This is a genomic window from Neobacillus vireti, from assembly GCF_001026695.1.
GTDB classification, from domain to species: domain Bacteria; phylum Bacillota; class Bacilli; order Bacillales; family Cytobacillaceae; genus Neobacillus; species Neobacillus vireti.
Genome location: NZ_LDNB01000010.1, coordinates 57,672 through 171,217, shown reverse-complemented (window position 1 = coordinate 171,217; position 113,546 = coordinate 57,672). Strand labels below are relative to the sequence as shown.

The 113,546-nt window shown below is 38.7% G+C and carries 131 protein-coding genes and 1 riboswitch (2 of these 132 cut by a window edge); of the genes, 94 read left to right on the top strand and 37 right to left on the bottom strand.

Annotated features, from left to right (window positions below; all coding sequences use genetic code 11):
- The 3 genes from AA980_RS11530 to AA980_RS11520 form a co-directional block, all read left to right on the top strand.
- Window positions 1-193, top strand: the 3' end of a protein-coding gene (locus AA980_RS11530) for an aminoglycoside 6-adenylyltransferase (protein ID WP_024028853.1). 689 nt of this gene lie to the left of the window's left edge; the window shows 193 of its 882 coding nt (coding positions 690-882); its start codon lies beyond the left edge, outside the window; it ends in the stop codon at window positions 191-193.
- Window positions 194-345: 152 nt separating this feature from the next.
- A complete protein-coding gene (locus AA980_RS11525) occupies window positions 346-1,092 on the top strand; it encodes a creatininase family protein (RefSeq protein ID WP_024028854.1) in 747 nt (248 codons plus the stop codon).
- Between the two features lie 244 nt (window positions 1,093-1,336).
- Window positions 1,337-2,191, top strand: coding sequence for a hypothetical protein (locus AA980_RS11520; RefSeq protein ID WP_024028855.1), 855 nt, complete (start codon window positions 1,337-1,339; stop codon window positions 2,189-2,191).
- Between the two features lie 114 nt (window positions 2,192-2,305).
- Here the strand turns inward: AA980_RS11520 and AA980_RS11515 are convergent, their stop codons facing one another.
- The gene (locus AA980_RS11515) at window positions 2,306-2,608 is read right to left on the bottom strand and encodes a hypothetical protein (protein WP_024028856.1); all 303 of its coding nucleotides are present in this window, start codon (window positions 2,606-2,608) and stop codon (window positions 2,306-2,308) included.
- 114 nt (window positions 2,609-2,722) lie between these two features.
- Window positions 2,723-3,283, bottom strand: a complete 561-nt coding sequence (locus AA980_RS11510) for a tyrosine-type recombinase/integrase (protein WP_024028857.1) — start codon at window positions 3,281-3,283, stop codon at window positions 2,723-2,725.
- Between the two features lie 466 nt (window positions 3,284-3,749).
- Here AA980_RS11510 and AA980_RS11505 point away from each other — a divergent pair, with 466 nt between their 5' ends.
- Together AA980_RS11505 and AA980_RS11500 are read left to right on the top strand one after the other, a co-directional pair.
- Window positions 3,750-5,174, top strand: a complete 1,425-nt coding sequence (locus AA980_RS11505; RefSeq protein WP_024028858.1) for a hypothetical protein — start codon at window positions 3,750-3,752, stop codon at window positions 5,172-5,174.
- Between the two features lie 447 nt (window positions 5,175-5,621).
- Window positions 5,622-6,371, top strand: coding sequence for an aminoglycoside phosphotransferase family protein (locus AA980_RS11500; protein WP_024028859.1), 750 nt, complete (start codon window positions 5,622-5,624; stop codon window positions 6,369-6,371).
- Window positions 6,372-6,439: 68 nt separating this feature from the next.
- On the opposite strand, the gene AA980_RS11495 is transcribed toward AA980_RS11500, so the two are convergent.
- Window positions 6,440-6,913 carry a DinB family protein gene (locus AA980_RS11495; RefSeq protein ID WP_024028860.1) on the bottom strand — a complete coding sequence of 158 codons (474 nt, stop codon included), beginning with the start codon at window positions 6,911-6,913 and terminating at the stop codon, window positions 6,440-6,442.
- 210 nt (window positions 6,914-7,123) lie between these two features.
- Between AA980_RS11495 and AA980_RS11490 the strand changes: the two genes are divergently transcribed.
- Complete coding sequence (locus AA980_RS11490; protein ID WP_024028861.1) at window positions 7,124-7,549, top strand: DUF1801 domain-containing protein; 426 nt, start codon at window positions 7,124-7,126, stop codon at window positions 7,547-7,549.
- A 25-nt stretch (window positions 7,550-7,574) separates the two neighbouring features.
- Window positions 7,575-8,189, top strand: a complete 615-nt coding sequence (locus AA980_RS11485) for a VanZ family protein (protein ID WP_024028862.1) — start codon at window positions 7,575-7,577, stop codon at window positions 8,187-8,189.
- 471 nt (window positions 8,190-8,660) lie between these two features.
- Here AA980_RS11485 and AA980_RS11480 read toward each other — a convergent pair whose 3' ends face one another.
- Window positions 8,661-9,530: an AraC family transcriptional regulator gene (locus AA980_RS11480; RefSeq protein ID WP_024028863.1), complete on the bottom strand. Its 870-nt coding sequence runs from the start codon at window positions 9,528-9,530 to the stop codon at window positions 8,661-8,663.
- A gap of 255 nt (window positions 9,531-9,785) precedes the next feature.
- Between AA980_RS11480 and AA980_RS11475 the strand changes: the two genes are divergently transcribed.
- From AA980_RS11475 to AA980_RS11465, 3 genes are all read left to right on the top strand, one after another.
- Complete coding sequence (locus AA980_RS11475; RefSeq protein ID WP_024028864.1) at window positions 9,786-10,988, top strand: MFS transporter; 1,203 nt, start codon at window positions 9,786-9,788, stop codon at window positions 10,986-10,988.
- Between the two features lie 210 nt (window positions 10,989-11,198).
- Entirely contained in the window at window positions 11,199-11,759 is a 561-nt protein-coding gene (locus AA980_RS11470) for a hypothetical protein (RefSeq protein WP_024028865.1), read from the top strand.
- 207 nt (window positions 11,760-11,966) lie between these two features.
- Window positions 11,967-12,254 (top strand): hypothetical protein, encoded by a 288-nt coding sequence (locus AA980_RS11465; protein ID WP_024028866.1) that lies wholly within the window; start codon window positions 11,967-11,969, stop codon window positions 12,252-12,254.
- Window positions 12,255-12,466: 212 nt separating this feature from the next.
- On the opposite strand, the gene AA980_RS11460 is transcribed toward AA980_RS11465, so the two are convergent.
- Complete coding sequence (locus AA980_RS11460) at window positions 12,467-12,910, bottom strand: GNAT family N-acetyltransferase (RefSeq protein WP_024028867.1); 444 nt, start codon at window positions 12,908-12,910, stop codon at window positions 12,467-12,469.
- 114 nt (window positions 12,911-13,024) lie between these two features.
- Here AA980_RS11460 and pdxR point away from each other — a divergent pair, with 114 nt between their 5' ends.
- The 4 genes from pdxR (at window position 13,025) to AA980_RS11440 (ending at window position 15,866) form a co-directional block, all read left to right on the top strand.
- Complete coding sequence (gene pdxR, locus AA980_RS11455; RefSeq protein ID WP_407937458.1) at window positions 13,025-14,431, top strand: MocR-like pyridoxine biosynthesis transcription factor PdxR; 1,407 nt, start codon at window positions 13,025-13,027, stop codon at window positions 14,429-14,431.
- 173 nt (window positions 14,432-14,604) lie between these two features.
- A complete protein-coding gene (locus AA980_RS11450) occupies window positions 14,605-15,081 on the top strand; it encodes a DUF2975 domain-containing protein (protein ID WP_024028869.1) in 477 nt (158 codons plus the stop codon).
- 9 nt (window positions 15,082-15,090) lie between these two features.
- On the top strand, window positions 15,091-15,306 hold the full coding sequence (locus tag AA980_RS11445; protein WP_024028870.1) for a helix-turn-helix domain-containing protein: 216 nt from the start codon (window positions 15,091-15,093) through the stop codon (window positions 15,304-15,306).
- A 29-nt stretch (window positions 15,307-15,335) separates the two neighbouring features.
- Entirely contained in the window at window positions 15,336-15,866 is a 531-nt protein-coding gene (locus AA980_RS11440; protein ID WP_024028871.1) for a hypothetical protein, read from the top strand.
- 138 nt (window positions 15,867-16,004) lie between these two features.
- Here AA980_RS11440 and AA980_RS11435 read toward each other — a convergent pair whose 3' ends face one another.
- Together AA980_RS11435 and AA980_RS11430 are read right to left on the bottom strand one after the other, a co-directional pair.
- Complete coding sequence (locus AA980_RS11435; RefSeq protein ID WP_024028872.1) at window positions 16,005-16,916, bottom strand: EamA family transporter; 912 nt, start codon at window positions 16,914-16,916, stop codon at window positions 16,005-16,007.
- Window positions 16,917-17,139: 223 nt separating this feature from the next.
- The gene (locus AA980_RS11430) at window positions 17,140-18,354 is read right to left on the bottom strand and encodes an MFS transporter (protein ID WP_024028873.1); all 1,215 of its coding nucleotides are present in this window, start codon (window positions 18,352-18,354) and stop codon (window positions 17,140-17,142) included.
- 204 nt (window positions 18,355-18,558) lie between these two features.
- Here AA980_RS11430 and AA980_RS11425 point away from each other — a divergent pair, with 204 nt between their 5' ends.
- The 3 genes from AA980_RS11425 to AA980_RS11415 all read left to right on the top strand — a co-directional run bounded on the left by AA980_RS11425 (window position 18,559) and on the right by AA980_RS11415 (window position 20,285).
- On the top strand, window positions 18,559-18,933 hold the full coding sequence (locus tag AA980_RS11425; protein WP_024028874.1) for a winged helix-turn-helix transcriptional regulator: 375 nt from the start codon (window positions 18,559-18,561) through the stop codon (window positions 18,931-18,933).
- Between the two features lie 300 nt (window positions 18,934-19,233).
- Window positions 19,234-19,968 carry an AzlC family ABC transporter permease gene (locus AA980_RS11420; protein WP_024028875.1) on the top strand — a complete coding sequence of 245 codons (735 nt, stop codon included), beginning with the start codon at window positions 19,234-19,236 and terminating at the stop codon, window positions 19,966-19,968.
- The gene (locus AA980_RS11415) at window positions 19,959-20,285 is read left to right on the top strand and encodes an AzlD domain-containing protein (RefSeq protein WP_024028876.1); all 327 of its coding nucleotides are present in this window, start codon (window positions 19,959-19,961) and stop codon (window positions 20,283-20,285) included. Before AA980_RS11420 ends, AA980_RS11415 begins: the two co-directional genes overlap by 10 nt.
- A 107-nt stretch (window positions 20,286-20,392) precedes the next feature.
- Here AA980_RS11415 and AA980_RS11410 read toward each other — a convergent pair whose 3' ends face one another.
- Both AA980_RS11410 and AA980_RS11405 read right to left on the bottom strand, forming a co-directional pair.
- Window positions 20,393-20,866 (bottom strand): divergent PAP2 family protein, encoded by a 474-nt coding sequence (locus AA980_RS11410; protein WP_024028877.1) that lies wholly within the window; start codon window positions 20,864-20,866, stop codon window positions 20,393-20,395.
- A gap of 178 nt (window positions 20,867-21,044) precedes the next feature.
- A complete protein-coding gene (locus AA980_RS11405) occupies window positions 21,045-21,362 on the bottom strand; it encodes a YtxH domain-containing protein (RefSeq protein WP_024028878.1) in 318 nt (105 codons plus the stop codon).
- A gap of 182 nt (window positions 21,363-21,544) precedes the next feature.
- Here AA980_RS11405 and AA980_RS26300 point away from each other — a divergent pair, with 182 nt between their 5' ends.
- The 3 genes from AA980_RS26300 to AA980_RS11390 all read left to right on the top strand — a co-directional run bounded on the left by AA980_RS26300 (window position 21,545) and on the right by AA980_RS11390 (window position 23,044).
- Entirely contained in the window at window positions 21,545-21,709 is a 165-nt protein-coding gene (locus AA980_RS26300; protein ID WP_024028879.1) for a DUF1328 family protein, read from the top strand.
- A gap of 71 nt (window positions 21,710-21,780) precedes the next feature.
- Window positions 21,781-22,137 (top strand): sigma factor-like helix-turn-helix DNA-binding protein, encoded by a 357-nt coding sequence (locus tag AA980_RS11395; RefSeq protein WP_024028880.1) that lies wholly within the window; start codon window positions 21,781-21,783, stop codon window positions 22,135-22,137.
- A 139-nt stretch (window positions 22,138-22,276) separates the two neighbouring features.
- Window positions 22,277-23,044, top strand: a complete 768-nt coding sequence (locus AA980_RS11390; protein ID WP_024028881.1) for a hypothetical protein — start codon at window positions 22,277-22,279, stop codon at window positions 23,042-23,044.
- Window positions 23,045-23,066: 22 nt separating this feature from the next.
- On the opposite strand, the gene AA980_RS11385 is transcribed toward AA980_RS11390, so the two are convergent.
- Window positions 23,067-23,591 (bottom strand): cupin domain-containing protein, encoded by a 525-nt coding sequence (locus tag AA980_RS11385; protein WP_024028882.1) that lies wholly within the window; start codon window positions 23,589-23,591, stop codon window positions 23,067-23,069.
- A gap of 204 nt (window positions 23,592-23,795) precedes the next feature.
- Between AA980_RS11385 and AA980_RS27590 the strand changes: the two genes are divergently transcribed.
- Window positions 23,796-24,326 (top strand): hypothetical protein, encoded by a 531-nt coding sequence (locus tag AA980_RS27590; RefSeq protein WP_024028883.1) that lies wholly within the window; start codon window positions 23,796-23,798, stop codon window positions 24,324-24,326.
- A 517-nt stretch (window positions 24,327-24,843) separates the two neighbouring features.
- Window positions 24,844-26,091: a cation:dicarboxylate symporter family transporter gene (locus tag AA980_RS11375; protein ID WP_024026240.1), complete on the top strand. Its 1,248-nt coding sequence runs from the start codon at window positions 24,844-24,846 to the stop codon at window positions 26,089-26,091.
- A 168-nt stretch (window positions 26,092-26,259) separates the two neighbouring features.
- Here AA980_RS11375 and AA980_RS11370 read toward each other — a convergent pair whose 3' ends face one another.
- From AA980_RS11370 to AA980_RS11355, 4 genes are all read right to left on the bottom strand, one after another.
- A complete protein-coding gene (locus AA980_RS11370) occupies window positions 26,260-27,624 on the bottom strand; it encodes a TrkH family potassium uptake protein (RefSeq protein WP_024026241.1) in 1,365 nt (454 codons plus the stop codon).
- A 362-nt stretch (window positions 27,625-27,986) separates the two neighbouring features.
- Window positions 27,987-29,333 (bottom strand): GntP family permease, encoded by a 1,347-nt coding sequence (locus tag AA980_RS11365; RefSeq protein ID WP_024026242.1) that lies wholly within the window; start codon window positions 29,331-29,333, stop codon window positions 27,987-27,989.
- A 19-nt stretch (window positions 29,334-29,352) separates the two neighbouring features.
- Entirely contained in the window at window positions 29,353-30,897 is a 1,545-nt protein-coding gene (gntK, locus tag AA980_RS11360) for a gluconokinase (protein ID WP_047771584.1), read from the bottom strand.
- Window positions 30,894-31,622 (bottom strand): GntR family transcriptional regulator, encoded by a 729-nt coding sequence (locus AA980_RS11355; RefSeq protein ID WP_024026244.1) that lies wholly within the window; start codon window positions 31,620-31,622, stop codon window positions 30,894-30,896. Before AA980_RS11355 ends, gntK begins: the two co-directional genes overlap by 4 nt.
- 199 nt (window positions 31,623-31,821) lie before the next feature.
- Between AA980_RS11355 and AA980_RS11350 the strand changes: the two genes are divergently transcribed.
- The 4 genes from AA980_RS11350 to AA980_RS25795 all read left to right on the top strand — a co-directional run bounded on the left by AA980_RS11350 (window position 31,822) and on the right by AA980_RS25795 (window position 35,364).
- Entirely contained in the window at window positions 31,822-32,535 is a 714-nt protein-coding gene (locus AA980_RS11350) for an MOSC domain-containing protein (RefSeq protein WP_024026245.1), read from the top strand.
- A 406-nt stretch (window positions 32,536-32,941) separates the two neighbouring features.
- Window positions 32,942-33,769, top strand: a complete 828-nt coding sequence (locus AA980_RS11345) for a GNAT family N-acetyltransferase (protein WP_024026246.1) — start codon at window positions 32,942-32,944, stop codon at window positions 33,767-33,769.
- A 5-nt stretch (window positions 33,770-33,774) separates the two neighbouring features.
- Window positions 33,775-34,449 carry a hypothetical protein gene (locus AA980_RS11340; RefSeq protein ID WP_024026247.1) on the top strand — a complete coding sequence of 225 codons (675 nt, stop codon included), beginning with the start codon at window positions 33,775-33,777 and terminating at the stop codon, window positions 34,447-34,449.
- Between the two features lie 60 nt (window positions 34,450-34,509).
- Window positions 34,510-35,364 (top strand): DUF4362 domain-containing protein, encoded by an 855-nt coding sequence (locus tag AA980_RS25795; protein ID WP_024026248.1) that lies wholly within the window; start codon window positions 34,510-34,512, stop codon window positions 35,362-35,364.
- Between the two features lie 208 nt (window positions 35,365-35,572).
- Here AA980_RS25795 and AA980_RS27805 read toward each other — a convergent pair whose 3' ends face one another.
- Entirely contained in the window at window positions 35,573-35,956 is a 384-nt protein-coding gene (locus AA980_RS27805) for a VOC family protein (protein ID WP_024026249.1), read from the bottom strand.
- 249 nt (window positions 35,957-36,205) lie between these two features.
- On the opposite strand from AA980_RS27805, the gene AA980_RS27220 reads away from it, so the two are divergent.
- The 14 genes from AA980_RS27220 to AA980_RS11265 all read left to right on the top strand — a co-directional run bounded on the left by AA980_RS27220 (window position 36,206) and on the right by AA980_RS11265 (window position 47,053).
- A complete protein-coding gene (locus AA980_RS27220) occupies window positions 36,206-36,382 on the top strand; it encodes a hypothetical protein (RefSeq protein ID WP_156351145.1) in 177 nt (58 codons plus the stop codon).
- 157 nt (window positions 36,383-36,539) lie between these two features.
- On the top strand, window positions 36,540-36,896 hold the full coding sequence (locus AA980_RS11325; RefSeq protein WP_024026250.1) for a PadR family transcriptional regulator: 357 nt from the start codon (window positions 36,540-36,542) through the stop codon (window positions 36,894-36,896).
- Complete coding sequence (locus AA980_RS11320) at window positions 36,889-37,566, top strand: permease prefix domain 1-containing protein (RefSeq protein WP_024026251.1); 678 nt, start codon at window positions 36,889-36,891, stop codon at window positions 37,564-37,566. Before AA980_RS11325 ends, AA980_RS11320 begins: the two co-directional genes overlap by 8 nt.
- On the top strand, window positions 37,559-38,113 hold the full coding sequence (locus AA980_RS11315) for a DUF4825 domain-containing protein (RefSeq protein ID WP_024026252.1): 555 nt from the start codon (window positions 37,559-37,561) through the stop codon (window positions 38,111-38,113). Before AA980_RS11320 ends, AA980_RS11315 begins: the two co-directional genes overlap by 8 nt.
- Before the next feature lie 80 nt (window positions 38,114-38,193).
- Window positions 38,194-38,700, top strand: a complete 507-nt coding sequence (locus tag AA980_RS11310) for a GNAT family N-acetyltransferase (protein WP_024026253.1) — start codon at window positions 38,194-38,196, stop codon at window positions 38,698-38,700.
- 159 nt (window positions 38,701-38,859) lie between these two features.
- Window positions 38,860-39,543 carry a response regulator transcription factor gene (locus tag AA980_RS11305; protein WP_024026254.1) on the top strand — a complete coding sequence of 228 codons (684 nt, stop codon included), beginning with the start codon at window positions 38,860-38,862 and terminating at the stop codon, window positions 39,541-39,543.
- A 1-nt stretch (window position 39,544) separates the two neighbouring features.
- A complete protein-coding gene (locus AA980_RS11300; protein WP_024026255.1) occupies window positions 39,545-40,546 on the top strand; it encodes a sensor histidine kinase in 1,002 nt (333 codons plus the stop codon).
- Between the two features lie 264 nt (window positions 40,547-40,810).
- The gene (locus AA980_RS11295) at window positions 40,811-41,494 is read left to right on the top strand and encodes an ABC transporter ATP-binding protein (protein WP_024026256.1); all 684 of its coding nucleotides are present in this window, start codon (window positions 40,811-40,813) and stop codon (window positions 41,492-41,494) included.
- Window positions 41,491-44,088: an ABC transporter permease gene (locus AA980_RS11290; protein WP_024026257.1), complete on the top strand. Its 2,598-nt coding sequence runs from the start codon at window positions 41,491-41,493 to the stop codon at window positions 44,086-44,088. The genes AA980_RS11295 and AA980_RS11290 overlap by 4 nt, the downstream gene beginning before the upstream one ends.
- A gap of 312 nt (window positions 44,089-44,400) precedes the next feature.
- Window positions 44,401-45,165 carry a hypothetical protein gene (locus AA980_RS11285; protein WP_024026258.1) on the top strand — a complete coding sequence of 255 codons (765 nt, stop codon included), beginning with the start codon at window positions 44,401-44,403 and terminating at the stop codon, window positions 45,163-45,165.
- A 15-nt stretch (window positions 45,166-45,180) separates the two neighbouring features.
- Window positions 45,181-45,690 (top strand): GNAT family N-acetyltransferase, encoded by a 510-nt coding sequence (locus AA980_RS11280; RefSeq protein WP_024026259.1) that lies wholly within the window; start codon window positions 45,181-45,183, stop codon window positions 45,688-45,690.
- A 21-nt stretch (window positions 45,691-45,711) separates the two neighbouring features.
- Window positions 45,712-46,008 carry an antibiotic biosynthesis monooxygenase family protein gene (locus AA980_RS11275; protein WP_024026260.1) on the top strand — a complete coding sequence of 99 codons (297 nt, stop codon included), beginning with the start codon at window positions 45,712-45,714 and terminating at the stop codon, window positions 46,006-46,008.
- A gap of 95 nt (window positions 46,009-46,103) precedes the next feature.
- Complete coding sequence (locus AA980_RS11270) at window positions 46,104-46,643, top strand: GNAT family N-acetyltransferase (protein WP_024026261.1); 540 nt, start codon at window positions 46,104-46,106, stop codon at window positions 46,641-46,643.
- On the top strand, window positions 46,640-47,053 hold the full coding sequence (locus AA980_RS11265) for a VOC family protein (protein WP_024026262.1): 414 nt from the start codon (window positions 46,640-46,642) through the stop codon (window positions 47,051-47,053). Before AA980_RS11270 ends, AA980_RS11265 begins: the two co-directional genes overlap by 4 nt.
- 217 nt (window positions 47,054-47,270) lie before the next feature.
- On the opposite strand, the gene AA980_RS11260 is transcribed toward AA980_RS11265, so the two are convergent.
- Window positions 47,271-47,888 carry an NUDIX hydrolase gene (locus AA980_RS11260; RefSeq protein WP_024026263.1) on the bottom strand — a complete coding sequence of 206 codons (618 nt, stop codon included), beginning with the start codon at window positions 47,886-47,888 and terminating at the stop codon, window positions 47,271-47,273.
- Window positions 47,889-47,985: 97 nt separating this feature from the next.
- Window positions 47,986-48,372 carry a YbaN family protein gene (locus tag AA980_RS11255; protein WP_024026264.1) on the bottom strand — a complete coding sequence of 129 codons (387 nt, stop codon included), beginning with the start codon at window positions 48,370-48,372 and terminating at the stop codon, window positions 47,986-47,988.
- Window positions 48,373-48,559: 187 nt separating this feature from the next.
- Between AA980_RS11255 and AA980_RS11250 the strand changes: the two genes are divergently transcribed.
- The 4 genes from AA980_RS11250 to AA980_RS11235 all read left to right on the top strand — a co-directional run bounded on the left by AA980_RS11250 (window position 48,560) and on the right by AA980_RS11235 (window position 51,027).
- Complete coding sequence (locus AA980_RS11250; RefSeq protein ID WP_024026265.1) at window positions 48,560-49,015, top strand: DUF2269 family protein; 456 nt, start codon at window positions 48,560-48,562, stop codon at window positions 49,013-49,015.
- Window positions 49,016-49,240: 225 nt separating this feature from the next.
- Window positions 49,241-50,230 carry an alpha/beta fold hydrolase gene (locus AA980_RS11245; protein WP_034723029.1) on the top strand — a complete coding sequence of 330 codons (990 nt, stop codon included), beginning with the start codon at window positions 49,241-49,243 and terminating at the stop codon, window positions 50,228-50,230.
- A 55-nt stretch (window positions 50,231-50,285) separates the two neighbouring features.
- Window positions 50,286-50,486 (top strand): hypothetical protein, encoded by a 201-nt coding sequence (locus tag AA980_RS11240; RefSeq protein WP_024026267.1) that lies wholly within the window; start codon window positions 50,286-50,288, stop codon window positions 50,484-50,486.
- Between the two features lie 121 nt (window positions 50,487-50,607).
- A complete protein-coding gene (locus AA980_RS11235) occupies window positions 50,608-51,027 on the top strand; it encodes an NUDIX domain-containing protein (RefSeq protein WP_024026268.1) in 420 nt (139 codons plus the stop codon).
- 203 nt (window positions 51,028-51,230) lie between these two features.
- On the opposite strand, the gene AA980_RS11230 is transcribed toward AA980_RS11235, so the two are convergent.
- Both AA980_RS11230 and AA980_RS11225 read right to left on the bottom strand, forming a co-directional pair.
- A complete protein-coding gene (locus AA980_RS11230; protein ID WP_024026269.1) occupies window positions 51,231-52,010 on the bottom strand; it encodes an alpha/beta hydrolase in 780 nt (259 codons plus the stop codon).
- A 33-nt stretch (window positions 52,011-52,043) separates the two neighbouring features.
- Window positions 52,044-52,565, bottom strand: coding sequence for a YbaK/EbsC family protein (locus AA980_RS11225; protein ID WP_024026270.1), 522 nt, complete (start codon window positions 52,563-52,565; stop codon window positions 52,044-52,046).
- Between the two features lie 459 nt (window positions 52,566-53,024).
- Between AA980_RS11225 and AA980_RS11220 the strand changes: the two genes are divergently transcribed.
- Together AA980_RS11220 and AA980_RS11215 are read left to right on the top strand one after the other, a co-directional pair.
- On the top strand, window positions 53,025-53,675 hold the full coding sequence (locus tag AA980_RS11220) for an MtnX-like HAD-IB family phosphatase (protein ID WP_024026271.1): 651 nt from the start codon (window positions 53,025-53,027) through the stop codon (window positions 53,673-53,675).
- Window positions 53,676-54,728, top strand: a complete 1,053-nt coding sequence (locus AA980_RS11215) for an iron-containing alcohol dehydrogenase family protein (RefSeq protein ID WP_024026272.1) — start codon at window positions 53,676-53,678, stop codon at window positions 54,726-54,728.
- Window positions 54,729-54,814: 86 nt separating this feature from the next.
- On the opposite strand, the gene AA980_RS11210 is transcribed toward AA980_RS11215, so the two are convergent.
- A complete protein-coding gene (locus AA980_RS11210) occupies window positions 54,815-56,350 on the bottom strand; it encodes an ATP-binding protein (RefSeq protein WP_024026273.1) in 1,536 nt (511 codons plus the stop codon).
- 305 nt (window positions 56,351-56,655) lie between these two features.
- Between AA980_RS11210 and AA980_RS26295 the strand changes: the two genes are divergently transcribed.
- Window positions 56,656-56,940 carry a phospholipase gene (locus AA980_RS26295; RefSeq protein ID WP_082195712.1) on the top strand — a complete coding sequence of 95 codons (285 nt, stop codon included), beginning with the start codon at window positions 56,656-56,658 and terminating at the stop codon, window positions 56,938-56,940.
- 79 nt (window positions 56,941-57,019) lie between these two features.
- Here the strand turns inward: AA980_RS26295 and AA980_RS11200 are convergent, their stop codons facing one another.
- A complete protein-coding gene (locus AA980_RS11200) occupies window positions 57,020-57,439 on the bottom strand; it encodes a hypothetical protein (RefSeq protein ID WP_024026275.1) in 420 nt (139 codons plus the stop codon).
- Window positions 57,427-57,576: a hypothetical protein gene (locus tag AA980_RS27215; RefSeq protein ID WP_156351146.1), complete on the bottom strand. Its 150-nt coding sequence runs from the start codon at window positions 57,574-57,576 to the stop codon at window positions 57,427-57,429. The genes AA980_RS11200 and AA980_RS27215 overlap by 13 nt, the downstream gene beginning before the upstream one ends.
- A 134-nt stretch (window positions 57,577-57,710) precedes the next feature.
- Between AA980_RS27215 and AA980_RS11195 the strand changes: the two genes are divergently transcribed.
- The 13 genes from AA980_RS11195 (at window position 57,711) to AA980_RS11135 (ending at window position 68,199) form a co-directional block, all read left to right on the top strand.
- Complete coding sequence (locus tag AA980_RS11195; RefSeq protein ID WP_024026276.1) at window positions 57,711-58,256, top strand: sigma-70 family RNA polymerase sigma factor; 546 nt, start codon at window positions 57,711-57,713, stop codon at window positions 58,254-58,256.
- Window positions 58,225-59,568: a DUF4179 domain-containing protein gene (locus tag AA980_RS11190; protein WP_047771578.1), complete on the top strand. Its 1,344-nt coding sequence runs from the start codon at window positions 58,225-58,227 to the stop codon at window positions 59,566-59,568. The genes AA980_RS11195 and AA980_RS11190 overlap by 32 nt, the downstream gene beginning before the upstream one ends.
- Before the next feature lie 173 nt (window positions 59,569-59,741).
- Window positions 59,742-60,125 (top strand): vWA domain-containing protein, encoded by a 384-nt coding sequence (locus AA980_RS11185; protein ID WP_407937460.1) that lies wholly within the window; start codon window positions 59,742-59,744, stop codon window positions 60,123-60,125.
- 207 nt (window positions 60,126-60,332) lie between these two features.
- Complete coding sequence (locus AA980_RS11180) at window positions 60,333-60,659, top strand: PadR family transcriptional regulator (RefSeq protein ID WP_024026278.1); 327 nt, start codon at window positions 60,333-60,335, stop codon at window positions 60,657-60,659.
- Window positions 60,656-61,270 carry a DUF2812 domain-containing protein gene (locus tag AA980_RS11175; protein WP_024026279.1) on the top strand — a complete coding sequence of 205 codons (615 nt, stop codon included), beginning with the start codon at window positions 60,656-60,658 and terminating at the stop codon, window positions 61,268-61,270. Before AA980_RS11180 ends, AA980_RS11175 begins: the two co-directional genes overlap by 4 nt.
- 137 nt (window positions 61,271-61,407) lie before the next feature.
- Window positions 61,408-61,950 carry a signal peptidase I gene (gene lepB, locus AA980_RS11170; RefSeq protein WP_024026280.1) on the top strand — a complete coding sequence of 181 codons (543 nt, stop codon included), beginning with the start codon at window positions 61,408-61,410 and terminating at the stop codon, window positions 61,948-61,950.
- 413 nt (window positions 61,951-62,363) lie between these two features.
- Entirely contained in the window at window positions 62,364-62,903 is a 540-nt protein-coding gene (locus AA980_RS11165; protein ID WP_024026281.1) for an RNA polymerase sigma factor, read from the top strand.
- Window positions 62,875-63,681, top strand: a complete 807-nt coding sequence (locus AA980_RS11160; protein WP_024026282.1) for a hypothetical protein — start codon at window positions 62,875-62,877, stop codon at window positions 63,679-63,681. The genes AA980_RS11165 and AA980_RS11160 overlap by 29 nt, the downstream gene beginning before the upstream one ends.
- 22 nt (window positions 63,682-63,703) lie before the next feature.
- Window positions 63,704-64,393, top strand: a complete 690-nt coding sequence (locus AA980_RS11155) for an ABC transporter ATP-binding protein (RefSeq protein WP_024026283.1) — start codon at window positions 63,704-63,706, stop codon at window positions 64,391-64,393.
- Entirely contained in the window at window positions 64,390-65,691 is a 1,302-nt protein-coding gene (locus AA980_RS11150; protein ID WP_034723011.1) for a hypothetical protein, read from the top strand. Before AA980_RS11155 ends, AA980_RS11150 begins: the two co-directional genes overlap by 4 nt.
- Before the next feature lie 3 nt (window positions 65,692-65,694).
- Window positions 65,695-66,987 (top strand): FtsX-like permease family protein, encoded by a 1,293-nt coding sequence (locus tag AA980_RS11145; protein WP_047771575.1) that lies wholly within the window; start codon window positions 65,695-65,697, stop codon window positions 66,985-66,987.
- Between the two features lie 402 nt (window positions 66,988-67,389).
- Window positions 67,390-67,698 carry a hypothetical protein gene (locus AA980_RS11140; protein WP_024026284.1) on the top strand — a complete coding sequence of 103 codons (309 nt, stop codon included), beginning with the start codon at window positions 67,390-67,392 and terminating at the stop codon, window positions 67,696-67,698.
- 45 nt (window positions 67,699-67,743) lie between these two features.
- Window positions 67,744-68,199, top strand: a complete 456-nt coding sequence (locus AA980_RS11135; RefSeq protein WP_024026285.1) for a hypothetical protein — start codon at window positions 67,744-67,746, stop codon at window positions 68,197-68,199.
- Window positions 68,200-68,247: 48 nt separating this feature from the next.
- Here the strand turns inward: AA980_RS11135 and AA980_RS11130 are convergent, their stop codons facing one another.
- Window positions 68,248-68,589, bottom strand: coding sequence for a YqzG/YhdC family protein (locus AA980_RS11130; RefSeq protein WP_024026286.1), 342 nt, complete (start codon window positions 68,587-68,589; stop codon window positions 68,248-68,250).
- A gap of 78 nt (window positions 68,590-68,667) precedes the next feature.
- Here AA980_RS11130 and AA980_RS11125 point away from each other — a divergent pair, with 78 nt between their 5' ends.
- From AA980_RS11125 to AA980_RS11075, 11 genes are all read left to right on the top strand, one after another.
- Window positions 68,668-69,408, top strand: a complete 741-nt coding sequence (locus AA980_RS11125) for a class I SAM-dependent DNA methyltransferase (protein ID WP_024026287.1) — start codon at window positions 68,668-68,670, stop codon at window positions 69,406-69,408.
- A 16-nt stretch (window positions 69,409-69,424) separates the two neighbouring features.
- A complete protein-coding gene (locus AA980_RS11120; RefSeq protein WP_235815097.1) occupies window positions 69,425-69,946 on the top strand; it encodes a shikimate kinase in 522 nt (173 codons plus the stop codon).
- A 65-nt stretch (window positions 69,947-70,011) separates the two neighbouring features.
- Complete coding sequence (locus AA980_RS11115; RefSeq protein WP_024026289.1) at window positions 70,012-70,770, top strand: 2-phosphosulfolactate phosphatase; 759 nt, start codon at window positions 70,012-70,014, stop codon at window positions 70,768-70,770.
- A gap of 60 nt (window positions 70,771-70,830) precedes the next feature.
- Window positions 70,831-71,280, top strand: a complete 450-nt coding sequence (locus AA980_RS11110; protein WP_024026290.1) for a GNAT family N-acetyltransferase — start codon at window positions 70,831-70,833, stop codon at window positions 71,278-71,280.
- A gap of 218 nt (window positions 71,281-71,498) precedes the next feature.
- The gene (locus AA980_RS11105) at window positions 71,499-72,287 is read left to right on the top strand and encodes a GNAT family N-acetyltransferase (protein ID WP_024026291.1); all 789 of its coding nucleotides are present in this window, start codon (window positions 71,499-71,501) and stop codon (window positions 72,285-72,287) included.
- A 478-nt stretch (window positions 72,288-72,765) separates the two neighbouring features.
- A complete protein-coding gene (locus AA980_RS11100; protein ID WP_024026292.1) occupies window positions 72,766-73,353 on the top strand; it encodes a hypothetical protein in 588 nt (195 codons plus the stop codon).
- Window positions 73,354-73,382: 29 nt separating this feature from the next.
- Window positions 73,383-73,793: a hypothetical protein gene (locus AA980_RS11095; protein ID WP_024026293.1), complete on the top strand. Its 411-nt coding sequence runs from the start codon at window positions 73,383-73,385 to the stop codon at window positions 73,791-73,793.
- 486 nt (window positions 73,794-74,279) lie between these two features.
- A complete protein-coding gene (locus AA980_RS11090; RefSeq protein WP_024026294.1) occupies window positions 74,280-74,963 on the top strand; it encodes a response regulator transcription factor in 684 nt (227 codons plus the stop codon).
- Window positions 74,956-76,065 (top strand): sensor histidine kinase, encoded by a 1,110-nt coding sequence (locus tag AA980_RS11085; protein WP_024026295.1) that lies wholly within the window; start codon window positions 74,956-74,958, stop codon window positions 76,063-76,065. Before AA980_RS11090 ends, AA980_RS11085 begins: the two co-directional genes overlap by 8 nt.
- A 123-nt stretch (window positions 76,066-76,188) precedes the next feature.
- Window positions 76,189-77,103 (top strand): D-alanyl-D-alanine carboxypeptidase family protein, encoded by a 915-nt coding sequence (locus AA980_RS11080; RefSeq protein ID WP_024026296.1) that lies wholly within the window; start codon window positions 76,189-76,191, stop codon window positions 77,101-77,103.
- 277 nt (window positions 77,104-77,380) lie between these two features.
- Complete coding sequence (locus tag AA980_RS11075) at window positions 77,381-79,015, top strand: M4 family metallopeptidase (RefSeq protein WP_024026297.1); 1,635 nt, start codon at window positions 77,381-77,383, stop codon at window positions 79,013-79,015.
- 405 nt (window positions 79,016-79,420) lie between these two features.
- Here AA980_RS11075 and AA980_RS11070 read toward each other — a convergent pair whose 3' ends face one another.
- Complete coding sequence (locus tag AA980_RS11070; RefSeq protein ID WP_024026298.1) at window positions 79,421-79,909, bottom strand: nucleoside deaminase; 489 nt, start codon at window positions 79,907-79,909, stop codon at window positions 79,421-79,423.
- A gap of 195 nt (window positions 79,910-80,104) precedes the next feature.
- Here AA980_RS11070 and AA980_RS11065 point away from each other — a divergent pair, with 195 nt between their 5' ends.
- The 12 genes from AA980_RS11065 (at window position 80,105) to AA980_RS11010 (ending at window position 90,750) form a co-directional block, all read left to right on the top strand.
- Window positions 80,105-80,419 (top strand): hypothetical protein, encoded by a 315-nt coding sequence (locus AA980_RS11065; protein ID WP_024026299.1) that lies wholly within the window; start codon window positions 80,105-80,107, stop codon window positions 80,417-80,419.
- Window positions 80,420-80,635: 216 nt separating this feature from the next.
- Entirely contained in the window at window positions 80,636-81,556 is a 921-nt protein-coding gene (locus tag AA980_RS11060) for an alpha/beta fold hydrolase (protein ID WP_024026300.1), read from the top strand.
- A 12-nt stretch (window positions 81,557-81,568) separates the two neighbouring features.
- Window positions 81,569-82,156 carry a TetR/AcrR family transcriptional regulator gene (locus tag AA980_RS25790; RefSeq protein WP_024026301.1) on the top strand — a complete coding sequence of 196 codons (588 nt, stop codon included), beginning with the start codon at window positions 81,569-81,571 and terminating at the stop codon, window positions 82,154-82,156.
- 815 nt (window positions 82,157-82,971) lie between these two features.
- Window positions 82,972-83,496, top strand: a complete 525-nt coding sequence (locus tag AA980_RS11050; protein WP_024026302.1) for a sigma-70 family RNA polymerase sigma factor — start codon at window positions 82,972-82,974, stop codon at window positions 83,494-83,496.
- Window positions 83,489-84,805, top strand: coding sequence for a DUF4179 domain-containing protein (locus tag AA980_RS11045; protein ID WP_024026303.1), 1,317 nt, complete (start codon window positions 83,489-83,491; stop codon window positions 84,803-84,805). The genes AA980_RS11050 and AA980_RS11045 overlap by 8 nt, the downstream gene beginning before the upstream one ends.
- A gap of 277 nt (window positions 84,806-85,082) precedes the next feature.
- On the top strand, window positions 85,083-85,829 hold the full coding sequence (locus AA980_RS11040; RefSeq protein ID WP_024026304.1) for a nucleoside phosphorylase: 747 nt from the start codon (window positions 85,083-85,085) through the stop codon (window positions 85,827-85,829).
- Window positions 85,830-85,852: 23 nt separating this feature from the next.
- Window positions 85,853-86,455 (top strand): ECF transporter S component, encoded by a 603-nt coding sequence (locus AA980_RS11035; RefSeq protein WP_024026305.1) that lies wholly within the window; start codon window positions 85,853-85,855, stop codon window positions 86,453-86,455.
- Window positions 86,456-86,535: 80 nt separating this feature from the next.
- The gene (locus AA980_RS11030) at window positions 86,536-87,303 is read left to right on the top strand and encodes an energy-coupling factor transporter transmembrane component T family protein (RefSeq protein WP_024026306.1); all 768 of its coding nucleotides are present in this window, start codon (window positions 86,536-86,538) and stop codon (window positions 87,301-87,303) included.
- On the top strand, window positions 87,300-88,145 hold the full coding sequence (locus tag AA980_RS11025; RefSeq protein WP_024026307.1) for an energy-coupling factor ABC transporter ATP-binding protein: 846 nt from the start codon (window positions 87,300-87,302) through the stop codon (window positions 88,143-88,145). The genes AA980_RS11030 and AA980_RS11025 overlap by 4 nt, the downstream gene beginning before the upstream one ends.
- Window positions 88,142-88,948, top strand: a complete 807-nt coding sequence (locus AA980_RS11020) for an energy-coupling factor ABC transporter ATP-binding protein (protein WP_024026308.1) — start codon at window positions 88,142-88,144, stop codon at window positions 88,946-88,948. Before AA980_RS11025 ends, AA980_RS11020 begins: the two co-directional genes overlap by 4 nt.
- Before the next feature lie 179 nt (window positions 88,949-89,127).
- On the top strand, window positions 89,128-90,324 hold the full coding sequence (locus AA980_RS11015) for a class I SAM-dependent rRNA methyltransferase (protein WP_024026309.1): 1,197 nt from the start codon (window positions 89,128-89,130) through the stop codon (window positions 90,322-90,324).
- 204 nt (window positions 90,325-90,528) lie between these two features.
- The gene (locus AA980_RS11010; RefSeq protein ID WP_024026310.1) at window positions 90,529-90,750 is read left to right on the top strand and encodes a hypothetical protein; all 222 of its coding nucleotides are present in this window, start codon (window positions 90,529-90,531) and stop codon (window positions 90,748-90,750) included.
- A gap of 169 nt (window positions 90,751-90,919) precedes the next feature.
- On the opposite strand, the gene AA980_RS11005 is transcribed toward AA980_RS11010, so the two are convergent.
- The 6 genes from AA980_RS11005 to AA980_RS10980 all read right to left on the bottom strand — a co-directional run bounded on the left by AA980_RS11005 (window position 90,920) and on the right by AA980_RS10980 (window position 96,916).
- Complete coding sequence (locus AA980_RS11005; RefSeq protein WP_024026311.1) at window positions 90,920-91,837, bottom strand: pseudouridine-5'-phosphate glycosidase; 918 nt, start codon at window positions 91,835-91,837, stop codon at window positions 90,920-90,922.
- Window positions 91,834-92,955, bottom strand: a complete 1,122-nt coding sequence (locus AA980_RS11000) for a PfkB family carbohydrate kinase (RefSeq protein ID WP_024026312.1) — start codon at window positions 92,953-92,955, stop codon at window positions 91,834-91,836. The genes AA980_RS11005 and AA980_RS11000 overlap by 4 nt, the downstream gene beginning before the upstream one ends.
- Window positions 92,956-93,135: 180 nt before the next feature.
- A complete protein-coding gene (locus AA980_RS10995; protein ID WP_024026313.1) occupies window positions 93,136-94,209 on the bottom strand; it encodes an ABC transporter substrate-binding protein in 1,074 nt (357 codons plus the stop codon).
- Window positions 94,206-95,012 (bottom strand): ABC transporter permease, encoded by an 807-nt coding sequence (locus AA980_RS10990; RefSeq protein ID WP_024026314.1) that lies wholly within the window; start codon window positions 95,010-95,012, stop codon window positions 94,206-94,208. Before AA980_RS10990 ends, AA980_RS10995 begins: the two co-directional genes overlap by 4 nt.
- 1 nt (window position 95,013) lies before the next feature.
- Window positions 95,014-95,817 carry an ABC transporter permease gene (locus AA980_RS10985; protein ID WP_024026315.1) on the bottom strand — a complete coding sequence of 268 codons (804 nt, stop codon included), beginning with the start codon at window positions 95,815-95,817 and terminating at the stop codon, window positions 95,014-95,016.
- Complete coding sequence (locus tag AA980_RS10980; RefSeq protein ID WP_024026316.1) at window positions 95,807-96,916, bottom strand: ABC transporter ATP-binding protein; 1,110 nt, start codon at window positions 96,914-96,916, stop codon at window positions 95,807-95,809. The genes AA980_RS10985 and AA980_RS10980 overlap by 11 nt, the downstream gene beginning before the upstream one ends.
- A gap of 218 nt (window positions 96,917-97,134) precedes the next feature.
- On the opposite strand from AA980_RS10980, the gene AA980_RS10975 reads away from it, so the two are divergent.
- Entirely contained in the window at window positions 97,135-97,842 is a 708-nt protein-coding gene (locus AA980_RS10975) for an MBL fold metallo-hydrolase (protein ID WP_034723038.1), read from the top strand.
- 14 nt (window positions 97,843-97,856) lie between these two features.
- On the top strand, window positions 97,857-98,444 hold the full coding sequence (locus tag AA980_RS10970; protein ID WP_024026318.1) for a TetR/AcrR family transcriptional regulator: 588 nt from the start codon (window positions 97,857-97,859) through the stop codon (window positions 98,442-98,444).
- 96 nt (window positions 98,445-98,540) lie between these two features.
- On the opposite strand, the gene AA980_RS10965 is transcribed toward AA980_RS10970, so the two are convergent.
- The gene (locus AA980_RS10965; RefSeq protein ID WP_024026319.1) at window positions 98,541-99,050 is read right to left on the bottom strand and encodes a DoxX family protein; all 510 of its coding nucleotides are present in this window, start codon (window positions 99,048-99,050) and stop codon (window positions 98,541-98,543) included.
- A 242-nt stretch (window positions 99,051-99,292) separates the two neighbouring features.
- On the opposite strand from AA980_RS10965, the gene AA980_RS10960 reads away from it, so the two are divergent.
- Complete coding sequence (locus tag AA980_RS10960) at window positions 99,293-99,904, top strand: exonuclease domain-containing protein (protein ID WP_235815098.1); 612 nt, start codon at window positions 99,293-99,295, stop codon at window positions 99,902-99,904.
- 62 nt (window positions 99,905-99,966) lie between these two features.
- On the opposite strand, the gene AA980_RS10955 is transcribed toward AA980_RS10960, so the two are convergent.
- Complete coding sequence (locus AA980_RS10955; protein ID WP_024026321.1) at window positions 99,967-101,061, bottom strand: citrate synthase/methylcitrate synthase; 1,095 nt, start codon at window positions 101,059-101,061, stop codon at window positions 99,967-99,969.
- Window positions 101,062-101,168: 107 nt separating this feature from the next.
- On the opposite strand from AA980_RS10955, the gene AA980_RS10950 reads away from it, so the two are divergent.
- Window positions 101,169-102,047 (top strand): LysR family transcriptional regulator, encoded by an 879-nt coding sequence (locus AA980_RS10950; protein WP_024026322.1) that lies wholly within the window; start codon window positions 101,169-101,171, stop codon window positions 102,045-102,047.
- Window positions 102,048-102,141: 94 nt separating this feature from the next.
- On the opposite strand, the gene AA980_RS10945 is transcribed toward AA980_RS10950, so the two are convergent.
- Both AA980_RS10945 and AA980_RS10940 read right to left on the bottom strand, forming a co-directional pair.
- Window positions 102,142-102,567: a VOC family protein gene (locus AA980_RS10945; protein WP_024026323.1), complete on the bottom strand. Its 426-nt coding sequence runs from the start codon at window positions 102,565-102,567 to the stop codon at window positions 102,142-102,144.
- Window positions 102,568-102,855: 288 nt separating this feature from the next.
- On the bottom strand, window positions 102,856-103,380 hold the full coding sequence (locus tag AA980_RS10940) for a DinB family protein (RefSeq protein WP_024026324.1): 525 nt from the start codon (window positions 103,378-103,380) through the stop codon (window positions 102,856-102,858).
- A gap of 173 nt (window positions 103,381-103,553) precedes the next feature.
- Between AA980_RS10940 and AA980_RS10935 the strand changes: the two genes are divergently transcribed.
- Together AA980_RS10935 and AA980_RS10930 are read left to right on the top strand one after the other, a co-directional pair.
- Window positions 103,554-104,324 carry a GNAT family N-acetyltransferase gene (locus AA980_RS10935; RefSeq protein WP_024026325.1) on the top strand — a complete coding sequence of 257 codons (771 nt, stop codon included), beginning with the start codon at window positions 103,554-103,556 and terminating at the stop codon, window positions 104,322-104,324.
- A gap of 3 nt (window positions 104,325-104,327) precedes the next feature.
- A complete protein-coding gene (locus AA980_RS10930; RefSeq protein ID WP_024026326.1) occupies window positions 104,328-105,020 on the top strand; it encodes a copper homeostasis protein CutC in 693 nt (230 codons plus the stop codon).
- A gap of 56 nt (window positions 105,021-105,076) precedes the next feature.
- Here the strand turns inward: AA980_RS10930 and AA980_RS10925 are convergent, their stop codons facing one another.
- Complete coding sequence (locus tag AA980_RS10925) at window positions 105,077-105,652, bottom strand: QueT transporter family protein (RefSeq protein WP_024026327.1); 576 nt, start codon at window positions 105,650-105,652, stop codon at window positions 105,077-105,079.
- 6 nt (window positions 105,653-105,658) lie between these two features.
- A riboswitch (PreQ1 riboswitch) is annotated at window positions 105,659-105,703 on the bottom strand.
- 106 nt (window positions 105,704-105,809) lie between these two features.
- A complete protein-coding gene (locus tag AA980_RS10920; RefSeq protein ID WP_024026328.1) occupies window positions 105,810-106,181 on the bottom strand; it encodes a VOC family protein in 372 nt (123 codons plus the stop codon).
- Between the two features lie 269 nt (window positions 106,182-106,450).
- On the opposite strand from AA980_RS10920, the gene AA980_RS10915 reads away from it, so the two are divergent.
- From AA980_RS10915 to AA980_RS10905, 3 genes are all read left to right on the top strand, one after another.
- Entirely contained in the window at window positions 106,451-106,834 is a 384-nt protein-coding gene (locus AA980_RS10915) for a VOC family protein (protein ID WP_024026329.1), read from the top strand.
- 170 nt (window positions 106,835-107,004) lie between these two features.
- Window positions 107,005-107,409 carry a globin domain-containing protein gene (locus AA980_RS10910; protein WP_024026330.1) on the top strand — a complete coding sequence of 135 codons (405 nt, stop codon included), beginning with the start codon at window positions 107,005-107,007 and terminating at the stop codon, window positions 107,407-107,409.
- Window positions 107,410-107,512: 103 nt separating this feature from the next.
- Window positions 107,513-109,186, top strand: a complete 1,674-nt coding sequence (locus tag AA980_RS10905; protein WP_024026331.1) for a glycoside hydrolase family 13 protein — start codon at window positions 107,513-107,515, stop codon at window positions 109,184-109,186.
- A gap of 52 nt (window positions 109,187-109,238) precedes the next feature.
- Here AA980_RS10905 and AA980_RS10900 read toward each other — a convergent pair whose 3' ends face one another.
- Window positions 109,239-110,999, bottom strand: coding sequence for an alpha-glycosidase (locus AA980_RS10900; RefSeq protein WP_024026332.1), 1,761 nt, complete (start codon window positions 110,997-110,999; stop codon window positions 109,239-109,241).
- A 273-nt stretch (window positions 111,000-111,272) separates the two neighbouring features.
- Between AA980_RS10900 and AA980_RS10895 the strand changes: the two genes are divergently transcribed.
- A complete protein-coding gene (locus tag AA980_RS10895; protein ID WP_047771570.1) occupies window positions 111,273-112,529 on the top strand; it encodes an extracellular solute-binding protein in 1,257 nt (418 codons plus the stop codon).
- A 172-nt stretch (window positions 112,530-112,701) separates the two neighbouring features.
- Window positions 112,702-113,546, top strand: the 5' portion of a protein-coding gene (locus tag AA980_RS10890) for a carbohydrate ABC transporter permease (RefSeq protein WP_024026334.1). It continues 442 nt past the right edge of the window; the window shows 845 of its 1,287 coding nt (coding positions 1-845); its start codon is at window positions 112,702-112,704; its stop codon lies beyond the right edge, outside the window.

The window sequence follows — 113,546 nt, the reverse complement described above, 5'->3', positions numbered from 1 at the left end:
AAAAACTTATTCCGATTATGACTATGGTAATTTTTGGGGCGCTATTTTTACCACCTGTGAATTGTTTAGAAGACTAGCAGAAGAAGTTGCAGATAACTTATTGTTTACATATCCAATGGAAGACGATAAAAATATGACGGAATATCTTAAACATGTAAGAAATTTACCTGCTGATGCAAAGGAAATAATTTAACTAATCCTATATGTAATCCGGAAAAAGTTTTCAATAACCTTTCTGGGTGGATCTGCTTATTTAGGTAAGGGCAGTTTAGTTCAACAAGAAGGAAATCGACAACTCTTGGAGAATTCTTACTCTAATAAGAAATTTGGAGGTAAATAATTACAATGTTAAGTTATAAAAATAGTACAAGAGAAATAGTAGAAAGCGGAACTGATACAGCAATAATTTCGGTCGGTGCAACAGAACAGTTCGGACCAAATTTGCCAATGCATCTGGATACCTTAATAGCAGAAAAGTATGCAGAGTCATTTGGAGAGGTTTTAAATGCATATGTTCTTCCAACTTTGCCCTTTAGTACATCAGAAGAACATGCAAATTGTAAAGGGACAGTTACTGTAAGTCCCAATGTTTTAACCGCAATGTTAGAAGAAATATTAGTAAACCTTAATAGACAAGGCTTTAAGAAGTTTGTACTATGCAATGGTCATGGTGGAGCATACTGGGAATCAGCTTTCGTAAAACATATAAACTATAAGTACGAAGATATAATACTTATAACTACATATCGGCACTTGGCATGGGAAGAAGCACTAACTGAGGCAGGATTGGAAGGATTAAATGAGATACATGGCGGATTGTTATCTGTTTGTACAGCAATGTGGCTATGTCCAGATTTAGTAAAACTTGAATCTATGGGTTCGGATGTACCCAAAGAAAATAGAAAATTTGCAGACTATATTTCTTGGGACAAATTAACAAAAGATGGTTGTTGGGGTAAATTTGACAATAGTGTCTATACGCCTGAGCAACTTGCAGAGATTGGAGAGAAATTCTGGACTTCCTTTATATCAAAAAGAGGAAAAAAATTAAAATCAATACTTGAGGAAGCCTATCAACTAAAAATAAATTGAAAGGCTAAATCCAATTTAAAAATGTCCTACATAAGTAAATGTAAAGACATTTTTTAAAGGAACGTTCAGGTGAAAAATATTCAAAAGAAATTGAATAAAAACTCTGTTCAACTACTGTTGTTAGTAACCAAACTAATTAGACAAATCAAGGTAAAGATTCAATAAGAGCAAATATTTCTTTTAATAAAGAGCTACTTTGGGGAAAATATACAAAATAAATTTACCCAAAAAGGCTGTTGATTAGATGAAAATAAAATGGTTCTTATCCATATTTGTAGTGTTATTAATAACGATTGTTCCCGTCGCATCCGCCGTTACTCCTTTTAAAGTGTTTGTGAATGGGCAGCCAATTTTCGGTATTCCTTCCATTGTACAGTTTATAGATGGTTTGCCGTTTGTTTCTATTGAATCGATATGCATCGAACTGAAACTGGATGTCGAATATGATTCGAAAAACAGGACGCTTCATATATCGAATATAGGAGAACCGCAATCCGAAGTTGTGGCCACACTAAAGAAAGCCAATGCGACTCTTTATGCGACAAAAAGAGAAGGGCACTTAGAAAAATTCAGGTTGAAGATGGACGGAGGAATTAGATGGTTCCCTTACTGGAGAAGTACGGATGCTCCTGCATTTGGTCCAAAATTATTTTTCGAAGATATTAACCAGGACGGAAAAGAAGAGTTGGTCATCGTATTAACAACTGATCATGGTACAGGAATCATGATTACGGAAGCACATGTCCTACAGAAAACGAAGACAAATATTGGAGAAATATTTGAAGAAAGGTTAATAGATAATCCAGTGGCAATCATTAATAAGAATGTTAAAACGAAATTAGTATCTAATGACCAAGTGGAGATAACGATTGGTAAGAAGAAAAAAAATGACACTACTTATGACTACTTGAAAAATGAGCGGATTGAATATTCTGTATATAAAAACGAACTAGTAGTTTATATAAGCGGTCACATTTTTCCGCCAACAGAAGGAGGAATTCTTATTACCTATCAATTCAAGGATAATATGTACCAAGCAAAAAAGATTGAATACCTAAAGAAACGTCCGGATTTTAAAATGGAGAGTTCTTTTCAATAAATAGGAGTTACGATGGCAACTCGAACTTCTAAGCGACCGAATTCCTTCTTAAAATCAACGAAACGGTCGCTTAACAATTCAATTTATGATTTTTAGATCAAAATTTCAAGAGGATTAATTTTTACATTCCTTTTTGCTTAATACATAAATACTGCCGCCAAGTGTAAGGACGGAAATAAACTTACTGGCAATGAATAGATAACTGGTGGTTTGAGAATCAAGAGTGATGTGCGGGAGTATGATGAGGCCGAGAACGACAAGTATGCTGAGAAGGAGTATGGAATAATAATATTGATATGCTTTGTTAATAATCATACTACCTTTATCATCATGTTCCTGAATGAAAACAAGGATTACATATGATAAGACTAAGATTGTAACATACGTTAATAGAACAATGGCAATGCCGATGCCCATAATTAAATTCCTCCTTTCTTAAGGGAGTTCTATAGTGAATAAAGCTAACAGAGTAGGAAGGTATAATCCCGCTTCGTTAGCTTTTTTCTTATTTATATTCCAGGGTATTTTCCTTTAAAGGTTCACATCGATTTCAGTTCTTATTTTTTCATCTTTGGATATACCCAGATATTTGAGTGTTTCGGAAGGGGTTGAATGATTGAAATGCTTTTGCAAAAGTGAAATGGCTATTCCACGTTTAAAAGCATGAAATCCAAAGGTTTTCCTTAGTGAGTTGGTGCCGATTTTTTCTCCGATGCCAATCGCTTCTGCTGCCTGATGAATTATACGATAAGCTTGTTGGCGAGTAATCGGTTTGTCGGTTTTACTGGACTTAAACAAAAAATCTTCACTTAATAATTGGTGTGTATGAACATAATGGGCAATAGCCTGTTTTACTTTTTGGTTAAGGTAGACTTCCTTCACCGTTTCTTTATGTGCCAACAAATAAAATTTCTTAACACAGTTTTCTTTGTCAAACACATCGTCAACCTTTATATCCAGTATTTCGGTAATTTTTAACCCAGTATTAATACCAAAGACAAAGAGAACATAGTCACGCTCTGAATGCTTTTTTAAATACTTCTTTATAGCATTGATTTGTTTGATGTCTCTAAGCGCTTCAACATATTCCATTAATAAAAGCCTCTCAATCAATGTAACATAATATTATTTTAACATGGTATTATGTAACATGTAAATTTATATGATTAGATAAAGAACATTATTAACGTATTATTCCTTTTTGATCTCGTCCTTGTCAACAAGAATATAGTAATCTGTAAATAATAGGATGGATTTACTGATTTCCCGAACGAGAAAGCCCATGCAGGACGTTAGCCCGTCTTTAGACATGGGATGGGAGTGAGGTCAAATGCGGAGTACCACTAGAAACCGCAAGGTTTGTGGTACTTCAAGCATTTGAAAATATCACTATCTTTATTTCCATATAATTGTTGTAGAAATTTATAAAATTTGATACAATTATGATGGATGAGAATGTATGTTCCTATTTTGTATTCGCTGATTGGAAATATGTAGAGTAAGATTAAGCGATACGTTGAAAATCAAAAAAGGCGTAACTAGAAAGGAGCTGAAACCTATGGCAAGAAAAAGTACACCAACTTATACAATCGAATTTTCGCTAAACATTCCCGTTTGGCAAAAACACCGATTAGAAAAGAAATTTAAGATTGCTCGTACAGTCTACAATTCTTGTCTAGGTGAAGCTCTCAAACGTCATAAATATGTAAAAGCTGATAAGAAATATCGTACGTTGCTGAAAGAACCGAAGTCCAAAGAACGTAATCATTCACTTTCAAATCTACGTTTAGCCTACAGTTTTTCTGAATATGGTTTGCATGATTTTGTGAAAGCTATTCAACATAAATTCAAAGAAAACATCGGCAGCTTTGAAGCACAAAAACTTGCAACAAGAGCCTTTGAAGCGGTAGAGAAGCTGCATTTTGGCAAGGCCCGAAAAGTACACTTCAAAAAGTTCGATGATGATATTTCTGTTGAAAATAAATCAAACAATACTGGTTTGCGATATGTGAACGGTAATATCCTTTGGGGCGACAAGCCAACAAAGAAACTTCCAAACCCAAAGAATTGGTTGTGTATGCCGATTGCATCAAAAGCCAATGATGAATATGCACACCTGGCTTTAATGGATAAGACAAAATATGTCCGGATTTTGAAAAAGGTAGTACGTGGAAAGGATCGATATTTTGTCCAACTCATTCAAGAAGGTTTTCCACCAACAAAACGTAATCGAAAAGCTGCAAATGATGAAACCAAACGTGTAGGGATCGACATTGGTTCCTCTACCATCGCAGTTTGTTGCGAAACTTCTGTTGAACTTCGTGAGCTTGCACCGGAGTGTCATGTTGATCAAGCAAAAATAAGACTTATTCAGCGTGCAATGGATCGGTCTAAACGAGCGACGAATACCAACAATTTCAAAAAAGATTTCACAATTAAGAAAGGCCGCTTGCAATGGAACTACTCCAACCGATATAAGAAGCTTCGTACGATACGTAAAGAACTGTATCGGAAAATCGCTGTCCAGCGAAAAATATCGCATGAGAAACTAGCGAACGATATTCTTGCATTGGGGTCGGATATACGAGTAGAAACAATGAGATTTCAATCACTTCAAAAGCGAACAAAGAAAACAACCCTCAACAAGAAGAATGGCAAGATTAACCACAAGAAACGGTTTGGAAAATCAATCTCCAACCATGCCCCAGCCATGCTCATCACAATTATTGACCGAAAACTAGGCTATCAAGGACGGTTCGTTAAGAAAATAGATACCTACGCCACAAAAGCAAGCCAGTTTAATCATATCACTGGCGAATACACCAAAAAACAGCTCTCTGAACGATGGAATGAATTTGAAACTTTTCGTATCCAGCGTGATTTATATAGTGCTTTTTTGATAGGAAACACCACTGAAACGCTAAACTTAGTTGATGTAGACTTATGCAACGCCGGGTGGAATAACTTCGTTAAAATTGCATAATATTGAGATTGGAAGACTAAAAGAATCATCAAGTAAAACATTGCGTTGGTTTGTCGCCTAAACACAAACCTGCTTGGTCGTGACAACGCCCAAAAGAAGTCGGAATGATAAACACACAAGGAGTCCAAAAAGGGCTTGCTTGGAGAAGTGTCTTGCTATACGCAATACGTCCGTTAATGTTCTAGGAAAACGTACACCAGTGCTTCGATAGAAACTCTATCCGCAAGGAAAGATAGGGTATCGTTGAGAAGTGTACTAGGCAGAAAGTTTGCCTCTATACCCTAGAACCCCACTGCTTTTGCTGTGGGAGTTGTCAGTGGACAGAAAAGTGGGATTTGAAATGAAATTACTGAGATACCTTCTTCATAAACAAACTGGCAGCGATTGCTGAGCTAGGAAAATTGTTTCTTGTACCAACAGAGAAATTATTGAAAAGAGGGATAACAAGTGAATTTAGGCACTCCAATAGCAAGTGGAAATACAGCAAAAATATATCTTTACGAAAACAGGATTGTCAAAATATTTAATGATTCCTTGCCGGATACGGAATCTTCAAATGAAGCAAATAAGCAAAAGTATGCATATTCGTGTGGACTTTCTGTTCCGAAAATATTAGATGTTACGAAAATAGACGGGAAACAAGCGATCATAATGGAATATATTAAGGGGCGAACAATAGGCGATATCCTATCCGAAGACATGGATCAAGCAGAATATTACATGAATATTTCTGTTGATATACAACAAAAAATTCATATGATTGCAGCTGATTCATTTGAACCGATGTCTGAAAAATTAAGCCGCCAAATTGAATCAGCCGATAATCTTGATAAAAGGCATAAGTCTGCTTTAATAGAAAAATTGGATTCGATGACATTTGAGAGAAGGCTCTGTCACGGAGATTATCATTTATTTAACTTGATTATGTCAGATAATGAAGTGACAATTATAGATTGGGTTGATGCCAGTGCGGGGGATATCCGTGCGGACGTATATCGCACATATCTTTTGTATTCACAGGTTTCAATCGACTTAGCGGAAATGTATTTGCGTCTCTATTGTGCGAAAAGCGATTTGTTAAAAGACGAGATTTTTCAATGGGCTCCAATCATTGCCGGGGCAAGATTGTCTGAAAATGTATCAACAGAAAATCCTGAGCGTCTTATCGAGATAGTAAATCATTACTATCCTTTATAACTTCACCTTAAAGAAAAATAGCTTGAAGATTCCAAACCATTTTGGTGAATTCTAACTGGTAATAATTCTTATGCAATTTGATTTTGGTTAATAAATGATTCAATTTGCACCATATGTTTTTCATCATGCTCAATCATTCCAACAAAGTAATTACCTAGAATAATATTCTCCCTGCCAGGGAGCGGCCTAGCGAATCGTTCTGCATCCAATTCACTTAAGAGGGACAATAATTGCTTTCTTTTAGTAATGAACTCATCTATCAGCTGCCCCTTCGTTATGCCGGATCTGGCATATCTCGATGCAGACCTGTTTATTTCTTCTACATCGATGGCCATTTGTGGAAATGGCTCGTTTTTTAATAGATATGAAATCCTATTATCAATCATAAATTGATCCCAAGCGATAAAATGAGAAATCACGTCGGCAATTCCCCACGAACCTTCCCTAAATGGCAGGAACCATAAATCGTCCGACAAAGCTTTTAGTGAATGCACCCGGTCAATTAAAGCCAACTTTTCCTTAATGATGTCCTCTTTCTTCATTTTTGACCCCTCCTCACCACAAAATATTCTATTATTTAATATGTAATTCCTGCAATTTAGCAGGAAAAACAAGATTTAAGGAGTATTGATTAATTATCCAGTTTCCAATTGCAGTTGGACTTACTTTTTAAAAGAAGAATATTTCATTAAATAGGGGATATAATGAAGCTATCATAGAGTTCATTTTTTCAAAGAATAGGAGAGATTTTAATGAGCTATCAGCAAAAAACAAAAGAAACGGATCATAGTGTAGTGGAGTTTATTGAGAGTGTCGATAATCCGAAAAAACGTGAAGATGCCTATAAACTAGTAGATATTTTTTCGGAAACGACAGGATTTGAAGCAAAGATGTGGGGACCGAGTATAATCGGATTTGGTTCTTATCATTATAAATATGATTCTGGACATGAAGGTGATGCTCCTTTAGTCGGCTTTTCACCGCGCAAGGCAAAAATCAGTTTGTATTTTGCTCCGGGCGAACCAAAACGTGAGAACTTACTTAAGGAGTTTGGAAAGCATACAACCGGTAAGGGCTGTGTATATATCAATAAGGTCGCAGACATTGATATTGCTGTCCTACAATCGCTAATTGTACAATCCGTTCAGTTTTTGCAAGCAACCTACCCAAATTCTTAAGCCTATTTGGAAAGAGGATTAATGAATGTTAAATAGAATGAAAACCAACTCAGTTTGGTTATCGATCGGCATTTCCCAGCTTCTGTTTATTGTATTATTGCCGATCTGGCTGCGGCTTTTATCCTATCTACACCCAGTTGTTTTGCTAGTGGTGTGGATGTGTTTGACAATACTTGTATTGTTCGTCGTTTATAGTGTGCGGAGAGAAACCCTTCAAATCTCTAAAACTATTTTAAAAAGTGTCATCGGGATTTATAGTTTAGGCTTATTTATTCTCCTATTCTTCCGTCCGGCGAACCAAGAGTACAGTCAAATTAATTACATTCCCTTTAAAACTATTATGGGTTTCCTATCTGGAGACGTGAACTTTCTGGTAGCTTTTTATAATTTGGCAGCGAATATTTTTCTTTTCGTTCCATTCGGTGTGGCGCCATTAATGCTTTATAAAAACCCATCAAGGCGTCAGCTATGGCTCGTACCAGTTGTTGTCATACTTCTGATTGAAACGACACAGCACCTTACAAGACGCGGCAGTGCGGATATCGATGATCTTATCTTAAATTTGCTCGGGGTCTGGATGGGGTATTTCTTGTATCCGTTTATTCAGAAAGTGGTGAAAGTCAAAGATTCGGCAGCGTGAACATAACCTGACAACAGAGAGCGAATCGGCTCTGATGCCTTAAATTAAAGGACAGGCTATAAAGAAATGACTGCTTTCGTAAATGGTGTTGATAAAATTAAGGATAAACTCATAAAAGAGACGTTATTGGTGTAAAACTAAGCGTCATTTTATTGATTTCCATGAATTACTTAACGATCTAACCATTCAATGGGCGAATTTTTGAGTCCTAGGGGCGAATATTGGGTTTCAATGGGCGAATTTTCTAGTTGAATGGGCGGAATTGGCGATTCAATGAGCGAATTTTCAAGCTTAATGGGGAGGGATCTTTTTCAATCGGTGAATTTTCCTCTTCTATCGGCGAATATTAGGTTTCAATCGGCGAATTTTCCTCTTCTATCGGCGAATCTAAGAAAACAACAATCTTAAGAAATGAGTATTAGTAAAAACATAGCGATGCTTGATACAAAACAAGCATCGCTATATTATTGCTCAGTCCCTCTTCAACGGTATCCAAATTTCGGAGTAATAATCAGGACTCCACGGATCTCCATCGAAATAGACTTCTAATTCTGGGGTGCCTGCTGGTGTATATTGATTGGATGGAAACCATTCTGAAGAAATTTGCTTCCAGACCTTCTGGATTGCATCTGGCATAGCTCCATGTACCTCGAACACCACCCACTTTGATGCAGGAATTTCAAGCTGCATGAATCCATCCTGTGTCTCACCGTTATATTCTACAGCAACCCAGTAATCAATGAGTGGCTCTGCTTGGTAACTGCTTTTATCCACACAAACGCCAACTATCCCATTAATTTCTCCCTTATTCAACTTCACTAATCGGTCGTTTGTTCCGTCTGCATGAACATCATCCCACATTTTTGGAATCCCGATTAAATTCTCTCCATTTGCACACGAAAACTCCCGTTTGACGCCAACTACTTGAAAACTTTCTCTTTCAATAATTTTGTAATTCATCGGATCCGCTCCTTTCAGACTCACCTGAATCATCAGGCGGTTATACGATTTTAGCTTTCCATGATAATTTTTTGCCTGACTTGGTGTAATCCCATGCTGCCTGCGAAAGGCTTTGGAAAAAGCCTCGGGAGTGTCGTAGCCATATTTTAGGGCGATATCAATAACTTTGCAGCTGGTATTCGATAGTTCTTGGGCAGCAAGAGTTAATCGTCTGCGGCGGAAATATTCTCCAACCGTAATATCGGTTAAGATCGCAAAAGTCCGTTGAAAGTGAAAAACCGAGACATTCGCTTCTTTTGCAATCCTTTCAATCGAAAAAGGTTCAAGTAAATGTTCTTCCATATAGTCGATTGCCCGCTGCAATGATTCTACCCATCCCATATCGCTCACTCCTTGATTCAATCCTAACAATTATCGATTCCGAATTCCTGTTAATGTGTGCTTTGTTTGAACAGGTTTTCTATATTTCTATTTTTGCTTGATTATGAAGAATTGTCCAATTAAAAAAAAGAAATTTTCCGATTGAAAAAATATTTATGGAATTTACTTCGGGGCACTAAAGGTTTATTTTTTTCGCTTTTGTGGTAAAGTGAGGGGGAAATTATTATTTATGATCAAAATGGGAGAGCGATTAGCATGCAAGGCTGGAAACGTAATTTATGGGTGCTGTGGATTGGCGTCTTTTTCACATCGGCAAGCTTTTCAATGGTCATCCCGTTTTTGCCCATCTTTCTGCCGCAAATTGGTGTCACTGAACATGTTGAGATCTGGTCAGGATTGTTATTTAGTGCTGCCTTTTTCGCAGGGGCCATCGCTTCCCCGTTCTGGGGCAGTGTAGCCGATAAATATGGAAGAAAACCGATGATAATCCGGGCGGGGGTTTGTCTTTTTATCATTTATACATTAACCGCATTTGTGACCAATCCCTATCAGTTATTAGTCTTACGAATTGCACAGGGGCTTCTAACCGGATTTATTCCAGGGGCGATTGCCTTGATTGGAACGAATACGCCAGGCAAAAGGATCGGATACGCCCTGTCGATGATCTCTACCGCATCCGCATCAGGCGGAATTCTTGGACCGCTGCTTGGCGGGGGAATAGCTCATTTGGTCGGAAATCGCTGGGCATTTGGCAGCGCAGGAATTTTCACATTGATTTCGACTATTTTGGTCATTTTTTGGGTGACCGAGGAGAACTTTACTCCAAGTAAAAAGCGTGGCTCTGTTAAAAATGATATAAAAGAAGCGTGGAGCAATCGACCATTGATGCTGGTGCTTCTCTTAACGATTATCACTGCAGGATCAATCATGACAATCGAACCGGTCCTACCCCTGTATATAGTAAAATTGGGCGGCTCAGTTGATAAGGCTTCACTGTTGGCTGGTATTGTCTTTTCTCTTCCTGGAATCGCAAGTGCTTTATTTGCTCCGGTCTGGGGGAAATGGGCCGATAAGGTAGGATTTCATCGGGTTCTTGTTATCGGACTTCTTGGCGGCGGTCTTGGCACGTTGGCCCAAATTCTTTTTAGTGAAATTATCGGATTTTCGATTATCCGGTTTGTGTTTGGTGTCTTTTTCTGCGCGGTCTATCCGGCATTAAATGGCCTCGTTGTGAAATCAACAGCGGAGGACTTCCGTGGACGGGCATTCGGGTTAAGTCAAACAGCCAACCAAATCGGCGGAATGATTGGTCCGATGATCGGCGGCGTTATCGGTGGAATTTTTCCAGTACAAATTGTCTTTGTTGTAACAGGTATCCTGCTCTTAGCTGCGATGGGAGCGGCACATTGGAAGGGCAAGGATTTAATCGGAGGTTCGATGAGAAAAAGTAATGCGTAGCAAGTAATAGCTTTGATGAACAGTGTTTTAGCCTACATGAAGAGAACTCTGATAATATCGGGTTCTCTTTTTGCTGCTGTGTGGAAAAGGTATAACGAGTGATTTAAAAAGGAAGATTGGACTGCATTTTACTTGAAAAATTAGACATTATCAATTTTTAAAAGAAACATGGATAATCTAAGAATAATTTAGACAGGCAGGCGATCGCTCATGAATAAACCAATCATTGTCTTAACTATACTTTTTTGCTGCATATTCAGTAATTCTGTTAGTGGGGATGTAACAGCATCTCCGGAAAAGGTTATCCAAAATTATATTGTTGATCTGAATAATCATCAATGGAAAAACGCTTCTTATTGGTGGGTAGAAGAACATAAGAATGAATTATTAGACTTTGTAGACGACAAAGAAAACCAGAAATATAAACATGGTTTGTTAAATATTGAAGAAGCAAAACTTGTAAGGTGGAAGGAACTTCCCTATGAATATGGAAAGCAATTTTTACCTAGCCGCTATATCGAGAAATTTACTAATCCAAGAGTGTATTATGTGGGAGTAAATTTAAAAGTGCATAACCAGAACAAGTTTTTTATTGACGGAGGAAATTATTTTTTTATCGTTATGGTCTTAGAGGATGGGGAATGGAAAATAGCTCTCACTCCTCATGTACCAGTCATGTCAATTATTAGAGATGGCTATGGTTTTGGTACGGAAGATGAGAAGACCTATGAAGAGAGAAGGTTAAAATTTTATAAAACGACTATAGATTAGACTGTAAATTAACAGAATTGTTGAGTGGAAGTGTGAATAAAGGGATAGTGATATACTCAAAGCGAATTAAAATATAGATAAATTTTAATTACCCGCACCCGATAGAACAACAAGATCCCTTGTTCAATCAAAAATATAAGGGGCTATCCGAATATTGGGATTTTTTACGCAAGACTAACCTCTAATATAGAGGAGTTGGAGTAATTTATGGTGGCACTTTATTTTATGCTATATTGGCATTTTTGGGTTATGGTTATTTTGGTTTTACTACTAAGTGGATTGATTTGTGCGCTATTTCCTCGTCTGAATTTCTTAATAATTTTACTGGCAAGCGGTTTTATAGGCTATTTGTATCCGTTGATTATCGAAGTTGAAGACTTGACCCTTTTCACCGTAGTTACAAATATTGTTTTTTCTTTAATCGGAATCGGATACGTAAAGTTTTTTTTCTTTCTCAAAAAGAAAGCCGAAGAATATCAAGATTCCGAAATTTAGTTATTTTACTACTAAGAAGAAGCGAAGACGAAGCTGTCATAGTGGTTGAATCATATATTCAATTGGAGGATATAAAAAGGATTTCTCGTTAATTCTGACAACTCCCACCGCTAAAGCAGTGGGAGTCTATAGGGGAAAGTGGCAAACTTGCTAAATACACTTCGCAGGCGATACCGTTATCTTTCCTTGTGGATAGCTCTTGCGAAGGCAAGCTAAAGCCTTTTTAAAAAGCAATAACTAACTTTGTCATATTCCATTTTATGTTCATAAAAGCGATGGGCATCAATGCGTTGTAAACCGGAAGAAAGTGATACATTTTCATATCCATTTTCTTTTGCCCACGTTTGTACATAGTCAAGAAGGGCAGCTCCATAACCCATTGAACGCACATCTGAGCTAGTAACTAAATCACAAACCCAAATGGACTTGCCATTGTATAAAGTAATCATCGGCATAAAGCCTGTTACAGCGACGATTTTTCCATTTTCAAATAAACCCGCCAGTTTGTAATCTTCCTTTTGTGTTGCTTCTTGAACTAAATCGAGATAACTTGCTTCGTCTAAATGTGTCCGCAGCTGTTTCATCACTGGAAATGCTTCACTCCACTCGCTATCACTTTTCAATTCCTTTATTACAACCGTTTGTTTATTAACCATTTTCCTTCCATCCTCTCTGACTAAATTTCCATTAATTAATAATATTTAATCACAAACTGGTATAATCGAAAGTATCAGATTTGATAAATTTATTAGTACCAGATTGGAGGATGAATGGTGCTTGAGATAACTCCTGTTTTTGATCATAAAAGTAAGGATCCTTTGTATATTCAACTAGCGAACTACATAAAACAAGAGATTTTAACGGGTAGAATAAAGCCAAAAGAAAAATTACCGTCAAAACGGCATTTATCTACTTATCTTGGGTTGAGCTTAAATACCATTCAGGCTGCCTATGATCAATTAGGTGCGGAAGGTTATCTGGAAAATAAACCTCGCCAAGGATTATTTGTCACAATGTTGGAAGATGACATATTCCCAAATCATGAATATCCGCCGCAATTGGAACCAAAAAGTGAGCAAGTACATACAAATGTTAAAATTGATTTCAATTCGGGAAATGTTGATCTAGAGCACTTTCCGTTTGCTATATGGAGAAAATTAACCAATCAGTCCTTATACGATGATCAAAGTGAATTTTTTAATATTGGTAATCCGCAAGGTGAACAACAACTTCGAGAGGAAATAGCAAAATATCTTTTTTCCTCTAGGGGTGCTAGATGTTCTCCAGATCAAATCGTCATTGGTGCAGGTACCCAGGTACTAATAGGATTATTATCTTTATTAATTGGTAAAGACCATACGTATGCCCTAGAGAATCCAGGATTCCACCGTACCAGGGCGGTCTTAGAAGATCTGGGAGCTCATACAATCTCAATTCGGCTAGATGAAGATGGAATCGATGTAAAAAAATTAAAGGATAGTACCGCCAATGTTGTTTATGTTACCCCTTCACATCAATTCCCTTATGGAATGGTCATGCCAATACAGCGGAGAATGGAATTGCTAAGCTGGGCAGAAGAAAAAGGCGGCTATATTATTGAGGATGATTATGATGGCGAGTACCGTTATAAAGGGAAACCGATTCCGTCCTTACAAGGGCTAGATGCAAATGGGAATGTTGTTTATTTAGGTACATTTTCAAAGTCATTGATTCCGTCCATTCGGATCAGCTATCTGGTGTTGCCACAGACACTATTACAGAAATACCAAGATCACTTTACGATTTATAAACAAACAGCATCGCGACTTCATCAGATTCCTTTATCTCGTTTTATGAACGAAGGTCATTGGCAAAGCCATTTAAATAAAATGCGAACCCTCTACCGTAAAAAACAGAATACTTTAATCCACTCGATTAATAAGTACATGGGGGACAATGTAAATATAATTGGGGAAAAATCGGGGTTGCATATCGTTTTAGAAGCGAAAAATGGAATGCCGGAAAAAGAATTAATCAATAGGGCAATGAAGGTTGGCGTTAAAGTATATCCATTATCGATTTATTACAGCGGTCCGAATGATAGCCAAGAGTCAAAAGTCTTACTTGGTTTTGGCGGTTTGACGGTAGAGGAAATTGAAAAGGGAATTCGGCTTTTGACAACAGCTTGGAATTTTTAAATCAGATTATTGAAATAGTATAAAGGGGCGTTTCTCTAAGCGGAAACGGCTCTTTTTATTTGTTTGATGAATATAAAGAAACAATAAAATTATCACCATAAATGATAAAAATTTATTGAAAAACGATAAAAATGTGATTATTATATAAGTAACTAAAAAACGTGGGGTGCTATATGAAACGAGGAACAGTCATTTGGTTAAAGGGGACGATTTTTGTTATTGGGATCATAACTTTTGTGATTTCTATATTTTTCTTACCTGGGCTGGCAAAAGAGGCAGCGGAGATGAATCCTGAATATGCTTATTTAAGATTTCCAGTTCTTATAGGTTTATATGCCACTGAAATTCCATTCTTTCTCGCTCTCTATCAAGCATTAAAGCTTTTACATTATATTGAAAGAGAAGTTGCCTTTTCAGAATTGGCTGTATTTTCATTAGGATATATAAAAAAATGTGCGTTCATAATCATTGGCTTGTATGTAATCGGGATACTCATGCTTGCAATCCAAAACGCTCTACACCCTGGAATTGCAATTATTGGCGTGGTCATTATCTTTGCAGCACTTGTAATATCACTCTTTTCCGCTGTTCTTCAGGAGCTGTTAAGAAGTGCAATTGAATTAAAATCAGAAAATGATCTGACAGTCTGAGGTGATAAAATGGCAATCATCATAAATATTGATGTTATGTTAGCTAAAAGAAAAATGAGTGTTACAGAACTTTCAGAGCGAGTTGGAATAACGATGGCAAATCTTTCTATATTGAAAAATGGAAAGGCAAAAGCCATTAGATTTTCAACTTTAGAGGCAATATGTGTAGCTTTGGACTGTCAACCAGGTGATATTCTCGAGTACAGAAGTGATAGTAATAATTAATAGCAGGATCTTGAAAAGGAGGGAAAGGTGTGTCATTGATTTTATTAATCGGAGTCCTTGGAGTATTATTTACGATATTCTTTAAAGGCCCCATAATAGACAGGTTTGGAAAAAATAATAGACTGGTGTCTATGTTAGAAAATACGAAGTGGTTTCAAAATCATTGGATTGCTGGCCTGTTCTTATTAAGCATGAATGCGGTTCTTTTTGTTTTAACTGGCAGCCTGCTTTATTTGCTGATGTATTTATTCATTCCATTTGTTCATTTACTTGTAATGGTTTTTGCTGTAATAGGAAGTATCTTTTTATGGATTGTAATTAATAAAGCATGGCAAGGTACAGAAAGAAACCGTTTGAAGGTGGGGGCTGTAGGGAGCAGTTTTTATATTTTCTTAACAATTTTTTTCTCCTATTGGTTCGCAACACTCAAACCTTCCTATCCAGGCGAAGATACTTTTATGGGGGCTATTGGATTAATCTTTGCGATAATAGTGACAACAGTTGCGTTTATTTCATGTTTTGTTATTACGGGATTTTCCAAAAAGAGTGCAGCCCAATAAATTGGGGGCAATTTTTGCGGGAAAACTAGAAAGAATTGTCCTTCATAAGGGTAATGAAGGACAATTTTGTGGAACAGAGACGTAATATTTGTTCACCATATACTCTTTGCGAACGCGGACTCTTCTCCCCTGTCTAATCTATGAAACTGATTCCCTTTCCAAAGAAACGGACTTCATTTTTGCTTTAGGTAATTTGACATTTCCTGCGATAATTCCACCTAATATCAAAATAACCCCGATCCATTGGGATGTGCTTACGTGTTCTGCTAAAACAAGCGATGATAATATTATTGCAACCGGAAGTTCTGAAGCTGTTAAAATGGTACCAAGCCCTGGACCGATATGCGGCATCCCGATTGAAAGTAAAAGTGGCGGCAAGGAAACACCTAATATGCCAAGATACAGACCATACGGTGCTACACCCATGAAAACAGGCAAATGGAGTAACTCCGTTGGTTGAACAAGGATTAAAACAGCAATCAAAGCACCAGTGGCAAATATAGCACTTTTCTGTACAGCTGGTGTATCTTTTCCCACCGTGCTGCTAAGAAAGATGAAAGTGGTATAGGTCAAAGCGGAAAGCATTCCCCAAATCGTTCCTTGCCATGTTATGTCTCCGCCGCCTTCGGTAATAATACCTGCTGCCAGAATAGAACCAATAACGAGAATTCCTATCGAGACAAGCTTCCCAAATGTCGGTTTCTTTTTATAAAAGACCCACTCAAATAAGCTGCCAATCCAGACAAATTGAAATAAAAAGATAATCGCAAGGGAAGCGTGAAGTGTTTGTAGTGATTGATAATAAAAGACACCAGTTAAACCAACTGGAATTCCCGATATTAATAGTTTCCCTATATTTGGTAATGTGAGTTTTTTCTTTTTCGAAAAAAGAGCTACAATCCAGATTATTAGAGCCCCCAATAAGTATTGGCTACCCGTCACCTCTGCCATCGTATAACCCGCAGAATAAGCAAGCTTTACAAAAGTAGATAATGCACCGTAACAGCAACCCCCTAAAAACACAATGAGTGCGTATTGCCAAGTTTTCATTTTTCCTACCCCTTTCAATCGATAAATTGACTGGTTTTTGCGTGCCCATACCCTTTACCACACAAAAAAGCCACACAGCCATCATTGGATGGCTGTGTGGCGAAAATAGAGATCTCTCTAGAAAAGTCCACAAACAAATGGTTTTTTTATTATTCAACTTACTTTTGTAACTTTAAAACAAATGATAATAAATGTCAATGAAATACTTTTGATTTAAAAATAATTAAGAACATTTTTGGCCCAGCAAACCAACAGCTTTTTGGTCCTTTTTTTCTAGCATCCAACTCCAGCCTGTTAAGATAACCGCTGCTAAAACCATTAGTGATCCAATCCAGGTGGTGTGAATGAGTCCAATAGAATCTGTAATAACCCCTCCTAAGTAGGACCCAATCGCAATTCCAGCGTTAAAAGCAGCAATATTAATCGCTGAAGCTACATCAACAGCAGTCGGTACAAACCGCTCTGCTAACATAACCACATATACTTGTAATCCAGGGACATTCATAAAAGCAAGAAGACCCATGAAGAAAAGGGTAAACAGGCCCACAATTTTAAATGGTGCTGTATACATGAAAATAAATAGAACAACTGCTTGAACAATGAACATATAGAATAAGGCACGAATGGGATTTTGATTGGATAATTTTCCACCTATCATGTTTCCAATTGCAATCGCTATTCCATATAAGAGCAGAATCAAAGCCACAGTGCCTTCTTTAAATCCTGTAATCCCCTGCAGGATTGGAGATAAATAAGTGAAGACGACAAATGTTCCTCCATAACCAAGGGCTGTAATCATAAATAAAAGTATTAGACGTCCACTTTTCAGTAACTTAAACTGATCGCGAACCGATGTGCGAGTTCCTGATCGTAAGTCGGAAGGAACAAGGAAGCTGTTTGCAATGAGAGCAATGATCCCAACTGCGACAATGAGGATGAATGCCATTCTCCAGCCGAAATGTTGTCCAATGAACGTTCCAAATGGGACACCTGTAACGGTAGCAACAGTTAGTCCTGAAAACATAATAGATATGGCACTGGCTCTCCGATTTTCAGGTACTAAATCAGCTGCAATCGTTGAGCCGATCGACATAAAGACACCATGTGAGAAGGCAGAAATCACGCGTGCTGCAAGTAAAACGCCGATGCTTGCAGCACTTGCGGCAATACTATTACCGATAATAAAAACAATCATGATCCAAAGTAATAATGATTTGCGCGACAAACCGGAAGTGATGGATGTCAGGATAGGTGCTCCAAATGTTACTCCTAAAGCGTAAAGGGAAACAGTTAAGCCGGCTGTTGTAACAGGTACTTTTAAATCCACCGCAATAAGCGGTAATAACCCAACGCTAATAAATTCTGTCGTTCCTATTGCAAAAGCACTCATTGCTAAAGCCAGAAGTGCAAATGTACTTCTTTTTTTATTGATAGGCATTTTTATCCTCCTAAATGTTGTGAGATTGTATTAATGAACTTGCTTAAAGTAAACTATATAATGAATCAATACATCAAATTTAGCCGGCAAATGTTATTATGGAATATATCAGAATATATGGGAAGTACGCACTTAAAAGTGATATAGGTACTTTCCGGTAATATAGGTACTTTTTTGTACCTAATGATTTAGGGGGAGTAAATGATGAAGAAAAAGAAATACAATATATCAGTCGAAGCGACACTGGAGGTGATTGGGGGAAAGTGGAAATGCGTGATTCTATGTCATCTAACTCACGGTAAGAAACGCACAAGTGAATTGAAACGTCTTATGCCAGACATTACGCAAAAGATGTTAACCCAGCAATTACGTGAATTAGAAGAAGATGGAGTCATTAATCGAATTGTCTATAATCAAATTCCTCCAAAAGTGGAATATGAACTAAGTGAATATGGTTGGAGCCTAAAGGGTATTTTAGACTCGCTATGTGCCTGGGGAGAAAAACATATTACGAGAGTATATGGTGATAAATTTACGGTTTTAGAAGAAAATGTTTTAAATGAACATCTGAAACTATAATTATATTGGCGATTGGTTATGTCTCACAAGGTAATTATTAGACACATGAGTTTATTGGTAAAAATAATGGTAAAGTTAGCTGTCGACAACGTCGGCAGCTTCTTCTTATTCAAAATCCCACATTTGTTATTGTTGAAAAATATTGAATATTTCATCACTAAGTATTATAATAACCTCTGATTGTCTCAGGAGACAATAAGTAAGAATTACTTGCTAATTTTCGCTAATGGATAAACCATCCTGACCTGTTTCATGTGGTTACAGGAAATCCGTTTAAATAATGATAAGAGAGGGGATTTGATGAGCCTTTCCAACGCTCAAACTGAGTCCGTAATTCATCCAAGTGACGAAGATTCCTTTATCCAAGGTGTAAAGGATTGTATCCCGACACTGCTGGGTTACTTAAGTATCGGCTTTGCTGCCGGAGTTGTTGAAAAGACGGCAGGCCTTAGCATTGCTGAGATTGCCCTGATAAGCTTTGTTCTTTATGCAGGTTCTGCTCAATTTATTGCTGCGGGCATGATTGCTGTTAATAGTTCTGCGACTGCGATTATTATTACTATTTTCTTTGTCAACGTGCGTCATATATTACTTAGCGCTGCACTTTCACCCTATTTTCGCCATCTTTCTCCGCTTAAAAATATGCTCATCGGATCACTGCTTACGGATGAAACCTTTGGTGTTGCTATTATTAAGGCGGCACAAAGGCGAAACATTAGCGAGAAATGGATGCATGGGCTAAATATTACCGCCTGGTTAAACTGGGTGATCGCCAATTTAGCAGGAGCCTATTTTGGCAATTGGATTTCCAATCCCGAAAAATTCGGCTTAGATTTTGCGTTGCCGGCAATGTTTATTGGGCTTTTGGTCCTTTCGATGTTAAGCCGGAAAAAAATAAAACTGGATATTTTTGTGGCCATCATCGCAGTCATCATTGCTGTTGGAATTAGTTCCATGTTTTCGAGTAGTCTCGGCGTGATTGCGGCTACAATTATTGCCTCAACGATAGGGATGGTGTTGGAAAAATGGAAGTAAGAGGGGCCATTCTATTAATTATTTTAGGAACAGCACTTGTTACATTCATCCCTAGGGTCCTGCCGCTGATGGTGCTTAGCCGCTTTGAACTACCGGAATGGGCGACAAGATGGTTAAGTTTTATTCCCATTTCTGTAATGGCTGCGTTGGTGGGCCAGGAGATTTTCATGGCTGATGGGAAAATTGCCTTATCGGCTGGAAACGTAGAAATTCTAGCGGCCATCCCCACGTTTTTGATTGCAATTAAGACACGCAGTTTATTAGCCACCGTTCTGGCAGGAATTATTTCCTTAATGGTCTTACGATATTTGCTATAGGAAAAATACTTTAAAAAGGGGAACAGTGGCTGGCACTGTTCCCCCTGATAATTCATGAATTGAATCCTTATTACTTAGCGTTAACAGTCCGTGGTTAACACCGTTCGCTATGAAAACGGATAAACCTGATAAGTAAGAACACCAACGAAGATTCCTGTAATCGCTCCAAAAAAGACTTCTGCCGGTTGATGGCCTAATAATTCTTTTAGCTTTTCTCTCGACTCTGTTTTCTTTAAATTCGGATCTTTTAAGGTTTCAATGAGAAGATTGAAATCAGCTAACAACTTATTTAAAACTTCTGCATGATATCCCGCGTGTCTTCGAACCCCAGTAGCATCATGCATGACAATAAGGGAAACGACAACACAAATGGCAAACTCATTTGAATAAAGTCCTGTCGTTAATCCAATCGCTGTCGTTAAGGAAATAATGGTAGCTGTATGTGAACTAGGCATGCCGCCGGTACTAAACATCAGGTTCCATTTTAATTCCCCGGATGTTATATAGTGGATGGGGATTTTTACAAATTGGGCAATCAACATTCCTAAAAGCGCAGCTAAAATGGGATAGGATAAAAACATCTCGTTCCTCCTAATAATTGTATGTCCTTAGATTATGCCATAAAAACCAAAATAATGAACATGATTAAATCGACTTGGGCTCATTGTTTAGTGAAATAACGATAAAAGTCCACGTAGATAGGTCCTACGTGGACTTTTAAAGCTGAAAAGAGATAATAGTGCAAAGTCTCTACTGCCCTCAGCTGCTCTTGTCACGAATATCGTCTTTGACGTCATCGACCGTATCCGCAATAACTTGTTTTCCTTCTTCGACCTTATCTGAAAGCTCAGAAGCATGTTTGCCGATACTGCTTGCAACGTCCTGCGCCTTCTCTTTAACAACCGCGGATAATTGGCTCCCTTTTTCATTAAGGGATTTATACGTTTTAGATAAATCTTCCCGCAACTCCGTGCCAGACTTCGGCGTCAACAAAGATGAAACGGCTGCCCCTATCACACCGCCAATTAACATCCCTAACAAAAGTCCCCTTTTATTCGTTTCCGCTGTTTCACTCATCAAAGACCACTCCTTATCGTTAAAGTTTTATTCCTAATAAGGTAAGTACCCATATTTTCTGCCTTTGAAACAGCAATATTGGGGAGAACTGGGTACTAAGACAGGTTTTATCAAAGATTTTACAGGGTAATAGATAACAAACGGAAGCAAATCGAAAATATTCCAGAAGGTGGGTAAAACATATGTTAAAAGCTGCTATTTTGTTTCTCATCATTGCCATTATTGCAGGGATCTTTGGATTTTTTGGAATTGTATCTGCAGCGGTGGGTATTGCCAAAATCTTATTCGTCATCTTCTTGATTCTGTTTGTCGTATCGCTCATTTTTGGTAGACGAAAAAGCTACTAACAACCTATTTCATTAAAGTACCAATAGGCGCAATGTAGAAATCCAATCATTGAAAGAAGGAGAGAGTTAAGGTGAGGAAGAATCTTGAAGCACGTTCTCCCAAGCGAAGGGGCTGGCAATACTGGCGTGTCACTTCACTTGATGCTCCGCTATACAATGTACAGGGATTTACTCTGTGGGATGTGATTGGGGAAGAAGATAAGCGATATCATCTGATTGAAACTCGTTTAGATTTGTCCCAAGCCTGGTCACAGCTCAATGAGATGGAAAAATGGATTCTTTATTTAATTTTTGTCGAAGGGGAGTCTCAACGGACCACTGCCCATCGATTAGCAATATCACAGATTACAGTTAGTCAAACGATGAGATATGCCTTGGAGAAGTTGAAACAAGCGCTATTCGAGCCTTTATCCTCATATTATGCCTAAAATTTAAACCGGCGGGCCTGCACAAAGGGTTCGACGGTTTTTCTGTGTTTGTAGTACAATAAATAATAGAAAAGCTTCCAAGAATTTCAAAAGAAGTAATAAGAAAATGTGCTAAGGCACCTGAGAAGGGAGGATTAGCATGGGTAAAATTCCTGTTGGGGTATTGATAAGCTTGGAAATTTTAATTGTCTGTTTAGCGGTGTGGCGAGTTTTTAAATTTATCAAAGCGTATAAAAGCACAGAACAAAGCCTCCATACAGAAGAGAGAATCGAGGCGATGGTAAATAGCCAAATCAAGAATAAAGTGCTTGCTGCGTTTCTTACAAGAGATTTTTTGACCATTTACTATCTTTTTTCAACATCAAATCAAAGAGAGTCAGAAATAGCAACGGCCTTTACGCTTCATAAAAAAATCGGCTACGGCGGAATTGTGCTTGGGTTTCTCTTTGTTTTAGTTTTAGAAGCGGTTGGCGTCTCGTACTTTCTGCATAGCTGGAACACGGTTATAGCCTGGATCCACTTGGTGATGTCGGTGTATTTGATTATTTTTCTTATCAGTGATTATAAAGCAATCAAACGGAATCCTGTCCTATTATCACCCGAAAAAGTCCACATTCGCTTGGGCTTACGGTCAAAGGCGCAAATTTACTTACATAATATCGAAAGTATTCAAGCTGGAAAAGTGAATTTTGAAAATGATAAAAAGAAAAAAGATGTTTGGAATCTCACCTTATTTGGATTCGAGGACCCGGATTATGAAATTTCCCTCAAAGAACCAATCTTGTTAAGAGATGGTCTTGGAAGAGATTGTTCGATTCGAAAAATATATCTAACGCTCGATGAAAAGGAGGAGTTTTTGACTCGAATTAAACTTCTTAAGGAAAAGATGGAAGTTGTTGGAGGCTAAAGCATGAGGCTGTTGTCCGGCCTCAAGCTTTAGGCAGTTCCTTGTAAGCCAACTTCATAATGATATCTTTATGCTGCGGATACCTTGACAAAAGGTCATCCTGGGTAAATAATTCGAAGTCCTGGAATTCAAAACCTGGAGATACCATACAGCCAACTAGCGAACATGTATCTTTTTCATGCACGGATGATCCAAAGATTGAATTTTTCGGAACTAATGCCTGTGGAACTTCTCCCGCATCAAGATTCATACCTATTTTTATTTCTTCATATTCTCCATTTTCATGAATTACATGAACAGTCAAAGAGCTTCCAGCGTGATAATACCACAATTCATCGGACTTTAGACGATGAAAGTGAGACACATTGTCGGAAGTTAATAAAAAATAAATACTCGTGAATAGCTTTCGCTGACCTTCGAAATTTACCGTTAACTCTTTGTCGGAAATCCTTTCTCCAGAGGAAAAAGTACTTTTGTAATAGCCGCCTTCAGGATGCGGAACAAGTCCAAGCTTTGCAACCCATGATTCTAATTCATTTATATGCATGTAGAAAATTCCTTTCTTGATAATGCATTAGCGGATTCGCTACTGACACTCTTCATTTCCAACCAAGGCAAACAGCATTTGCCTCCTTAGATAGTATCTCATTTGTCGCCTTCCTTCAATCGATTAAATATTGATATTTTTCTGATTTTTTACTAAAATATATTTGAGTAAAATAAATTTTATCAAAAAGGGTGGGGAAAATGAATGAGCCTTTTGGATATTTACTTACAAAAAAATGGAAAGAAACGCTATGATGTATTCAAAGAAACGGGAATCAGTCAACAAATGCTTTCAAGTGTAAACAAAAAAAGTGTCAGCAGTTATTCAGTGAAAACCATTCAAGCAATTGCTAAAACAGTTGGAAAAAGTGAGGGAATGGTGCTTGACGAATTATTGCAGCTTGAAAATGAAAAACCTATCTTTGAAGTTTTTAATGCTGAAGAATTACTATTAGCCTTTGATAATAAGGAGTCGTTTATCGTTATTAAGGGAGAATATAAAAATAAAATCCAAGAATTAGCTAAATCACAGCTCTCAGAAACGGAAACATTAGGATTGGAATTAGGTTCTGCTGGAGCAGTGACTATCTTAGCTGAAGGATTTTATCAATTAGCCAATTTATTAAGTAAAAAAGGTGATGAACAAAAGAAAATTGAAAGCCAATTTCGTAAATACAAAATTAAAAAAATCAATGAAAATGAGTTGCTTTTGTCTTTACGGCAATTAGATTATTAAAGTGGTAAATGCAAATATTCATTCAGATTGCATGAAACCATAAAAAAGCAGGGCTATTCCAAAAATAAAAGTGGAATAGCACCTGCTTTTTGATTGGGATCTTTATGTTTGGGTTAACCAAGTTGAAGGTAAGCAAAATTTACTATTTTCCTTTTTGGTCAAACATGTTATTCTAAAAAAATAACCTAAAAAATCAATTGTTTGATTGAAGGGATTTAATGTCTTGAAAAATCAGATTTATTAAACGAGCATTAAACTAAATAAAGTATTTTCCACTAAGATTTTTATTTTTAAAATAGTAAATCTTAATAAGTATGAATGTGCAATAGTTTACAGCATATAAGTTGATTGTTCATTTTTATCAACTTTATTAAATTTTAGGCTGTGTTAAAAGAGAAATTTCCGTTCNGCTGCGCTGCTCCCGCAGGAGTCTCGCGCCTTCCACTCCAATCAACATTGTGTTCAAAATCAACAATATTCTTTAACAAAGCCATATTTTAAAAAAGGGGAAGTGTAGATGAAGAAGATTAGTTTAGCGTGGCAGATTTTTATTGGACTGGCTCTCGGTATTATTGTCGGTGCAGTTTTTTATGGCAATCCGCATGTGGCAAGTTACCTCCAGCCAATTGGAGATATCTTTATTCGATTAATAAAAATGATTGTTGTTCCAATCGTTATTTCCAGCCTTATTGTCGGAGTTGCTGGCGTCGGCGATATGAAGTCATTAGGAAAGCTAGGCGGTAAAACCCTGCTTTATTTTGAAATCATTACCACAGTCGCCATCATTGTTGGGCTTCTTGCTGGGAATGTGTTTCAGCCAGGTGCCGGCGTAGATCGATCCAAACTGACAAAAACAGATATAAATAGTTACGTCCATACTGCAGAACAAACAGAGTCACATTCGATGATTGACACAGTTGTGAATATAGTTCCTACTAATATCATTCAGTCATTAGCAAATGGCGATATGTTAGCAATTATTTTCTTTTCCATTATGTTTGGACTTGGGGTAGCGGCGATTGGTGAGAAAGGACTGCCAATTCTCAATTTCTTTAGAGGAACGGCCGATGCGATGTTCTATGTCACTAACCAAATCATGAAGCTTGCACCATTTGGTGTATTTGCTTTGATTGGTGTAACTGTTTCAAAATTTGGTATCTCCTCGTTAATTCCGCTCGGGAAATTGGTTCTTGTCGTTTATGGATCGATGATTTTTTTCATTCTAGTTGTCCTTGGAGTAACGGCAAAAATTGTTGGGTTTAATATTTTTAAGCTCATCCGTTACTTGAAAGACGAATTAATTTTAGGCTATACAACTGCAAGTTCAGAAACTGTCTTACCAAAAATTATGGAAAAAATGGAGAAAATCGGTTGTCCGAAGGCGATTACATCTTTTGTTATTCCAACAGGCTATTCCTTTAATCTTGATGGGTCGACATTATACCAAGCAATTGCGGCATTGTTTATTGCACAAATGTATGGAATTGATTTGACTATTGGGCATCAAATCACATTAGTTCTTGTCTTGATGTTAACTTCCAAAGGAATTGCTGGAGTTCCGGGTGTATCCTTTGTAGTGCTTCTTGCCACATTAGGAAGTGTCGGTATACCTGTAGAGGGACTAGCTTTTATTGCTGGAATTGACCGGATTCTTGATATGGCCCGTACATGTGTAAACATTGTCGGAAACTCCCTTGCTGCGATTGTTATTACAAAATGGGAAGGCCATAAGCTTAATGATTCTCATGAACAAAAAGCAGCCTAACATTACGACACAAAACACCTTGCGAACGCAAGGTGTTTTTTACTACTTATCGTTTGAGGAAAAGAAGGCGATTTTTCGTTCTTTTAAGCTGAAGAACAGGAAATTAGCATCGGAAGAGTAAAATTTAACATCTTTCCGGGAACCCACAATGGCTCCCGGAGGTTACGATTAACCGATAATTACTCTTTCTTTTGGATAATTATAGTTTGATTTCTTATTACTACCGCCAATAATAAATAAGAAAGATGTTAATCCGATTCTTCCGATGAACATTAACATCATTAAAACGAATTTTCCAAAAATGCTAAGGTCGGGGGTAATCCCTAGAGATAAACCAACCGTTCCAAAGGCAGAACAAACTTCCAAAAAAATAGCAATAAGCTCATGCTGGCTATCAGATATGCTTAAAGCGACAACGGATAGTAAGCACATAACAATAGCTAAAAATGTAATTGCAAATGATTTCATAATATCATCGGGATGAAGCTCGCGGTTAAAGATTTTGATTTCGCGGTTACCTCTCGCAAAATGATAAATAAATAGCATATTTAACGCAAAAGTGGTCGTTCGTATTCCTCCGCCTACAGAATTCGGCGAGCCGCCAATAAACATGAAAACACTCATGATCAAGAGTGTTGGCCTCGAAAGATCATTGATATCCAAGGTTGTCAGCCCGGCACTTCTCGTCGTAGCAGCCTGGAAAAAGGAATAGAAAAAGCTGTCAACCCAATTCATATCCTTGAAGTAGTGTTGAAACTCCAAGAGAAAAATGAGGATTGTCCCAAGAATAAGAAGAATTCCATATGTTATTGTTGTCAACTTTGCAAATAATGAAAAGCGGAATGGATGCCCAAGCTCCGTCTGTTTTCTAAGTAAATAATGTTTTACTTCAATTAAGACTGGGAACCCTATGGCACCAAGGATGATTTGCGTAATATTGATTAACTGAACAAAATAGTCTTTTGCATAAGGTGCAAGTGAATCACCGGTAATATCCATCCCAGCATTTGTTGTCGCGCTAACGGATGTAAACAAGCCGTGAAGAAAAGCTTCTTTCCAAGTCGGATAATACTGCAAGAAATAAAATCCGAGAATGAGTGCCCCTATCAGCTCAATCAGGAGAATAATCTTGATAATTTCTTTTACTAAATGCACGAGACCTGATAATGCGAATTGATTATTGTCAACCATGATAAGGCGGCGTTCGCGCAAACCAATTCTTCGCCCCAAAAGCACCCAGAAAAAGGTACTAATGGCCATAATGCCAATACCCCCAAATTGTAATACAAGCATAATCATAAAATAGCCAAATACACTGAAGGTTTCTGAAATATTAAACACACTCAAACCAGTATCGCTAACCACACTGACCGCAGTGAAGACTGTATCCATAAAACTCACTTTGATCCCGGGTCTATGGACAGCCGGGATGCTGAATAATAGTATGGATATAGTTACTGCAAGTAAATAATAACTACAAATAACCTGGGCTGGTGACCTTTTCTCCATCCAGTCTCGTAATTTACCCCACATGGACATTCCCCTTCAAACTTTTTCATATCCCCTATCATAATGAAAATTGAATGGATTTGAAAGTATTAATTTAAAAACATGACGGAATTTTACATTTTAACTGGCCTTGTGTAGTGAAGTCACTAAGAAAAAAATCGAAAACAATAACCTGGAGTAAAAGGGTAGATGGGAAAAGTTTCACTTTATATGACTAGTTTGATTATGAAGGATTTAATCTATGCAACGGCATTGTTATTAAAAAATAGAAAATGGCAGTATAACCACCACTTCATGCCTTAGAGGAATCTAAGAAAAGAGCGGGGGATATACTGCCATTTGCTTAACTAGCAGCGGACTATAAAACCGCTGCTGAGTATTTTTACTTATACGAATAAACTTAGTAAGAGAATAAATCCTAATCCAGCTACTGAAATAATCGTCTCAAGTAATGTCCAGGTTGCAAATGTTTCTTTCATGCTTAAACCAAAATACTCTTTAAACATCCAGAAACCAGCATCATTTACGTGTGAGGCAATTAAACTACCTGCTCCGGTTGCAAGTACAACTAAAGCCAAGTTAACGTCAGTTTGGCCTAGCATTGGGATAACTAAACCGGCAGTCGTTAAAGCCGCAACAGTAGCCGAACCCAATGAAATTCGTAAAATTGCCGCGATAATCCAAGCAAGTAAAATTGGAGAAATATTTGTTCCTTTGAATAATTCGGCAACATAGTCACCAACGTGGCCATTAATTAATACTTGTTTGAAGGCACCGCCGCCGCCGATGATTAACAGCATCATACCAATGTGGGAGATTGCTGTTGAACAAGAATCCATTACTGCTTTAATTGGAATATTTCTTGCCAATCCCATTGTATAAATCGCAACTAATAAAGAGATGACCATGGCAGGGGATGCGCCGCCAACGAAACGGATAATTGCTAGTAATGTGTTATCTGCAAAGCCCATCGTTTTTTGAAGCAAAGTAATAATGGTAGCAATCGACATTAAAATAACAGGAAGCATAGCAGTGAACACACTGATTCCAAAACCTGGAGTATCTTCAAGCTTAAATGTTTTTTGTTCACCTAAAGAAGCGATGTCACCCGTTTTTGTAAATGATGCCGGCACTAATTTTTTTGCTAGCTTTGTAAATAAAGGTCCTGCAATAATGACAGTTGGAATGGCAATAATAAAACCATAAAGTAATACTTGACCAAGATCTGCCCCAAATTCACCGGCAATGGTGGTTGGTCCTGGATGCGGCGGTAAGAAGCCATGTGTGACAGATAAAGCTGCTGCCATTGGAATACCGAGATAAAGAATAGAAACCTTTAATTGTTTAGAAATGGCAAATACGATTGGAATTAATAAAACGAGTCCTACTTCAAAGAATAAAGCGATTCCAATGATGAATGAAGCTGCAACTACAGCCCACTGGATATTTTTTTCACCAAATTTATTAACCAGAGTCATCGCAATTCGCTGCGCGCCTCCTGAATCCGCAACTAATTTACCCAACATCGCACCAAGTCCAAAGATTAATGCAATATGGCCTAGTGTTCCGCCTAATCCAGCTTCGATTGTCCCAATGATTTCGTCTAATTTCATTCCTAGTGCGATTGCGACACCGAATGAGACAATGATAAGTGACACAAATGTGTTTAATTTAAAGCCCATGATTAATATAAGTAATGCTACAATCCCAATTGCTACTATAACTAATGGCATAGTATTTTCCCCCGTTAATTTATATATTTTTATTGATTAAGCTTCTTTGATAATTGGCAATCCGTGTATAATCTTCTTCTAATGCTCTGGATAAGTTAATAAAGATAGGCAGCAATTCTCTGTATTCTCTAGCTGCATCTTCAATTGGTGTATGCTTATGTGTAGTGCCAATCATTTCAGAGGCTACTTCAAACGAATCAATTTTCCCTGTCGCATATAGGCCCAAAATACAAGCACCCAGACATGAACTTTCGTAGCTTTCTGGAACAACTACTTCGGATTCGAAGATATCGGACATCATTTGCCGCCAAACTTCGGACCTTGCGAAGCCTCCAGTTGCCTGAATTCGGATCACAGGACCTTCCATACATTCAATTAATGCTAAAAATACGGTGTATAGATTGTAAATGACTCCTTCTAGGGCTGCACGAATCATATGTTCCTTCTTGTGTGACAGCGTTAACCCGAAAAATGAGCCTCTTACATCAGGATTCCATAATGGCGCACGTTCACCAGCAAGGTATGGATGAAATAACAAGCCGTCAGCACCGGGTCTTACCCGTTCAGCAATCTTCGTTAAAACCTCGTAAGGGTCAATTCCGAGACGTTTCGCTGTTTCTACTTCTGAAGCGGCAAATTCATCCCGAATCCAGCGAAGGACCATCCCGCCATTGTTGACAGGTCCGCCAATGACCCAATGCTTTTCAGTTAAGGCATAGCAAAAGATTCGCCCTTTTTCATCTGTTTGCGGCTGGTTAATAATCGTTCGAATCGCACCGCTTGTCCCAATTGTGATTGCAACTTCGCCCTTTCTAATCGCATTTACACCTAGATTGGAAAGTACACCGTCACTTGCGCCAATGACAAATGGTGTTTGTGGGTCTAGCCCCATTTGGTTCGCTAATTCAGGATGACAGTTTGTAAAAATTGCGGTTGTTGGTACGAGTTTAGATAATTGCTCCCGTGTGATCCCCGCAATTGTTAATGCTTCTTCATCCCAATCCAAGCTTTTGAGATTCATCATGCCCATTGCTGAAGCGAGTGAATAATCGACAACGTATTGATCAAAGAATTTTTTAAAGATATATTCTTTAATCCCGATATATTTTTTCGCTTTGGTAGCAATTTCTGGATGTTCATTCACAAGCCAAGTAATTTTGCTTAATGGTGCCATCGGGTGAATCGGTGTTCCTGTTCGTTTGTAGACTTCATGCCCGTTTAACTCATCTTTTATTTTATGGGTCCAGGCTTCACTGCGATTATCTGCCCAAGTGATACAAGGTGTCAGCGGCTGGTCATTTTCATCCATGGCAATGACACTATGCATCGCACTGCTAAATGAAAGAAACGATATTTCTTTCTGTGAATTTTGTTTCATTATTTTCGAAATCGCTTGTACAACAGCTTGAAAAATCTCTTCAGGATCTTGTTCAGCTGTCGAAATATCAGGTGTGTAAAGGGGGTAACCGATATTCTCTTGTTGGATGACTTCGCCTTTTTCAGTAAATAAAACGGCTTTTGTACTTGTTGTACCGATATCAACACCTAACATATAGCTGGTCATTTTTCCGGGTCTACTCCTTTTGATAGCATTTGTTGTGACATCCAAAGGTCTTCTACTTTCCCTTGAACATCATCAAAGTTTTGATGTAATGATTGAATCATCAGGTTTCGATCTTTTGTATCGATTGCTTCAATATAAAGCTGATGATTTTTGATAATGCGTGTAAAGTCATCGTATTTTTCCTTGAAGCGGGCACGCATCGATAATAGGATAAGACTTTCCATCACTGGTCTTGTATTATTCCAAATCATCAATACGTAAGAATGATTAATTGTCCGAATTATCGTTTCATGGAATAAGATATCCTGATAGGAAAATTCATCAGCATCGCGATATTTGATGGCGATTTTCATCATTTCTACTATTTTACTTAGTTCCCTTACTAGTTCTTTCGTATCTATTTTGACAAGCCGTTCAAAGACAAACGTTTCGATGAGCAGGCGTACATCATAAATCTCTTCGATATCTTTCTCTTTTAAACCAATGACTACTGCGCCCATTCTTTCTAAGCGAATCAAATTTTCAGCTGCCAAAACTTTCAATGCTTCACGAATCGGTGATCGGCTTACCTCAAAATCGGCTGCCAATTTATTTTCCGATAAGATGGCACCGCTTTCAATCCTGCCAGAAATGATCTGCATTCTAAGCTCGCAGGTGACACGATCACCGGTGGATGCTTTTGAAAGCCACTTTTGTGGATAAAGAAATTCGGTCGATTCTGTCATTAAACCACCTTCCTAAAAAGTACTAGGATACTTGTATACAAGTATTATAAAACAGATTTTTGAAAATGCAAGCGCTTTTACTAAATTTATTATTCCTAAAAAGTTTTAGCTAATGATTTATTTATCGTACCTAGGAAGGGATGTTTATCCTTTCTGCCGAAATTAAATAAATCGGATGTGATTTTTAGGAGGAAAAATTATGGATTTCTTATTGAAACAAGTATTTGTGGGTTTGCCAAAAACGGTCGGTAATAAAGAAGCGGTAAATCCTATGGAGCGGGAATGGACTAGCGCGATTTTTAAAGAGCCTGTCGAAGGACCGATCTGGGTCGGCAAAACGGGGTTAACAGGTGACGGACAAGGTGATTTGAAACATCACGGCGGACCAGAAAAAGCCGTTTTCGCCTATTCATTTGAAAATTATCGGTACTGGCAAGAACAATTAGACATTAAGGAGATATCATCCGGCGGCATGGGTGAAAATTTGGTCATGGGCAATGTAAATGAGGAAACAATTGCGATTGGCGATACCTTTCAAATTGGCGAGGCGGTTATTCAAGTTTCACAGCCCAGACAGCCATGCTGGAAGCCGGCGCGCCGATTTAAAGTAAAGAATTTAGCGCTGTTATTACAGAATACCGGAAAGACCGGCTGGTATTTCCGTGTGTTAAAAGAGGGGTATGTGAAGGATGGTCAAACATTTACCTTAGTTGATCGCCCTTATCCACAATGGACCGTCCAAAAATGTAATCAAATTATACATTCTAGACAGCAAAATTTAGTGGAAATGCGCGAGCTTGCTTATTGTGAATTGCTTGCACCAGGCATGAGAGCCACATTAGAAAAGCGAATTGAAAAAGGCGGCACCAAGGCCCCCGATATCAGCGATCGGGTTTTTGGACCGAATGAATAAAATTGGATCTTTGAAGTACCGATAGTGGTGCCGTGCTGTGGGAAAAGGGCCGTCGCGCAAAAAAAGAATAATTGTGCCCATGGAGCGTGAAAAAGAGTCGTCACGGTCACAAAACAAAATAGAGTGCCCATAGAGCGGAAAAAATGCTGGGGATTGGCACTGTGAAGAGTCGAGAGTGCCCATGGAGCAGAAAAAAAGCCGGGGACGGGCACTGTGAAGAGTCGAGAGTGCCCATCGAGTGGAAAAAATGCTGGGGATGGGCACTGTGAAGAGTCCAGAGTGCCCATTGAGCGGAAAAAAAGCCGGGTACGGGCACTGTGACATTTCGTTATTTTAAAATTTGAAGTAACAAAGCTTTTAGGATAAAAAGTACCAGAAAGTTATTTTCCCCTAGGAGGAAGCGAATATGTTTTCAAGACTTGTCTCAAATGATGAAGCAATTGCCAAAGGGAGTGCCTTTGAAGCTGACGAGGTACAATACAATCTGTTTCATCGAATCACTGAAGGCAGCGATTTCTTATCCTGCAAAACGCAAGATGGAAAAATGATGTTTGCCCAAACACCGGGGCAGAGTGGCTGGTTATGGATTTCAAAAGAAGCGACGGCCGAAGAACGGAATGACATTACTCAAGAATTGGTCAACCATCTTAATGGGGTTCAGCTTCCAGGGGTAACCGGAGAACCCGAGACTGCCGCGCTTTTTGCGGAAGCTTTTTCAAAAAAGAATCATCTTCAATACGAAACCGAAATGGCAATGGAGTCCTATTATTGTCCAAAAGTAATCAAGCCGGTAAATGTTCCAGGTAAAATCCAAGCTGCAACATTGCAGGATGTGGATACCGTTGCAGAATATCTAGCAGGTTTCTTAAGAGATGCTTTTGGGACCGCGGTTGAACCGAATACTCAGACAGCCAAGGCGGAGACGATGATACAAACTGGGAATTTATATCTTTGGATTGTTGATGATCAGCCGGTTTCGATGGCGAATATTTCTCATCGCTCCCCAAGACATGCACGGATTAATTCAGTATTTACACCGATTTCACATCGAAAAAATGGCTATGCAAGCGCGCTTGTAGCAGAGCTGTGTGTAATCATTTCATCTGAGAACCTAGTTCCGATGCTGTATGCAGACCTTAAAAATCCTGACTCCAATAAGGTTTATCAAAATATCGGTTTTTTAGAAAGTGGTAAAATTGCAGAATTCAAATTTACAGACTCCCCAAAGAGGTGAAGCAAATGTATCAAATTACGGAAGGCCAAGTTGTAAGAACCGAGCAATCCACCATCCCCTATACGTGGATTCACGGTGAACAACCGAATAAAAGCATTTGCTTTATGCTGCCAGGGCTCGGTTATTCTACGGAGCGGCCGCTATTTCATTACGCAACGGGAGTATGTTTAAATCAGAAAGTGGATGTTCTTCATATCAATTATAACTTTGCCAAAAATGAGCATTTTATAGAGCTTAACAATCAAGAGCAAGATAGTTGGATGTACGACGATGTGAAGGCGGTTGTCTGGGAGGTTCTGAAGGAGACCAATTATGAACAGTGCTTTTTATTAAGTAAATCAATTGGCACGATTCCGATGGCTATGGAATGGAATCAACGGAATTTCATCAAAAATGCGATTGGAATTTGGTTAACTCCGCTTATGAAAATTGACGCTGTTTATGATGCGCTATTGAACACTAAGCTACCTTCCCTTTGTGTAATCGGGGATGAAGACCATCATTATATTGAAGAACGGATTTCATCCCTGAAAAATAATGAACATGTCAGTAAGGTCGTCATTCCCAAGGCTGACCATGGATTGGAAATAAAAGGGGATACGTTAGCGTCCATCGAAGCTGCGAAGGAAGTTTTCAAGCATATTCATGATTTTATCGCTAAATATAAAATCAAAGAATAGATAAACAAGAAACCTTTTCCATGTTAACTCGTCTTTTTCTATAAAGGGATGTGTGTGCTTGTGTTAAAAAAAATATCCTCGATTATTTTAATCGCATTAATGGCTGTTTTTATATCCGGCTGCGGATTAGATAAAGGTACTGCCAGTGACCTGCCTGCTAACAGCGGGCAAAATAAAAAACCCTCCAGTAATGAAGTCAAAGAAATTCACGGTATGATGGAAAATATTGAACGGTTAAATCTATTTGTTGATAATGCTCAAACAGGTAAAGACGATAAGATACGGCTTACCCGATATACGATTGAGGGGGATCCTATTTTTCACGACTTAGCTTATCACGATTCAAAATTAACCGTAAAAATCGATACAACCGAAGATAAGTTTGGTCAAGGGGAAATATCCACCTATGTCTGTAAAGGGATTCGAAAGCATGAATCGGAGACAGAGACAAAATTTATTCTTGAAGAATGCCCAGATGTAACTGACCTATTAACCATTTTCCATGATGTAGACAAGGAGGATTATTTTTCCTTTGAGTTAAAATATGGGGTGGGTAAAAAAAACGTCATCAATACAAAAGAACAAAAGTTGATTAAAGATTTACAGAATGGCGAAACCGTTGCCGTTAGCGACTTTCAATTTTCGAAAAAGGAAATGAACGCTATTTACAAATTGATGATTTTTTCCAATTACCTTGGAGAGAAAAAATTATCAAAGGAATGTAATCAGAAACCGTATGAGGGCTATGATATGCACGTTTGGATTAATAGCGGGGAACGGCATTTTGAATGGTCGGAATGCGATAAGAGTTATGATGGTCAGGAAATGTCCGAGTTAGTTGCTAACATCCTTGAAATCTTAAAGAAAAATTCGACTTACCAATCGCTGCCAGAGGTTAAAGGTCAGTATGAATAGAGGAAGGAAAGATGGCCCCTTTACAGTATAAGAATTTATAACATTGAACTTCGAGAAATGTTCAGCTCCAGCGCCCTAGCGGCTAATGTCCTTCTCTCTCCGCCCTACGATAAGTCAACATCGAATCGAAGAGCGCTCTTCGTGTTTCCTTTATCTCAGTTGGAGCGCTCCAGGCCATACTCCGCTGACCAGGGCGCTTGCGCTTTTCTTATAGGCGGTCATCTTCCCATGCCCTGTCATCGTCTTTAATATTGTATTTTTCTTTTAATGCTAGTTCTTCTTGACTTCGTGACTCTGTACTCTTTAATGGGTCTTTCAGGCTCTTCTTTTCAATTTCCAGCTGAAACACCTCCTGGGGTTGCTCAAAGAAACCTAAAGCATATTTGACTGCTTCTTGAATATCATTTGTTTCGTATGCATCTAAGTCCTCATTAGAAACAAATAATTTAACGCCTTCCAATCCGTAACCGCTGTCTAAATCGATATCTAAAAGTACTTCAAAACCTTCAGACTGTTCCATGATTTCGATAATGTTAAACGTTTGAATAGCTGTACCCGTTTCATACTCAATGGATTCCAGAAAATCTGACAAAATTAACACCGCCTTTGTTCCTATAGTAACCTCTCCTAGTTTATCCGTACCAGCTTTTGATATTCACTTTAACAATATTTCCGTGAACTGTATGCAAGAGAATAATGCCATTCCGTCTTCTTGAATAAACAATGCGAAATATTATGAAAGCGCTAACATTTTGCGTTGTTAAATGGTATAATTAACCATAGGACCTCGTGATTTTTTTTCATGCATGACTTATTAAAATCATGGAAGGGGAAGAGGCGAATGACTGAAAATATTTTAAAATTCTTAGAAAAAAAGGGTATGGTAATACCTGAACACAAGATTCAACCTCTAATGGCACAGTGGGATGCTTACCAACTATTGAACAACATTCCGAATGTTGAAAAGCTAACCACGAATGATAGTGGTTTAAGATATGTTCCGGAGCTGGGCAGATAGCGGTAAAAAACCGGCAGCAGAAAATATTCTGTTTTAAATCGTCTACACGGAACGGGCACTTCTTGAAGTGTCCTTTATTATGAATTTTTTTTGAATTAGTACTTCAACACACATAGTAATATGTGTTACAATATACAACAACAGAGGAGGTTATTTTATGCAGGCTGAGACTCCAATAAGCAGCGACCTTATTCGCGGCCACATCGATACGATGATCCTTCGTGTGTTAAGTGAAGGTGATAATTATGGATATGAAATTATTAAATCGATATTTGAACAAAGCAATGGAAAATTTGAACTAAAGGAACCTTCACTCTATACCAGCTTAAAAAGGCTTGAAAAACAAAAACTGATCTCCGCCTATTGGGGTGATGAAAGTCAAGGGGGAAGAAGAAAGTATTATAAAATCACCCCCAGTGGTGAAAGGGCTTATGAAGAAGCAATTGAGGCATGGGCGGCGGCGAAGAAACTGATTGATCAGCTAATTGTCAGGGGAGGAAAAAGCGATGAATGAACTAAGAAAATATGTCGATCACTTGTTCAGAAAATATAAAAACCATCGTGGTGTTAGCGACCTGAAGGATGAGATTTTAGGGAATTTGGAAGCGAAGGTATCTCATTTAATGGCAGAAGGATTAAATGAACGCGAGGCGATTGCCAGAGCCAAAACCAGTATTACAAAAATTGATGATTTAATTGATGATTATGTCCCCGTCTGGATTAATCAGTTTCGCTTTAAAGCGTTTCAAATTGCCTATATTTATCTCCTTACCGCGTGGATTGTGACGATTCCATTTTCTCTCTTAAGTATGGGTCTCTTGTTGAATTACTGCTTGCTTTTCATGTGTTTGGTCCTAGGAATCTTCTATTTATTTTTAGCCAAAAACGTTAAAAAGAATGAGAAGAAAATTGGGGAATTGAATGTAGCAGCCTTTACGAGAGCAAAGATTATCACTTGGCTGCTTTGGCTCTTATTTATTATTGTTACATGGGGATATTTATCGGCGATATTATTCGGCAGCAACATTTGGTTTTCTCGACCGATCCACATCGATGGACCATATCAGTTTGGAATATTAATTGCCCGGTATGCCTTGCCATTTATTTCAATAGTAATCCCATTAGTTCTAAATTCGTGCATTAAGTTGATACCACAATACGAAGTGAGGGATTTCCATGAATAAGCTGGGAAAACTGATTGCTGCATTACTTGCCGTAGGTATAGGGCTATTTATTGTTGTACAGTTTATCATCATTCCAAAGCAGAATGCCGCGGCAGAACAATATGTCATTGATCAAAGAAGACCGCTTACACATGATTTAGAAAATATTATCCCCTATCGTTTTCTTTATATGGGCAATGCAGGCAACATGATCAACTTATTTAACCATTTACCGTTGAACGAGGTTGAAAAGGACTTTGAACTTAAATCTGACGCCTTTACGGTAATCGTAAATTATCACCAATCAGTGTCGGAAATTGGCACCGACCTTGTCAATCAGTCGATTATTTATAACTCAACAGCCGCCTTTGCGCTGATTGGGAACTTGAAGAAAATTGAATACAACTTTCCTGACCGATCCTTTGAAGTAAAAAGAGCAAGTGTCGAAGGCCTTTATAATGATTTTTACAAATTGAGTAAAAGCAAAACTGTCTGGGAGAAACAAGTCCGTAATCCCTTGAAAGATAATGAATATATAGAGAAGAGTATTGGGGCCATATTAAAGTGAAATTATTAATATATTTTAGTAATGGGGCAATGTGGTAAAATTAACGGAAAAGTCAAATTTTTGAACGGAGGGGAATAACGATGGAAATTAGATTACTTAGCCCATCAGATGCGGAAAGTTATTGGGCATTACGTTTAGAAGCATTACAGCAAAATCCGGAAGCATTTTTAACAAGCTATGAAGAATCTGTAACAAGGGAAAATCCAGTTGAACAGGTCGCCCAAAACTTTACCACAGAAGGAAACTACACGTTTGGTGCGTTTGACAGTGGGGAACTAATCGGGGTTGTGACCTTACTTTTAGAGGAGCGGGCGAAAATTCGGCACCGGGCAAACATTTTTGCAGTGTATGTCACGCCAAAGAAGCAAGGTTTAGGCGTGGGAAAAGCATTGCTCATAGAAGCCATCAATAAAGCGAGAACGATAGAAGCGATTGAAAAAATAAATTTAAGCGTAACAGCAAGTAATCAAAAAGCAAAGAAGCTCTATAACAAATTAGGGTTTAAAACTTTTGGCTTGGAAGAAAAGGCGTTAATAGTTAATGGCGTCTATTATGATGACGAATATATGGTTCTTCATTTGAAGTAGGACTGCAAAATGGAAAAGGAACGTGGGCTTGGAATTCCAAGCTCGTTTTTTTGATTTAAATAGTTACAGAGGGTGTCAGGCACCATGTGAATTTTTCACATGGTGCCTGACACCCTTTAATGCTGATATAATGACGATAGAGAAAGGCGGGATACTATGATGAAAATTTTGCTTGTGGAAGATGATAGGACAATTGCCGTAGGGCTTGAATATTCACTGCAGCAGGACCAGTTTGCCACGGTACTTTGCCATGATGCAGTATCAGCAAAAAAGGTGATAGTGGATGAAATTGAACAATTCGCGTTATGTTTATTTGATTTATCCCTGCCCGATGGAAGCGGCTATGAGTTATGTCAGCTTGTGAAGGAGCGAAGCGATATTCCCGTCATTTTTCTAACGGCGATTGATGATGAAGTCAATGTAGTGATGGGGCTGGACATGGGCGCAGATGATTACATTACCAAGCCTTTTCGAATTAGAGAGTTAATCTCAAGAATAAAAACAGTCTTAAGGCGCTACCAAAAGCAGTCGGGGACAAAGGCGATAATCGAAATAGAAAATGTCCGAATTAATACGCTTGAAGGTAAGGTGTATAAAAATGGTGAAGAAGTTCTATTAACTGCCCTAGAATATCGCCTATTCCTAATCTTTGCGAATCATATTGGACAGGTCCTTTCACGAAATCAGCTATTAGAGCGAATTTGGGATATAGCAGGGGATTTCGTAAATGATAATACCTTAACTGTTTACATAAAAAGACTGCGGGAAAAGTTAGAGGATAACCCGCAAAGCCCGCAGATTATTAAAACAGTGCGTGGTTTAGGCTATAAGGTCGGTGATTAGCATGCTCCGAAATCGCGAGATTCAAATATTTATAGTAACGATGTGTTTGCTAAGTTTTACCACCATCATAGCAGCGGCTTTTTTCTCACTCCCTGCCACGGTACTTGTTTTTATCATTTCTGCCTTGTTAATTGGTTGCAGCTTATTATTTACAAGCTGGCGATATCGTGAAATCGAAAAGCTGTCTAGCTATTTGCGACAAATTAGTAGTGGTGATTATTCGCTTGATGTCCGTGATAATCACGAAGGTGAGCTAAGTATATTAAAAAACAATATTTATAAGGTGACTATTATGCTATCGGAACAAGGCTCCCTTTTACAGCAAGATAAAATAAAACTCACCAATGCAATTTCCGATATATCTCATCAGCTTAAAACACCTCTTACCTCGATGATGATGATGGCCGATTTATTAAGTGATGCCAATCTGCCTGCAGCTAAAAGAACGGAGTTTACTCACAATATCCGCATTCAACTCGAACGGATTGAATGGCTTGTTTCTTCATTATTAAAACTTTCAAAAATTGACGCGGGAACAGTGCACTTTAAAAAAGAAGTGGTATCGGTGAAAAGGCTGCTGCAAAAAGCGTTAGAGCCGGTTCTGATTCCGATGGACATTAAAGAACAAACCGTTTTGCTTGACGGTGATGATCAAGTCTCTTTTGTTGGCGACCTAAATTGGACGGCAGAGGCCGTAATAAATATATTGAAAAACTGTGTGGAGCATACTCAAGAAGGCGGGAGGATTACCATTTCTTTTTCAGAAAATGCTTTGTTTACGGAAATTGTCATAGCAGATAACGGCAAAGGCATCGCCAAGGAAGATCTCCCGCATATTTTAAAACGTTTTTATAAAGGAAAGAATGCCGGTGAGGATAGCATAGGCATCGGGCTTGCAATGGCACATAGCATCATTACCAGTCAACATGGCGATATCGAGGTTAACAGTAAAAACGGAGAAGGTACTCAGTTTCGGATTAAGGTTTATAAGCAGGTAATCTAGTGAGAATAGCCGGGGAAGGAGAGTTTCTCTCGAATAAGAGAGATATACTCTCGGATAGGGTCACTTTACTCTCGGATAAGGTTTTTACTCCCGAAAATAAGTGATTTACAGGCAGAAATCCATCTCCAAAACTAGCGAAGCCTCCTTGTTTGCCGTTAACTAGGAAAGCATTAAGTGACTAAACTGTCACTTTCTAGTCACTGGAAAGTCATTTTAAACAGATAAACTATGATCATCAGTAACAAACATGGAGGTTTTATTAAAATGGAAATTTTAAAAATAGAAAATCTGTCTAAAGTGTACGGAAAAGGTGAAACGGCGGTAAAGGCACTTGATGATGTTTCTTTTTCAGTAAAAAAAGGCGAATTTGTCGCGATTATTGGCCCATCCGGTTCAGGAAAATCAACGCTGCTGCATCTGCTTGGCGGTGTTGACCGGCCGACAAACGGAAAAGTACTCGTGGATAACACAGACATTTATAACCTAAATGAAACACAGCTGGCGATTTTTAGACGCAGGCAAATTGGCTTGATCTATCAATTTTACAACCTAATTCCAGTATTAACTGTCGAGGAGAATATTACTCTGCCGCTCCTGCTTGATGAACATAAAGTCGACAAGAAACAGTTTGCAGATATCGTCAAGATCCTCAACCTGCAAGATCGCTTAAACCATCTGCCAAATCAGCTTTCAGGCGGTCAGCAGCAGCGGGTCTCGATTGGCCGGGCACTGATAAGTAACCCCGCTATCATGCTGGCAGATGAGCCGACCGGCAATCTAGATAGCAAGAATAGTAGTGAAATCATCGACCTGTTAAAAATGTTCAATAAAACCTTTAATCAAACCCTCCTTGTCATTACTCATGATGAGCGGATTGCTCTCCAAGCTGACAGAGTCATTGCAATCGAAGATGGAAGGATTGCTAAGGATGAGGTGATTCGTCCGTGAATATCGTCAATAAACTAACAGTCCGGCATTTGAAGCAAAACAAGAGGCGGACGCTAGTAACCATTATTGGTGTCATTATCTCTGTGGCCATGGTGACGGCAGTGGCAACCCTTGGTGTCTCCTTTATGGATTTATTGCAAAAACAGGAGATCGCTACTAATGGTGAATGGCATGTCCTTTACAAAGATGTAAATAAAGAGCAGCTTAAAGCAATTAAAAACGATGAGGATACAAAAAAGGTTGTCCTTTCACGTGATCGCGGCTATGCACTTTTAGAAGGTGGACAAAATGAAAGCAAGCCGTATTTATTTATTAAGGAGTATAATACCCAAGGATTTAAGCAGTTTCCGATTGAACTGAGTAAAGGCAGGCTGCCAAAAACAACTAAAGAGGTTGTGATTTCCGACCATATTGCCACAAATGCGAAAGTAGAATACAAGATTGGCGATCAATTATCCCTTGAAGTCGGACAGCGTAAGATCCCAAATGTTACGGAGCATATTTTTGGACAAGAGGATCCATTACAAACAGGAGATGGGAAGCGGAAAGAGAGTTTGACAAATAAAACAGCGGCAACCTACACGGTCGTAGGCTTCATTAAACGTCCGACATGGGAATCGACCTGGGCCCCCGGTTATACAATCATTAGCTATGTGGACGAAACCATGATAAGCGATAAAGATCCTGTCAATGCAACGGTTGTGTTAAAAAAGGTTCAAAGCTCCGTCTTTAATCACGCTAACCAATTGGCGAAGAAAAACAACATAGCACCTCCTCGATTTAATACCGATTTATTACGCTATTACGGGTTAACAAATAATGACGGTCTATACCGTACGCTCATATCATTATCAGCCATTATTATGTCGGTCATTATTATCGGTTCCGTTTCATTGATCTATAATGCCTTTGCCATTTCCGTCTCGGAACGGTCGCGTCATTTAGGGATGCTTTCCAGTGTCGGGGCAACGAAAAGGCAGAAACGTAACTCAGTGTTTTTTGAAGGAGTAATGATTGGCGTAATTAGTATTCCTATTGGAATTCTAGCGGGCCTTACTGGAATTGGAATTACCTTTTATTTCATTAACTCAATCATTCAAGGTGCTCTAGGGATGACGGAAAAGCTAACTTTAACGGTTACTCCATTATCACTCCTAATTGCCTGTGCAGTTTCGATGGTTACGATTTTCATCTCCACTTATGTGCCAGCGATCAAGGCATCAAGAATATCCGCCATTGATGCCATACGTCAAACAACCGATGTGAAGCTTACAGGAAAAGCAGTGAAAACATCTAAACTCGTCCGTAAGCTATTTGGAATCGAAGCGGAAATCGGTTTGAAAAATTTAAAAAGAAACAAACGTAAGTACCAAGCAACCGTATTCTCACTGGTGATTAGTATCGTACTCTTCTTAGCCGTATCATTTTTTACAGACAATATGAAAAAATCGCTTGTACTCTCACAGGATGGAATAAATTATGATATTTCTGTAGCTGTGCATGGTAACATAACGGAAGTAGATAATCGGCTGTTACAATCATTTTCTTCCCTTGAGGATGTAACGGAATCTAGTGTGGTACATGAATTAAATATGAACACCTGGATAAACAAAGCATCAATTGCTGATGAATTACAAAAAATGGTGAAGCAGGACAAGAGTGTACTGGTGGATGGGAAATATCCATATTATGTTAAAATCCACTCATTAAACGAGCAAAATCTAAAGGCCTATGCAAAAACCGTTGGGACAGATTATGCTAAACTGACAACTAAAGACCATTTAGCTGGAATAGTGATAGACACCATCCCATATGAGGATATGGAAGCAGGAAAATATGTTGAAACGAAGGCCATTCATACCAAAGTTGGCAACACGATTGATTTAACTTATACAGATCCGGAAACAGAAAAAGAAATCCATTTAAATACAGTGAAAATTGCCGCATTAACCGATCAATTTCCGATGGGAATCTTTCCGACAGGAATCGGCGGATTGAACATTATCGTCTCAGAAAAAGTCATGAACCAACTGGTAAACGAAAAGGTGAATGATAGGACCCAGATATTGCTTTACCTCAAAAGTAAGGATCCAATGAAAACCGAGCAGGAAATCGAAGAAATAAAAGACAACAAGATGTTTGTTCAGAATGTATATCAAGGCAGACAGCAGGATGAACAAATGATTCTGTTAATGTCGGTCTTTACGTATGGATTTATTGCACTGATTACAGCGATATCGATAGCGAATATATTTAATACGATATCGACCTCGATTTCCCTCAGAAAACGGGAATTTGCGATGCTGAAATCGGTTGGGATGACACCAAAAGGTTTTAACAAAATGATCAATTATGAAAGTATTTTTTATGGAATTAAGTCATTGCTTTACGGACTGCCTATCAGTATCACGGTGATGTATTTAATTCACAAGGCATTGATGAACAGCTTCCGCTATGGATTCACCCTACCCTGGATGAGTATTATATATATGATTGCCGCCGTATTCATCATCGTCGGCTCCGCCATGCTCTACTCCAGCGCCAAAGTAAAAAAAGAAAACATCATCGACGCACTAAAGCAGGAGAATATTTAAAAACGGGTGTCAGGCACCATGTGAATTTTTCACATGATGCCTGACACCTTTATTTTGAATGATAGGAAAGTATAACTTCCTATCGGTCAGGCATGTATCGCAAAAACCAGCGCTGTGGTCGCTGGAATCAGACTGATAAGATGTGGTATGGATGTTCAAAAGGACAATATAACTACATGTATTATCACAAGGAGTTTTCACTGCTTTGGCGAATATAATAGGAAAACCGTATGAGTTTCTCGTCCCATTGGATTTTATTTAGAGTTTATAAGAATTCTAGAAAGAAAAATCTCTAAAGTAGGTGTTTGAAACTTGTTTGCCCCAAAGAGTATTCTAAGTCCATGGAACAAATTTGATGATTTTCCCATGGAAACCTTAACAAAAGCATGGTTTCAAACCAAAAGTACTAAGAAGAAACAACGAGATGTTTCCCTTATGCGGGAACACAGGCAACGGTATGGTATAGCTGGTAACTGCTTTGACCTTGTCATATGGCTGCTCGATGAATTTCAGAAAAACGGAATTACAGCATATCCAATCGGTCAACATTTAAGCACCAGCCATGCTCATGTGGCGGTGATTGCACTAAATGAGACAGGCAATCGGTTTTTATGTGATTTGGGGGACCAATGGTTAAATCCCGTTCTAATCGACGAAAATAACGAAGATTTTACTAAAGAGAAGCTTAGTGGTTTTTTTCCCGGAGCACTAGTTCAAGTTAAACCATGTGAAAAGTTGGTTGAAATAATCTATCATAGACCCAATGGTAAAGTATCCAAACAGATTTATGACACTCAACCAATAGATAAGTGGAATTTTATGCAGGCAGCTGAGTATTCTCAGACTTTAATTAAACCGAAACCCTTGTTAGAGTGTCGAATCCCATATAAATCTGAATTAGCCCATTGGGAATTCTACGGATGGGAGAGTTTTTTAAGTACTAGCGAAGGACTATTTCATGATCCAAAGCTCGATAGGATAGAAGATTGGGCAAAAAGAATCTATGCAAAAACTGGTTACGACATGCAATTTTTAATAGAAGTTTTAGAGATTTATAAAGGGATTAACGATTGTTAAAATGGAGGCGTTGGGATGAAGATTAGAAAAGCTGTGTTAGCTGATGCCGTTGGAATCGCTAAAGTCCATGTTGATAGTTGGAGAACTACCTATGCTAACATTGTTCCAGACGAATATTTAAACAAACTTTCCTATGAAAGCCGTGAGCAGTTATGGCAGGACAACATTCCTAATGGAGGTGTCTATGTTGCGGAAACCAAGGAAGGGAAAATTGTTGGATTTTCGTCTGGCGGCAAGGCGAGAACGGGCAAATATCACGATTACGCAGGCGAATTATATGCCATTTATATTTTAAAGGAATACCAAGGAAACGGACTTGGAAAGTTGTTGGTGAAACCAATCATAGCAGAACTGCTGCAGCAAAATATCTCCACCATGTTGGTGTTAGTGCTTGAAGATAATAGCTCACGCTTTTTTTATGAGGTACTTGGAGGTAAAGAAATTGATACCATTGAAGTGAGCTTTGCCGGGGATAACCTAAATGAACTTGTGTATGGGCTCGAGGATATAAGGAATATCCTTTAAGGAATAAAAGGGGGAAACTTTATGATATTAGAAGCAGCTATGCTATACGTTAAACAAGGCAAGGAAAAGGAATATGAGGAAGCTTTTCGAAAGGCATCTGAAATTATCTCATCTATGAAGGGTTACCATTCTCACGAATTGCAGCGTTGTATGGAAGAGGAGGGAAAATATTTATTATTAGTAAAGTGGGAAACTGTAGAAGACCATATTGTTGGATTCAGACAATCAAGTGAATACCAAGAATGGAAAAAGCAATTACATCATTTTTATGATCCTTTTCCAACAGTTGAACATTTTGAGAAAGTCAAGCTATCATAAGCTGAAGGCAGTAGAGGGTTACGTAATGGTAAATTCAGATAAAACTAGTCTGGTCATAAATAATAGGGGAAATTTTTTCAAGGGGGAAATAGGCAATGGTTATTAGAGAAATAAAAGTTTCAGATGCAGAAAACTTAGTGCGCCTTATTTTACAAGTTGAGGCAGAATCAAAGTTTATGCTGATGGAAGCTGGAGAAAGACAAGTTACCCCTGAACAGCAAAAAATAAGAATAGAGAATATGATAAAAAGTGAAAACTCTACTATATTCGTTGCAGAAAAAGACAACACCTTGATTGGATATTTGTTTGCGATAGGCGGTACTGTAAGAAGAACCAAACATTCAGCCTATATCGTTATTGGAATTCTAAAGGATTATCGAGGAAAAGGCATCGGAACAAAGTTATTTACAAAGCTAGAAGAATGGGCGATTGGACGGAAAATCCACCGTTTAGAGCTGACCGTTGTATCTGGGAACGAAGCCGGTGTGGCATTGTATAAGAGAATGGGATTTGAGATAGAGGGGATTAAAAAACATTCCCTTTTAATTGCAGGCGAGTATACGGATGAATACTATATGGCAAAACTTTTTAGCAATACAAGTAAGATTAATGGACAAGGAGAAAAATCACTATGACAAAACAATTTTGGATTAACTTGCCGGTAAAAGACATTCATAAATCAAAAGAGTTTTATGCCAAACTTGGATTTACTATTAATACTCGACATGGCAATCATGATCAAGCACAATTAATCATCGGGGATCATAATGCTACGGTGATGCTTTTTCCTGATTCCACTTTCAAAAATTTTACCCAACATGAAATTGTCGACACAAAGCAAGCGACGGAAGTATTGCTATCCATTGATGCAGAGAGCAGGACAGAAGTTGATGAAATGGCAAAGAAGGCTGCAGAGGCTGGCGGTACCATCTTTGGTGAGCCAGCAGTGAGCCAAGGCTGGATGTACGGCTGCGGTTTTTCCGATTTGGATGGTCATCGCTGGAATGTGTTGTATATGGACCTAAGTAAAATGCCAAAAGAGTAAGAACTTGAATACTCCATAAATCTGACTGATTCGTGACACCAACCGTATAGTGGGCTTTTCTTTTGTTACAAAGTGCGGGTGGTTCCTAAGTTTTCAGCCAAGAATAACCAGACTAAAAAACAATAAACCAAGATGTATTTTGACGAATTTCAAATACACCTTGGTTTTGCCATGTTTAGAATTAAGACGAGGACCGCCGCCAATTACTATAAAAGACCTAATCAAAATAGATGGGCTCTTGAGGATTTTTTAAATAGTTAAAAGCCATTTCAATTTGTGATTCTGTATTCCGAGCCGTTGATAGCGGCGGCAGTTCATTTTCCGCAAAAAACTTCACTGCGCTTGTTTCAATACCCTCCGCAGCCTGCCCGCCAATAATCTCACATTGGATCAACATTTTATAAATGTGATAGGAAGAAGGCGGATGGGGGTGACGTTTCATATCCATTACGGCTAACAATTTAACTGCTTTCACATCAAATCCCGATTCTTCCTTAATCTCCTTAACAGCAACTTCACTTGGAGTTAATCCAATATCAGCCCATCCGCCAGGTAATGACCAGCGGCCATCCATGTTTTCGCGGACCATTAATATTTTCCCTTCTTTAAAGACCACACCTCGAATATCGACTTTAGGCGTCGCATAACCTTTTTCACTAGCAAATAGCTCTTTGATAACAGTCCTGTCCATATCTGTATGGTGCGCCAAAATGTCCACGCTAATATTGCGGATTAATTCAAATCGCTCCAAGTCATACACATCTTTTGAATACATTAATCCCGTTTGGGCAATGGACTGAAGCTGCTTTGCCCAACCCAGCCATTTTGGTTCCAATATCATCACTCCCAGCTTGACTCATCATCCTAATATTATATTACCTCAACAGAAAATTTGTTTCGACATTTGTCCTAGTTCCAAAAAGAAAGGGGTGTCAGGCACCATGTGAATTTTTCACATGGTGCCTGACACCCTTTGTTTTAATTTTAGTGAAGAAGTAATAGTATTTATAGCATATGACTAGCAGGAGGATGACCCTTATCATCATATTGTTGAGGAGGATGAAGGGGATGGCAATCATAACGTCTGCGGTTAATAGAATGGTTAGTTTTTGTTTTAGTGTCATTGCTCGCTCTTTGACAAAGCTCTCTAAATGCCGCTGATAGATTTTTGTCGCTTTAAACCATTGCGCGAATCTGTCTGATCCCTTTACGAAGCAGAAGGATGCTAAAAGTAAAAACGGAGTTGTCGGCAGCAGCGGTAAGATAATGCCTAAAATGCCTAGGCCTAGGGCAATAAATCCACTGATAATAAAGAGCATCTTTACAATATTATTGATGATTACAGCCCCCTTTCAGATTTCAGTAATCTCCATTATAGCATTTAGAGGATGGAAAATTAATGGCTGAAAAAGGACAAAATCATCTTCACATTGCCAACACCATTACTTTTAAGATGATATTTTTATGATAAAATAGGAGAATGCAGAGATTGGGGGATGCACACCTGTGGGTACTATTTATAAAATCATTGTTTTCATACATATTTTCTCCGCCATCTTGGGGATGGGTCCGGGTTTTGTTTTGACGACTGTTGTTAAATCGGGCAATACGATGACCGAGTTAAGACATTCATATAAGATCAGACATAAATTACATATATTTGTGATGGTTGGGGGCATATTTTTACTCCTCACTGGTTTAGCGATGGGCTATTTAAATCCAAGTCTATTTCGGATGGGCTGGTATGTAACAAGTCTCGTGCTCTTTTTGGCAGCCCTTGCGATGGGACCGATTGTCTTGTCACCCAGATCGAAACCAATTAAAGCCTTATTAGATTCCCATAAAGGCGAAGCCATTCCAGAAGAATATTGGCGACTATCAAAAGTTCTATTTCGCCTTGAAAACTTGGAAAATGTGATATTTCTAATCATTATCTCCTTAATGATATTAAAACCATTCTAATAGAAAGAAGGGTGTCAGGCACCATGTGAATTTTCACATGGTGCCTGACACCCTTTTCCTTTTTTAGGTAAATGTGAAAATGCACTCTCAAAATAGAGGGAATTATTTACGAAGAAGGGAATATTTAATGATAATGATTTTTTATTTCTCTTGGTGGAAGTAAGTAACGTGAAAAGAGGTCAAGAAAAGTCTCTAAGATTCAAACTTGTTGATGGAGATGATCAAATGTTTACTAATAAAACGCAAACAATTCCTAATGCACCAAACAGCATTGCTTCACTTGAAAAGATAAACATTGGCGGTGTAGAGCAATGGCTGCTTCTCCGTGGCCATGATCAGAGCAAGCCTATTATTCTATGGGTACATGGGGGGCCAGGCGGGGCGCAAATCGGTTTTATTAGCCGCTATAGCTCTGAGCTTGAAAAGGATTTCCTGGTTGTGAATTATGATCAACGGGGTGCAGGTCTTTCTTTTTCAAAAAAAACACCGAAAGAATCGATGACCATTGATCAAATGGTCAATGATCTGATTGAAATAGCGGGAAAATTATGTGCTCGTTTTCATAAAGATAAAATCTATATACTCGGTCATTCGTGGGGAACTATTCTCTCGTATTTGGCAATTGAGCGTCGGCCTGAACTATTCTATGGGTATTTTGCTGTTTCCCAAGTCGTGAATATGAAAGAAAACGAAAGAATCTCATATGAATACACGCTCAGAAAGGCGAAGGAAATCGGAAATGAAAAAGCCTATGCACAGCTTGAAAAATTAGGATCTCCGCCATGGAAAAGCTTGAACTCCGATCGTATCCACAATAAATGGTTACAAGAATTTGGCGGAGGACTTGTGCACACGGGGAATTTTGCTGGTACCATTTTTAAATCTGTCATGAAAAGTCCTGAATATCGCTTGATTGATTTAATTAAATGGATTAGGGGACAAATATATTCGATGAACGTTTTTAAAGAGGAGTTGGAGAATCTTGACTTCTTTCAATCTAGTAAAAGCATTCAGGTTCCGATTGTTATATGTGGAGGACGTCATGATTTCACGGCTCCAAGTGAATTAGCAGAAGCCTTTTTTAACCAACTTCAGGCTCCTTATAAAAAATGGGTGTGGTTTGAGCAGTCTGCACATACATTGATTATAGAAGAAAAGGACGCCTTTGTGCAATTAGTGAAAGAGACGGTTAATGAATGGAGTAGCACAAAATAGTAGAATAAAGGTGAGCCCAAAAGTGCTAATATAAGGATTAAAGGTGGTTGTTTTTTTGGTAATCCAATCAAATATGACTTCAAAGGCTATAAGCGAAATATGGGAAGAAACATTAGGGGTATTTCAAAAATACAATGTTCCAATTACAGAAAAGACCTTACAAGTATTAGTAAACGACAACATTTTTCAAGAATTGTTAACTGAATTAAATAAAGTTGTAGGAAGTTCCAACGCAACTTGTATAGAAGGCGGCTGACAAATGCCATCTAAAAAGGAGTAGGTTACTCCTTTCTACTGTTCAATTTCAATAAAAAAGTTGCATTTAAGCCTCAGCATAGGGAGTGGTATTTATCGGGTATTGGGAAGAGATAAGAGAAATGATTGGGGATTCTCCACTTATCATCGTGCGGCCTAGCGTAGCAATCATTAATAAAAAAGGAGAAATTCTACTAAGTCGAAACATTGGTGGAACGTGGACTATTCCAGGTGGAACTTTACAGTTAAATGAGTCAGTTGAAGAGTGTATTACACGAATTGTCTTTGAAAATATCGGCGTAAAGATAAAGGCGTTAAAATTGTTTGGTGTCTATTCAGGCAAGGAATTAATAAATCGAGTCGATGAAAGGTACCATACTGTTGCAATTGGTTATTTATGTACCGAGTACGAAGGAGAAATAGCTCCTGATAGAAATCAAGGAATAGAAGCCATGTTTTTTAGCTTAAATCAATTACCCGAAGAAATCGAACCATTTATTAAGAACAAATTAATTGCATTAAAAGGTCAATTAAAAAAATAGACGAAAGGTATGGCCATTTATCAACCATACCTTTACTCGTTTGAAAAAGTGGGGCGTCGCAAAAACGAATCACTTCTAAGAGGAAAATATACATTTTATAGTTTGAATAGGTGAACCACAGCTTTGATCAAGCTGCCTTTCATATGTTAGACTGTGTTTATTAATGATGTGCATTTTCAGGGGATATTGTCGTGTAACGCCATTTATATTTCGTCTGAAAATAAATAAGCAAGCATGTCAGGGATTCTGTTTCTGAAGTTCGTATAGTTGTGTTCTCCAGATTCAATCATTTGAAACTTGGAGTTCGGAATTTTACTGCTCAAAATCTGATAAACCCCGTTATTCCTTTTGAAAAAGAGCTTACTTAATTCTTCATTTTCACCGGCCTCTTTCGTTCCGCAGTCCATATAAAACCGTTCGACTGCTGATAGGTCAGAGTTTATAATTAATTTCTCTATTTCCTCCTGGTTCCGATAAAATGCTGGTGATAAAGCTGCTATTCTTTTAAAAATCTGAGGATAACGACAGGCAGCATAAGTGGAAATAAGACCACCTAATGAAATTCCTGCCATCGATGTATGGTTTGTAAGCGTGCGGTATTTCTTGTCAATTAAGGGTTTTAACTCATTTACGACAAAATCTAAATATTCTTCACCTCTGCCGCCTGTTGGACTAGCATAGCCTAATACTTTTTTGCTCAGTTCACCATTTATCCATGGACAATATTCGTTAACCCGCTCTTCACCCTCAGTATTGAGATCAATTCCTACGACAATAATCTCTAATCCACTTTCATCTAAATAGTCTTTCATTCCCAAAGATACTCCGTTAATGGCACCAGCATCTTCAAAAACATTCTGTCCATCGTGCATATATAACACGGGGTAAACCTTGCCACTTTGGTTATAGCTAACTGGTAGATAGACCCTGATTGTTCGATCCTGTTTGAAAGAAGTCATATAAACTTGGTGTATTTCCAGCATACTTGCTCACCTCTGTTTTAAATTGAGTCACTTTCACTTATCGTAATTTTTTAAAGCGAATTTCTCATTAACTTCATCAGCTTCTTCCCAGCCTTTGCACACATCCACCCATTCCTTAGCAAGTGAATAGTGGAAAATTTCCTCCGTGGTCAATTCAATCGCAGAATTGGAACTGCCGCACGCCGGGAACAGGGTCTCAAATCGTTTCATTGAAACATCAAGGTAAACATCAAGATTATTTTCCAACCCAAATGGGCAAACTCCGCCAATTGCATGTCCAGTTTGTTCGAGCACTTCATCAGGATTAAGCATTCGGGCTTTAAAACCAAAAGTATCACGAAATTTCTTGTTATTGATTTTTGTATCTCCAGCGGCGACGATCAAAATGGCTTGTTCTCCGTCACCCCTGAATGATAATGTTTTCGCAATCCGTGCAGGGATGACACCAAGTGCTTCGGCTGCAAGTTCAACGGTAGCACTTGAGGTGTCAAATTCCATCACATCTACGTCACGATGCCACTGTTTAAAATGGGCTTTTACACTTTCTAACGACACTTTTTCAACATCTCCCATCAGTATTTTGTAGAAATGATAATATATATTTAAATAAAGAAAACTACACTTCCTATTAATTTATCACACTTTTCACTAACATCTCAAAATTATCATACCGAAAATTCAGAATCCAATGTAAAATAGGTTTGGAATATAGTGGAAAATGGTAGTTTTAAATTTGGCACCTGGGGTCCACAATGTTGTTAAGGAGAACAAGTAAGATAACTCATTAACGGTGTTTTGCAAAAATCTGCGGTCCAGAATCAATGAAAGCTTTGGCGAAGATTTTTAAGTTTTAATAGACTTCAGGGCCCCTTTCCTATCAGGCATAAGTGCAACTACGCCTCTGTCTTCGCCCTAACGGGCTCGCCAATCGGCGAGTTTTCTTTATAAAATCCACCTTTTGTGATATTTTGGATATTATACTAAGGAATAACATTGACCATGGAGGGCTGCTTTGTGAAAAAATGGGCGTTTGTTTCGGATTTTGATGGGACGATTTCTAAACAGGACTTCTATATTGTGATGATGGACAAATATTTCCCGGAAGGCCGGGAGCTTTATAAGAACTGGAAAGCCGGCGAAATCAAGGATATTGATTTCCTGGCGACGATTTTTAATTCCATCAATCAAGAGGAAGAAAAAATTATCGAGGATACACTTTCCATTCCCATTGATGAATATGTACCTGACTTTATTAAAAAGGTACAAGCGAGCGGTGCCGATTTTTATATTTTGAGTGCCGGTACTGACTATTATATTTATCATCTCTTAAAAAAGTATGGTGTTGAAAATGTAAAGGTTTTTTCCAATGAAGGGCACTATCGTGAGAAGAACGTCCATATGAACATTGATAAAAACCAATGGCATTATTCTGAACGTTACGGAATCGATAAATCGAAAGTGATTCAGAAACTGAAGGAAGAGTATGCAATGATTTATTTTATCGGCGATAGTGAGCCGGATTCCCATCCTGCCCAGTATGCCGATGTTACGTTTGCAAAAAATGGCTTGCAAAACCTGCTTCGTGAAAAGAAGGTGCCATTTATTCCTGTTGAAACATTTAAAGAAGTGGAGAATTATTTGCTTGAAAAAGGGGTGCTGTCTTAAGTGTTGACACCTGTTACCAGTGTTCCAATTCCCGCAATTTTAGAAATAGGAAAGGGAACTGTTTTTAACCTTGATCGGATTCTGAAACAACATGGGTTTGCTAATGCCGTGTTCTTGTTCGATGATTTTACTTATCAAATGTACAAACAGGATATCCTCGACTCTATTACCGATGTGCAGATTTCAGCTTTACTCATGGAGTCGGGTTTGGACATCCAGGAGCTCATCAAAAAAGCATTCGAAATGGAACGCTTTGATGTGGTGATTGCCATGGGCGGCGGGACGGTGATTGATTACGGCAAGTACCTAGCCTTTTCAAGAAGGAGTCCATTCCTTAGCATTCCAACGTCTGCTTCCAATGATGGCTTTGCCAGCAGCAATTGCTCGCTCATCGTCAATAAAAAGAAAACGACGGTACCAGCGAGAGTCCCGTACGGAATTATTGCTGACCTAGATATTATTCAGCATGTCCCGAATCGTTTTATCCTAGCAGGGATTGGCGATTTGCTATCTAACATAACTGCTCTTTATGATTGGGAGTTTGAGGAGCAGCATGGAGCCGCAAGGATGAACCATTTTGCCTACATGCTTAGTAAAAAAGCGGTTAATAGTTTTATTCGAACACCATTGACCGACATTCGCAATCCGATTCTTCTAAAGGAACTCATCAGTTCACTTACACTTGGAGGTATCTCGACGGTTATTAGCGGAAACAGTTCGCCAATTAGCGGCTCTGAGCATTTGATTTCCCATGCACTTGATAAAATCGCCAGGCAGCCGCAAATGCACGGAATTCAAGTGGGAATCGCAACCTACATCATGGCCAATGTCCAAAATCATCGCGCTGAGCGAATGATGAAAGTTTTCACAAGGACCGGCTTTTTCGATTATGTAAAAGGGCTTGGCTTAAATAAAGAAGAATACCGACAAGCCATCGAAATTGCTCCAACGGTGAAACCCAATCGGTATACGTATTTGCATGATGAGGTTTATCGCCAGAAAGCACTAAGATTGTTGGACGAGGATGAGATGCTTCAAGCGATTTTTAAATAAAGAAATGAGCCTGGATACTACTCCGGCTCATTTCTTTCTATTATTTCGAATTTCTATAGTGACTAATAGAAAAATTGCAGTGTTGCTTACTGCGGTTTTTGTTTGCGGTCACCTTCTTCCATTACTAAAGGAAGAATAATCTCAACCTGAGTGCCCTCATTCGGAGCACTTTTTATCAAAATTTTCCCGCCATAAGAATCAATAATTCGTTTGCAGACGGTTAACCCCAATCCCGAACCATCTTTTTTTAAGGTAAAGAAAGGTTTAAAGGCCTGGGCTATTTGTTCCTTCTGCATTCCGATTCCATTATCTGCAACGGTGATCAAACATGAATCGTCAAGGCTTTCTAGGTTAATAGACAATCTCCCGCCATTTGGCATTGCCTGCAAGGAGTTCTTCGCTAAATTAAGAATGACTTGCTTTAAATGGTCTTTGATACAAGAAACAGGAAGACCATCCGAATGATAATGGATCGATAATTCGACATTCATAAAATTGGCTTCGGAATGAATAATCGGTTCAATTTCAGCGACAATTTCGTTGGCATAATAAGTTTTAAGCGTGTAGGCGGTTGGTTTTCCCAGAACAAGGAGTTCACCAACAATCGTATTAATTCGGTCAATCTCCAATTGAATCACTTCAAAATAAGTTTGTGCCTTTTCTTCCCGAAATTCCTCGCTTAAGAGTTTCACTAAACCTTTAATTCCGGTTAAAGGATTCCTGATTTCGTGGGCTGTGCTGGCAGCCAGATTGCCAATTAACTCAAGCTTATGAATTTCTATTTGTTCTTTGTCTTTGTTTATTCTTTTTCTTAATAGTAAATGTTGGACCGATAAAAACAATATGTTCGTAATCGGTAGAAAAATGATGAAGTATTGCAACAGAGCTTTCCGAAAAATCAAATCGTTTTCAGAAGTGACATATGCAGAAATCGTCCAAGGTATCTGGGTCACTTCCATACTGGATTTCACCGAGTTTTTTAAGGGAATGGAACCGGCCTTTATTAAGGTTTGCCCTGTTTCATCGGTAACGACAATCATTTCCTCGTTAATTAGAGTATTAATAGCTGCCCCTAATTCGTCTATTCGCAAGCTTGCTATAAGAACTCCTTTTACCTTTCCATAATCCACGATGGGTGTGGCAACGGAAATGATATATCTTCCCATTACCCTGCCGATATGGGCCTCAGATAAACTGGTTTGCCCCGTTTTTAGCGCATGCTGAAAATAAGGACGATCACTCACGTTGATTGGATTGTTGATTGGATTTGTGCCGATTAACAAGTCACCATTGGAGTTAGACCAATAGAATCCGGAAAAACGAGGATCCTTTTCTGCCATTTCCTGAAATATTTTTTGCAAATCATCTATGTTATTATTTTGAATTTTAATAGAGGTAGCGAGCATCTCTAATCTGCCCACTGTTTCACTCAGAAAATGCTCAATATTCATCGCATGAAAATCGGCAAACTCTTGTGCTTCGCTTTTATATTGGTTTTCAACAGAGCTAACCTGATGCTGTGCCAAAATAAAACTAATGACGGCAGCAGGGACCAAAGTGAGAGATAGATAGATAAACCATTTCTTCTTCAGGAATGATTTGACAAAGCGAAGGAAAACCAAAGGAATCTACTCCTCTAAATTTATATATTATTACTATTCTACTATGATTTAGTTATTTTGGAAAATAGCTTTCTGTTTGGGTAAATGATTGATTAGTTTAGGTTAATTTTTGGTTTGGCGGCATTAATTCGAAAGTTGGCGAAATCCTGGCCTAGTTTGGCGGAATCCGGAGCCATAAAACAGCCCCTAAACCCCAATGATGTATTATTTTTTGCAAAATGAATTCACCATTGGGATATAGCCATTCCAAAATTTTCGGACATTCATATTTTATTAGTAAAGTAAGCTTTTGGGAGGTGTAGCATTTGCGAAGAAGAAGGCGTGGGTTCTGTATTTTCCCAGGATATAGATGGTGTGGACCTGGCTGCAGTGGGCCAGGTGCTCCGATTAATGATGTAGATGCCTGCTGCATGGGCCACGACCTCTGTCTAAGCAGAGGGATTTCACCCTGCCAATGTGACTACCAATTCATAAATTGTCTTCGCTACAAAAAGAATAGTCATACGGATAAGGGAAGAAAGGCAGCTTTGATGCATGATTTTATGAAAGCGAAAGCAACGTTTACGTGCGGCGGGCGGCGCCGATATTAATTTTCTTTACATTAAACCGGTATCATCTTCATTGAAAAAGGGGATTTCTACATTGGAAATCCCTTTTTTCCTTTGTCGTTTATTTTTCCAATTCGTAATGTTTTCCCTCATTAGAGCTTTGGTTATCCGGAACACTCCAGGCAATTTGGAAAATTGTATGGTCATTAACAAAATAGGTATATACCCATCCTTTTTCATTGTCAAACCTTACATCTAAGTGGTATGGATTATATTGTCTGCCAATCTTTCGTTTAATCTCCCATTCTTCATTGGGATATTTTTGTTTCAAGTACTGGTTTAACTGAGCCGTCTTTTCTTTAACTTGAAAATTTATCCAAATAGGACGAATGGCAAAAAATAAGCCGATTATTAGAGATAAAATCGAGGCAAGCAGCAAACTTTGCTTCCTAACTTTTTGAGGAACAAGCAAGGCAGCTGAAAAAAGTATGATAATGATAACAGTAGATACAATAATTTCGATAACAGTTATCGGATCCATCGCAAAGGGACCTCTTCTATAAAGATAGAATTCAGCTTCAAATTTGGGGCTTCCTCTTTGCCGACCATTGCTATACTGAGGACAAGCCGTTCTGTCCCTAAGGCAGGTAAATCACCATATATGATTTCAAATTCCATATCAATCACCTCAAAAATGTTTGATAATTCTATTATATAGAATCCATATAGGATAAAGAGATTAATAAACTAATTAAATAAGTTGAAACTTTTTGTAAGGGATTCTTCTCTAATGGACAGAAGGAGGTTAAGCAATGACCGAAATAAAGTTGATAAAAAAAGCGATAAACGGAAACAAAAAAGCTTTCGAAAAGCTTTTAGTCTTACATAGTGACCAATTGTACCGAACGGCCTATCTATATGTCGGCAATCGCGAGGATGCTTTGGATGTTATTCAAGAAACAGCCTATAAAGCCCTTTTAGTTGTGCGTCAATTACGGGATGAAAGATTTTTCTTAACCTGGTTAACAAGGATCCTTATCCACTCTGCCTATGATTTGTTGAAAAAGAAGCAGAAGGAGATCCCAATTGATAAAATTATTGAGCTTTCACCTGCGAAAAGCGAAAAACGGGTTGAATCCCTGGATTTAGCAGATGCGATAGACAAATTAAATGAACATTATCGAAATGCAGTTATTCTCTTTTACTATCAGGACTTGCCGATTAGTGAAGTGGCTAAGTTAATGGATGTACCGGAAAATACAGTTAAAACTTATTTGTCTCGAGGGAAAAGCCAGTTGAAAAAGCTGTTGGGAGGAGAGGGCTATTATGAAGAAGGAATTTTTTCAAGAGGAATATGAGAAGATTGAAGTACCGCAAGAGGCAGTCTTACAAGCGATTAAGACAGGAATAGGCAGGGCATATCCTGGTGAAAAACCTAGAAAAAACAAGGCCATTGTTTTAACGGCAGCCGCTGCTGCTGTGATCCTGATTTCCACGAGTTTTATGGTCCCATCCGTATCGAAAGTAATGGCGGATATGCCTTTGATCGGGCAGCTTTTTAAAGACAAAGTCGGCGAAAATTTAGCCTCACAAAAGTTAATCACCCAATTAAATGAAACAGCCAGTCACAACGGGATTGATGTATCCATCACAAGTGCTTATTATGATGGGGCCGTTATCGGGGTAACTTTTGATGTGAGAGGAAAGGTGAAAACGGATCAAGAAGGTAATCTTAGAGGGATTTACGAGATATTTGATGGTGATAAACGGATTGATGACAGCAAAGAGCTTGTCTATCTGGAGCCCTCAGGTAACGGTTATACCGGACAGATACAGTTAAATTATCCAAAACTAGAATTGCCTGCAGATACAACCTTCCCGCTTGAATTCAAGAGTATGGGTGGAAAAGAGGGATCCTGGAGATTCAATGTTCCCATTAAGCAATTAGCTTACAAAACAATAATGATGGATAAAGAAAGTGAGAAAGGAGATATAAAGGTTCACTTTGATTCGATTATCGCCGGGAAGGCCTCTACGGCAATTAATTATACGGCAGCATTTCCAAGTGAAGGCAAACATGATCAAGTCAGATTAGCGGTTTTTGACGAAAAAGGAAATCCAATCCACCTCCTATCAGATGGAATTGATTTGGAGACGAAAAAGACTGGGAATCAAATCATTGTCAAAGGTAGAACGATTATTCCCCAGACCTTAAAAGGAAAAACAAGTTATTTGGAGATTCGTCCGGCAGTTGCTCTGGAGGAGCCGAATCAATTTGTTGCCATTAACAAGCGCACTCCTGTTCAAATAAAGTCCAACAGACAAAATCTATCAGTAAACGTGGAAAATGTCAGCATAAAAGGCAAGCGTTTTACAGTCGATTTCCAAATTAATAATGGAGATAACAGGGATGAGCATTTTATTTTCTTTCAAAACTTTGCCCGAACCGACGTAACGTTAGTAAAAGAATCCCGCAAATATATATATGAAGAATCAATTAGCCATACAGTAAAAACTTTAGATAAAGCCAAATTACGCTTCAGGAGCACATTTGACCTGAGTGAAATAAACAATTTTAATCCCGATAACTATGTGGTAAGAGTAAGATTAGACTCAATGAGTACAAATATGCCACTCGAATTAAATCCGGTGAAAATTGAATTACAGTAACTAGTTTTTTCAAATTGTTGATATTTTATTTAGCAAATTCCTGCAGGAACTAAGGCATTTTGTTACCGCAATTATCCAATCATAATCCATTTCCTAATAACCCAAAATAAAAAGGCTTGGTTTTATAGTCAAAGGGGGAAATGGTGTTGAAATGGCATAAAACGATACTTTCGATGATCCAGCAGCGTCAAGAAAAGAAGGTCGCATTAGTCGTGGATACTTCCACAAATGAAGCACCAACCATACTCATCAATAACATAGTAAAATTGTTTGAACAATTGAAGCCAGATACAATTTTGGTTCAAGCAGATTTCAAAATCCGAAGTATTTCCCAAGTTAAAAGCGATACGATTAAGTACTACACACATGGGAAATCTTCCTATACATTAGCGCTGGAATGGGCAGCAGAAGAGCAAGTGGATACACTATTTTATATAACGGACGTTACAGGATTTTTTTCGGAAGAAATGGAGACAGTTGATTTTGAATTATTTTGGCTGGTGCCAGGCACATTTTTACCACGAGTACCATTTGGCAAAGCGATTAAGGTAGCGTAAAAAGGGAATCCCTCGTTTAGTTTTATGGGGGATTCCCCTTTTTTATGTGAATAAGGTATCTGAGTGGTGTTATTTTAGTAAATATTCGTGACTATACAAATTAAAGGAAAACGATGGAATTTATGTATTGACATATACAGTTGCGCTGTATAAACTAAAACTATATAGTTGGACTGTATAATAAAAAGTGGAAAATTAGGAGGGACTATGAAAAGGGATAAACATATTCCGCTGACTGAAACCGTTTATTATATTCTCTTGTCTTTATTTGAACCAGCACATGGATATCTTATTCTGCAAAAAGTCGAGGAACTTAGTAACGGACAGGTAAGGATGGCTGCCGGTACATTGTATGGAGCAATTGAAAATTTACTAAAACTCAAATTTATTCAGCCTGTCGAGAGCGGGGATAGTCGCCGGAAAGTCTATATGATTACTGAACTGGGGAAAGATATGCTGCGTTTGGATTTAGAAAGAATGCAGCATATGATTGGAATTACTGAAGATGCTTTTAAACGAGGTGGGATCTCATGAGAAAGTTTAAATTGTTTTTAGATTTCGAAAAGGAAGCAAGATGGTTGAATAAAATGGCCTCAGAGGGCTATGAACTTGTTGGAAGGTCATTTGGCTATCGATTTCGCAAATCTAAGCCCGATCATGCGAATATTAAAATTGATTACCGTTTATTTAAAAAACAGGCGGATTTTGTAGATTACTGTACTCTATTTGAAGATAGTGGCTGGGAGCATCTGGCAGGTACAAAAAGTTCTGGAGCTCAATATTTTAAACAGGTCAACAAAGATGCTGACGAAGATATTTTTTCAGATATCGATTCCAAAGCCAGCAGATACAAAAGACTTTCACAGATGTATATATCATTAGCGATGTGCTATCTCCCTATTTTCGCAGCATTAGTGACGACAAATGCCATAAACATAGATGCTTTCTTTAACCCGAAACAACTGTACTTTACACCTGGGTTATGGGATAAAACGGGAGCTGACTTTTGGGGGGCATTTCTTTTTGAAACACCATTCGCCTTCTTTAGAGGATTTGCCTGGCTGGCTTTTCCAGTCATGATTGCTTTATGTCTGATTTTTAGTTACAAAGCGGAGCAGCGATATCAGAAAATAAAAAAGAAGTAAGTTACCTTTAGTTCGGGCCAAAACTCTTTCAGCTCTTAAATATGCCTTTAGGGTGGGAAAAAGCAGGATTTCATTTCCAACGCGTTGAATATACCATAATTAAGGAAACTTTTGAAAATGACAAGGAGTGGTTGGAAATGTTAAATTCGAAAGCAAATAATGGGTTGAAAAGCTGGATTAAAACAATATTTATAGCATTAGGAATAACACTGGTTATACGGACATTTCTCTTTTCTCCTTACGTTGTAGATGGTGCTTCAATGGAACCAACATTACATGATCATGAAAAAATCTTTGTTAATAAAGTTTATTATTCCGACCATTTTAATAGAGGTGATATCATCATTATTAAAGGCCCTGATGAAAACTATGTGAAAAGAATCATTGGAATGCCGGGTGATGAGATTGAAATGAAAGGTGATCAATTATTTATCAATCAGGTGCCATATAAAGAAACCTATTTAGCTGAAAATCTTAAATTTGCGAAACAACAAGGAAGCAAACTAACAGAAGACTTTGGACCGATTGTCCTTCCCAAAAACCAATATTATGTCATGGGAGACAATCGATTATACAGCAAAGACAGCCGGAATGGGTTGGGATTTATTAAACAGGAAAACATTATCGGAAAAAGTGAATTCGTCTTATTACCTTTTTCAAAAATAAGGATCTTAAAATAGATTCCTATTGGTAAATGAAATTTTATATACGTGGATAGGCTCGGAGGCATTGAACCGAGCTTTTTTTGATAAGATAAGAAAGCATAAAATTTTCGACTTCGAGAATGGTCCAGCGCAAGCCTCCCTAACGGCGAGACGCCTTCTCGCTCCTCCCTACGATAAGTCAACAGCTGATCGCTTGCGCTCACCGTGTTTCCAATACTCACTTGGAGCGCTCCGGGCCATATGCTGCTTAACGGGCGCTTGCGCTTTTCTTATCAATCGTAGGAATTTTCTTGAACCCCCCTTCTCTCATTCAACTATTCTATAATCATATTGAAGGTCTTTTTCTATAGTAAATTAATTGAATTTTAAAAACTGTAACTTTTTTCATGGAATAGCGTCTCTCTAATAACCAAACGGGAGGAACTAAAATGGAGTCGATAAAAGATCAACAATTTTTCCAGTGGTATGAAGACTTTAGCGGGTCTCTGTTTAAATATATTTATACAATCGTTCAAGAACCGCAAACGGCAGAAGATTTGATGCAGGAAACGTTTCTAAAGGTTTATGAAAAATATGACAGTATTCATGACATACATAAAGTGAAGAATTTTTTATTTCGGGCAGCACACAATACGACGATGGATTTTTTTCGGAAAGAATCAAAGATTAAAAAGTTAGTAAAAGCGTTAAAAAAAGAGAATGGCTGCCATTTATCAACTGAACAAATAGTAGAAATTAAAGAAGATGGCCGAATGATATTGAACGCGTTAAAGCGACTGAAGCCGACACAGCGTGAGGTATTCGTGTTGCGAAAAATCAAGGGGTTCTCGATAAAAGAGACTGCCGAAATATTAGATTGGACTGAAGCGAAGGTAAAAACCACTCTTCACAGAGCCACCAAAGCCATCGAAAATTTCTTATTGTTGGAGGATGAAGCGATTGAATGGCCGTCAACCGTTAGATTATAAGTTAGAAGATGAAATCATTTGGGTAGATGGAAGAAAAGATATTGTGAAAGAACAATTACGTGAAGAAATCGCTAAGAAGTCCAGGATACGACGGCCTTTTCTAAATTGGGAGCCGCTAAAAGTCTCTATGTCGTTAGTCACCGTAGCTCTATTATGCGTGCTCCTAATTGGCGATATTACCCAAGATAAGAATGGGTTTCAGGAAATTCATCAGGCAGGTTCTGTTTCACACACATGGCATAACCTAGAAATTAAGCCGGTATTACCTCCTGTAGATGTAAAATGGGGGAAATTCGAAAACTTTCCAAACATGGTTAATTCTTATAAAAACTTTGACTTAGTGGAATCTCAAAAAAGAGCTTCATTTCATATAATGAGGCCTTCTATTAATATTAATATGCCCTTAGAAATATCAAGGGGAGTTATCGAGTATCCCCCGTTTCTTACAGCGAAAGAGTTCAAGGGCCCAATCACATATTGGGATATTTGGCATCGGGGTGAGAAGTGGGTATATGTAAACCAATCATTAGCTGATAATAGCAGACAATTGCTAAGTAAAAAAGAGAAGAAAGTGATGGCGGAAATTTATTCAAATGCTCAATTCATCCCATTCAAAAACAAGGATGCGATTGCAGTCCTAACAGATCTTGGAGAAAACGGTAAAAGGATTAGTATGTATGTAAAAAGTAATAAATACCAAGTTATTGATTTTGAAATAAGAGGAAATATCAATGAAGAGGAACTCATAAAACTGGCCAAGTCCTATGTTGAAAAATAGATCAAAATAAAGGAGTTACGTTATGGAACATATTGCTTTAAAAAGTGTCTCAAAGGATTACATTGGTGAAGGTGTAACAACCAGTGCGCTTCATGATATTACCATTGATTTTACTAAAGGAGAGGTTGTATCCATTATGGGCTCGTCCGGTTCAGGTAAATCTACCTTGCTAAGCATCATCGGAACTTTGGATAAACCAACAAGTGGAGAGGTATATTTTGATAGTAAACCTATTTCTAAACTGAAATTGGATGATTTAGCAGATATAAGATTTACCAACATAGGCTTCGTATTTCAACAATTTCACTTGTTGCCTTCTCTAACCGCTTTAGAAAATGTGATAATTCCATTGTTCAATCGGAAAATATCTTTTAATAAAACGGAACGGGCGAAAGAACTATTGGACTTGGTAGGGTTAGAAGACAAGCTAAACGCATTTCCTTCTCAATTATCAGGCGGTCAGCAGCAGCGTGTCGCAATTGCACGTGCCTTAATTGCCGAGCCAGAATGGATTTTAGCGGATGAGCCAACAGGAAATTTAGACACGGAGACTGGGAACTCGATATTTTCATTGCTATTACAACTAAATAAAACGAAGAATTGTGGTGTTATTGTTGTCACACATGACACCGTACTTGCGGAAAAAGCCGGAAGAGTAATCGAAATGAAGGATGGTTCCCTCATTAGGGATCGGAGAGGCTGTCCAATATGATTTCCTTTATTTTGAAAAGCTGGCGGCGGCAAAAAGGACGTTTTATTCTTATGCTGATTGGTGCGTTATTGATAAGTGGAGGACTGAGTACTTTAATCGGGCTGTCTGAAACCAATAAAGGAACAGTAATCAATTCGCTGCAAAAGAAATGGTCTGCCTCCTATGATATCGTCGTGAGACCGAATGGTACAAAAAGTGAGACGGAGCAAGAACATCTCTTTGACCCTAATTACTTAAGTGGTATATCGGGTGGAATATCGTTAGAAGACTATGAAAATATTAAAAATATACCGGATATCGAGATAGCTGCTCCTATCAGTATGATCGGGTTCACAGGTTATAGCGCTAATTTTAAAAAAATTGATATTAAGGAACCGGGGATATATCGTTTAACAGATACCACTACTGACTATAACGGCCTCAATTCTTCATCAAAGACGAATGTATACTACTTTTCGAGAGGAATGTACGATTTACCTAGTATAGATATTTCTAAAAAATACGGTATTAGTGGTATTGATAATAATTTATCTAGTTATACAGAGGTTCTTTTAGCAGCAGTGGATCCGGTACAAGAAGCAAAACTTGTTGGTCTAGATAAAGCAATGTTACCTGTTGATGGAAAAGAACTATATTTTTCAAATGATAATTTAATAGATTCGTCAAATTTAAGTGAGTTTGGGATAAATGCAAAGGAAACAACCTTCCCTGTAATCCTTAGTAGCCGCTCGTTCTTAAACCAAACATATAATTTTAAAATAGAAAAATTGGATATTCCTTATGGAGACCAAAAAACTATGCAAAAATCATTAGAAGTTGTTGAAAAAAATGGGGGGGAGAAATATTTAAATACTCTGCCTACAATTGATACAAAAACATATACTTATGATTCTGAAGAGGGGCATAAATTATTATTAGCGAAACTATCAGGATTAGATCCTAAAACAGGAAAAAGGGAATTAAATAACGGTAGTACTAATGTCGATCTGCAAGGTTTCCTTCGCGAAAAAACAGGTTCACTGAGCTACAAATCGATAGAAAATCCGTTTCCAGAAAGATGGAATGATTCATTTCAAGTAGTTCCTTACGAAGGTGAATCTGCAGTTAATGAGAACCGCACCTATCGTAAGCCACAATTGACGGACATAAGTATGCGAAATAATCCTAGATTAAGTCCCTATTTTGTCGGTTTTTACGATCCGAAAAAATTAACAATTTCAAAGGATCCAGAAAATGAGCTGCCGATGGAAACCTATAAAATTCCTACAGCAAAATTCGTGTTAAATAAAAATGGGTAGCCTGTGAATCCGCCAAAACAGATGAATCCTACTTCTAATATCTATGGATATTTGATGCAAGCCCCGACGATGCTGACAACGATAGAAGCGGCACAACAGATTTTGGGGAATAAACCCATCTCCGCCATCAGAATAAAAGTAAAAAATGTTACCGCATTGGGTGAGGAAAGTCAGAAAAAACTAGAATCAGTTGCGAAAGTAATTAAGCAACAAACAGGACTTGAGACAGATATTACATTGGGATCCTCACCCCAGCCTTTATTAATAAATATCCCGAAGGTAAGAAATCATGAGGCATTAGGCTGGATTGAACAACCTTGGATAAATATTGGCGCGGCAATCGGCATCTTCAAGGAAACAAAACTAGGCTATTCAGGAATCATTGTTTGTACAATTCTTGTTGCAATGATTTATGTATTCTCAACTAGTTTAGTTTCCTTTCTATCTAGAAAACAGGAATTCGCCGTCCTTCTTGCAATTGGCTGGAAACCAAGGCAAATAAAAAAAATCTTAATGGTGGAATCATTATTAATCGGTGTCATTGTTTCTATTGTTACACTACTTGTTCAGTTAGGGTTTAGTTTTAGAACAGCGGGTATATTATCTATTTCGCAAGCAATCTTGATTACGTCCTTTGTGTTGTTGATTTATTTAATTGGCCCACTTGGCCCCTCTCAATTAGTTAATAAAATTCATCCATCACACGTAATGCGATCAGGGGAAGTAAGTGTTTCTGGGAAAAGAGTTTTAAGAACAAAAGGGTTAATGTCAATGGTTTTCAATACGATCATCGGAAGGCTGCAGCGAAATCTAGTTTCAATCATTGCGATCGCATTACCGTCTGCATTGCTGATTCTGTTCATATTTGTCTCCTTCAGATTAAATGGTGTGTTATATTCATCTTGGTTAGGACAGTACGTTGCGATGGAAGTGGGCACGCCGCATTATGTCGCCGTTGCCGTATCATTAATCATTTCTATTTTAACGACATCAGAAATCATCTGGCAGAACACTAAAGAACGCAGCAATGAAATTGCCTTATTAAAAGCCTTGGGATGGAAAAATAAATATGTTCGCATCATGGTTTTGGTGGAGGGAGCAGTTGTCGGGTTATTAGGGGGCATACTTGGAGGACTGATTTCACTGGTTATTATGTACGTTATGTATGGAACTATTCCTTTTGCCGAATTGTGGCTGCCGCTTATCACTTGTTTATGCCCGATTTTGGTTGGAATAGCAGGAGCGTGGATTCCTTCAAGGATGGCGATGAAAATGGAGCCGATTGAGGGGATGTAAGGGGACATAACAGTGAAATCGAATTCTTTTATAGCTAATTAATTAATCACTGAAATCTAAATAAGTGGAAAAGCTCGGACAATATAGTTCACCGAGCTTTTTTTGACCTTCAAACTATTCAGATAAACTTGTTCGATTTGAAAATCGGTTATGAAGCTATAACTTTTTGCAGGAACATTGTGTCTCATTAAAATTAATGGTTTTTATATTCATTATTTTTTTCCCTACTAAGGCTTCTTTTTATTTTGCAAAAATGGGAAATCAGGTTATTTATCCGCATAAAATTATTTAAGGTATTGGTAAAGTGTAGAAATTATAATTACGCAATTGATTAACAATATTAATAGTAACAGAAGCGAAAAATAATTCGTCTATTTTCTATAATAAGTCGGAGGGATTAATTTGAAAAGGTACCTTTTATCGTCGATAGCTTTGACACTAAGCGCCTCTTTATTTGGCTGCAGCCATACAGAAAAAGTACAAGAACAGGCAGCCATAAACCTTGAACGACATCAACAGAAAATCATCATTAGAAATAATGTAAATGACCCGCTGCCGCCAGAGGCACAGGATATTGACGCGATGCCAAATAACAGCGGACCACAACTGATACCCAAAGCCGATCCCAATAAACCAATTGTCATTACCAAAATGCCTTACTCTAATAAAAATAATGGAAATTCAACCGGAAGTGAAATTAATTCAAGATAGAAGGGCAGGCGGACACGGCTATGTTTATCATGGGGAGGGAATCAATTGAAGTTCAAGCCATTAATAATATTTGTCTTATTTTTAACTGTAATAACTTCGTTTTTATTGCCAAGTAAGTCCTTCGCAAGTTGGGCATATTTGTTTGTGGTCTGGGATGGCTATACCTATGTCGTTAGTGAAGAATATGTTACAGAGATAGATAAAGAGATTGGGCATGTTACAAAGTATTCGGATAGGGAAGGCACTTATTCAGGTAACTTTTCAAATATCTATAAAAAAGGTACCAAGTACTATTCAATTAAAGGGATTAGCACAGATGAAGCCATTGCCATTCAAGAAAAGGACGGTAAATACAAAAAGGCAACAAGAGAAGGGGAGTATGCAGGAAATAAAAATGATTTCTTAGAACCTAGTTCCTCCACAATAATTATCGGGATTTTATTGCTTCTGCTTGTTATTGCAATTAGTTTCTACTTCGTTGAAAAGAAAGGGAAAAAGTGAAAGTAACAAATTGCTATTATAGGTTCTGAATGACTTTGGACGATATTATTACTTAGCTGTTTCCTTAAAAGTGACTTTAATGACCTTTTGGGTTTCATTGTTGAATTCAATAGTAATAAAAACTCCAAATTCTCTCTGATTGTCTTTCAACCATAATTTGAATTTCTCTGTTGATATCTGATGGCCATGAGTTCTACCGATATGAAGATAATCAATAATCTTAGCATTCGGATACCTTTCTTGCGTTTTCTCCATAGCATACTCACCCCATTTCGCATATGGAGGAATTGGTTTCTGCTGCGCATGGGCATGAGTGAGTAAATTCAGTTGTTCGCCATTTACAGTGCAAAAAAGTAATGTTACTAAAAAACTAATTAATAGCCTTTTCAAGTTATGACCTTCTTTTTTCCTATTATCATTGCACATTAAGGAGAAACTTATGTAAAGTAATTGAAAGGGGGTCTCCATATGGAATATAAAGGTTCTGAAGTTTACGAACACGAAAAGTTTTTCACAGATTATTTAAAAAGAAGGCATCGGGAAGAAAGCCCAAACAATATCATCGAAAGTCCTGTGATAGTGGAGTTAATGGGTGATGTGACAGGGGAATATATATTAGATTTAGGCTGCGGTGATGCTGGGTTTGGGCGTGAACTATTTCAGCAAGGCTGTTCAGGTTATGAAGGAGTAGAAGGTTCGGCAAACATGGTAGAAAAAGCTAGAGAAATGTTAAACGGGACCAATGGAAAAGTTCATCATAGTTCAATGGAAACTTGGGATTTCCCGGAAGCGAGATATGATAAAGTTGTTTCGCGGCTGGCCCTTCATTATTTAGCAGAATTAGGCCCAGTATTTAAACAAGTGAACAAAACTTTAAAAGCAAACGGTAAGTTTATCTTTAGCGTGCAACATCCGATTTTAACCTCATCTATCGAAAGTGCTTCACAATCTTCGCAGAGGACGAATTGGATTGTCGACGAATATTTTCATATTGGCAAGCGGGTAGAACCTTGGATTGAAAAAGAAGTAATTAAATACCATCGAACGGTTGAAGAATATTTTAAACTATTAAAAAGTGAAGGATTTTCAATCGATGAAATACGAGAATGCAGCCCACAAAAAGAGAATTTTAAAAGTGAGCAAGAATATATGAGACGGATGAGAATTCCACTCTTCTTAGTGTTTGCTTGCAGTAAATCTGCGGTTTAACAGATTGATGGCAAATATGCAAAAAATACATATTATTGGTTCGGTTGGCAGTGGAAAAACGACATTAGCAAGATCGCTATCTACTAGGTTGAATATTCCCTTTTATGAATTAGATAATGTTGTCTGGAAACGGTGTACGTCAGGAGATATAAGAAGATCCGCTGATGAAAGAAATGAATATTTAAATTCTATCATTCATACGGATGCTTGGATAATAGAAGGAGTTCATTATGAATGGGTAACACAAAGTTTTCAACATGCCGATTTGATTATCTTTCTAGATACGGACTACTCTAAACGAACATATAGGATTATCAAAAGATTTATTTTACAAATGGCAGGACTTGAAAAGGCAAACTATCAACCAACATTCATGATGTTTAGGAAAATGTTCAAGTGGAATGCCTATTTTGAAAAGGAAAGTAAACCAGAAATAGTCAAAATTTTAAGCCAATATCATGAAAAGTTAATCATTTTAAAGGATAACAAGGATATTGAAAAATACTTCAAGAAGATGCTTTCTAACGGGACAGCTTAAAATGAGGAAAAGTTTAAGGAACTAAAAGATTCTGATATGAAAATCTAGGATGTTGAGGTGGTTTCGTGTTTGATCAATCTCCTTATGTCTGTCGCGTCGAATGGGGTATACGTGGTGCACGGGAAGCAGCCGAACGCGGCGACATTATTATCATTGTCGATGTTCTCAGTTTTTCGTCAACCGTAATTTCGGCATTAAGCTGTGGTGCGATCATTTACCCGTATCCTCCGAATTTAGATGGATCCGTTTATGCTGGAAAAGTGGACGCTGAATATATTCTAGGAAGGGCGGAGGCGGCAAGGAAGGGAAAACCGACATTATCCCCGGTCTCCTTTAATCATGAACATGTGAATAAGAAATATGTGTTGTCCTCCCTAAATGGTGCATTTTGTACCTGGATTGCCTCTAAGGTTCCGGCTCTATTAATAGGTGCGCTACTGAATGTTGATGCCGTCGCCTCCATTGCCAACCAAGTAAGGTCAAAGACGAAAGCGAGTATTACGGTTGTCCCCTGCGGTGAACAATGGAGTGAGTTAAGTGAATACGAAAACAATCTACGTCCCGCAATTGAAGATTATTTAGGTGCGGGGGCGATTCTTTCCAATCTTGAGGGGAAGAAATCACCAGAAGCCAAGGTCTGTATTGGTGCTTTTCAAAATAGTAATCAAAATATAGCAGAGCTGATTTGGGAATGCGGCAGCGGGCGAGAATTACGTGAACGTGGATTTGAAGCGGATGTAACGCATTGCAGCCGGTTAAATCTAAATCAGACCGTTCCCATCCTACATAAAGACCATTTTGTGCCGGCATTATTAATTGAATGAATTGTTTCTGAATGAAGCCATTGGACAAAAAAACTTCCCATTATTATTGGAGGTAGATGAATGTTACGGATAGGAACCGCTGAACTAAAAGACTTAGCAGGAATTTTAGAAATTGATAAAATAGTAATAGGAAATGACAGTAGAAAAGGGTATTTAAGAGAGGCAATAAACGGAAAGAAGTGTTTGGCAGCTAAAACAGAATTTTCAGTTGTAGGTTATCTAATTTTTAATACTCATTTTTTTGATTGCAGCTTTATATCACTTGTTATTGTTCATCCTTCCAAGAGAAAAAAAGGTTATGCCAAATTGATGATAGAGCACTTTGAGACGATATCACCAACCCCAAAAATCTTTTCGTCAACAAACCAATCTAACGAAATAATGCAAAGCTTATTTGATTCAATTGGATATGTTAAGAGTGGGTTTGTAGAAAACTTGGATGAGGGAGACCCGGAAATAATATATTTCAAAAAAGTTAAACAAAATAATGGGGCTTTCATTAATAAATAGACGCTTTACTTCAAATAGTAAAGTGTTTTTTGAGCAAGCTTGCTAACAAATGGAAGGGAATTTTGTTCCCAAAAGATAAAGAATTTCTGATCGACTATATAATAAGAAAAATGGTGAACCCCTATGCCTTTCATCTAGATAAAGTTAGAGAAATAGAATAGCTGTTGATTGATAAGTTGATAAACCTAGCTATGTAAACATAATGGAGGAGAACAAAATTGAATCTACTACAAAACTTCCTGGACCTTGATATAGCATACCTTGACACCTTTACAAAGCGATTAAACACATCTTGGGGATATATTTTTTACAATGAAAATCAACCGAAATATTACGATGCCAATCATGCTCATCTTCATGAAGCACCGGAAAATCCAAAGGCCGTAATTGAAGAAGTGATACATTTCTATAATGAAAAAAACATTACACCGCGGTTTTATCTTTATAATCTTGAAAAACTATCCCTATTCGTGAAGGAATTAGATGCTTACAAATTTGGTTTTGAGGAATTAGTCAGCCCGATTCAAATCTGGAATAAAGAGATCAAGGACCGTAAAAGAAGTAATCTGGTTACGATTGAAAAAGTAACAGAAGAAAATTTCAATGAAGCATTAGAGATTGAATGCAGTATTAAGGAGTTCGGTGGAAGGGAAGTGAGAGAAAAGGCATTTGCTGAAGAGTTTAAACACCCTGCTTTCACGCACTATCTTCTTCGGTGTGATGGTATTGCATGCGCGACAGCTTGTTTATTCGAACATAGAGACCAGGTTCGAATGGAGAGCGTAGCGACTATAGAAGAGTTCAGAGGAAAGGGACTAATTGGCGAGCTCATCTACTTCCTGCAAGCAGAGGTAAAGAAAAGCGGCAAAGAAGATTTATGGGTTTTTCCGATAAATGAGAAAATCGAGAAGGTCTATGCAAAATATGGGTTCAATACAGCAGGGAAGTTTGTTACTGGTCATGCCTTCTTAGGTGGGAAAAGCATTAAAGAAATTCAGGAAAGTTGAAGTTATAGTTTAAAAAGGGAGGATGTCCAAAATAACATATCTTTTGGGACACCCTCTTTTTCTATTCGGTTCTGTTATTATTCATTGTTGATTTTCGGTGTGGTATGAGATTTCATAGGCGGAGAATTTCTGGCTAATGTCTATTGAGGAAGCTTAGGAAGAAGATATAGGCGGATATATTCCGATTAACTGCTCTAAATAAGACAAAATCCAACGATTTGGATCAATAAACGGAAAAACTCCCTTTTTTTTAAGGAAATATGGGTATTTCCCAATTTAAACGGAATTTTTCCGTTTATTTTCAAACACAGTGAAATCAACATTCAGTTATAACAGATCCTTCTATATAAAGAACCTTTGTCCAGAAACTATGGTTCTTTGGTCTTATAAAACACAATGGAAAAAAAGGATAAAACTGGGTGATAAGCGAAATTATTTTATATTAACAAAAATTTCATAGTTTTATTGGGGGATAACAATGAAAGCAGCTCGGGTTTTGATCGCCATTCTGGTTGTATTTTTAGTTTTTTGGCTCATTTATTTTTTGAAAACGGATGATTTGTTTTTTAAGGATGCCTATTTTACGAAGGAAAGAGCATATCAAGCATGGGCGAGTAATACTAAGCATTCAGGAATGACGAGTGATTTTTTAAAGAATGCTAAAAAAATCGAGACAGGTGATGAAAGAGTACTGATGTTAGCAGGTGAAAACCAAATTTATCAGCTTCGTTTTCAAAAAGATTTTTTTCTTTGGATGTTGCCATCTGTTGATGGGATTGATAATGAAACAATAAAACATATTAATGAATTTGATTCTGAATATTATTTTTCCTTTAATTGTGTCGCTACAGTAACCACAAAAAGTCCTAAAATCGATAAAGTTAAAATAGGCAAGAACGATGCAGAATTATTGCCATTGGGACCTTATTTTAAGGATGCTAAAGATTTAAACTTTTGGTTTTATAATACACAGCCTGATGCTTTTGACTGCCAAGGACCTTCAGGGGAAACATTTACTTTTTATGATAACAACGGTAAGGTAATCACGAAGGTAATCGATAATTAAAATTTGCTAAATCGAAGAGGACGTTTTTAATGAAATTCATCTATTGGTTAATAAAAATTGCACTTCTGTTTGTGGTTTTGTATATCGGAGACACCTACTTAAAAGGTCTCGGCTGGTGGTCAGTACTCATTTGTGTGGCTGCATTTATCTTAGGTACTCGGTTGATTGATAAGAAAATTGAAGAATACAATAAACAGTATTTTTTAAAAAGGCTGCCGGTTTTAGCAGAATTAAAGACAGGACAGATCATAACGATTGAATTGCTAAATGGACAAAAGTTGGCGAATCGAGTCTACATGACATCACTTAATACGGAGATATTAATTAGTGCTGAGCCTATTCTGACATTAGGGGCTGAGGAATTGGAGCAGGCCATGGAAAAGACCCATTGGATAAAACTTAAAAAGGTGAAGCGATTAAGATTGAGACCCAAGATCTAGGTGGAATGAACTTAAAGAAGTGAATGGAGGGCTGTCAAGTTGACAGCTCTTTTTTAAAGATAAATTCTCGAAGTTGAAATTCTTAACACATAAAAAAGTCTGCTATTGCTTTCTAGAAAGGTAAATTATTCAGATATAAAAAAGGGAAGGGTACATTTTCTGAAGGTTTTTATATGGTAAATTTCAATTCGCTAATAAATCCTTAAATTCGCTAATAAACAGGTAAGATTCGCTAATAAACTTATAAAAATCGCTAATATACCCTCGAAATTCGCTAATAAAAAATTGTGCGGGTATAATTGACTGTATTTCTTAGAGAAAAACATGTTTTTCAGACAGGCAAGTCTCTTTTGATTACATTTTTTCACCCATTTAGAGGTATTAAACTAATTTCACCTGCCACAGTCCCTGATGCTGTGGTACTTTTTTAATATAGAGACAAATTTACATATATCTTCGTCTAAATAATGATAGGGGGAAAAGAAATTGAGACATATTTTAATCGGGGATGATGATAAAGAAATCGTCCAATTGATTGCGATTTATTTGCAAAATGAAGGCTATAAAATTTCACGGGCATTTAATGGCGAAGAGGCATTAGCCCTTTTTGAAAAAGAAAAGATTGATTTGATTATATTAGATGTGATGATGCCAAAGGTCGATGGCATGGAAGTGTGCCGGATTTTACGTGAAAAGAATCACGTTCCGATCCTGATGATTAGTGCCAAAACAGAGGATATTGATAAAATAACCGGGTTAATGAGCGGGGCTGATGATTACTTAACAAAACCCTTCAATCCCCTAGAATTAGTAGCTCGTGTTAAAACGCTGATACGGAGGACCTATCTCTACCAAGATGAACGGGTTGAAGACGAGATTATTAAGGTTGGAAGTCTGGAGGTTAATAAAACCTTTCATACAGCAAAGGTTAGCGGCCGTTCTATCCAATTAACATCAAAAGAGTTTGCGATTCTTCATATTATGGTTTCAAATCTGGGCAGAGTTTTTAGTAGTGAAGAAATCTTTGAACTTGTATGGAAGGAAACATACTATTCTTCAAATAATACCGTGATGGTCCATATCAGCAATTTACGCGAAAAGCTAGAAAAGGAATTAGGCTATAAATTAATCAAAACCATCTGGGGAGTGGGGTACAAAATTGATGGATAATAAATCAACTTCGCTTTTTACCAGGTTAATGTTGTATTTGATATATAGCTTGCTATCTGCAGCAATAACAACTGCCCTATTAGGGTATATCATCAAATTTGTTTATATGAAAGTGCCTTTGCCCTCAAGAGTCAATTATTTATACGTCTATTTTTATGATAACTATGGATTTTGGAACTTATTTTTCATTGGGACGATTCTGCTGACGGTCATCTATTATTCATTAGCAATCAAAAAAATCGCATCGTATTTTAAGCTGATCAGCGATTCGGTTCAACAGCTTTCAGAGGGGCAGTTTGATGTTGCTATTCCCGTAAAGAAACATGGGGGATTAGGTCCATTTGCTCAAAACATAAATAGCATGGAGGAACAGCTTAAGTTGTTGATTGAAGAAGAAAAGAGAGCTGTTCAATCGAAAAATGAGCTGGTGACCAATGTATCTCACGATCTAAGGACACCACTAACCTCGATTATCGGCTATTTACGATTAATTGAGGAAGACGAATATCGCGATGAAGTTGAGCTTCGTTATTTTGTTACCATTGCCTATGATAAATCGAAACGTTTAAATCGAATGGTCAACGACCTATTTGAATTCACAAAAATTAACAATCGAGATGTGGCACTTAAACGGATAAGGTTTAACATTAATGAGCTCCTCAAACAACTCTCGGCCCAATTTAATCCCGAATTACGAAATGCAGGCATGAGTATAGAAATTAAAAATCCTCCCGCTGATATCATGATTGTGGCTGACCCGGACAAACTCATGAGAGTGTTTGAAAACCTAATTTCCAATGCGATTAAATATGGAAGGGAAGGTAAAAAAATCGATCTGATTGTCGAAGAAAACGAACAATATGCGGTCGTGAAGGTCGTCAATTATGGGGAAGCGATTCCCGCAAACGCCATTCCTCATATTTTTGATCGATTATACCGGGCGGAGAAGTCGAGGTCGGATGAGACCGGCGGCACCGGGTTAGGTCTTGCGATTTCCAAAGGAATCGTCGAATTGCACCAAGGGGAAATAATTGTATCAAGTAATGAGGCGGAAACGATTTTTCAAGTTCACTTGCCATTATCACCTGATTATTCAAGTTGAGGTTGCACTTTCTGTAAAAGTCCAAAAAGTAATCTTAAGGTTTTCTTTAGGTTTAATTTCATTTCTCTTTAGAAATAATGGCTATATTTGGACTATACCATTTTTCTAGGAGTGCTGTATGATATGAAAATAAAAAATATAATGTTTTTAGTGATTGTCTTTATGGTCGTCGGTTTCGGAACCTATTTAAAAGATTGGATCAGCCCACAGGGAGATATACCCCAAAATAGCTTATTAGAATCCATGAACTCAAACCCTTCCATCAATGGCGAAGCGGCATTGTTACTAGATGTAGATTCAGGGAAGGTTATTTATGCGAAGAACGATAACAAGAGGCTTTTTCCCGCAAGTACAACGAAAATCTTAACCGCATTTTTAGCGGTTCAATATGGAAATTTAAACGATCAAATCACTGTAGGCAAGGAAATAAACCTAAAAACAGCAGAAGAAAGCTCCGCATATCTTTATGAAGGGCAAGTTCTCACGCTCAGGGAATTACTAGCGGGCCTGATGCTTCCTTCAGGTAATGATGCTGCTAGAACGATAGCCATTTACACAGCAAAAAAACAAATGGGTGACCCTCATGCTTCAGAAAAAAAAGCATTAGACTATTTCGTTTCGATGATGAACAAAAAGGCTAAAGAAGTTGGAGCAACTGACTCTCACTTCATGAATCCTCATGGGCTGCATCATTCCAATCATTATTCCACGGCCCATGATTTGGCGCTTATCGCAAGAGAGGCTATGAAAAATCCCCAATTTAAAGAAGTGGTTAGCAGTAAAATCTATTCAGATGAGGTCGTTACATTTCAAAATAAAAATAAGCTTCTTGATTCAAGCAGCCCGTTTTATTTTGAAGGAGCCAACGGAATTAAGACGGGTTTCACCGATGAAGCAGGCTATTGCCTCGTGTCCTCTGCCGAACGAAATGGGAAGAAATTAATTGCAGTCGTTTTAAAATCTACCGCAAACAGCGTTTGGAACGACTCGATCTCGTTATTAGCGAACGGATTTACGGCAGAATATGTAAAAAAATAGTGGTGCTCCAAATCAAGTGCCTCAATAAAAACAGGAAAATAAGCTAAAATTGACGAAAAATATTGTCATAATTCAGCCACTAAAAAATATTAGATTAATTTTTCCCAATGCCAAATATGAGTCAGGCGTTGGGAATTTTAAATTTGGCGGCATAAAATCCTCTGGTGCCTGACACCCTATCAGTCTCTTTTTTCCCAATTATGCAGATAGCTTTACCGTGATATGATATATTTTGAAAATTGCAATAAAAACATATCATTGGGAGGCAGAGAAAGAGATGAAGAAAAGAACGTCACTTGTTTTAGCATTGGGATTAACGATGGGGACAGTGTTACCAATTTCGGCTGCAGCCAAATCAATTTCGGGCAATGTTGCGGTTACCAAGGAAGCGAAGCTGTTTGGGAAGGATGCCAAGGTGATTTGGAAAACTGGACAAGCTGTCCCATCCTTCGTCCATGGGAAATTATCTACTAAAGCCCATAAAGATAAAGATGCAATTAAACAATTTTTAAAAGAAAATAAAGAACTCTATCAATTAGATGCTGACAAAGATTTGACCTTGCTCGGTGTAGAAACGGACGAGCTTGGCAGTACTCATTATAATTTTGTCCAATCAGTCCAGGGAATTCCGGTGGATGGTGCGAAATTTAAGATCCATACCGATAAAAATGGCATGATTACGGTTGTGAACGGAGACGTGTTTCCGGAAGCTGCTTCTTATTTTAAAGGAAAGCTGAAAGCCCAGGTTGCTCAGGCTGGTGCGCTAGATAAGGCGTGGAAATCGATTCATGTCACGAAAGCGGAAACAGAAACCAATACTGAAGCGGGCCCTGATGGTAAGAAGTTCGAAGATACAGTCGAAAAGGCAGATCTAGTTGTTTATAAAAAAGACAATGATTTTTATCTAGCCTATAAAGCTAGTCTTCAATTCATTCAGCCATACCCGGCAAACTGGGTCGTATATGTGGATGCTGTCAATGGCAATATCCTAGATTCCTATAATGCTGTGAATGATGCAGGCAGCGGAGTTGGCGTTTTAGGTGATACCAAACCACTTAATACCTATTTTTCAAGCGGCACCTACTATTTATATGATACGACCAAAGCGATGACGGGTGTGATTGAAACAAGAACGGCGGCAAATTCAACCTCATTACCTGGTAATTATTCTGTCGACCCTGATAATAATTTTAATGCTACCTCGCAAAGAGCCGATGTAGATGCCCATTACTATGCGGGTGTTGTCTATGACTATTTCAAAAACACGCATAACCGAAACAGTTTTGACAACAGAGGCGCAACGATTCGCTCAACAGTTCACTACAGCAGAAATTACAATAATGCCTTCTGGAACGGCTCGCAAATGGTTTATGGGGACGGAGATGGGACAACCTTTAGAGCCTTATCTGGGGCACTAGATGTGGTTGCTCATGAATTAACGCATGCGGTAACAGAAAGAACTGCGGGATTAGAGTATCAAAATCAATCCGGAGCATTAAATGAATCGATTTCTGATACGTTCGGGGTATTCCTAGATAAAAAGAATTATTTGATTGGTGAAGATGTATATACGCCGAATAAACCGGGTGACGCTCTCCGTAGTTTATCCGACCCCGGTCTTTATGGACAGCCGGATCATATGAGTAAGTATGTTAATACAACTGCCGATAATGGTGGTGTCCATACAAATAGCGGGATTCCAAACAAAGCTGCCTATTTAACGATTTCTAAGTTGGGAACGTCAGTAGCGGAGAAAATCTATTACCGGGCATTAACAGTCTACCTATCACCAAAGAGTAACTTTAAAGATGCTCGCAGCTCCCTTCTTGCGGCTGCAGCAGACTTGTACGGATCCGGCAGCACCCAATACAACGCGGTAGCCTCGGCTTGGACACAAGTTGGAGTCAACTAATAATAGAGAGTCATCCATTTAATTGAAATTGGTGCCTGACACCCAAAATACTATGGCGGTAGTAGAAAGGGTGTCAGGCACCAAATAACAGGCAAAAAAAATAGATTGGTGCATTCACCAATCCAAAATGGGAAGTTTTAAGAAATGAGCTCAATGAACTTATTTCCTAATTAAGTTACCTTTATCATATAAAATACTTGTGGAGAACTTAGGGGGAAGTTGTGTGGAAGTTATGAAGATTAATATTTAAAGGCAAAAAAATAGATTGGTGTCAGGCACCAATCAAATTATGGGAAGTTTTAAGAAATGAGCTCTTCGAACCATTCCTTAATTAAGTTACTTTTATATTAAAATAAACATATGTAGGACTTATAGGGAAGTTATGTGGAAGTTATGAAGATTCCCTTATGACGGTCTGCGCCCGGTTAACACGACCTCCGCCATAAAAGGGGAGTACGTCTTCAATATTTCCGCTGATTCCACAGCTAAGACACCGCCTAGATAGTGATGCAATCGCTTATTTATGTAGTCATTTGAATTGATGAAATGAGCAATATCCAGATATTTATCCTCTACAGCAAAAACAACATTACGGATATTTCCTACAACTAGCGTAGATAAGCACATCATACAAGGCTCGACCGTTGTATAAAGAATGCATTCTCGCGCATGTTTCCGCAAATAGGAAGCACATCGATTCATCGCATTGATTTCAGCGTGCTCAAGCTCGCTGTCCATTGTATTAATTCTGTTTGACCCCCTAGATATGATGATGCTGTTATGGACAATAACCGCACCGATTGGCCGGTCGCCACGTTTTCCGGCATCTTCCGCTTCTTTTAAAGCTGCCTTCATAAAAAATTCGTGGTCGTATTCATGAAAATTTGTTATCAATAGCTCCACCACCTTATCATTTTTCTATAATATAAAAATATCAGATATTTCTAAAAAGAGAAGTAATAGAGTAAAAAAACGTGAAAAATTATTCTAGTACTACTTTAAATGTAATGGAAATTGTGGGCGAAAATCTATTCCTTATTGAATGTGGACACATACACTATTTGGGAACCATTTGAGGAGGAGAGAAAAATGCTAAGGCAATTAGGCAATTACGATGCACAAGGTTATCATCACGGACATGGTGGATATTATCCGGGACATGGATACCACTATGGGCATGGCGGATACTATCCAGGACATGGGTATCATCATGGACATGGCGGATATTATCCTACACAAGTAGGCTACCATCATGGTCACACCGGTTATTATCCAGGCTATGGTGTTCACCATGGCCATACTAGCTATTATCCAGGCTATGGCGTTCATCATGGACATACCGGTTATTATCCTGGTCATGGCATTCACCATGGGCACGGTACGGTCTACCCCAATCAAGGATAATCATTTCAAACTTTAAAAATAGCATTACTTTAAATGGATACACATCAGCCCTTCTCAACTTGAGGAGGGTATAGTTTTGGAGAAAAAAACCGTCGTTGATATTGTGCATTTGGAATTTTTTATAAAAATATTTACAATTATTACCTTAAAATGGTACTATATCTATAAAAAGATTGATTAATCAATCACTTTTTAAAAAAATGGAAGGTGATTCTAATGGCTAATAAATTGACTCCTCCAGGCACATTGATCAATATCGGAACACATTGCCTGCATATGATTTCAGGCGGGGCGGAAAGTTCGCTGCCTACAGTTGTATTTGAACATGGTGCAGGCGGCTCGGCACTCATGTGGAGTCTCGTCTATCCGGAGATTGCAAAATTAACGAGAGTCGTAGTATATGACCGGGCGGGTTATGGCTGGAGTGAAGCGGGGTCCCTACCCCGTACGAATGAAAGTTGTGTTGAAGAGTTACATGAATTGCTGGTGCAGGCAAAAATTGACGGACCGATTATACTTGTTGGTCATTCCTATGGCGGCATAAATGCGCGGTTATATGCCAATCGCTATCCTGATCAAGTGAGGGGAATGGTATTAGTGGATGCCACACATGAAGATGAACTGACAGAACGGTTTCCAGTTGAGCACCATAAGGGACAAGAAATGGGCGCAAAAATGATGGATGTTTTTGCGTTTTTATCTAAGATTGGCATCTTAAGAGCATTGGCCGCGTGTAAATTGGTTCCAGGTTTTTCAAAAACCTTAAGCGGCTGCCCCCCAGAGGTGCAAAAAATGCTATGGAAAATGTCGTTTAAAACGAGTGCCTTGACTGCGGCGGGAAGTGAGTTTTCCCATCTGTCTCTAGGATATGAACTGGTTCGAAAAGCCGCGGATATGGGTGAGATACCCCTAACAGTCATTGCAGCAGGCATCGTCGACCAATTCGCTCCCGGCACATCTAAGGAAGTACAGGGGAAAATTAAACAAGCATTAAGGGACGCTGCTTCTGATACTAGCAAGTTATCGAAAAATGGAAAGCTGGTTGTGGCTGAAAATAGCAGCCATAACGTACAGCTCGAGCAACCAGAGATCGTCATAAACGCGATAAAAGAAATGGTTACGGCCAACAATTTTTAGAGGTGAATCGTATTGAAAAGAGAACAAAATATGCTCGAGAAGCGAGCGAAAATACTTGAAGCTGCTATCCCGTTGTTTGCAGACAATGGTTTAAGTGCGACGACCGTCGCAACGATTGCGAAACAAGCGGGTGTAGGATTTGGAACAGTATTCAACTACTTCGCTACAAAAGAGGATTTATTTAAAGCAGCAGTCCTTGAACCATTAGACGAACAACGCGAAATCTTAAAGCAAATCGTCATGGCTCAAGGGACACCACATGAACGGTTAAAGAAAATGGTGATTTGTCATCTGCACCATTTTTCTCATCATCGTAATAAGATGCGCTTGATGTTATACGTGCTAGGGCAGCCGGAACGTTTTCCTGAAATAGCGGAAGAGCTTTTTGCCTTTGCCCGTGATTTTTTTGCTGCAGTCGTTCCGATTGTGGAAGAAGGACAAACGAACGGAGAAATTCCTGCCTGTGATCCACTCGGACTGTCGTGGTCTTATTTTGCCTACATTAACGGTGTTGTTATGACCATGCTGGACCCGCCCGATGACCCAAAATGGGAACAGTTTATCCTACATGGCTGCAGGTTGTTCGGAATCACAGATTGAGGACAGGATATTGGATTTTTGTGTAGATTTCCAAATAATATCCAGGTAATGTCGTAAGTTTCGAAAAATGTGTAGTAAGTGGGCGGAAACATGTCGTAAGTGCCAAAAAATATATCGTAAGTATCAGGAGATAATGTGAATTTCTAAATAATATCCAGTAAATGTCGTAAGTTTCGTAAAATGTGTAGTAATTGACCGGAAATATGTCGTAAGTATCCGGAGATTGTGTGAATTTCCAAATAATATCCAGGTAATGTCGTAAGTTTCGAAAAATATGTAGTAAGTGGGTGGATACATATCGTAAGTGCTCATAAGTATGTCGTAAGTATCCGGGGATTGTGTGAATTTCCAAATAATATCCCAGTAAATGCTGTAAGTTTCGAAAAATGTGTAGTAATTAGCCGGAAACATGTCGTAAGTTTCGAAAAATGTGTAGTAAGTGATCGGAAATATGTCGTAGTGCACAAAAATATGTAGTAAGTATCAGGAGATTGTGTTAATTTCCAAATAATATCCAGTAAATGTCGTAAGTTTCGAAAAATGTGTAGTAAGTGGCCGGAAACCTGTCGTAAGTGCTCAAAAAAATGTCGTTAGTATCGGGAGGATAATGTGATTTTCTTAATAATATCCTCTAATTTCGTAAGTTTCGAAAAATGTGTAGTAAGTGACCGGAAATATGTTGTTTGTGCTCACCTTTTAACCTTTAATCGTAACCCCTTTAGGAGAACAGCATATTTTTTTAATAAAATTCAAAACTTTTTTTCTACTAAATGGTCTAATATGTAGTACAACAGGGTTGTGAGGGGGACGAGGGATTGAGCGCGGGTGAGCAATTGGTAAAAGAGGCAATCAAAGGTGATGACTCTGCATTTTTGCAGCTGGTTCAGCTATACAAAATAGATTTATATAAAACAGCTCTATCCTTTTTAAGGAGTGAGGAAGAAGCGCTGGAGGCGATTCAGGAAGTTACCTACCGTGCATATAAGAGTATCCGCACCGTCAGGGATGCTTCGTATTTCAAAACATGGCTGATTCGAATTATGATTAATTACTGCAATGATCAATTGAAAAAGAAAAAGCGAGTAGTATTTAGTGAAGAAATCTTAAGCCTGCAAGGTGCATCCGAGAACCATAACGAAATGGAGCTAAAAGATGCGATGCTGGGCTTGGATGAGCGCTCCCGTGAAATTATAACGTTGAAGTATTTTCAAGATATGAAAATAAAGGATATTGCCCTTACACTTCAATGCCCGGAAGGCACGGTCAAAACGTGGCTGAACAAAGCATTGAAGTCCTTGCGGGATAAACTTGAAGGGAATGGCGGTGATCAGCATGTATGAAAAGGAAGAAGAGCAGTTGAAGAATTTGTATGATAATGTTCAAGTTCCGCTGGATTCACTGGATGAGGCTATTTTTGCCGGATTTCAAAAAGCTACATCAGAAAAGAAACGGCACTCCATCAGGAAGAAATGGTTATTTACCTTAGCAGCAGCCGCTGTTATTTTCGTTTCCTTTTTAACATCGATCCGCCTATCACCAGCATTTGCAAATTATATCTCTGTCATACCCGGAATGGAAAAATTGGTGGATTTAATTAGGGATGATAAAGGAAAGATGCTGGCGGTTGAAAATGATTATTATGAAAAAATAGGAGTTTCCCAAGAAAAGAATGGCATTAAATTCACCATTGATGGTGTTATTGCTGATGAAAATGGCTTGATTCTGTTTTATACTATCAATACAAAGGAAAAAGAGAAGGAATTGAACACGGGAGAGGTTGAGCTGAAAAGCTTAGATGAGAAAAGCCTTGAAAAGGGTTCGTCAATGTTAGGGAGAGCGTTTTATTCGGAAAAGGGAGAAACATCCCATAGTGACAAATTCGAATTCTATTTTCAATCACCATTAGAAGTCAAAAAATTTGAGGTCAAGGTAGATGTTAAAGTAAAAAAGCAAAAGGAAAATTTTACTCTTCAATTCGAATTAAAAAAAGAGATTCAACAGAAAAAGACCTATGTTTTAAACAAAGATGTAGAAATTAAAAGGCAAAAATTTACAGTCATAAATGTAGATGTTTATCCATTAAGGGTGGCGGTTCATGTGAAAATGGACCCTCAAAATACAAAAAAGCTATTAAACTTTGATGATATCCGTCTAATCGATGAACATGGGGAAACATGGTATAAAATCGCGAATGGATTTACAGGCAGCAAAATTTCCGATGATGAGGCGATTATTTACCTGCAAAGTAATTATTTTCAAGAACCGAAAGAGTTGTATCTAGTAATTAATAAAATCCAGGCTATAGATAAAGAAGATGCTTATGTCATGATTGATATAGAAAAAGAACAAATTCTAAAGCAGCCAAAAGGGAATAAATTTACTGCCTTAAAGGTGGAAGGCGATCAAATAATACTTAGCATGCGTCCAAAAAAGGAATTTTCATTTGATCTATTTAATCTGGTAAGAGATAGGGACGGTAATGAAATAGATAAAGCAGGGGGATTCCTGTCCCATAATTTTGAGGATGAAAAAGTAACCGAATACGGAGTTAGCATCCCAGGACTGAAAGACAAACTAAGTCCCATTTCCCTAGAGATTTTCTTCTTTCCTTCATGGATTGAAGGAAGTGAAAAGATAAAGATAAAATAAATGAAGGAGCCTGATACCCCAGAGTGTCAGGCTCCTTTTCATTCAGGGATATTTCTCCCCTAAATAAATGACTGAATCTTCCTACTTTGGTACAATTACATTATATAGGTAATGGTAAATTCCTTCCCACATTCCACATAGAAAACCCTTTATCAAAAAAATAGCCTCATGTTATTACACCGAGAAAATTCCATCCTATCTTGAATTGTTGCACCATCAAGAATTGAACAGCGTAATCATCATAAAAATGAAAAAAATCCAAAAGGAGTCAACGAAAATGACAATCAACCTACAACCGCATATCAGAATTGGAAACGGGCATGAAGTTCAATATGCTTTACTGCCGGGAGACCCAGGCCGCGTCGATGAAGTTGCCAAATTTTTAGATCAGCCAGAAGAGATCGCTTATAACCGAGAATACAAAACGATTAAAGGTTTCTATAAAGGAATCCCTGTTTTAGTTACTTCCACAGGGATTGGCGGAGTGTCTGCTGGAATTGCCATCGAAGAGTTAAAAAATATTGGCATAAAGGTAATGATTCGCATCGGAAGCTGCGGCGCCTTACAGCCGCATTTACGCTTGGGGGACCTGGTAATTGCTTCCGGAGCCGTTAGAAATGACGGTGCCTCCTATTCCTATATTAACAAGGCTTATCCCGCGATACCGCATCCAGAACTACTTTTTCATGTGATGAATGCAGCAAAAAAGAATCGTGCAACAAATCACATAGGTATTGTCAGATGTCATGACAGCTTTTATACTGATAAAGAACAAGATATCGACAACTACTGGTCTGAGAAAGGAATTCTCGCATCAGACATGGAAACAGCTGCACTATTTGTAATTGGAGGCTTACGCGGTATTAAGACCGCATCCATTTTAAATGTCGTTGTCGAAAAAGAGGGGGATTTAGAAGGGGGAATTAATGATTATATTGAGGAGAAAAACAATAGTAAACGAGGAGAAGAATTCGAAATCCTCACCGCACTCGAAGCAATTGTTTCCTATGATTCTACTTTTTAAAAAATAAAAGGGGGTTTTTCTCAGTGAAAAAACAAAGCATGTGGTCGTTACGGTTATCAACAGCCGCACTCGTTCTTATTCCTGTTGCAGTAGGTGTTAACTATATTGGTAAATTGCTTGCAGCATTGCTGAAGCTGCCGTTATGGTTAGATTCCATCGGTACCGTCTTAGCAGCGATGCTTGGTGGTCCAATTGTCGGCGCGTTAGCCGGGGCAATTAATAATATAATCTACGGCTTTACAGATCCTATCTCTTTTGTTTATGCGATTACTAGTGTGGCAATTGGTTTGGTAGTCGGGATTCTTTTTTACAAAGGCTTTATTTCTAGCTGGGGGAAAGTGCTGGTTGCTGGATTGATTATCGGGCTTGTGGCAACAGTGGTTTCAACACCAATCAATATTGGATTCTGGGGTGGGACGACAGGGAACGTTTGGGGCGATGCCTTATATACTTTTGTTCTAGCCAAAACCGATTCTACTTGGCTCGCCTCACTACTTGATGAAATTGTCGTTGATATCCCTGATAAAATAGTCGTTGTTCTTGTCAGCTATGGTATTTTCAAAGGATTACCGCAAAATGTCGTCCAATTATATACTAACAATCAGAAAATAGAGACTCTTGATTAACCTCTTCGATGGAAAAGGGCGAAGCGTCGCTTTGAATGTTTTTGAAAGTCTTTTGTTAAAAAGAAAGCCGGTGACAGTTCGTGAAATCGATTAGCTTATATGAGGAAAAAGCTTCTTTTGTCCATGATGTTGATCCAATTACTAAGCTCTGGTACATTCCTTTTGCCATTTTAATTCCGATTATTCTACCATCATTCACGATTTCTTTTCTTTTTATAGGGCTTAGCCTTGTGTTATTGCTCGGGGCAAAGGTGATCAGAAAAACAATCCCCGTTTTTGGCTTTGTTTTTCTGATCCTGATTACGGTCGTCCTCATCCAGGGAATGTTTAAACCGGAAAATGAAACGGTGCTGTTTCAAATCGGTCCGTTAACGATGTACAAAGAAGGGCTGCTCTTTGCCTTAACCATCACGCTTAGGGTCATCAATATTATTTGCGCCTTTATGATCCTTGTTCTGACAACGAAACCATCGGATCTCGTAGAAGCATTGGTGCGAAAGGGAATGTCACCGCGAATCGGCTATGTGATTGTTTCTGTTTTTCAAATCATCCCCGAGATGATGGCGACAATGAGCACGATTACGGATGCACAACGGGCGAGAGGGATGGAGACAGAAGGAAAATTGCTGGTAAGGATCAAAGCATTTATACCATTACTGGGGCCTGTCGTGCTTGGGTCGCTTATTAATACAAAGGAAAGAGCGATGGCCTTGGAGGTGCGTGGCTTTAATTCTCAAGCCCCGAAAACCTATTTATATGAAGAAAAAACGTATCAGTTCAGCAAGGTCCTTCAGATTGGGATGTTGTTGCTGACTATGGCGGCCGTCTCTTGGAGGATATTTTTATGAAAAAAATTATTGTCGAAGGTCTCAAATACAAATATCCATTGGCTGATTCGCTCGCTCTTAATGACGTGACCTTCGATATAAAACAAGGGGAGTTTATCGGCATCATTGGGAAAAATTTAGCTGGTAAATCGACGTTATGCCAAGCGCTGGTTGGCCTTGTTCCTCATTTTTATAAAGGGGCTTACGGTGGTAAAGTGATTGTCGACGGTCTGGAAGTGAAGAATCATTCGATTGCTGATCTTTCATTAAAGGTCGGGATGGTGTTTCAAAATCCATTTACACAGGTGACAGGTTCGAAGACGACGGTTTACGAGGAAATTGCCTTTGGCCTTGAGAATATTGGAATCCCCCGGACTGAAATCATTGAACGGATTGACTCAGTGCTTGATTTGTTAAACATTGAGCAGGTAAAGGACCATAATCCCTTTGACTTATCTGGCGGGCAAATGCAGCGGATGGCAATTGCGAGCATCATCGCGATGAAGCCGGATATCTTAGTGCTAGACGAGCCGACATCGCAGCTGGACCCAGCCGGTTCCGAGGAAGTGTTTCAGGCAATTCAAAGCCTAAGTAAGCAGGGAATAACAGTGATTTTAGCGGAACACAAAATGGAGAAGATTGCCCAGTATTGTGATAGAGTCTTACTACTTAATAACGGAAAAGTTGTAGATTTTGATACGCCGGGAAAAATTTTTTCAAGAGAAGACCTGGAGGGATATGGCCTAACTGCCCCCGTTTATACAAGAGTGTGTAAGGCATTGGGCGTTAAGAAGGCGGGTACGGATGAGTATCCTGTTACTCTTGAAGAGGCTGAAAGGGTATTAAGGGGGGATGGGGCATGATCAAGATAGCCAATCTTTCATTTTCCTATAATAAAGAAACCCGAGTGCTCTCAGGGATTAACCTAGAGTTTGATCGGCGCTCTACCGCCATCATTGGCCAAAACGGGGCTGGAAAGACAACACTCGTGAAGCTTATGAAAGGCTTGCTTAAAGCAGATGAAGGGAAAATCCTGATTCATGAACACGATGTAAGCGGGAAAACTGCCGCCCAACTGGCAAGAACGATTGGACTGGTTTTTCAAAATCCGAATGACCAGATTTTTAAACGAACGGTTTTGGATGAAGTAATGTTCGGTCCGCTGAATATAAAAATGGATAAACAGACGGCAAAGGAAAAGGCTATCGAGGCATTAAAGATGGTCGAGCTTGATGACAAACTAGAGATGAATCCGCATGATTTGAGCTTGTCGGAGAAAAAGCTGCTCTGTATCGCATCGGTAGTTGCAATGGATACGGACATTATCATTTTCGATGAACCAACTATTGCCCAGGACCATGGAGGTAAGGAAAAAATCCGGCAAATCATCCAAGCCTTAAAGGACAAGAATAAACTAGTGATGACGATTATTCATGATATGGATTTCGTTGCCGAGAATTTTGAACGGACAATTGTGTTTAATGATGGTCAGGTTTTGTTAGACGGAGAAACAAGAGATGTGTTTTCGCAAAAGGAACTCTTGAAAACGGCCTGCGTAGAAGCTCCAGGAATCACAAAGTTGGCGGAAAGACTCGGGTTTAAGGACACCGTTTTAACAGTTGATGAGTTTATTAACATGAAAAAAACATACAGCCCGCCACAATGATTTGTGGCGGGTTTTTATTATGGTAATATCCGCCAGTGTGTGAAGGTGTGAAAATTGTAGGGAATGGACCTTCTTTAGTGTTATGATTGTAGTATTGTGTTTAAAGCGCAAATCACTATCCTATTGTCTATGTTTTTTTACTAGACTGATAGGATTAATAACATAGATGGGATGAACCGATGACTACTGAAATCTGTTTAAAAGTAAAATCAAATTTTGTAAATAAGCTAAAAAGCGGCTATCCGCTTATTTCTAAGGAAGCCATCATCAATGTGAACGATACCGTAAAAGAGGGTTCCATTGTCAAGTTGGTCGACGAAAGGAATCGTTTTATTGGCAAAGGCTATTATGGCAAACAAAATAAAGGACTTGGCTGGGTGCAGAGTAGAAAAGAAAACGTCTCTATTGATCAGAACTTTTTTAAGAAAAAGCTTAAAGAAGCGATTAAGGATAGAGAATCATTTTATAATAATACGGAAACAACGGCGTTTCGGGTATTTAATGGCGAAGGTGATGGAATCGGCGGTTTGACGATTGATTACTTTGCTGGGTATTATTTGTTAACCTGGTACAGTGTGGGTATTTATCACTTTCGGGAATATATCATTCAGGCCTTACGGGAACTGGTTGAATTTAAAGCCATTTATCAGAAAAAGCGATTTGATATCGCAGGTAAATACATTGAAGAAGATGACTTCGTCGCCGGTGAAAGAGGGCAGTTCCCGATTATCATCAAAGAAAATGGCGTCAATTTTGCCGTTTATTTGAATGAAAGTGCGATGGTCGGAGTGTTTTTAGATCAACGAGATGTAAGGCGGACGATTCGGGATGCGTATGCTAATGGTAAGACAGTATTAAATACATTCTCTTATACCGGAGCCTTTTCTGTTGTTGCGGCATTAGGCGGAGCCACAAAAACGACAAGTGTGGATCTGGCCAATCGAAGCAGGGGAAAAACGATTGAGCAATTTACTGTAAATAACATTGACCATGAAACGCAAAGTATTATTGTGGAAGATGTATTTAATTATTTTAAGTATGCGGCCAAAAAACAGTTGAAGTTTGATGTGGTCATCCTCGATCCCCCAAGCTTTGCACGGTCTAAGAAATTTGTCTTTAGTGCGGAAAAGGACTATATGAATCTATTAAAAGAAGCGATTGCGATTACAGAGGATAACGGGACGATTGTTGCCTCCACCAACTGCAGTACCTTTGGGATGGAAAAGTTCAAGGGCTTTATTGAGACTGCCTTTAACGAAACTGGCCATCGCTACAAACTAATGGAGGAATTTTCACTTCCCGCCGATTTCAAAACCATCAAAGAATTTCCCGAAGGTAACTATTTAAAGGTCGTATTTATAAAGAAAATGAAATAAGCAAGGGTGTCAGGCACTATGTGAAAAATTCACATGGTGCCTGACACCTTTTTCTAGTTTTTAGGGTGTTTTACAAAGCATTTTTGCCATATAATAGAGGTGAGAGTGTTCACAAAATTGTTGGAATTGTCATGTTGTTAGTATTGATATAGGGAAAACGAACGAATATACAAATAAATGGATTGTTTTTGGGAGGAGAAAGAAATGATTAGAGCGGCTGCTGCGGGTGTTATTGGGTTTATCCTAATTTTTATCGAATCGATGATTGTGATGAAGTTAAAAGGTTACGCGACGATTGAGTTTGGCGGCATAGCTCCGTTCATCAACGTCTGGGCAATGAATTTCTTTTTTGTCTTTGCCATCCTCACACAGGTGAACAATTGGTATATGAACAAGGAAAGTTTAAAAGAAGATAATAGCTTTTAAACAAATGGAATTTGATTGTGAAGAGGGACTTCCACTTATCAATGGAAGTCCCTCTTTGCATATTATTAATTTGGTGTACGGTCTAAATGACTAGTGTCCTCGCTGGGTGGACAAATGTCCACGAGCGGTGCCTGACACCATTGATCACCCATTAAAGTGTCACTACCTATTATTTTTTCATTGCCTCAAACTGAACAGCAATTTTTGCGCCAACTACGGCATTGTTATAAACTAGTTCGATGTTGGATTCAAGGCTCTTTCCGCCAGTTAGTTCTTTAACTTTTCCTAATAGGAATGGTGTTACATCTTTACCAGCGATGTGTTTCTCTTCTGCTTCCTTCAATGCTGTCTCAATCACATCCGTAATTGTCTTTTCATCCATTGCATGTTCTTCAGGAATCGGATTAGCGATGACTGCTCCGCCTTTCAGATTTAAATCCCATTTTGTTTTTAAAGTAGCGGCTACAGTTTCAACATCGTCTGCACGGAAGTTAACTGGGAATTGGCTTGTTCTTGTATAGAAGGCAGGAAGTACGTCAGTTTGATAGCCAATAACCGGTACACCCTTTGTTTCAAGATACTCCATTGTTAACCCTAAATCTAAAATCGATTTTGCCCCAGCGCAAATGACTGCTACGTTTGTTTGGGCTAATTCTTCTAAATCAGCAGAAATATCCATTGTTGTTTCAGCTCCACGGTGTGCACCGCCAATTCCACCAGTAACAAAGATATTAATTCCGGCTAACTCTGCACAAATCATCGTTGCTGCAACGGTTGTTGCACCTTTTTTCTTTGTTGCGATTAAGTAAGCTAAATCACGGCGTGATGCTTTTGCAACATCGGAACTCTTACCAAACATTTCAAGCTCTTCATCGGATAAACCAATCTTAATTTGTCCATCTAAAATCGCAATTGTTGCCGGAACCGCGCCGTTATCGCGAATAATTTGTTCAACCTTACGAGCTGTTTCTACGTTTTGCGGATATGGCATGCCGTGAGAAATAATAGTCGACTCTAGAGCAACTACCGGTTTTCCTTGTTCTTGCGCGGCACGTACTTCTTCTGCTAATGTAATATACTGTTTCATGATAATTCCTCCATGTCTTTTTGTAATTGAGTTGGTGATAAATCCTGACGAACAGTGTCAGCTGATTGTAATGTCTTAGAGGCATTAACCGTGCCTGCTTTGGCAATATCGGTCAACTTATGACCTTCTAGCCACGAGTATATGACAGCAGAAGAAAATGCGTCACCTGCCCCCGTGACATCAACAATTTCTTTTGTTTCAATCGAAGGAATATGAAAAATCCCTTCATTCTGATTTCCAATCATGGCGCCTTTTTTTCCATTGGTTATTACCACATTAGCGATACCGAGTGAAAGCCATTTTTCTATTGCTTGTCTCCACTCTTCCTCTGTCTGGATTTCACAATTTAAATACGTTTCTGACTCATCTCGGTTGGTAATTAACCAGGTCACTCCATCTAGATCAGCAGGAAGCCTGCTCATTTTCGGAGATGAAACCGGTATCAAAATAATCGGTCGTTCATGGATTTTGGCAAAATTGCATAAATACTGCAATGTTTCCTTCGGGCAATTAAGATCGGCCATGATACATTTCGCTCGACTCAATAAAACATCCTGTTTACGGAGTAAGTCTGGTGTGATTTCCTCATACACTTCCATATCGGCAAGCGCAATGATTAATTCTCCATCAGTATCAAGTACCGCTGTGTAGGATCCAGTTGACATCCCCGGGATTTGCGCCACTTGATCTAGGTTCATATATAGTGATGACGATTCGGCAATGAATGACCAATCGCTGTCTGCTCCACTGGTTGTTAATAATGTTACTTTGGTACCAAGGCGTCCAAGATTTTCGGCGATGTTCCGAGCAACTCCTCCAACACTTTGTGATGATTGAATCGGGTTGGATGTGCCAAGCTGCGCTTTCGCTTTCACATGGAATTTTCGATCTATATTGGCACCGCCAATACAAATGACCTGCTGGGACTCATTTAAGACGTAAGCTCTGCCTATAATATGTCCTTTTCTAGTTAAACCAGAAATAATATTCGCAATCGAAGGTCGAGATAACCCTAAGATTTCTGCAAGCTCCTGCTGTGAAATATAGGGGTTCTTTCGAATCAAATCGAAAATCAACTGTTCCTTTTCGGTCAATTTTTCGAAATCTTTTTCAGCCACAAATTCACCACCTAAACATTTGTTTAATTAATAAACTTATGTTCATAGTATACTCCTGACAAATTCAAAGGTCAACCATCATTTTTTAACTTAGCCTAAAAATCTTAACCAATTCATAATATGGAAGAAAAAAGCGCCTCAATCTTCGAATTCCCGAAGACTAAGGCGCTTGCGCTTTTCTTATTTTCTATGCATTTTAAATTGCAAGAACAGCTCGTTGTAATAGGCTAGGTTCTTTTTACCAAGGTTTTCGTATACTTCTAGCTTTTCCGTAAGCTCTGGTGATGGATAGAACCGTTCATCCTCGACCACTTCTTTGGGCATATATTTTAGTGCGCCTTTGTTAGGTGTCGAATAGCCGACGTAATCGGTATTTTGGGCGGCAACCTTTGGATCAAGCATGAAGTTAATGAATTTATGGGCTGCCTCGACGTTTTTTGCAGTTTTCGGGATGACCATATTATCGAACCAAAGGTTAGAGCCTTCCTCCGGCACCACATAGTCTAAATCTTCATTCTCTGACATGATTTCGGAGGCATCTCCTGACCAAACAAGACCGACGGATGCCTCTTGGTTGGCGAGGAGCATCTTGATTTCATCGCCGACAATCGCTTTAATATTCGGCGTAAGTTTGTCGAGCTTTTCCTTTGCCTCAATTAAATGCTGTTTGTTTGTATCATTCAACGAATAGCCTAAACTGTTGAGCCCCATGCCGATTACTTCGCGGGCACCGTCGGTTAATAAGATTTCGTTTTTCAAATCAGGATCCCAAAGGTCATTCCAGCTGGTAATTTCCTTGCCATGGAGCATCTTTGGATTATAAACGATGCCGACGGTTCCCCAAAAATAAGGAATGGAATATTTATTCTCCGGATCAAACGGCAAATCCATAAACCGCTTATCAATATGTTTTAAGTTGGGCAGTTTCGAATGATCCAACGGGAGGAGCAAATCTTCGTGACGCATTTTATCAATCATATATTCAGACGGAACGGCGATATCATAATTCGTACCGCCCTGCTCAATTTTCGTCATCATCGCCTCATTTGAATCAAACGTTTCATAAATGACTTTGATTCTCGTTTCTTTTTCAAACTTCTTGATTAAATCCGGATCGATATAGTCGCCCCAGTTAAAAACCGTCACCGTATTACCGCCGGAATACCCCTGCGAAGCATTCAAACTAGAAATCGCATATAGAAGCACGGCCGAAACAATAGCAATGAACAGAAAAAAACGAACAAGTTTGTTCATCGTTTACGCACCCCCATTCCATTAGGCCTGTTGCGCTGGGTAATAAAGTAATAGATCACCACTAGCAGCAAGGTAAACAGGAACAGCAGGGCGGACAGGGCATTAATATTTAGGGAAATTCCCCGGCGTGCTAAGGAATAAATCTCAACTGAAAGTGTAGAAAAGCCATTTCCAGTTACAAAAAAAGTCACCGCAAAATCATCTAATGAGTACGTTAACGCCATAAAGAAGCCGGCAAAAATTCCAGGTGTAATAAACGGAATAATCACCTTCGTCATTACGTTCCAGCTGCTCGCGCCTAAGTCGCGGGCCGCATCAATCAACGTCGGACTCATTTCCATTAATTTTGGCAGCACCATCAAGACAACAATCGGAATACTAAAAGCAATATGGGATAGCAAAACGGAATAAAAACCAAGTTTCAGCCCAGCCATTGTGAACAAAATTAAGAACGAAGCGCCAATAATAACATCTGGGCTGACGATTAACACATTGTTTAACGATAATAAAGTATTTTTTGTTTGCCTTTTTTTCGCCTGATGAATCGCCAAAGCTCCAAGCACACCAATGATGGTAGAGAAGAGTGCGGATAAAAAAGCAATCACGATTGTATTTAAAACGATAATCAACAGTCTCGTATCTTGGAACAGCTCGCGATACCATTCTAATGAAAAGCCCTTAAAGCTATACATCGTTTCTCCACTGTTGAAAGAAAAGATGACGAGAAAGAAAATCGGTGCATACAGGATAAAAAAGATGACCACAAGAAATAGTTTTGATAAAGGGGTTATTTTTTTATCCATCCTACACACCTCGCTTTCCGGTACCAGTAACGACCATAATTAGCACCATAATAATAATTAAAAAGACTGCAATCGTTGAGCCCATGCCCCAGTCCTGTGTCACGAGAAAGTGCTGCTCAATCGATGTACCAAGTGTAATCACGCGGTTACCGGCGATTAATCTCGTTAACATGAACAATGAAAGCGCGGGAATAAAGGTTACCTGACAGCCGGACTTTACTCCGTCAATCGTTAATGGAAAAATAACTCTGCGGAACGTCGTCCATTTTGATGCCCCTAAGTCACTGGCGGCATCGATAAAGGTTGGATTCAATTCATTTAAAGCGTTAAAAATCGGCAAGATCATGAAGGGGATAAAAATATATACCGATACAAACACAAAACTGAAATCAGTAAATAAGATTTGCCTTGAGCCGATGCCAATTATTTTTAAAAAGCTGTTTGCAGCCCCATACGTTCCAAAAATACCAATGAAGGCATAGGCTTTTAACAATAAATTTATCCATGACGGGACAATAATTAATAACAGCCATAATTGTTTATGCCTGGTTTTTGTAAGTAAATATGCCGTTGGGTAGGCAACCAGCAATGAAATGGCCGTGATTAAAAACGCATACCAAAACGAGCTGAGCGTCATTTTTAAGTAAACGGGTGTGAAAAACTTTTGATAATTGATGAACGAAAAATTCCCCTCAATATCAAAGAATGAATAGTAAAGAACAAGTAAAATCGGCACAATCACAAATAGAAGTATCCAAAGCAGATAAGGAATCCGGTAAAGACCGCGGGTTCGTTTATTCTCCATGGCGGTCCACATCAGCATAGGTTTCTAAACGGCGGTCAAATTCTTCCTCTGTTTCACCATGGCGCATAACATGAATTGCCTCTGGGTCAAAATAAAGTCCGATTTCACTGCCAACGGCTGCCTTCTTCGTGGAATGGACAAGCCATTCATTTCCATCCTTATCGTAGCAGCTGATTTCATAATGAACACCACGGAACAGTTGGGAATCAACGCGGACCTGGAGCTTGCCCCGTTCAAGCGACGTGATTTCTAAATCCTCGGGACGGATAATAATTTCAACTGGCTCGTCCTCATTAAAGCCTTTGTCGACGCATTCAAACTCTCTGCCGACAAATTCCACCCGATAATCTTGCACCATTTTTCCATCGACAATATTCGATTCACCAATAAAATCCGCAACAAAACGGTTAATCGGCTCATCATAAATATCAGTTGGTGTGCCGCTTTGCTGGATTTTCCCTTTATTGATGACAAAAATCTCATCAGACATCGCGAGCGCTTCCTCTTGATCGTGAGTTACGAAAATAAAGGTAATCCCCAGGCGGCGCTGGAGCTCACGGAGTTCATACTGCATCTCGGTACGCAGTTTTAAATCGAGAGCGGAAAGCGGCTCGTCAAGAAGGATCACTTCCGGTTCGTTGACAATCGCCCGAGCAATGGCGACACGCTGACGCTGACCGCCAGACATTTCGCGGATTTCCCGGTTTTCATAGCCTTGAAGGTTAACGAAGCTGAGGGCTTCCTTTACCTTCCGCTCGATTTCTGCATTTTTCATTTTTTTGATGCGTAATCCAAATGCCACATTTTCAAAGACATTTAAATGTGGAAAAAGGGCGTAATCTTGAAAAACCGTATTTACCTGGCGCTTATTGGCCGGGATATCATTGATTTTTTTTTCGTTAAAATAAATTTCTCCCTTGGTGGGCTCGATAAAACCAGCGATTAACCTTAGAATCGTTGTCTTGCCACATCCAGAGGGGCCAAGAAGTGTATAAAATTTTCCGCGCTCAATCTCAAAGCTTACATCGTCAAGAACTGGCGGATCGTTATCATATTGCTTGGTAACATTGTTAAATTGAATAATAGCAGCGTTTGTCATGGCAGCCACCTCCGTCTAAAAAAAGTAACTTTCTCTTTATTGATTCGGGAACAATTATACAGGATGTGACTAAAAATTCAATATTTGTTTATTTAACGATGCCCATTAATAACCCATTTTAATAAAAATAGTAAAGAAGTGGAAAAAACTTCTTGATTTAACTAATATCATTAGTTAAAATAAAGCTAATAAGGTTAGTTAAGGAGGAGATGATGAAAATGAGAGTGATTAAAAATGGTTTTTTATATCAAGTGACATTCATGGCGAGTGTGTTTCCGGTGAATTGCTATTTGGTCGAAGAAGAGGACGGATTAACCTTGATTGATGCGGCACTTGGTTTTTGTACAAAGGGGATTATGAAGGCGGCTGAAACAATCGGCAAGCCGATTACTAAAATTGTGTTGACACATGCACATGAGGACCATGTCGGTGCGTTAGATTCTTTAAAGGACTTGCTGCCAGAGGTACCGGTTTATATTTCCGTTCGAGACCACAGATTAATGAATGACGACCGTTCTTTGGATCCAGATGAGGAGCAAACACCGATTAAAGGCGGTGTACCGAAAAAATTAAAGACGCGAGCGAATGTATTATTGAAAGAAGGCGACCTAATTGGATCATTGACAGCAATCGAAACGCCGGGACATACACCAGGTTCAATGTCGTTTTTCGATTTGCGGACGAAGGCATTGATAGCTGGTGATGCCTTCCAGACAAGAGGGGGAATTGCAGTGGCAGGCGATATAAAGCCATGGTTCCCGTTCCCAGCCTTCGGCACATGGAGTAAAAAAACGGCGTTAGTGAGTGCAAAGAAACTAGTAGGCTATGAACCTAAGCTCCTTGCAGTTGGCCATGGAGAAATGATTGAGAATCCTGTGAAAGCTATGAAACAAGCGATTGATAATATAGAACGGAAAATAGGATAAAGGAGTAGCTAAGCATGTCACCTAGACCAAAAATTGGACTTGATTTAACGACGATACTAGAAGCAGCAGGAGTATTAGCCGATCAACTTGGTATTCAGGAGGTTACACTGGCGAATCTTGCAAAGAATTTGGGGATTCGCCCTCCTTCATTATATAACCATTTTGACGGTTTGCCAGGGCTGAGAAAAAAGCTGGCGATCTATGGAATTGATAAGCTTTATTCGAGAATGGCAGATGCAGCGATTGGGGTGTCAGGCACCGAAGCCGTACTAGCGGTAAGTCAAGCATATGTCAATTTTGCCCGGGAGCATCCGGGAATATATGAGGCTACCTTGCTGGCACCGGACCCAGAGGATGTTGATGTGCAGCAGGCAGGGGCAAAAATCGTGGACCTATCCGTCCGTATTTTGCAGGCTTATCGTTTAGAGGGAGAAAGTGCCTTACATGCGGTCCGGGGATTACGCAGCATTTTACATGGATTTTCTTCGTTGGAGCAAAGGGGCGGCTTCAAGATGGCGCTGGATTTGGACGAGAGCTTGGTGATTATTATTAAGGCGTTTCTTGCCGGGATAGCTGGCGATTCCCCAACAACCACCGATTGAAATTACACAGGATGTGCCTAAAATTTCATTGGTTGTTTTATTTCCAAAAAACAGCCTCACTTCTCATGATAAGAAGGAGGCTGTTTACTTAATTTGCTATGCCGTTTGTTTGCTTGTCTTTTTACCTTTAAATGCAGTATTGCGGATGAATGGGATTACCCAGCGGTCGAGACCGATGCGGCCTGCGTTAAAGCCAGCGAACAGAATAATCGCACCGATGAAAAGGTCTGTTGGAATATGAGATACTGTTCCGGCTAGGAAGAACGCGAAGTTCATCACAAGTCCGAAGAACATTGCTGCTGTTGTTAAGCAGCCAAGAATAAGTCCAAGTCCGATTAAGAATTCGCCAAGCGGAACGATTGTATTAAAAATATCCACGTTTGGTAGAGCGAAATGCTTTAAGAAATCAACATACCAGCCATAAACCATGGCGCCATCAGGACCTTTAACAGGATTAGCAATTACCGCTTTCAAATATCCAGATGCATCAAATCCGCCTGCCAGTTTGTGGAAACCAGCTGTTAACCAAGAATAACCGATATATAAGCGAAGAACTGTCAAAATTCCAGCGGCAACTTTGTTTTCTCTTAACCAATTGACTACCATGTGAAACACTCCTTAGTAATTAAGTTTTATATATTAAGTACACTGTTAATATAACAAATTAATTTTAAAAATTGGGGAGTTTGCACAATAGTTCACATATCTGTAAAAATGATTTGAACAATTTGTTACAAGCAGGTGTTGGAAACTAAGTCAATTTGGTTATCGATAGGGATATTTAGGAGATGTATTAGTTGCGTAAGCTTTGTTATAATAGTGGAAAACCTAACTATTAAGGAATGATAATGGTGCCTAGCATAGAAAAATATGGTTTGCTTTTGGACGTGGAAACGACCGGATTGGGTCCTACTAAAGATGAAGTAATTGAACTGGCTTTAAAGTTATTTACCTATCGATCCGATTCTGGGGAAATCATCGAAATAATTGAGGAAGATTCCTTTTTACGGGAGCCGCTATCAAACTCAGCCCGAAATAATTATGATCAAGCATATCGGGTACACGGGATTCCTTACGAGTTAGTAAGAGGAAAAAGCTTTTATGATGTAAAAGTAAAAACTTATTTTCATCGCGCGGATACTGTGTTTGCACACAACGCTTCCTTTGATCGCAGCTTTCTTTATCACATGTATCCCGAGGTCAACGATTTAAAATGGTATTGCACGATGAGAAATATCCCGTGGAAAAACTATGGTTTCCCAAATGGTAAGCTCTTGACTCTCTTACAAGCACACAACATCACAAATTACCAAACACATAGAGCACTGGATGATATTACATATTTAATGGAACTGCTAAAAAAAACAAGTCCGAACGGAAACCTCTATCTTCAAGAAGTACTTGAAAAAGGCCCAATGAGAAAATATCAGCCAGCAGCGGCACGAACAAAATTGGGATAAAAACCTGCCCCAACGCCAAAAACTGCGTTGGGGTTAGTTAGTTTTAGTGCCTGACACCATCACTACGATTTATTGTATGTTCCAATATATTTAGATTGTGGTCTATAGATGGTGTTGTTTTCTGCTTGTTCTAGGACGTGTGCCGTCCATCCGACCATTCTGCTTGCAGTAAAGGTAGGGGTGAAAAGTTCCGAATCCATATTGATTGCTTTCATGATGGCCGCAGCATAAAACTCTACATTTGTATAAAGCAATCGACCAGGCTTCAGCTCCGCTAATAACTTAACAGCCGTTTCCTCTACTGTCATTGCTAGGTCAAGCCACTCATTCTCACCAACCAGCTCCATTAATTTTGCTTTTAGTGCGACTGCTCGCGGGTCATGCGTTTTATACACCCTGTGTCCAAACCCCATTAATTTTTCCCCGCGCAAAACCTTTTCTCTAATTACCGTTTCGGCATCTCCGACCATCGCAATTTCATCCAGTAGGTCGATGACTCCTGCAGGAGCACCGCCATGAAGCGGACCTTTCATTGTCCCGACTGCTGATGTGATTGCCGAAACTAAATCTGATTCAGTGGATGCTGTAACCCTGGCAGAAAAAGTAGAGGCGTTCATTCCATGTTCTAAGGTTAGGATCATATAGGTTTCGAGCGCCTCTATATCGGCAGCTAAAGGCACGTTTCCATCCAGCATATACAAGTAATTTTCAACAAAATCTAAATCGCTTCGAGGTGGAAAAAAACTTCTTCCCGCTAAAAATCTTTCTCGATAGGCAATAATTGTAGGGACCAAAGCAGTTAACCGAATTGCCTGTGAAACACTAGGTTTCCAGCCATAAGCTAAATTACCACCCTCTGCTGAAAGAGCAGTTCTAATAACACTCATTAAATCCATGGCGGGCGGGAATTGGTCGATGATTGCCTTTACATATTCGGGTAAATCACGATTAGCTTTCAACTCGTCTTTTAGCACACTTAACTGTGTCTCATCAGGTAAGTGGCCGAACCAAAGAAGATACGCAACTTCTTCAAAAGAAAATCTTTTCGTAATCTCCCGGATTTCATACCCCCGATAAAACAGCTGGCCATTTTCGCCATCAATATGGCTGATTAATGTTTCCGTCGCAACAATTCCTTTCAACCCTTTCTGAATCATAAAAATCGCTCCCTTCCTTATTTAGTGTTATTTTATAGGAAAAGAATAATTAAGAATATTGAATATTTTAGAAGTAATTAATTAAAATTTTTAATAAGGAGAAAAATATGGAATTTCAATGGATAAACACCTTTATTACGGCGGCAGATTGTGGCAATTTTCGCAGAACAGCAGAAATCCTATATATTTCACAGCCTTCCGTAACGGTTCATATTAAACAACTGGAAAAAGAATTGGGGACTCAATTGTTTCATCGCGAAGGGAAAAAAATAAAACTGACGGAGGCGGGGAAAAGATATTTAGTTCATGCAACTAGATTGCTGGAGGTTTATCAACATGGTCTTGAGGATTTATCTTCCTATAGTCAAGGATACACAAGGAAATTATCACTTGGTATCTCACCCCTTATCGCAGATACCATCTTACCCTACGTTCTAAAGAGCTATACAAAGCAGTACCCAGAAGTGGAGATATCAGTCAAAATTATTGAATCTGTTGACATTGAGCAGGCGGTCTTAAAGGAGGAGGTAGATTTAGGGCTGTCTTGCTTAAACAGTAGTCATCCAAGTTTGATTAGTGAGCTTTTGTATAAAGATAAAGTCATATTGGTTGCCCAGCATGATGGGAGGGATGCTGAATCAGCTCCCCCGTTAGATGAAGAAGAAGTATTAACAACCAACTATCTATTAACCCACAATCATCCTGGTTATTGGGAATATCTTTGCAGAGTAGTGAAAATTAAATATCCAAGTATAAGAATGATGAAAGTTTCGCAAGTCCATATTACGAAAAGGTTTATTGTTGAGGGGTTGGGGGTATCATTCCTACCGACTTCAACGGTCAGGAGAGAATTATTAGAAGGGAGATTACTAGAGGTCGATTGTCATTCGATCCCAATGCCCGATGCAAACACTTATGCCGTTATGAAATATAATCATTCCAAGCAAAAAGAATTTTTAAATTTTATATCAAACTATAGATTGTAGAGTTTGATTACAATTTGTGAAAGAATTTGTCTAGAAAAACAAAACAGCTCTGTCGCAATCAATGCGAACAGAGCTGTTTTGTTTTGATCTAAATTTATTGTCGACCTTCAGTGAAAATTTGAAAGGAAATTCCGAACTTGTCTGTTACATTGCCGTAAGCCGGGCTAAAGAAGGTTTCTTGGAGTGGCATGCCCACTTGACCGCCATCCTTTAACGCATCAAAAAACTTATGAGCGATTGTAGCATCGTCAGTTGTAATACAAATTGTAACTTGTGTTCCGCTTTGATGTGGCTGGCCAGGGAATGTATCAGAAAGCATTAACTCTGTTTCACCCACTTTTATTGTCCCGTGACTCACACGGTCCTTTGCTTCCGCAGGTAGAGGGAATTCCGGGTTTTCCGGCATTTCGCCGAAAGATTGAAGAAAGAGGACCTCAGCATTCAATGCTTCTTTGTAAAAATGAATCGCTTCCTTTGCATTTCCGTCCATCACTAAATAGGGAATTAATCGTACCGTCATTAAAAATCAGCTCCTTGAGTTTTTTGTATCGATAGGTTGATAGCCAGGCATTATATAGTTGTCATTGAAAGCAGCCCACTACATATTATTACCGATATTTCCATTATAAATAACAGAACTAACGTTCGCAAGTTTGATTTCTTGCTAAACCGAAAAAAACGATGGTGTCCACCCCAGGCGGACATTTGTCCACGAGCGGTGCCTGACACCATTTAAAAGACATCCTTGAAAAGACACCATTTAAATGACATCATTTAACTAACACCATTTGCTCTGTAATCAAATGGTTTATTTCAATTCTGGCAGGTATCGTTCATGAATGATTTTCAGATGGTGGATGGCATGGCCTGCGATGATGTAGGCGATGGCTTGGCTGGTGATATCGGTTTCGTTTGCAATGCCTCTTTTGGCCCAGGCCTCATCCGGCATGTTCTGAATTAACGTGATGGTTGCATTTCGTGTTGCTGCAAAGTCTTCAAGGATGATTTTTATCGGAAGTTGGTCGAATTGAGAACCAGCAATATAATCGTTCTCGTTAAATCCTGCTAGGGGTGTCTGGTCACCGCGTCCAATTCGCAGCAGGCGGTAACTCATGATTCTTTCAGTGTCGGACATATGACCAAGTACTTCTTTGATACTCCATTTACCAGAGGCGTAACGGAAATGACTGTCATCCTCAGATAAACTCTCCAAAAGGGCTTCCGTGTTAACCAGATTCTCTTTCAGAATCGATACCAGATAACCTTCAGGAACTAGCTTCACATAAGGTACATAATACGCAGGATATTCATTTTCTAATGGACGTTGTAACATTCTTCCTCTCCCTTCTAATATCTCGATAAAACGATAACAAATTTATCCTACCACAATACTCATAATAATCAAAAAATAATCTAATCATTTCCAATCTTTGAATTTGTATTCGTATCTCAATTTTTATTAAAATTATTCTTAATAGTGATTAAAATGGGGAAAGGTTGAGTGCTATGTCCAAAATATTATTAATTGAGAGTTTAGTGTGTAATACCTTTAAAATATTAAATGGCTTCCCTGCCTACATTACAATTGAACAAAAAGAAAAACCAACAGACCTGATTTCTGAGCAAGAGCTCTCCATGTTAATTAATCTGTGCTCGTATTGGGGGCTGAAGCGTATAGGTGTTTCGTTAGATAAAACATCAGAAGACTTTAACTACCTATCAGATTTGTTCCAAAGAAACGGGTTTGAACATTTTTCCTCAAGAGTTGAAGTTTACAAGGATTTAACGAACCTTGATAAAGGGGAAACACCGTTTACCTATGCTGCACTAGCAGATCAAAGCTTTTCAGAATCAGAATTTAAACACCTCTGGGAAAGATGTATGTCCGGCTCTGATAATAAACCATCAACTTTAACAATGGACCAGCACATAATGTCGGTTAAAAGTGAATTAGGGGAAGACTGGGGAAAATCATGCCACGTATATTATTTACAAAATAACCCGATTGGAATTTCCATCCCTCATATCGAGCCGGGCACAATGGATGAGGGGAGATTGTTTTATTTTGGACTTTTACCTGAAGCAAGAGGGAAAGGTTTAAGTACTTCCCTACATCTTCATTCGTTATGGGCACTAAAGGAAATGGGGGCAACCTACTACATAGGGAGTACCCATATCGCAAATAAGAAAATGGAAAGAGTTTTTGAAAAAAACGGCTGCGTTACGCGGACACAAACAGAAACATTTTACAAATATTTTCCTATTAAGGAGGATTGAAAAATGAGCAAAATAGAAATTATTGTCTTAAATCAAGAAGATGCAAAAACGGCTGAAGCCAATGGGGGGGACCGTCTTGAGTTGGTTTCCGCAATCGCCGAAGGCGGTCTGACTCCTAGTTACGGAACGATTAAAACTGTCGTAAAGAGTGTGGAAATTCCTGTAATGGTTATGGTTCGTCCTCATAGCTATTCATTTGAATACCATAAGAATGAATGGGAGGCTATTAAAGAAGATATTAAAATAATTAAAGAGTTAGGTGCCGCCGGGATTGTTTTTGGAGGGTTAACCGAAAAGCATACAGTAGATTTTGAGATTCTTGACATGGTTTTAGAAGAGGCCCAAGGCCTATCCATAACCTTTCATCGTGCCATTGATCAAACGGATGCTTTAGCGGCGTATAAGTCCCTTTGCAACTCGCCTTATTATGTAGAACGTATTTTAACTTCAGGTGGAAAACCAACGGTCCTTGAAGGACTTGACCCATTAAACAAGATGTTAGCGGAGTCAAAGAAAATTCTTGATCAGCCAATTATCATGCCGGGTTCAGGTCTCTCTTCCAATAATATCGAATATATACATAAACAGCTTCAAGCCTCGGAATACCATTTTGGCTCGGCCGTAAGAATAAATAGGGATTTTCGCAATCAAATAGATGGGGATGAAATCCAAAAGATAAAAAGAATGGTCAACTAGTTCACAACAAAAAGAGTTGCTGCTTTATTCAGTTTTAGCAGCAACTCTTATTATGATTAGATCATTTTTTCAAAATGAACGCGTTTGTTAATAGCATATATAATCGGCATCCCGACGGCCATCACGGCAAATTCACCAACGGCTGTTGTCAACCATGTGAACATGAAAGGCAACCCAAATGCTAAATGCAGTTCAAGGGCAATAAAGAACATTGTAACCGTGAAGACTATGGTGTTGACGATCATTCGTGCCCAGATGCCTTTGATAAAGCGGGCACATCCAATCGCAATCAATAAGGCAATCACCGACTGGCCTACACCGAAAATCAGGTCATAGGCCTTCATTGGTGAAAAGAGTAAATTCGTCAAAAATACACCAAGAACGATTCCATAAATGTACTTTTTATTAAAAACGATCAGATGATTGAACATTTCCGAGACACGGAACTGGACTTGAGTAAAGCCAAACGGCTGAATTAAGGCTGAAACAGCAATGTATAAAGCGGCAACAATTCCGCCCACAACAACCCCATGCACTTTGTTATGCGCCTTGCCGGCTGCAGCAGTTTCACCAGAACCAATACCTGTTTTGGCACCAATTGGTTGTGATACTGTGTTAGTTGTTTTTTCCATATTCATTTCTCCTTAGTTTTTTTTCGTGGGAGGATCTCGAACCACGTTAAATGAAAGATGCTTGCAAACTAATATACTAATATAAATAAAAGCACGAGTCAATTGGATTTTTTTCCAAAAATAAAGGAAGCCATCCTGGACGGCTTCCTTTGCAGCATTAACTTTGTACTTCGCTCATTAGTGCATGGGTGTTATTTTCTGTATCTTTGAAGAACGTCATCCATGTTTCTGTTTGCCCCATTTTTGCGACAATGTGTGGTTCGTCGATAAAGACGGCGCCTTTTTCAACTAATCCTTGATAGCTTTCCTTAATATCTGCTACTTGAAAGTAGATAACCGAACTAGGGTGAACAAATTGCTCCTGTTCAGGAAGGCTTAGCAGAAGGCGGAGACCATTACACTCGAAAAAAGCCATTGTCTCCATACTAAATAGCAATGGCAGCGCTAGTATATCCTTATAAAAGGCAATCGCTCTATCAATATCCTTCACGGGTACTCCAATTTGCCCCACATTTTGAATTTTCGTCATCAAACTCTCTCCCATCTCAAACAAATCTATTCTATTAAATTATAATTTAAATACTCTTATTTTTCAAAAAAATAATTACCGCCAATGAGCATTGTTGATAACCATTTGACATGAAAATTTGAGAAAAAATTACCGGTAATGTTCAAATAATGTCATATCGTGGTAAAATTGGACGATAATATATTTCAAAATTTTATAAAATGTGAGATATGTATTCCGCTTTAAATATTAGGTTGATCTTGAATACTGAAGAAATGGAGGAACAAAACATGCTCCACCATCTTGAAATTTATGTTTCCAATCTTACTAAAACGATTGAGTTCTGGGAGTGGTTTTTAACGGAATTAGGATATGAACAATATCAGAAATGGGACTCGGGCATTAGTTGGATGTATCGTGATACCTATCTTGTTTTTGTCCAAGCACAGGATCGGTTTATGGATGTCCCTTACCATCGCTGCAGAGTAGGTTTAAACCATCTGGCATTCCATGCAAATTCGACGCAACAGGTTGATGATATCACCGAAAAGTTAAAAGTGAAGGGAGTAGGGATCCTCTATCAAGATAAGCATCCTTATGCTGGCGGCGATTCTCATTACGCTGTTTATTTCGAAGACCCGGATCGGATTAAAGTAGAATTAGTTGCACCGTAAAACACTTCCCCTCTCCATTTTTTTAGAATACAATAATCATCAAAATGACGACAGAAATTGAGTGCACCCAGAGGAAACTTATGTAAACTCTGCCTTAGTGTGATTTAAATCACGAAAATCCATCCGGTTTATCAATATAATTATCGGTAACAGGGGAAAATTACTAGTGGATGGTGAAGAAATTGGAATATAATTTTAAATCACTTTATAGCGCAATAGGCGGACAAGAAACGATTGATAAATTAGTCAATGCTTTTTATCCGCGTGTATATGATGATCCTGAGCTGGCCCCATTATTTGAAGGGGATATGGACGAGATAAAGCGGAAGCAGCGGATGTTCCTGCCGCAATTTTTAGGAGGCCCGGCCCTTTACAGCCAAGAATTCGGACCGCCGGCCATGAGGGAGCGGCATCTGCCGTTCGAAGTGACGCCGAGAAGAGCACAGTGCTGGCTTCGCTGCATGAGAGAGGCCTTCGCGGAAATTGGCCTCGACCAAAATCCGGCGGGACTTGCCTTTTATGACCGTTTGACCCAAGTAGCTGGAATTATGGTGAATACAGCGGATAGCGAATAAAATAACAAAAATCCTCATCCAGCTTTTATTGGATGAGGATTTTTTCAGTTTTGCTGCATCTTTATGTTATAGTGTGTTTGTTTACAGTGAGGAGGTAAGCAAAGTGAAGACCAATGACCAATGGTGGAAAAAGAGTGTAGTATACCAGATTTACCCCCGTAGCTTCAAGGATTCGAATGGAGACGGAATCGGTGATATCCAAGGTATTATTGAGAAACTGGATTATTTGAAATTATTAGGAGTTGACGTGATTTGGCTTAGTCCAATTTACGATTCGCCGAATGATGATAATGGCTATGATATCCGTAACTACCAAGCCATTATGAACGAGTTTGGGACAATGGCTGATTTTGACCGGATGTTAGCAGAGTTGCATAAACGTGAAATGAGACTCGTCATGGATTTAGTGGTGAACCATACTTCTGATGAACATGAGTGGTTTGTTCAGTCGAAAAAATCAAAAGACAATCCATATCGCGACTATTATTTTTGGCGTAAAGGAAAAGACGGAAAAGAACCGAATAATTGGGGTTCTGTGTTCAGCGGCTCGGCGTGGCAATATGACGAAACAACCAATGAATACTTTTTACATTTATTTTCAAAAAAACAGCCTGACCTCAACTGGGAAAATCCGAAGCTCCGGGAAGAAGTGTACCAGATGATGAAGTTCTGGCTCGATAAAGGAATTGACGGTTTCCGGATGGATGTCATTAATATGATATCGAAGCAGGCGGACCTGCCGGACGGCGAGCAGAGCGTTGGTCAATTATATGGCGATGGCGGGCAATACTATATGAATGGACCGAGAATCCATGAATTTTTACAAGAAATGAACCATGAGGTTTTGTCTAACTACCCCATCATGACCGTTGGCGAAATGCCAGGTGCGACCCCAGAGGATGCTAAAAAATACACGGACCCTGACCGGAAAGAAGTCAACATGATTTTTACGTTTGAGCATATGGACTTAGACAGTGCTCCGGGCGGAAAATGGAATTTAAAACCGTTGAATTTAGTCGATTTGAAGGAAAATCTTACGAAGTGGCAGACGGCGTTACATAACAAAGGCTGGAATAGCCTGTATTGGAATAATCATGACCAGCCGCGGATTGTTTCCCGATTTGGTAATGATGGTGAGTACCGAGTGGAATCGGCGAAAATGTTAGCATCGTGCCTTCATTTTATGCAAGGGACACCATATATTTATCAAGGGGAAGAAATCGGAATGACCAATGTTAAGTTTGAATCCCTTGAAGATTATCGCGATATCGAAACCATTAATATGTATAACGAAAGAAAAGCGTTAGGCTATCCGCATGAGGAAATCATGGCTTCGATTTATGTAAAAGGCCGAGACAATGCTAGAACGCCGATGCAATGGGATGATTCCGAACATGGCGGCTTCACGTCTGGAACCCCGTGGATCAAGGTCAACCCTAGATACAAAGAAATTAATGTAAAAAATGCATTGGCGGATTCGGAATCCATCTTTTATTTTTATCAAAAATTGATTGCTCTTAGAAAAGAAATGGATATTGTTATAGAAGGTGATTTTCAATTGCTGCTAAAGGATCATCCTAAATTGTTTGCCTACGAACGAAAGTGGAGCGATGAAGTCCTCCTTGTACTGTGCAATTTTAGTGAAGATGAAGTAATCATTGAGGATGCTGAGCTTAGAATAAAGCTAGCTGAATATAACGTTGTCCTTGCGAACTATGAAGCAGGCAGTCAAAGCAATCTCCGTCCATACGAGTCCATTGTGTTAAAAAATAACTAAAAACTAAGCAAAAAGGACAAGGATGCTCAATAGGAGCTCCCTGTCCTTTTTGTTAATATACCAAAATAGCAAAGCCATATCCTTGTAATTGAATCGTCAACTCAGGACCAGAAAACGCTATCTCTTCATTCTCCCACAGGTTTTTGACGGCTTTACCGTTTAAATCAAATGGAACCGTATATGCAGCCGCTTCACTGTTTGTATTCAAAATAACGCAAATTGTTTGCTTACCATTGGACTTGGTGTAGGCCAGACATGTATCATGCTCCCCAGGTGAAATGAAGCTTAGCTCACCATCATTCGCTAATAATGGATTTTCACCTCGTAACCGAATTAATTTTTGAATATGGCTAAGCAACTCCTGATTTTGTTTGTCAGGGTCCCACTCCATGCATTTGCGGCAGCCAGGATCCATGCTGCCAGTCATCGCAATTTCATCACCATAATAAATACATGGTGTTCCGATAAAGGTCAGAAGCAGGGTGAAAATCTGCTTTACCCGTGCCAAATCCTCGCCGCATTCTGTCAAGATTCTTGCTGTATCATGGCTGCCAACAAGGTTAAAGGCAACTTCATTAACATTCTTAGGATACATATGAATCACATTTGTCATATTTTCAACAAATTCCTTTGCTGTAATCGTTTGCTTGGCAAACAGGTTGAGGATATTCATTGTAAACGGATAATTCATGACCGCATCAAATTGGTCACCACGCAGCCATGGCATTGAATCGTGCCAAACTTCTCCGAGGATATACAGTTCAGGTTTAATCGCCTTTACTTCACGGCGAAATTCACGCCAAAATGCATGATCGACTTCATTAGCCACATCGAGACGCCAGCCGTCAATGTCAAACTCCCTAACCCAGTAGCGGCCGACCTCAAGCAAATATTCCTTTACTTCAGGATTCTCCGTATTTAATTTTGGCATAAACGGTGTAAAGGCAAAGGTATCATAATTAGGACGCGGCTCGGTAACTAATGGAAACTCATGAACATGGAACCAATTTTTATATGCGGAATTTTCCCCGTTTTTCAGCACATCCTGAAACTGAGGGAAATAGAAGCCGCTATGGTTAAACACGGCATCAAGCATTACCTTTATGTCATTTTTATGACAGGCATCGATAAATTCTTTAAGAACTTCCTTGGTTCCAAATTGCGGGTCCAGCTCTAGATAATCAATCGTATCGTATTTATGGTTGGAATAGGCTTTAAAGATTGGAGTAAAGTAAATGCCGCTAATTCCTAAATCCTTCAAGTAAGGTATCTTTTGCTGGATTCCCTCGATATCACCACCGAAAAAATTTGTCGGAGTCGGTTCCTCACTACCCCAAGGAAGTACCTCATCAGGATCGATGTCTTTATTTCCGTTTGCAAAGCGCTCAGGGAAGATTTGGTACCATACCGTATTTTTTACCCATTCGGGAGCCTGGAAAATGTCTGCCTTGTTCATAAATGGAAAACAGAAGTAATAAGCGGTATCGTCAACTGGAGGCTCAGAGTAAAAGCCTTTTTCTGTAAAACAAACGGTTTCTGTTCCATCATTTAAGAGAAAACCATACCGTAATCTTTTAAAAGGGGGGATTACTGAAGCAAACCAATAGTCAAAATATTGATCAGAACCGCTTTTTTTCATAGGTATGGAGTCGGTTTTCCAATGTTTCCGTTCCCAATTATAGGGGTCGCCATGGATAAGAGTTACCTTTTTAATATCTATCTTTTTAGTGCGAAGTTGAATATGTAATTCACCATTTGTGCAAACGTATGCGTAATTGTCTTTTGGTCGATGATAGATGGCTTCTTTAAACAAGCTAGTCAACTCTCTTTCTTAAAACATTATATTTAAGGCTATTTTACTAAAAAATAAGTAGAAATGATATAAATTTAAATCAAAGCTAGCATTTCCATTTCATCTGGATAATAAAATTATTTTACAAAAAATAGTTGTAAAATTAAATATAGGTATTATAATGAAAGTAAGTTGTGCAACCGATTTCGCAAATGTAAGCGCTATGCTGAAAGAAAGGTTTTGCGGTGCGGGCAGAACTACAAATCATTCCTACATTTAACAGGAGGGGAAAAAATGAAAAAAGCACTAGCAATCTTTATGATGGCTGTCTTGATGCTTGGTGTTCTGTCTGCATGTGGTCCAAAGCGGGATACTACAGACAAGACAGACACTGGCAAAAAGGAAGAAACAGTAGCAAAACCGGATAAACTTGTTGTATGGGAAGATAAAGACAAATCTGGCTGGCTTAAAAAAGTAGCGGCTGATTTTGAAAAAGAAAATGGCATTAAAATTGAATTCAAAGAAGTAGAAATGGCTACAAAAATGCGTGATCAATTACGCCTTGACGGTCCTGCCGGGACAGGCCCAGATGTTGTAACCTTACCGCATGACCAAGTAGGGCAAGTTGCAACAGAAGGTCTTATTGCTGAGCTCAAAGTCGACAAAAAGGTTACTGATCAATTTTCACAACCTTCGATTGATGCAGAAACGTACGATGGTAAATTATACGGACTTCCAAAAGCTTCAGAAACACCAGTTTTTATTTATAATAAAGATTTAATGCCTGAAGCTCCAAAGACAATGGATGATGTTTATAAATTTGCCAAAGATTTCACTAAGGGTGAAAAATATGGTTTCCTAGCACTTTGGGATAACTTCTATTTCGCTCACGGTGTTATTGGCGGTATGGGCGGTTATGTTTTTAAGAACAATGATCCGAAAGATATTGGCTTAAATAATGAGGGTGCTGTCAAAGGTACTGAATATATTCAAAAATGGTATACAGAGGGATTATTCCCTAAAGGGATCATTGGTGAAAATGGCGGGTCTGCTCTAGATGGTCTCTTCACAGAAGGGAAAGTGGCTTCTGTTATGAACGGACCATGGGCATTTAAACCATATACAGATGCAGGCATTAAAATTGGAGTTACTGCACTTCCAACACTTCCAAACGGTGACCATGTAAAAACATTCATGGGCGTTAAAGGCTGGCATGTATCTGCTTATTCTAAGAATCAAGAATGGGCAACCAAATTCGTTGAGTTTATTACAAATGATGAAAACTCTAAATATCGTTTCGAACAAACAGCTGAAGTTCCAACAAACGTAGCATTACTTGATGACCCAGCAATTAAAGATAATGAAGGGGCAAAAGCAGTAGCTGAGCAATCACAATATGCTGTGCCAATGCCAAACATCCCTGAAATGGGCCAGGTTTGGGATCCGATGGCTAAATCGCTTCAAACGGTTGTAACTGGAAAATCAGCACCGAAAGCAGCTCTTGATTCGGCAGTAGAACAAATCAAAGCAAATATTGCTTCTACTAAATAGTTCCATGTCGGCAGTACCTCACCTCCATGAGGTACTGCTCTCTATTCACGTTATATTAGCTGTTTTATGAGGGAAAAATAATTTTTTCTTGATAAAGCATCTAAGCTTAGATGTACGTGCTAGCACCAGCTAGTTAAAAGAATTCTTTATTTAAAAGAAAGGGGAGTGTAGGATGTCGAGTGTAGTATCCTATCCAACCAGCCACCGTAAGAAAGCATTGATTCTATCCATTATCCCTGGGATAGGTCAACTGTATAACAAGCAAATTTTAAAGGGAGTCTCCTTTCTCGTCTTAAGTGCAGCTTTTATTTATGTATTTATGGATTTAATAAACATCGGTTTATGGGGATTAGTTACATTAGGAGAAATTCCATTCGAGGATCATTCAATTTTCCTTTTAGTGTATGGGATTTTGGCTATCATTGTCCTTGTGTTTGGAATTGGGTTTTACGTGTTTAACTTACGTGATGCCTATAAAGTGGGGAAAAAACGTGATAGCCATGAACCCGTCAGCACCGTTAAAGAACAGTACCGAAACCTTGTTGATAACGGTTTTCCCTATTTAATCATGTCACCTGGATTCTTACTATTAGTGTTTGTCGTTATTTTTCCGATTATTTTCGTTATTTTACTTGGGTTTACAAACTATGATCTTTACCATACTCCGCCGGCAAAACTGGTTGATTGGGTTGGTTTTAAAAACTTTGTAGATATTTTTAAAGTGGACATGTGGAGGAACACCTTTTTTGCGGTACTCGCTTGGACACTTGTCTGGACATTTGTTGCGACAACTTTCCAGGTGGCCCTGGGAATTTTCCTTGCGATTATTGTCAATCAGAAGGATGTAAAAGGAAAAGCAATAATGCGGACTGTGTTTATTTTACCTTGGGCTGTACCGGCATTCGTCTCCATTCTAGTATTTGCGGGGATGTTTAATGAATCCTTTGGTGCGATTAATAGAGATATCCTAGGTTTCTTTGGGATTGAAGGCCTGCCTTGGATGACCGAACCTATTTT

What these genes read in the sequence shown, in the direction of transcription:
- AA980_RS11525 (WP_024028854.1), top strand. Translation starts at nt 346, where the DNA reads ATGTTAAGTTATAAAAATAGTACAAGAGAAATAGTAGAAAGCGGAACT.
- AA980_RS11520 (WP_024028855.1), top strand. Translation starts at nt 1,337, where the DNA reads ATGAAAATAAAATGGTTCTTATCCATATTTGTAGTGTTATTAATAACG.
- AA980_RS11515 (WP_024028856.1), bottom strand. Translation starts at nt 2,608, where the DNA reads ATGGGCATCGGCATTGCCATTGTTCTATTAACGTATGTTACAATCTTA.
- AA980_RS11510 (WP_024028857.1), bottom strand. Translation starts at nt 3,283, where the DNA reads ATGGAATATGTTGAAGCGCTTAGAGACATCAAACAAATCAATGCTATA.
- AA980_RS11505 (WP_024028858.1), top strand. Translation starts at nt 3,750, where the DNA reads ATGGCAAGAAAAAGTACACCAACTTATACAATCGAATTTTCGCTAAAC.
- AA980_RS11495 (WP_024028860.1), bottom strand. Translation starts at nt 6,913, where the DNA reads ATGAAGAAAGAGGACATCATTAAGGAAAAGTTGGCTTTAATTGACCGG.
- AA980_RS11490 (WP_024028861.1), top strand. Translation starts at nt 7,124, where the DNA reads ATGAGCTATCAGCAAAAAACAAAAGAAACGGATCATAGTGTAGTGGAG.
- AA980_RS11485 (WP_024028862.1), top strand. Translation starts at nt 7,575, where the DNA reads ATGTTAAATAGAATGAAAACCAACTCAGTTTGGTTATCGATCGGCATT.
- AA980_RS11480 (WP_024028863.1), bottom strand. Translation starts at nt 9,530, where the DNA reads ATGGGATGGGTAGAATCATTGCAGCGGGCAATCGACTATATGGAAGAA.
- AA980_RS11475 (WP_024028864.1), top strand. Translation starts at nt 9,786, where the DNA reads ATGCAAGGCTGGAAACGTAATTTATGGGTGCTGTGGATTGGCGTCTTT.
- AA980_RS11470 (WP_024028865.1), top strand. Translation starts at nt 11,199, where the DNA reads ATGAATAAACCAATCATTGTCTTAACTATACTTTTTTGCTGCATATTC.
- AA980_RS11465 (WP_024028866.1), top strand. Translation starts at nt 11,967, where the DNA reads ATGGTGGCACTTTATTTTATGCTATATTGGCATTTTTGGGTTATGGTT.
- AA980_RS11460 (WP_024028867.1), bottom strand. Translation starts at nt 12,910, where the DNA reads ATGGTTAATAAACAAACGGTTGTAATAAAGGAATTGAAAAGTGATAGC.
- pdxR (WP_407937458.1), top strand. Translation starts at nt 13,025, where the DNA reads ATGGTGCTTGAGATAACTCCTGTTTTTGATCATAAAAGTAAGGATCCT.
- AA980_RS11450 (WP_024028869.1), top strand. Translation starts at nt 14,605, where the DNA reads ATGAAACGAGGAACAGTCATTTGGTTAAAGGGGACGATTTTTGTTATT.
- AA980_RS11445 (WP_024028870.1), top strand. Translation starts at nt 15,091, where the DNA reads ATGGCAATCATCATAAATATTGATGTTATGTTAGCTAAAAGAAAAATG.
- AA980_RS11435 (WP_024028872.1), bottom strand. Translation starts at nt 16,916, where the DNA reads ATGAAAACTTGGCAATACGCACTCATTGTGTTTTTAGGGGGTTGCTGT.
- AA980_RS11430 (WP_024028873.1), bottom strand. Translation starts at nt 18,354, where the DNA reads ATGCCTATCAATAAAAAAAGAAGTACATTTGCACTTCTGGCTTTAGCA.
- AA980_RS11425 (WP_024028874.1), top strand. Translation starts at nt 18,559, where the DNA reads ATGAAGAAAAAGAAATACAATATATCAGTCGAAGCGACACTGGAGGTG.
- AA980_RS11420 (WP_024028875.1), top strand. Translation starts at nt 19,234, where the DNA reads ATGAGCCTTTCCAACGCTCAAACTGAGTCCGTAATTCATCCAAGTGAC.
- AA980_RS11415 (WP_024028876.1), top strand. Translation starts at nt 19,959, where the DNA reads ATGGAAGTAAGAGGGGCCATTCTATTAATTATTTTAGGAACAGCACTT.
- AA980_RS11410 (WP_024028877.1), bottom strand. Translation starts at nt 20,866, where the DNA reads ATGTTTTTATCCTATCCCATTTTAGCTGCGCTTTTAGGAATGTTGATT.
- AA980_RS11405 (WP_024028878.1), bottom strand. Translation starts at nt 21,362, where the DNA reads ATGAGTGAAACAGCGGAAACGAATAAAAGGGGACTTTTGTTAGGGATG.
- AA980_RS26300 (WP_024028879.1), top strand. Translation starts at nt 21,545, where the DNA reads ATGTTAAAAGCTGCTATTTTGTTTCTCATCATTGCCATTATTGCAGGG.
- AA980_RS11390 (WP_024028881.1), top strand. Translation starts at nt 22,277, where the DNA reads ATGGGTAAAATTCCTGTTGGGGTATTGATAAGCTTGGAAATTTTAATT.
- AA980_RS11385 (WP_024028882.1), bottom strand. Translation starts at nt 23,591, where the DNA reads ATGCATATAAATGAATTAGAATCATGGGTTGCAAAGCTTGGACTTGTT.
- AA980_RS27590 (WP_024028883.1), top strand. Translation starts at nt 23,796, where the DNA reads ATGAGCCTTTTGGATATTTACTTACAAAAAAATGGAAAGAAACGCTAT.
- AA980_RS11375 (WP_024026240.1), top strand. Translation starts at nt 24,844, where the DNA reads ATGAAGAAGATTAGTTTAGCGTGGCAGATTTTTATTGGACTGGCTCTC.
- AA980_RS11370 (WP_024026241.1), bottom strand. Translation starts at nt 27,624, where the DNA reads ATGTGGGGTAAATTACGAGACTGGATGGAGAAAAGGTCACCAGCCCAG.
- AA980_RS11365 (WP_024026242.1), bottom strand. Translation starts at nt 29,333, where the DNA reads ATGCCATTAGTTATAGTAGCAATTGGGATTGTAGCATTACTTATATTA.
- gntK (WP_047771584.1), bottom strand. Translation starts at nt 30,897, where the DNA reads ATGACCAGCTATATGTTAGGTGTTGATATCGGTACAACAAGTACAAAA.
- AA980_RS11355 (WP_024026244.1), bottom strand. Translation starts at nt 31,622, where the DNA reads ATGACAGAATCGACCGAATTTCTTTATCCACAAAAGTGGCTTTCAAAA.
- AA980_RS11350 (WP_024026245.1), top strand. Translation starts at nt 31,822, where the DNA reads ATGGATTTCTTATTGAAACAAGTATTTGTGGGTTTGCCAAAAACGGTC.
- AA980_RS11345 (WP_024026246.1), top strand. Translation starts at nt 32,942, where the DNA reads ATGTTTTCAAGACTTGTCTCAAATGATGAAGCAATTGCCAAAGGGAGT.
- AA980_RS11340 (WP_024026247.1), top strand. Translation starts at nt 33,775, where the DNA reads ATGTATCAAATTACGGAAGGCCAAGTTGTAAGAACCGAGCAATCCACC.
- AA980_RS27220 (WP_156351145.1), top strand. Translation starts at nt 36,206, where the DNA reads ATGACTGAAAATATTTTAAAATTCTTAGAAAAAAAGGGTATGGTAATA.
- AA980_RS11325 (WP_024026250.1), top strand. Translation starts at nt 36,540, where the DNA reads ATGCAGGCTGAGACTCCAATAAGCAGCGACCTTATTCGCGGCCACATC.
- AA980_RS11320 (WP_024026251.1), top strand. Translation starts at nt 36,889, where the DNA reads ATGAATGAACTAAGAAAATATGTCGATCACTTGTTCAGAAAATATAAA.
- AA980_RS11315 (WP_024026252.1), top strand. Translation starts at nt 37,559, where the DNA reads ATGAATAAGCTGGGAAAACTGATTGCTGCATTACTTGCCGTAGGTATA.
- AA980_RS11310 (WP_024026253.1), top strand. Translation starts at nt 38,194, where the DNA reads ATGGAAATTAGATTACTTAGCCCATCAGATGCGGAAAGTTATTGGGCA.
- AA980_RS11305 (WP_024026254.1), top strand. Translation starts at nt 38,860, where the DNA reads ATGAAAATTTTGCTTGTGGAAGATGATAGGACAATTGCCGTAGGGCTT.
- AA980_RS11300 (WP_024026255.1), top strand. Translation starts at nt 39,545, where the DNA reads ATGCTCCGAAATCGCGAGATTCAAATATTTATAGTAACGATGTGTTTG.
- AA980_RS11295 (WP_024026256.1), top strand. Translation starts at nt 40,811, where the DNA reads ATGGAAATTTTAAAAATAGAAAATCTGTCTAAAGTGTACGGAAAAGGT.
- AA980_RS11280 (WP_024026259.1), top strand. Translation starts at nt 45,181, where the DNA reads ATGAAGATTAGAAAAGCTGTGTTAGCTGATGCCGTTGGAATCGCTAAA.
- AA980_RS11275 (WP_024026260.1), top strand. Translation starts at nt 45,712, where the DNA reads ATGATATTAGAAGCAGCTATGCTATACGTTAAACAAGGCAAGGAAAAG.
- AA980_RS11270 (WP_024026261.1), top strand. Translation starts at nt 46,104, where the DNA reads ATGGTTATTAGAGAAATAAAAGTTTCAGATGCAGAAAACTTAGTGCGC.
- AA980_RS11265 (WP_024026262.1), top strand. Translation starts at nt 46,640, where the DNA reads ATGACAAAACAATTTTGGATTAACTTGCCGGTAAAAGACATTCATAAA.
- AA980_RS11255 (WP_024026264.1), bottom strand. Translation starts at nt 48,372, where the DNA reads ATGCTCTTTATTATCAGTGGATTTATTGCCCTAGGCCTAGGCATTTTA.
- AA980_RS11245 (WP_034723029.1), top strand. Translation starts at nt 49,241, where the DNA reads ATGTTTACTAATAAAACGCAAACAATTCCTAATGCACCAAACAGCATT.
- AA980_RS11235 (WP_024026268.1), top strand. Translation starts at nt 50,608, where the DNA reads ATGATTGGGGATTCTCCACTTATCATCGTGCGGCCTAGCGTAGCAATC.
- AA980_RS11230 (WP_024026269.1), bottom strand. Translation starts at nt 52,010, where the DNA reads ATGCTGGAAATACACCAAGTTTATATGACTTCTTTCAAACAGGATCGA.
- AA980_RS11200 (WP_024026275.1), bottom strand. Translation starts at nt 57,439, where the DNA reads ATGGATCCGATAACTGTTATCGAAATTATTGTATCTACTGTTATCATT.
- AA980_RS27215 (WP_156351146.1), bottom strand. Translation starts at nt 57,576, where the DNA reads ATGGAATTTGAAATCATATATGGTGATTTACCTGCCTTAGGGACAGAA.
- AA980_RS11195 (WP_024026276.1), top strand. Translation starts at nt 57,711, where the DNA reads ATGACCGAAATAAAGTTGATAAAAAAAGCGATAAACGGAAACAAAAAA.
- AA980_RS11190 (WP_047771578.1), top strand. Translation starts at nt 58,225, where the DNA reads ATGAAGAAGGAATTTTTTCAAGAGGAATATGAGAAGATTGAAGTACCG.
- AA980_RS11185 (WP_407937460.1), top strand. Translation starts at nt 59,742, where the DNA reads ATGATCCAGCAGCGTCAAGAAAAGAAGGTCGCATTAGTCGTGGATACT.
- AA980_RS11180 (WP_024026278.1), top strand. Translation starts at nt 60,333, where the DNA reads ATGAAAAGGGATAAACATATTCCGCTGACTGAAACCGTTTATTATATT.
- AA980_RS11175 (WP_024026279.1), top strand. Translation starts at nt 60,656, where the DNA reads ATGAGAAAGTTTAAATTGTTTTTAGATTTCGAAAAGGAAGCAAGATGG.
- lepB (WP_024026280.1), top strand. Translation starts at nt 61,408, where the DNA reads ATGTTAAATTCGAAAGCAAATAATGGGTTGAAAAGCTGGATTAAAACA.
- AA980_RS11165 (WP_024026281.1), top strand. Translation starts at nt 62,364, where the DNA reads ATGGAGTCGATAAAAGATCAACAATTTTTCCAGTGGTATGAAGACTTT.
- AA980_RS11155 (WP_024026283.1), top strand. Translation starts at nt 63,704, where the DNA reads ATGGAACATATTGCTTTAAAAAGTGTCTCAAAGGATTACATTGGTGAA.
- AA980_RS11150 (WP_034723011.1), top strand. Translation starts at nt 64,390, where the DNA reads ATGATTTCCTTTATTTTGAAAAGCTGGCGGCGGCAAAAAGGACGTTTT.
- AA980_RS11125 (WP_024026287.1), top strand. Translation starts at nt 68,668, where the DNA reads ATGGAATATAAAGGTTCTGAAGTTTACGAACACGAAAAGTTTTTCACA.
- AA980_RS11120 (WP_235815097.1), top strand. Translation starts at nt 69,425, where the DNA reads ATGCAAAAAATACATATTATTGGTTCGGTTGGCAGTGGAAAAACGACA.
- AA980_RS11110 (WP_024026290.1), top strand. Translation starts at nt 70,831, where the DNA reads ATGTTACGGATAGGAACCGCTGAACTAAAAGACTTAGCAGGAATTTTA.
- AA980_RS11100 (WP_024026292.1), top strand. Translation starts at nt 72,766, where the DNA reads ATGAAAGCAGCTCGGGTTTTGATCGCCATTCTGGTTGTATTTTTAGTT.
- AA980_RS11095 (WP_024026293.1), top strand. Translation starts at nt 73,383, where the DNA reads ATGAAATTCATCTATTGGTTAATAAAAATTGCACTTCTGTTTGTGGTT.
- AA980_RS11085 (WP_024026295.1), top strand. Translation starts at nt 74,956, where the DNA reads ATGGATAATAAATCAACTTCGCTTTTTACCAGGTTAATGTTGTATTTG.
- AA980_RS11080 (WP_024026296.1), top strand. Translation starts at nt 76,189, where the DNA reads ATGAAAATAAAAAATATAATGTTTTTAGTGATTGTCTTTATGGTCGTC.
- AA980_RS11075 (WP_024026297.1), top strand. Translation starts at nt 77,381, where the DNA reads ATGAAGAAAAGAACGTCACTTGTTTTAGCATTGGGATTAACGATGGGG.
- AA980_RS11065 (WP_024026299.1), top strand. Translation starts at nt 80,105, where the DNA reads ATGCTAAGGCAATTAGGCAATTACGATGCACAAGGTTATCATCACGGA.
- AA980_RS11060 (WP_024026300.1), top strand. Translation starts at nt 80,636, where the DNA reads ATGGCTAATAAATTGACTCCTCCAGGCACATTGATCAATATCGGAACA.
- AA980_RS11045 (WP_024026303.1), top strand. Translation starts at nt 83,489, where the DNA reads ATGTATGAAAAGGAAGAAGAGCAGTTGAAGAATTTGTATGATAATGTT.
- AA980_RS11040 (WP_024026304.1), top strand. Translation starts at nt 85,083, where the DNA reads ATGACAATCAACCTACAACCGCATATCAGAATTGGAAACGGGCATGAA.
- AA980_RS11025 (WP_024026307.1), top strand. Translation starts at nt 87,300, where the DNA reads ATGAAAAAAATTATTGTCGAAGGTCTCAAATACAAATATCCATTGGCT.
- AA980_RS11020 (WP_024026308.1), top strand. Translation starts at nt 88,142, where the DNA reads ATGATCAAGATAGCCAATCTTTCATTTTCCTATAATAAAGAAACCCGA.
- AA980_RS11015 (WP_024026309.1), top strand. Translation starts at nt 89,128, where the DNA reads ATGACTACTGAAATCTGTTTAAAAGTAAAATCAAATTTTGTAAATAAG.
- AA980_RS11010 (WP_024026310.1), top strand. Translation starts at nt 90,529, where the DNA reads ATGATTAGAGCGGCTGCTGCGGGTGTTATTGGGTTTATCCTAATTTTT.
- AA980_RS11005 (WP_024026311.1), bottom strand. Translation starts at nt 91,837, where the DNA reads ATGAAACAGTATATTACATTAGCAGAAGAAGTACGTGCCGCGCAAGAA.
- AA980_RS10995 (WP_024026313.1), bottom strand. Translation starts at nt 94,209, where the DNA reads ATGAACAAACTTGTTCGTTTTTTTCTGTTCATTGCTATTGTTTCGGCC.
- AA980_RS10990 (WP_024026314.1), bottom strand. Translation starts at nt 95,012, where the DNA reads ATGGATAAAAAAATAACCCCTTTATCAAAACTATTTCTTGTGGTCATC.
- AA980_RS10985 (WP_024026315.1), bottom strand. Translation starts at nt 95,817, where the DNA reads ATGGAGAATAAACGAACCCGCGGTCTTTACCGGATTCCTTATCTGCTT.
- AA980_RS10980 (WP_024026316.1), bottom strand. Translation starts at nt 96,916, where the DNA reads ATGACAAACGCTGCTATTATTCAATTTAACAATGTTACCAAGCAATAT.
- AA980_RS10975 (WP_034723038.1), top strand. Translation starts at nt 97,135, where the DNA reads ATGAGAGTGATTAAAAATGGTTTTTTATATCAAGTGACATTCATGGCG.
- AA980_RS10970 (WP_024026318.1), top strand. Translation starts at nt 97,857, where the DNA reads ATGTCACCTAGACCAAAAATTGGACTTGATTTAACGACGATACTAGAA.
- AA980_RS10965 (WP_024026319.1), bottom strand. Translation starts at nt 99,050, where the DNA reads ATGGTAGTCAATTGGTTAAGAGAAAACAAAGTTGCCGCTGGAATTTTG.
- AA980_RS10960 (WP_235815098.1), top strand. Translation starts at nt 99,293, where the DNA reads ATGGTGCCTAGCATAGAAAAATATGGTTTGCTTTTGGACGTGGAAACG.
- AA980_RS10955 (WP_024026321.1), bottom strand. Translation starts at nt 101,061, where the DNA reads ATGATTCAGAAAGGGTTGAAAGGAATTGTTGCGACGGAAACATTAATC.
- AA980_RS10950 (WP_024026322.1), top strand. Translation starts at nt 101,169, where the DNA reads ATGGAATTTCAATGGATAAACACCTTTATTACGGCGGCAGATTGTGGC.
- AA980_RS10945 (WP_024026323.1), bottom strand. Translation starts at nt 102,567, where the DNA reads ATGACGGTACGATTAATTCCCTATTTAGTGATGGACGGAAATGCAAAG.
- AA980_RS10940 (WP_024026324.1), bottom strand. Translation starts at nt 103,380, where the DNA reads ATGTTACAACGTCCATTAGAAAATGAATATCCTGCGTATTATGTACCT.
- AA980_RS10935 (WP_024026325.1), top strand. Translation starts at nt 103,554, where the DNA reads ATGTCCAAAATATTATTAATTGAGAGTTTAGTGTGTAATACCTTTAAA.
- AA980_RS10930 (WP_024026326.1), top strand. Translation starts at nt 104,328, where the DNA reads ATGAGCAAAATAGAAATTATTGTCTTAAATCAAGAAGATGCAAAAACG.
- AA980_RS10925 (WP_024026327.1), bottom strand. Translation starts at nt 105,652, where the DNA reads ATGGAAAAAACAACTAACACAGTATCACAACCAATTGGTGCCAAAACA.
- AA980_RS10920 (WP_024026328.1), bottom strand. Translation starts at nt 106,181, where the DNA reads ATGACGAAAATTCAAAATGTGGGGCAAATTGGAGTACCCGTGAAGGAT.
- AA980_RS10915 (WP_024026329.1), top strand. Translation starts at nt 106,451, where the DNA reads ATGCTCCACCATCTTGAAATTTATGTTTCCAATCTTACTAAAACGATT.
- AA980_RS10910 (WP_024026330.1), top strand. Translation starts at nt 107,005, where the DNA reads ATGGTGAAGAAATTGGAATATAATTTTAAATCACTTTATAGCGCAATA.
- AA980_RS10895 (WP_047771570.1), top strand. Translation starts at nt 111,273, where the DNA reads ATGAAAAAAGCACTAGCAATCTTTATGATGGCTGTCTTGATGCTTGGT.